The 115,343-nt window shown below is 53.9% G+C and carries 106 protein-coding genes (2 of these 106 only partly in view); 22 read left to right on the top strand and 84 right to left on the bottom strand.

Translation table 11 applies throughout. The features are described 5' to 3' along the window. The 5 genes from K2F33_RS20655 to K2F33_RS20635 form a co-directional block, all read right to left on the bottom strand. Positions 1 to 2,099, bottom strand: the 5' portion of a protein-coding gene (locus K2F33_RS20655; RefSeq protein ID WP_263878423.1) for an MMPL family transporter. 85 nt of this gene lie to the left of the window's left edge; only the first 2,099 of its 2,184 coding nucleotides appear in the window; the start codon lies at positions 2,097 to 2,099; its stop codon lies off the left edge, out of view. A gap of 40 nt (positions 2,100 to 2,139) precedes the next feature. Continuing rightward, positions 2,140 to 3,282 carry an NAD(P)/FAD-dependent oxidoreductase gene (locus K2F33_RS20650; protein ID WP_263878422.1) on the bottom strand — a complete coding sequence of 381 codons (1,143 nt, stop codon included), beginning with the start codon at positions 3,280 to 3,282 and terminating at the stop codon, positions 2,140 to 2,142. A gap of 23 nt (positions 3,283 to 3,305) precedes the next feature. Next, the gene (locus K2F33_RS20645) at positions 3,306 to 4,040 is read right to left on the bottom strand and encodes a methyltransferase domain-containing protein (RefSeq protein WP_263882406.1); all 735 of its coding nucleotides are present in this window, start codon (positions 4,038 to 4,040) and stop codon (positions 3,306 to 3,308) included. Then, the gene (locus tag K2F33_RS20640) at positions 4,027 to 5,187 is read right to left on the bottom strand and encodes a type III polyketide synthase (protein WP_263882405.1); all 1,161 of its coding nucleotides are present in this window, start codon (positions 5,185 to 5,187) and stop codon (positions 4,027 to 4,029) included. Before K2F33_RS20640 ends, K2F33_RS20645 begins: the two co-directional genes overlap by 14 nt. A gap of 319 nt (positions 5,188 to 5,506) precedes the next feature. After that, positions 5,507 to 7,201, bottom strand: a complete 1,695-nt coding sequence (locus tag K2F33_RS20635) for a M3 family oligoendopeptidase (protein WP_076171671.1) — start codon at positions 7,199 to 7,201, stop codon at positions 5,507 to 5,509. Positions 7,202 to 7,534: 333 nt separating this feature from the next. Here K2F33_RS20635 and K2F33_RS20630 point away from each other — a divergent pair, with 333 nt between their 5' ends. Continuing rightward, positions 7,535 to 7,774: a helix-turn-helix domain-containing protein gene (locus K2F33_RS20630; RefSeq protein ID WP_076171668.1), complete on the top strand. Its 240-nt coding sequence runs from the start codon at positions 7,535 to 7,537 to the stop codon at positions 7,772 to 7,774. A 28-nt stretch (positions 7,775 to 7,802) separates the two neighbouring features. Then, on the top strand, positions 7,803 to 8,318 hold the full coding sequence (gene def / locus K2F33_RS20625; protein ID WP_263878421.1) for a peptide deformylase: 516 nt from the start codon (positions 7,803 to 7,805) through the stop codon (positions 8,316 to 8,318). 128 nt (positions 8,319 to 8,446) lie between these two features. Here def and K2F33_RS20620 read toward each other — a convergent pair whose 3' ends face one another. The 5 genes from K2F33_RS20620 to K2F33_RS20600 all read right to left on the bottom strand — a co-directional run bounded on the left by K2F33_RS20620 (position 8,447) and on the right by K2F33_RS20600 (position 12,491). Continuing rightward, complete coding sequence (locus tag K2F33_RS20620; RefSeq protein ID WP_263882404.1) at positions 8,447 to 9,355, bottom strand: aldo/keto reductase; 909 nt, start codon at positions 9,353 to 9,355, stop codon at positions 8,447 to 8,449. A 27-nt stretch (positions 9,356 to 9,382) separates the two neighbouring features. Further along, entirely contained in the window at positions 9,383 to 10,636 is a 1,254-nt protein-coding gene (locus K2F33_RS20615) for a DUF445 domain-containing protein (RefSeq protein WP_263878420.1), read from the bottom strand. A 203-nt stretch (positions 10,637 to 10,839) separates the two neighbouring features. After that, positions 10,840 to 11,292, bottom strand: coding sequence for a signal peptidase II (lspA, locus tag K2F33_RS20610; RefSeq protein WP_263878419.1), 453 nt, complete (start codon positions 11,290 to 11,292; stop codon positions 10,840 to 10,842). A 201-nt stretch (positions 11,293 to 11,493) separates the two neighbouring features. Further along, on the bottom strand, positions 11,494 to 12,162 hold the full coding sequence (gene cdaS, locus K2F33_RS20605; protein ID WP_076171658.1) for a sporulation-specific diadenylate cyclase CdaS: 669 nt from the start codon (positions 12,160 to 12,162) through the stop codon (positions 11,494 to 11,496). Positions 12,163 to 12,218: 56 nt separating this feature from the next. After that, positions 12,219 to 12,491 carry a hypothetical protein gene (locus K2F33_RS20600; protein WP_076171655.1) on the bottom strand — a complete coding sequence of 91 codons (273 nt, stop codon included), beginning with the start codon at positions 12,489 to 12,491 and terminating at the stop codon, positions 12,219 to 12,221. 159 nt (positions 12,492 to 12,650) lie between these two features. On the opposite strand from K2F33_RS20600, the gene K2F33_RS20595 reads away from it, so the two are divergent. The 3 genes from K2F33_RS20595 to K2F33_RS20585 all read left to right on the top strand — a co-directional run bounded on the left by K2F33_RS20595 (position 12,651) and on the right by K2F33_RS20585 (position 16,238). After that, the gene (locus K2F33_RS20595) at positions 12,651 to 13,883 is read left to right on the top strand and encodes an aminopeptidase (RefSeq protein ID WP_263878418.1); all 1,233 of its coding nucleotides are present in this window, start codon (positions 12,651 to 12,653) and stop codon (positions 13,881 to 13,883) included. A 182-nt stretch (positions 13,884 to 14,065) separates the two neighbouring features. Beyond that, complete coding sequence (locus K2F33_RS20590; protein WP_263878417.1) at positions 14,066 to 15,295, top strand: aminopeptidase; 1,230 nt, start codon at positions 14,066 to 14,068, stop codon at positions 15,293 to 15,295. A gap of 178 nt (positions 15,296 to 15,473) precedes the next feature. Further along, positions 15,474 to 16,238, top strand: coding sequence for an SDR family NAD(P)-dependent oxidoreductase (locus K2F33_RS20585; RefSeq protein ID WP_412973933.1), 765 nt, complete (start codon positions 15,474 to 15,476; stop codon positions 16,236 to 16,238). Positions 16,239 to 16,338: 100 nt separating this feature from the next. Here the strand turns inward: K2F33_RS20585 and K2F33_RS20580 are convergent, their stop codons facing one another. From K2F33_RS20580 to K2F33_RS20570, 3 genes are read right to left on the bottom strand one after another with little or no spacing between them, the layout of a single operon-like run. Then, positions 16,339 to 17,238 (bottom strand): hypothetical protein, encoded by a 900-nt coding sequence (locus K2F33_RS20580; protein WP_263878416.1) that lies wholly within the window; start codon positions 17,236 to 17,238, stop codon positions 16,339 to 16,341. A 24-nt stretch (positions 17,239 to 17,262) separates the two neighbouring features. Further along, on the bottom strand, positions 17,263 to 17,961 hold the full coding sequence (locus K2F33_RS20575; protein ID WP_263878415.1) for an AlkZ-related protein: 699 nt from the start codon (positions 17,959 to 17,961) through the stop codon (positions 17,263 to 17,265). 21 nt (positions 17,962 to 17,982) lie between these two features. Beyond that, a complete protein-coding gene (locus K2F33_RS20570; RefSeq protein ID WP_076171649.1) occupies positions 17,983 to 18,921 on the bottom strand; it encodes a helix-turn-helix transcriptional regulator in 939 nt (312 codons plus the stop codon). Between the two features lie 293 nt (positions 18,922 to 19,214). On the opposite strand from K2F33_RS20570, the gene K2F33_RS20565 reads away from it, so the two are divergent. Continuing rightward, positions 19,215 to 19,697, top strand: coding sequence for a double zinc ribbon domain-containing protein (locus K2F33_RS20565; protein ID WP_263878413.1), 483 nt, complete (start codon positions 19,215 to 19,217; stop codon positions 19,695 to 19,697). Between the two features lie 100 nt (positions 19,698 to 19,797). Here K2F33_RS20565 and K2F33_RS20560 read toward each other — a convergent pair whose 3' ends face one another. Both K2F33_RS20560 and K2F33_RS20555 read right to left on the bottom strand, forming a co-directional pair. After that, positions 19,798 to 20,802, bottom strand: a complete 1,005-nt coding sequence (locus K2F33_RS20560) for an aldose 1-epimerase (protein ID WP_263878412.1) — start codon at positions 20,800 to 20,802, stop codon at positions 19,798 to 19,800. A gap of 60 nt (positions 20,803 to 20,862) precedes the next feature. Beyond that, entirely contained in the window at positions 20,863 to 23,145 is a 2,283-nt protein-coding gene (locus K2F33_RS20555) for a histidine kinase (RefSeq protein WP_263878411.1), read from the bottom strand. Between the two features lie 281 nt (positions 23,146 to 23,426). On the opposite strand from K2F33_RS20555, the gene K2F33_RS20550 reads away from it, so the two are divergent. Both K2F33_RS20550 and K2F33_RS20545 read left to right on the top strand, forming a co-directional pair. Beyond that, the gene (locus K2F33_RS20550) at positions 23,427 to 24,014 is read left to right on the top strand and encodes an RNA polymerase sigma factor (protein ID WP_076171639.1); all 588 of its coding nucleotides are present in this window, start codon (positions 23,427 to 23,429) and stop codon (positions 24,012 to 24,014) included. Next, the gene (locus tag K2F33_RS20545) at positions 23,995 to 24,807 is read left to right on the top strand and encodes a DUF4367 domain-containing protein (RefSeq protein WP_076171636.1); all 813 of its coding nucleotides are present in this window, start codon (positions 23,995 to 23,997) and stop codon (positions 24,805 to 24,807) included. Before K2F33_RS20550 ends, K2F33_RS20545 begins: the two co-directional genes overlap by 20 nt. 78 nt (positions 24,808 to 24,885) lie before the next feature. Here the strand turns inward: K2F33_RS20545 and K2F33_RS20540 are convergent, their stop codons facing one another. The 6 genes from K2F33_RS20540 to K2F33_RS20515 all read right to left on the bottom strand — a co-directional run bounded on the left by K2F33_RS20540 (position 24,886) and on the right by K2F33_RS20515 (position 31,273). Next, positions 24,886 to 25,410, bottom strand: coding sequence for a hypothetical protein (locus tag K2F33_RS20540; protein ID WP_263878410.1), 525 nt, complete (start codon positions 25,408 to 25,410; stop codon positions 24,886 to 24,888). A 169-nt stretch (positions 25,411 to 25,579) separates the two neighbouring features. Beyond that, positions 25,580 to 26,545, bottom strand: a complete 966-nt coding sequence (locus K2F33_RS20535; RefSeq protein WP_145024466.1) for an ABC transporter ATP-binding protein — start codon at positions 26,543 to 26,545, stop codon at positions 25,580 to 25,582. After that, positions 26,538 to 27,521, bottom strand: a complete 984-nt coding sequence (locus tag K2F33_RS20530) for an ABC transporter ATP-binding protein (protein ID WP_076171628.1) — start codon at positions 27,519 to 27,521, stop codon at positions 26,538 to 26,540. Before K2F33_RS20530 ends, K2F33_RS20535 begins: the two co-directional genes overlap by 8 nt. A 14-nt stretch (positions 27,522 to 27,535) precedes the next feature. Beyond that, complete coding sequence (gene opp4C / locus K2F33_RS20525) at positions 27,536 to 28,465, bottom strand: oligopeptide ABC transporter permease (protein WP_152398031.1); 930 nt, start codon at positions 28,463 to 28,465, stop codon at positions 27,536 to 27,538. A gap of 15 nt (positions 28,466 to 28,480) precedes the next feature. Continuing rightward, entirely contained in the window at positions 28,481 to 29,437 is a 957-nt protein-coding gene (locus K2F33_RS20520) for an ABC transporter permease (protein WP_076171622.1), read from the bottom strand. An 81-nt stretch (positions 29,438 to 29,518) separates the two neighbouring features. Beyond that, positions 29,519 to 31,273, bottom strand: coding sequence for an ABC transporter substrate-binding protein (locus tag K2F33_RS20515; protein ID WP_116229994.1), 1,755 nt, complete (start codon positions 31,271 to 31,273; stop codon positions 29,519 to 29,521). 288 nt (positions 31,274 to 31,561) lie between these two features. Here K2F33_RS20515 and K2F33_RS20510 point away from each other — a divergent pair, with 288 nt between their 5' ends. Then, positions 31,562 to 32,014, top strand: coding sequence for an SRPBCC family protein (locus K2F33_RS20510; protein ID WP_089547780.1), 453 nt, complete (start codon positions 31,562 to 31,564; stop codon positions 32,012 to 32,014). 162 nt (positions 32,015 to 32,176) lie between these two features. On the opposite strand, the gene K2F33_RS20505 is transcribed toward K2F33_RS20510, so the two are convergent. From K2F33_RS20505 to K2F33_RS20490, 4 genes are all read right to left on the bottom strand, one after another. Beyond that, positions 32,177 to 33,094, bottom strand: a complete 918-nt coding sequence (locus tag K2F33_RS20505) for an ArsR/SmtB family transcription factor (RefSeq protein ID WP_076171615.1) — start codon at positions 33,092 to 33,094, stop codon at positions 32,177 to 32,179. A 287-nt stretch (positions 33,095 to 33,381) separates the two neighbouring features. Then, entirely contained in the window at positions 33,382 to 34,689 is a 1,308-nt protein-coding gene (locus K2F33_RS20500) for a hemolysin family protein (RefSeq protein WP_076171613.1), read from the bottom strand. 347 nt (positions 34,690 to 35,036) lie between these two features. Further along, on the bottom strand, positions 35,037 to 35,543 hold the full coding sequence (gene gerQ, locus K2F33_RS20495) for a spore coat protein GerQ (RefSeq protein WP_089547781.1): 507 nt from the start codon (positions 35,541 to 35,543) through the stop codon (positions 35,037 to 35,039). 66 nt (positions 35,544 to 35,609) lie between these two features. After that, on the bottom strand, positions 35,610 to 36,035 hold the full coding sequence (locus K2F33_RS20490; protein ID WP_076171610.1) for a cell wall hydrolase: 426 nt from the start codon (positions 36,033 to 36,035) through the stop codon (positions 35,610 to 35,612). Positions 36,036 to 36,267: 232 nt separating this feature from the next. On the opposite strand from K2F33_RS20490, the gene K2F33_RS20485 reads away from it, so the two are divergent. From K2F33_RS20485 to K2F33_RS20475, 3 genes are all read left to right on the top strand, one after another. Further along, complete coding sequence (locus tag K2F33_RS20485) at positions 36,268 to 37,221, top strand: carbohydrate ABC transporter permease (RefSeq protein ID WP_212984159.1); 954 nt, start codon at positions 36,268 to 36,270, stop codon at positions 37,219 to 37,221. After that, on the top strand, positions 37,218 to 38,042 hold the full coding sequence (locus tag K2F33_RS20480) for a carbohydrate ABC transporter permease (protein WP_263878409.1): 825 nt from the start codon (positions 37,218 to 37,220) through the stop codon (positions 38,040 to 38,042). Before K2F33_RS20485 ends, K2F33_RS20480 begins: the two co-directional genes overlap by 4 nt. 148 nt (positions 38,043 to 38,190) lie before the next feature. Further along, a complete protein-coding gene (locus K2F33_RS20475) occupies positions 38,191 to 39,570 on the top strand; it encodes an ABC transporter substrate-binding protein (RefSeq protein WP_263878408.1) in 1,380 nt (459 codons plus the stop codon). Between the two features lie 163 nt (positions 39,571 to 39,733). On the opposite strand, the gene K2F33_RS20470 is transcribed toward K2F33_RS20475, so the two are convergent. From K2F33_RS20470 to K2F33_RS20415, 12 genes are all read right to left on the bottom strand, one after another. Further along, positions 39,734 to 40,198, bottom strand: a complete 465-nt coding sequence (locus K2F33_RS20470) for an SRPBCC family protein (RefSeq protein WP_263878406.1) — start codon at positions 40,196 to 40,198, stop codon at positions 39,734 to 39,736. A gap of 163 nt (positions 40,199 to 40,361) precedes the next feature. After that, positions 40,362 to 41,465: a hypothetical protein gene (locus tag K2F33_RS20465; RefSeq protein ID WP_263878405.1), complete on the bottom strand. Its 1,104-nt coding sequence runs from the start codon at positions 41,463 to 41,465 to the stop codon at positions 40,362 to 40,364. Positions 41,466 to 41,553: 88 nt separating this feature from the next. After that, positions 41,554 to 43,344: a glycoside hydrolase family protein gene (locus K2F33_RS20460; protein WP_263878404.1), complete on the bottom strand. Its 1,791-nt coding sequence runs from the start codon at positions 43,342 to 43,344 to the stop codon at positions 41,554 to 41,556. 219 nt (positions 43,345 to 43,563) lie between these two features. Beyond that, positions 43,564 to 44,313: an SDR family NAD(P)-dependent oxidoreductase gene (locus K2F33_RS20455; RefSeq protein WP_212984163.1), complete on the bottom strand. Its 750-nt coding sequence runs from the start codon at positions 44,311 to 44,313 to the stop codon at positions 43,564 to 43,566. Positions 44,314 to 44,486: 173 nt separating this feature from the next. After that, positions 44,487 to 44,918 carry a DUF2500 domain-containing protein gene (locus K2F33_RS20450; protein WP_089547788.1) on the bottom strand — a complete coding sequence of 144 codons (432 nt, stop codon included), beginning with the start codon at positions 44,916 to 44,918 and terminating at the stop codon, positions 44,487 to 44,489. Between the two features lie 108 nt (positions 44,919 to 45,026). Further along, on the bottom strand, positions 45,027 to 46,298 hold the full coding sequence (locus K2F33_RS20445) for a WD40/YVTN/BNR-like repeat-containing protein (protein WP_263878403.1): 1,272 nt from the start codon (positions 46,296 to 46,298) through the stop codon (positions 45,027 to 45,029). A 175-nt stretch (positions 46,299 to 46,473) separates the two neighbouring features. After that, a complete protein-coding gene (locus K2F33_RS20440) occupies positions 46,474 to 47,076 on the bottom strand; it encodes a nitroreductase family protein (RefSeq protein ID WP_076171583.1) in 603 nt (200 codons plus the stop codon). 181 nt (positions 47,077 to 47,257) lie between these two features. Beyond that, positions 47,258 to 47,674: an SRPBCC family protein gene (locus K2F33_RS20435; RefSeq protein WP_263878402.1), complete on the bottom strand. Its 417-nt coding sequence runs from the start codon at positions 47,672 to 47,674 to the stop codon at positions 47,258 to 47,260. A 1-nt stretch (position 47,675) separates the two neighbouring features. Continuing rightward, the gene (locus K2F33_RS20430; RefSeq protein ID WP_263878401.1) at positions 47,676 to 48,203 is read right to left on the bottom strand and encodes a hypothetical protein; all 528 of its coding nucleotides are present in this window, start codon (positions 48,201 to 48,203) and stop codon (positions 47,676 to 47,678) included. A 70-nt stretch (positions 48,204 to 48,273) separates the two neighbouring features. Next, positions 48,274 to 48,927, bottom strand: coding sequence for a TetR/AcrR family transcriptional regulator (locus K2F33_RS20425; protein ID WP_263878400.1), 654 nt, complete (start codon positions 48,925 to 48,927; stop codon positions 48,274 to 48,276). Between the two features lie 282 nt (positions 48,928 to 49,209). Next, the gene (locus K2F33_RS20420) at positions 49,210 to 49,884 is read right to left on the bottom strand and encodes an SOS response-associated peptidase (protein WP_076171574.1); all 675 of its coding nucleotides are present in this window, start codon (positions 49,882 to 49,884) and stop codon (positions 49,210 to 49,212) included. Positions 49,885 to 50,144: 260 nt separating this feature from the next. Further along, entirely contained in the window at positions 50,145 to 51,431 is a 1,287-nt protein-coding gene (locus tag K2F33_RS20415) for an adenylosuccinate synthase (protein ID WP_263878399.1), read from the bottom strand. Between the two features lie 107 nt (positions 51,432 to 51,538). Between K2F33_RS20415 and K2F33_RS20410 the strand changes: the two genes are divergently transcribed. Further along, positions 51,539 to 52,417, top strand: coding sequence for a LysR family transcriptional regulator (locus K2F33_RS20410; RefSeq protein ID WP_263878398.1), 879 nt, complete (start codon positions 51,539 to 51,541; stop codon positions 52,415 to 52,417). 66 nt (positions 52,418 to 52,483) lie between these two features. Here K2F33_RS20410 and K2F33_RS20405 read toward each other — a convergent pair whose 3' ends face one another. Then, positions 52,484 to 53,098, bottom strand: a complete 615-nt coding sequence (locus tag K2F33_RS20405) for an NADPH-dependent F420 reductase (protein ID WP_318670992.1) — start codon at positions 53,096 to 53,098, stop codon at positions 52,484 to 52,486. Between the two features lie 163 nt (positions 53,099 to 53,261). Between K2F33_RS20405 and K2F33_RS20400 the strand changes: the two genes are divergently transcribed. Beyond that, positions 53,262 to 54,203, top strand: coding sequence for a copper amine oxidase N-terminal domain-containing protein (locus K2F33_RS20400; protein WP_263878396.1), 942 nt, complete (start codon positions 53,262 to 53,264; stop codon positions 54,201 to 54,203). 320 nt (positions 54,204 to 54,523) lie between these two features. Here K2F33_RS20400 and K2F33_RS20395 read toward each other — a convergent pair whose 3' ends face one another. Together K2F33_RS20395 and K2F33_RS20390 are read right to left on the bottom strand one after the other, a co-directional pair. Beyond that, a complete protein-coding gene (locus K2F33_RS20395) occupies positions 54,524 to 54,943 on the bottom strand; it encodes a DUF2785 domain-containing protein (protein WP_263878395.1) in 420 nt (139 codons plus the stop codon). A 2-nt stretch (positions 54,944 to 54,945) separates the two neighbouring features. Beyond that, the gene (locus K2F33_RS20390; protein WP_263878394.1) at positions 54,946 to 55,521 is read right to left on the bottom strand and encodes a TetR/AcrR family transcriptional regulator; all 576 of its coding nucleotides are present in this window, start codon (positions 55,519 to 55,521) and stop codon (positions 54,946 to 54,948) included. A 219-nt stretch (positions 55,522 to 55,740) separates the two neighbouring features. On the opposite strand from K2F33_RS20390, the gene K2F33_RS20385 reads away from it, so the two are divergent. Further along, positions 55,741 to 56,748, top strand: a complete 1,008-nt coding sequence (locus K2F33_RS20385) for a tetratricopeptide repeat protein (RefSeq protein ID WP_263878393.1) — start codon at positions 55,741 to 55,743, stop codon at positions 56,746 to 56,748. Between the two features lie 68 nt (positions 56,749 to 56,816). Beyond that, positions 56,817 to 57,353: a DUF1697 domain-containing protein gene (locus K2F33_RS20380; protein WP_076171551.1), complete on the top strand. Its 537-nt coding sequence runs from the start codon at positions 56,817 to 56,819 to the stop codon at positions 57,351 to 57,353. 183 nt (positions 57,354 to 57,536) lie between these two features. On the opposite strand, the gene K2F33_RS20375 is transcribed toward K2F33_RS20380, so the two are convergent. The 4 genes from K2F33_RS20375 to K2F33_RS20360 all read right to left on the bottom strand — a co-directional run bounded on the left by K2F33_RS20375 (position 57,537) and on the right by K2F33_RS20360 (position 61,667). Then, positions 57,537 to 58,370, bottom strand: coding sequence for a carbohydrate ABC transporter permease (locus K2F33_RS20375; RefSeq protein ID WP_076171549.1), 834 nt, complete (start codon positions 58,368 to 58,370; stop codon positions 57,537 to 57,539). A 15-nt stretch (positions 58,371 to 58,385) separates the two neighbouring features. Then, complete coding sequence (locus K2F33_RS20370; protein WP_145132459.1) at positions 58,386 to 59,279, bottom strand: carbohydrate ABC transporter permease; 894 nt, start codon at positions 59,277 to 59,279, stop codon at positions 58,386 to 58,388. Positions 59,280 to 59,373: 94 nt separating this feature from the next. Then, positions 59,374 to 60,819 (bottom strand): ABC transporter substrate-binding protein, encoded by a 1,446-nt coding sequence (locus K2F33_RS20365; RefSeq protein ID WP_263878392.1) that lies wholly within the window; start codon positions 60,817 to 60,819, stop codon positions 59,374 to 59,376. 500 nt (positions 60,820 to 61,319) lie between these two features. Then, complete coding sequence (locus K2F33_RS20360; protein ID WP_263878391.1) at positions 61,320 to 61,667, bottom strand: hypothetical protein; 348 nt, start codon at positions 61,665 to 61,667, stop codon at positions 61,320 to 61,322. Between the two features lie 169 nt (positions 61,668 to 61,836). On the opposite strand from K2F33_RS20360, the gene K2F33_RS20355 reads away from it, so the two are divergent. From K2F33_RS20355 to K2F33_RS33655, 3 genes are all read left to right on the top strand, one after another. After that, positions 61,837 to 62,811, top strand: coding sequence for a helix-turn-helix transcriptional regulator (locus tag K2F33_RS20355; RefSeq protein WP_263878390.1), 975 nt, complete (start codon positions 61,837 to 61,839; stop codon positions 62,809 to 62,811). A gap of 69 nt (positions 62,812 to 62,880) precedes the next feature. After that, entirely contained in the window at positions 62,881 to 63,513 is a 633-nt protein-coding gene (locus tag K2F33_RS20350; protein WP_263878389.1) for a GyrI-like domain-containing protein, read from the top strand. 390 nt (positions 63,514 to 63,903) lie between these two features. Continuing rightward, the gene (locus K2F33_RS33655) at positions 63,904 to 68,841 is read left to right on the top strand and encodes a S8 family serine peptidase (RefSeq protein ID WP_318670991.1); all 4,938 of its coding nucleotides are present in this window, start codon (positions 63,904 to 63,906) and stop codon (positions 68,839 to 68,841) included. Positions 68,842 to 68,900: 59 nt separating this feature from the next. Here K2F33_RS33655 and K2F33_RS20330 read toward each other — a convergent pair whose 3' ends face one another. The 7 genes from K2F33_RS20330 to aroC all read right to left on the bottom strand — a co-directional run bounded on the left by K2F33_RS20330 (position 68,901) and on the right by aroC (position 76,337). Continuing rightward, complete coding sequence (locus tag K2F33_RS20330) at positions 68,901 to 69,188, bottom strand: hypothetical protein (protein ID WP_263878388.1); 288 nt, start codon at positions 69,186 to 69,188, stop codon at positions 68,901 to 68,903. A 340-nt stretch (positions 69,189 to 69,528) separates the two neighbouring features. Continuing rightward, complete coding sequence (locus K2F33_RS20325) at positions 69,529 to 71,121, bottom strand: amidohydrolase (protein ID WP_263878387.1); 1,593 nt, start codon at positions 71,119 to 71,121, stop codon at positions 69,529 to 69,531. 122 nt (positions 71,122 to 71,243) lie between these two features. Further along, positions 71,244 to 72,197: a phospho-N-acetylmuramoyl-pentapeptide-transferase gene (mraY, locus tag K2F33_RS20320; RefSeq protein WP_263878385.1), complete on the bottom strand. Its 954-nt coding sequence runs from the start codon at positions 72,195 to 72,197 to the stop codon at positions 71,244 to 71,246. 164 nt (positions 72,198 to 72,361) lie between these two features. Then, a complete protein-coding gene (locus K2F33_RS20315; RefSeq protein ID WP_263882400.1) occupies positions 72,362 to 73,576 on the bottom strand; it encodes an ATP-binding protein in 1,215 nt (404 codons plus the stop codon). Between the two features lie 150 nt (positions 73,577 to 73,726). Further along, the gene (locus tag K2F33_RS33650; RefSeq protein WP_318670989.1) at positions 73,727 to 74,425 is read right to left on the bottom strand and encodes a CD3324 family protein; all 699 of its coding nucleotides are present in this window, start codon (positions 74,423 to 74,425) and stop codon (positions 73,727 to 73,729) included. A gap of 11 nt (positions 74,426 to 74,436) precedes the next feature. Further along, positions 74,437 to 75,141, bottom strand: a complete 705-nt coding sequence (locus K2F33_RS20305) for a hypothetical protein (RefSeq protein ID WP_263878383.1) — start codon at positions 75,139 to 75,141, stop codon at positions 74,437 to 74,439. 140 nt (positions 75,142 to 75,281) lie between these two features. Then, complete coding sequence (gene aroC, locus K2F33_RS20300; protein ID WP_089547812.1) at positions 75,282 to 76,337, bottom strand: chorismate synthase; 1,056 nt, start codon at positions 76,335 to 76,337, stop codon at positions 75,282 to 75,284. Positions 76,338 to 76,448: 111 nt separating this feature from the next. On the opposite strand from aroC, the gene K2F33_RS20295 reads away from it, so the two are divergent. Continuing rightward, positions 76,449 to 77,339, top strand: coding sequence for a LysR family transcriptional regulator (locus K2F33_RS20295; protein ID WP_084203939.1), 891 nt, complete (start codon positions 76,449 to 76,451; stop codon positions 77,337 to 77,339). Positions 77,340 to 77,363: 24 nt separating this feature from the next. Here the strand turns inward: K2F33_RS20295 and K2F33_RS20290 are convergent, their stop codons facing one another. Then, a complete protein-coding gene (locus K2F33_RS20290) occupies positions 77,364 to 78,257 on the bottom strand; it encodes an AraC family transcriptional regulator (RefSeq protein WP_263878382.1) in 894 nt (297 codons plus the stop codon). 110 nt (positions 78,258 to 78,367) lie between these two features. Between K2F33_RS20290 and K2F33_RS20285 the strand changes: the two genes are divergently transcribed. Beyond that, on the top strand, positions 78,368 to 79,279 hold the full coding sequence (locus tag K2F33_RS20285; RefSeq protein WP_263878381.1) for an EamA family transporter: 912 nt from the start codon (positions 78,368 to 78,370) through the stop codon (positions 79,277 to 79,279). 102 nt (positions 79,280 to 79,381) lie between these two features. Here the strand turns inward: K2F33_RS20285 and K2F33_RS20280 are convergent, their stop codons facing one another. From K2F33_RS20280 to K2F33_RS20270, 3 genes are all read right to left on the bottom strand, one after another. Continuing rightward, complete coding sequence (locus K2F33_RS20280) at positions 79,382 to 80,215, bottom strand: carbohydrate ABC transporter permease (RefSeq protein WP_076171512.1); 834 nt, start codon at positions 80,213 to 80,215, stop codon at positions 79,382 to 79,384. A gap of 2 nt (positions 80,216 to 80,217) precedes the next feature. Then, the gene (locus K2F33_RS20275) at positions 80,218 to 81,111 is read right to left on the bottom strand and encodes a carbohydrate ABC transporter permease (RefSeq protein ID WP_089547816.1); all 894 of its coding nucleotides are present in this window, start codon (positions 81,109 to 81,111) and stop codon (positions 80,218 to 80,220) included. A 79-nt stretch (positions 81,112 to 81,190) separates the two neighbouring features. Next, complete coding sequence (locus K2F33_RS20270) at positions 81,191 to 82,522, bottom strand: ABC transporter substrate-binding protein (protein ID WP_145132434.1); 1,332 nt, start codon at positions 82,520 to 82,522, stop codon at positions 81,191 to 81,193. Between the two features lie 749 nt (positions 82,523 to 83,271). Here K2F33_RS20270 and K2F33_RS20265 point away from each other — a divergent pair. Then, on the top strand, positions 83,272 to 84,648 hold the full coding sequence (locus K2F33_RS20265) for a serine hydrolase (RefSeq protein WP_263878380.1): 1,377 nt from the start codon (positions 83,272 to 83,274) through the stop codon (positions 84,646 to 84,648). 177 nt (positions 84,649 to 84,825) lie between these two features. Here the strand turns inward: K2F33_RS20265 and K2F33_RS20260 are convergent, their stop codons facing one another. The 29 genes from K2F33_RS20260 to K2F33_RS20120 form a co-directional block, all read right to left on the bottom strand. Then, on the bottom strand, positions 84,826 to 85,710 hold the full coding sequence (locus tag K2F33_RS20260; RefSeq protein ID WP_076171504.1) for a carbohydrate ABC transporter permease: 885 nt from the start codon (positions 85,708 to 85,710) through the stop codon (positions 84,826 to 84,828). Positions 85,711 to 85,732: 22 nt separating this feature from the next. Next, positions 85,733 to 86,623: an ABC transporter permease gene (locus K2F33_RS20255; RefSeq protein ID WP_089547818.1), complete on the bottom strand. Its 891-nt coding sequence runs from the start codon at positions 86,621 to 86,623 to the stop codon at positions 85,733 to 85,735. A 93-nt stretch (positions 86,624 to 86,716) separates the two neighbouring features. Continuing rightward, entirely contained in the window at positions 86,717 to 88,393 is a 1,677-nt protein-coding gene (locus K2F33_RS20250; RefSeq protein WP_263878379.1) for an extracellular solute-binding protein, read from the bottom strand. Positions 88,394 to 88,574: 181 nt separating this feature from the next. Continuing rightward, positions 88,575 to 90,005, bottom strand: coding sequence for a response regulator transcription factor (locus K2F33_RS20245; RefSeq protein WP_263878378.1), 1,431 nt, complete (start codon positions 90,003 to 90,005; stop codon positions 88,575 to 88,577). Continuing rightward, positions 89,998 to 91,746, bottom strand: coding sequence for a sensor histidine kinase (locus tag K2F33_RS20240; protein WP_263878377.1), 1,749 nt, complete (start codon positions 91,744 to 91,746; stop codon positions 89,998 to 90,000). The genes K2F33_RS20245 and K2F33_RS20240 overlap by 8 nt, the downstream gene beginning before the upstream one ends. A gap of 258 nt (positions 91,747 to 92,004) precedes the next feature. Further along, positions 92,005 to 92,370 carry a GntR family transcriptional regulator gene (locus K2F33_RS20235; protein ID WP_212984187.1) on the bottom strand — a complete coding sequence of 122 codons (366 nt, stop codon included), beginning with the start codon at positions 92,368 to 92,370 and terminating at the stop codon, positions 92,005 to 92,007. Continuing rightward, positions 92,367 to 93,023 carry an ABC-2 transporter permease gene (locus K2F33_RS20230; protein WP_089547821.1) on the bottom strand — a complete coding sequence of 219 codons (657 nt, stop codon included), beginning with the start codon at positions 93,021 to 93,023 and terminating at the stop codon, positions 92,367 to 92,369. Before K2F33_RS20230 ends, K2F33_RS20235 begins: the two co-directional genes overlap by 4 nt. Next, a complete protein-coding gene (locus tag K2F33_RS20225) occupies positions 93,016 to 93,870 on the bottom strand; it encodes an ABC transporter ATP-binding protein (protein ID WP_263878376.1) in 855 nt (284 codons plus the stop codon). Before K2F33_RS20225 ends, K2F33_RS20230 begins: the two co-directional genes overlap by 8 nt. 279 nt (positions 93,871 to 94,149) lie before the next feature. Beyond that, a complete protein-coding gene (locus K2F33_RS20220) occupies positions 94,150 to 95,205 on the bottom strand; it encodes an ABC transporter substrate-binding protein (protein WP_263878375.1) in 1,056 nt (351 codons plus the stop codon). A 303-nt stretch (positions 95,206 to 95,508) separates the two neighbouring features. Further along, entirely contained in the window at positions 95,509 to 96,780 is a 1,272-nt protein-coding gene (locus tag K2F33_RS20215; RefSeq protein ID WP_318670986.1) for a pyridoxal-phosphate-dependent aminotransferase family protein, read from the bottom strand. Next, positions 96,777 to 98,036 carry a Zn-dependent hydrolase gene (locus K2F33_RS20210; RefSeq protein WP_089547824.1) on the bottom strand — a complete coding sequence of 420 codons (1,260 nt, stop codon included), beginning with the start codon at positions 98,034 to 98,036 and terminating at the stop codon, positions 96,777 to 96,779. The genes K2F33_RS20215 and K2F33_RS20210 overlap by 4 nt, the downstream gene beginning before the upstream one ends. After that, a complete protein-coding gene (allB, locus tag K2F33_RS20205; protein ID WP_263878374.1) occupies positions 98,033 to 99,454 on the bottom strand; it encodes an allantoinase AllB in 1,422 nt (473 codons plus the stop codon). The genes K2F33_RS20210 and allB overlap by 4 nt, the downstream gene beginning before the upstream one ends. Before the next feature lie 20 nt (positions 99,455 to 99,474). Further along, entirely contained in the window at positions 99,475 to 99,834 is a 360-nt protein-coding gene (gene uraH, locus K2F33_RS20200) for a hydroxyisourate hydrolase (RefSeq protein ID WP_263878373.1), read from the bottom strand. Beyond that, positions 99,831 to 100,811, bottom strand: a complete 981-nt coding sequence (gene pucL / locus K2F33_RS20195; RefSeq protein WP_263878372.1) for a factor-independent urate hydroxylase — start codon at positions 100,809 to 100,811, stop codon at positions 99,831 to 99,833. Before pucL ends, uraH begins: the two co-directional genes overlap by 4 nt. A gap of 22 nt (positions 100,812 to 100,833) precedes the next feature. Then, a complete protein-coding gene (gene uraD, locus K2F33_RS20190; RefSeq protein ID WP_263878371.1) occupies positions 100,834 to 101,337 on the bottom strand; it encodes a 2-oxo-4-hydroxy-4-carboxy-5-ureidoimidazoline decarboxylase in 504 nt (167 codons plus the stop codon). Further along, the gene (locus K2F33_RS20185; protein WP_263878370.1) at positions 101,334 to 101,864 is read right to left on the bottom strand and encodes a (2Fe-2S)-binding protein; all 531 of its coding nucleotides are present in this window, start codon (positions 101,862 to 101,864) and stop codon (positions 101,334 to 101,336) included. Before K2F33_RS20185 ends, uraD begins: the two co-directional genes overlap by 4 nt. Continuing rightward, the gene (gene pucD / locus K2F33_RS20180) at positions 101,861 to 104,137 is read right to left on the bottom strand and encodes a xanthine dehydrogenase subunit D (protein ID WP_263878369.1); all 2,277 of its coding nucleotides are present in this window, start codon (positions 104,135 to 104,137) and stop codon (positions 101,861 to 101,863) included. Before pucD ends, K2F33_RS20185 begins: the two co-directional genes overlap by 4 nt. Next, positions 104,131 to 105,093 carry an FAD binding domain-containing protein gene (locus tag K2F33_RS20175; RefSeq protein WP_263878368.1) on the bottom strand — a complete coding sequence of 321 codons (963 nt, stop codon included), beginning with the start codon at positions 105,091 to 105,093 and terminating at the stop codon, positions 104,131 to 104,133. The genes pucD and K2F33_RS20175 overlap by 7 nt, the downstream gene beginning before the upstream one ends. Before the next feature lie 194 nt (positions 105,094 to 105,287). Continuing rightward, entirely contained in the window at positions 105,288 to 105,944 is a 657-nt protein-coding gene (locus K2F33_RS20170) for a nucleotidyltransferase family protein (RefSeq protein WP_263878367.1), read from the bottom strand. Continuing rightward, entirely contained in the window at positions 105,941 to 106,900 is a 960-nt protein-coding gene (locus K2F33_RS20165) for an XdhC family protein (protein WP_263878366.1), read from the bottom strand. Before K2F33_RS20165 ends, K2F33_RS20170 begins: the two co-directional genes overlap by 4 nt. Before the next feature lie 61 nt (positions 106,901 to 106,961). Continuing rightward, a complete protein-coding gene (locus tag K2F33_RS20160; RefSeq protein WP_145132402.1) occupies positions 106,962 to 108,284 on the bottom strand; it encodes a 5'-deoxyadenosine deaminase in 1,323 nt (440 codons plus the stop codon). 94 nt (positions 108,285 to 108,378) lie between these two features. Next, complete coding sequence (locus K2F33_RS20155; RefSeq protein ID WP_076171468.1) at positions 108,379 to 109,698, bottom strand: FAD-binding oxidoreductase; 1,320 nt, start codon at positions 109,696 to 109,698, stop codon at positions 108,379 to 108,381. A gap of 76 nt (positions 109,699 to 109,774) precedes the next feature. Continuing rightward, a complete protein-coding gene (locus tag K2F33_RS20150; protein ID WP_263878365.1) occupies positions 109,775 to 110,656 on the bottom strand; it encodes a fumarylacetoacetate hydrolase family protein in 882 nt (293 codons plus the stop codon). Continuing rightward, positions 110,653 to 111,483, bottom strand: a complete 831-nt coding sequence (locus K2F33_RS20145) for a creatininase family protein (protein ID WP_145947804.1) — start codon at positions 111,481 to 111,483, stop codon at positions 110,653 to 110,655. Before K2F33_RS20145 ends, K2F33_RS20150 begins: the two co-directional genes overlap by 4 nt. Before the next feature lie 15 nt (positions 111,484 to 111,498). Further along, the gene (locus K2F33_RS20140) at positions 111,499 to 112,707 is read right to left on the bottom strand and encodes an amidase (protein ID WP_263878364.1); all 1,209 of its coding nucleotides are present in this window, start codon (positions 112,705 to 112,707) and stop codon (positions 111,499 to 111,501) included. Between the two features lie 17 nt (positions 112,708 to 112,724). Next, positions 112,725 to 113,177: a cupin domain-containing protein gene (locus tag K2F33_RS20135; RefSeq protein WP_076171460.1), complete on the bottom strand. Its 453-nt coding sequence runs from the start codon at positions 113,175 to 113,177 to the stop codon at positions 112,725 to 112,727. Next, positions 113,174 to 113,956: a cysteine hydrolase family protein gene (locus K2F33_RS20130; RefSeq protein WP_163876011.1), complete on the bottom strand. Its 783-nt coding sequence runs from the start codon at positions 113,954 to 113,956 to the stop codon at positions 113,174 to 113,176. Before K2F33_RS20130 ends, K2F33_RS20135 begins: the two co-directional genes overlap by 4 nt. Before the next feature lie 51 nt (positions 113,957 to 114,007). Continuing rightward, entirely contained in the window at positions 114,008 to 114,886 is an 879-nt protein-coding gene (locus tag K2F33_RS20125; protein WP_089547840.1) for an ABC transporter permease, read from the bottom strand. Between the two features lie 90 nt (positions 114,887 to 114,976). Then, positions 114,977 to 115,343: the 3' portion of an ABC transporter ATP-binding protein gene (locus K2F33_RS20120; RefSeq protein ID WP_212984205.1), read on the bottom strand. The gene runs 446 nt beyond the window's last position; 367 of the gene's 813 nt are visible here — the last part of the coding sequence; its start codon lies off the right edge, out of view — the gene reads right to left on this strand; its stop codon occupies positions 114,977 to 114,979.

The following is a 115,343-nucleotide window of genomic DNA, read 5'->3' as shown; positions in this document are numbered from 1 at the left end:
ATAAAGCGGATCAGGGTCGCATCGATCAGGATCGCCGCAGCGATACCGAACCCAAGCTGCCTGACTCCCTCCACGTCCCCTGCGGTAAACGGCAAAGTGACGGCGATCATGATGGCTGCCGCTGAGGTGATCACTTTTCCCGTGGAAGAGAGTCCCGCAGCTATCGCTTTTTCCGCATTTCCTGTGCGATGATACACCTCGGTCATTCGGGACAGCAGGAAAACGCCGTAATCCATACTAACCCCGAACACCAATCCGAAGATAAATACCGGGATCATGACAGCTATGCTGCCTGATCCGCCCCCCAGCATTCCATCTTGAAAAAAGTACACCAACACCCCGAACGACGCTGTAAGGCTGAGCAGGTTCATCAGCAGTGCTTTGACCGGTATGATGATCGAACGAAAACCTGCGAACAGCACCACAAAATTGGTTATAGCCATCCAAAAAAGCACCGAAGGAAGCCTGGCTTTGATCTCTTCGCTTACTTCCAGCCGGTACTTGGCTTCTCCCCCAATCAGTATCCGAATACCCCTCTCATTCTGTCCCTGAATTTCCCACTTCTGCAGCCATGCCTCGGTTTGCTTATCATCCATGCCTGGCCGAAGCGTTACTGACATCAACAGGCTGCCCTCACGAACGAACGGTTGACTCGTATTCTGTGGGAGCTGCTGCAGCATTCTGGGGCTTAACAAGCCCCCCGGCTGATCATTGAACTTGGGGATATCGGAAAAGATGGAGTCAACCCGGAGCACATCCCGGTCCGTCTTCAACCTTTGCCACAGCTCGTAAGCTCCGCTCCATTCCGCTGCCGACAAGACATCTCCGCGTCCCAGCACTACCATCGGGATCTCCGAGGTAAAGGGGGCGTTGAAACGGAAATCCACCAGTTCGGCACCAAGCCGTGAAGCATAGCTTGACGGCAGAGAGGCGGCATCAGGAACGGAGGTCTGCAAGTAGCGTATCGGCAGGATGCTTGTCAGCAGAAGCGCTGCGGACACCAGCGTCATCCGGACAGGCCTCTGCATGACGTAGCCGGTCCATCGCCGCATCAGTCCGGGCTTGAAGGTGGCTGCTGCCGCTGCGGAACCCCGCCGAATCGGGATTACCGGTGACCATAAGGTCAAAAAGGCCGGGACAAGCGTTAAGTTCACCAAGGCCGATACAAAAACGACGACCATCGCCCCGATGGCGACCGATCGGAACATCGGCATCCGGATGAATGTTATGGCGATGAGCCCCAGGATCACGCAGGCGGCCGAATAGAGCACAGCCCTGCCAGCCTGCCTAATGGTGACCGACAGCGCCTGCTCCACGCGGCCGCTAGATGCCCTCCATTCCTCACGGAAGCGGCTGACAAGAATCAGTCCAAAATCAATGCCGAGCGCCAGGCCGACCATGGGTATGACGTTCAGCACGAAGTTGGACAGCTCCAGCTGCAGGCCGCTCCCAAGCCAATAAAGAATCCCCATCGACACGCCCACGGCCGTGCACCCTGCTGCGATCGGGATGAGGGCATAGATCCAGCCGCCGAACGCGTAGAACAAGATCAGAAAGGCCAGCGGCAGACCGATCAGCTCTGCCCTCTTCAAGTCATGCATACTCGCCCGGTTGACATCGTCCTGCACGACAGGCTTGCCGGTCAGCGTGATCTTCACACCAGGCGGCTCGGGCAATGCTGAGCGAATGGCGTCAAGCCCCTTTCCGGCGGTCTGATGCTGGGTGTTCAACCCCAACAGCGCATAGGCGGCCTGGTTGTCCATCATCCCCTCATGCTCTAGCGGTGAAATGACGGTCAGGCTGCCGTCCACCCGACGGAGATGTTCCAATACCGCCTGGATTCCCGATTCAAACGAAGCGCGGGAGGCTCCGGGCTCCCGTTCGAAGACGACAACGGCCGGTTCACTGGGGAGTTGGTAATCTTCCGACAGGATGCGCTCGACCTGTGCGGAAGTTCCCTCCGTACGCAGCCCGTGATCCTTCAGGATGGAAGGCAGTGATATCGCTGCCGAACCGCACAGGACGAGCAGCGCAGTCCAGCACGCCAGCACCCACGCAGGATAGCGGAGAGCAAGTCCGGTTATGAAACGGTAAATCACCCGATTCCCTCCTCCTGTCGGCATGCGGTCTGCAGTCTAACTAAGACATCGTGTTCTTCAGCCGCGTCGCTTTGACCAATGAATCGGCGACAGGCGGGAACAGCCGGGCAAAGCCTGACAGAATCCTTCCGGCAGAGGGCCGGCCGCTGATCGCCTGCAAGTAGCGCCCTTTTCGCAAAATACCGCTGAATTCACGGTGCACTGCTTCGGTATACAGCCGCTCCCAGTCTTGCATGCTCAGCTCGCCCCGCAAATAGCGGTCGGCAAACGAGGCGCACAGAATGCCGGAGCGCAGGGCGGCGCTCATCCCGTCTCCGAAGAGCGGCGGAATCATGGCGCAGGCATCTCCGGCATGCGGAATCATCCGCCAGGGCTGGGGCCGGCGGGACAAATATACCGGCGCGGTCGAGATCATCGTCCCGTCCGTCGGCGTTCCTTCCGACAATCGGCGGGCAAGCAGGGGATTGCCGCTTGCTGCAAATTCCAGCAGCTCCTTCATCTTCACTCCCGCGCCTTTCAACCGGTCCCGCCGCAGAAGCGCGGCTACATTATATGTGCCCGCTTCCACAGGGGCGATCCCGATGTAGCCTCCAGGAACCAGATAAAGTTCCACGGCTTCCGTCCCTGCGAGCCCGGTCATATGCGTTTTAATTCCGATGTAGGCATGTCCGTCCTGCCCCACTTCTTCATAATCGATCAAATCCGGCCGGCGGTGACAGCCCCAGGCGGCAATCACCGTCCTCGCCTCCAGCGTATCGCTGAGTCCACCGGTCCGGGTCCCGACGATATATCCGCCTCCATCCTCACGGGCATGAATGCTTGTGACCGTCGTCGCGTCCCGTATTTCCACGCCCGCCTCCCGTGCAGCCCGGTGCAGGCCGGCATCCAGCGTATACCGGCTGATGCCCCAGCCTGTACCGGGGAGCGCTGCTTCCAGCACCTGTCCATGCCTCAGCACCAGGCGGGCCCGGTGAATCGGATTCGGCTCCATTCGCTCGACAGCCTCCGCTACACCAAGGCTGGCCAGCGTCTCCCTCGCCTCCGGAGACAGAAATTCCCCGCATGGCTTATGACGGGGAAAATACTGACGGTCTATGAGCACGGTCTTCCACCCTTGAGCGGACAGCCGGATAGCTAAACTGCAGCCGGCTAGGCCAGCTCCGATTATGACCGCATCCTGCATGGGAATCATCTCCTTTCGCTGTTTTATACTTTTCCCGTTTTATGAACAACGGCCACATAACGGAATAACGGCTTCCAGCTGTACAGCAAGTCGGCTTGCCCATCCCGCTCCTGCAGCCGCTGTCTCAGCCTGATCCAATCGGAGGACTTGAAACCCTTCGCTACCGACAGGGGCCCGTCATGCCGTATATAGCGGTTGCCTGAAACCAGGTGCGCCACGATCCAAACGGCGGACCACGAAATCCAGTGCCGGTGAATATCGCTGATCACCACGCCCAGACGGGATGCCTTCAGCATCTGCCCGACCACTTCGGGAAGCCGGACGTCGTCAAAGTGGTGAAGGAACTGCGATGACATGACGATATCGGCGCTGCCTTCCGGAAGGTCAAATAAATCGCAGCGTCTGACCGTAATATTCGGTACCCCTTGGTACAGGTTTCTGGCCTCCTCGCAGGCTTCTTCCGTAATGTCCACTAATGTAATCCGGACATCGACCCCGTTTCGGGCAGCCCAGCGCAGAATGCGGCGGTTCACATCTCCCGAGCCGGCGCCAATATCCAGCACCGATACCCTGTCCGGTCGGCCGAATTGACGCCATAACCGCTTGAACCCGTATAAGGATGGAGACGAAGCACCAAAGATCCGGTTCAGTCGTCGCAAATGGCGCAGCGCTTCCAGCAGCTCGTCGCCGCCCGTGCTGAAGTCATCCATGTATTCCTCTTCCACGGCCCGCCGGTTTAACCGCTTAAAGGCCGGCATACTCATAGCTTGACTCCCGTTTCGTAACGAATGAAGGAACATACGTAAATCGAAGGAGTTCTGCAGTCAGGCCCGGGCCAAACGCCAGTGCCACTCCGGACCGTTCACCCTCGCCTTGTTCCCTCAAACGCTCTCTCATCCCTTTTAGAACGAACAGCAGCGTCGCCGAAGATAAATTCCCGAAGTCCCGCAGCACGTTCCGGCTGAATTCGGTCTGGCTGTCCTCCAGCCCGAATAAATCCTGGACGGCATCTACGATGCCCCGTCCTCCCGGATGAATCGCCCATAACGGCGGAAGTGCTCCTCCGTCCATCAGCCGGTCCACTTCATCCCGCAGGAACGTTCTGAGCAGCTTGGGGATATTGGGTGAGAGGTATAAATCAAAACCGGTGTCCCCGACCTCCCAAATCATTTCGTCTGCAGAATCCGGAAGGAGCACAGAGTGTCCTCCGTCTAGTTGGAACCCTCCCTGTTGGTCGGCTTCACCGGAGCTGACGATGCATGCCGAAGCCCCGTCCCCAAAAAACGAAGCACCGAACAAGGCTTCACGGGATCCCGAAGGCTGCAAATGAATGGTGCACAGTTCGACGCAAACGATGAGTACCACCGCTGCCGGGCTGGCAGACACGATTTGCTGTGCTAACTGAATCGCCCTCAAACCGGCGGCGCAACCTTGAAAGGTAAGCGGGATCCGCTGAATCCGCGCAGACAATCCAAGCCGGTGAATCAAGACGGTGTCTAATCCGGGAAGAAATTGACCGGTACAGCTTACCGTCAGAATGTGAGTGATTCCGGAAGCTTCAACACCCGCATCACGAATGGCTTCTTCCGCCGCCTTCTCGGCCAAAGGGACCGATTCTCTCCGGTACACCTCCATCCGCTTGGAGGTCGAAGGGGCAGCCTGCTGCTTGTCCGTGGACAGATACGTGCACTGATCGGCAGGTTTGAGGAAATCCTCCTCACAGGTGTACCTGACCTGGACTCCGCATTGCTTAAATATTCTTTTCGCCCACCTTAGCGCGTGGGGATCTTCCCTTAACGAAGCTTCGATTTTGGCAAATACGTCATCCTGGCAAAGGCGGTGAGGCGGAAGCGCCGTACCGATGCCCTGAATCAATGCCCTGCCTGCACCATGTTCACTGACCATCGTCAAAAGATCACCTCCATTCATTCATTTACGTCCCATTTACGCACATAAGCCTTAGAACAAGTATATTCACCGTAATAACGCATATGCTCCGTGAGGACAAATACCTGTTTGCCTGCTTTAGGTGGTATAAACCGGATGGATCACTTTGAACAGAAATCTCCGGCTTCAAAAGGAAAACCCCCCTCCTGCTACTGATGCTTACCCGATTCCGGACAGCGGAAAACGTGTGCACCAAAATTACGGCATACACAAAAAGCAGGCATAGGGCTAATCCCCCATGCCTGCTTTTTACATTTTTAATCGCTTTTACGTACTTTTACAGCGCTTTGTCGTCCACACTGTTCAACCAGTTCTCAATGACGCCGATCACCGAAGCGACGGTGCCGTCTTTAAACGGCGACTGCAGTCCGGCAAGCTCCACAAGCCCTGTAAAGGAACGGCTTCCTCCCGCCTGGCACAGTCTCAGGTAATCCGCCCATGCCGCTTCGCGGTCCTCGTTCATCTTCTTCCAGAACTGGAACGCGCAAATTTGCGCCAGCGTATAATCGATGTAATAGAACGGCGCCTGGAAGATATGCCCCTGTTTGTGCCAGAAGCCGCCCCGCTCCAGGTATTCGTTGTCCGGGTACTGCCGGTGCGGCAAATACTTCTTCTCGATTTCACGCCAAGCGCGTTTGCGCTCCTCCGGCGTCGCGTCCGGATTCTCATACACGAAGTGCTGGAATTCGTCTACGGATACCCCGTATGGAATGAAGAGAAGCGCACTGGACAGATGGTCAAAATGGTATTTTTCCGTGTCTTCCTTAAAGAAGTTATCCATCCAAGGCCACGTGAAGAACTCCATGCTCATGGAATGGATTTCGGCCGATTCATACGTAGGCCACAGGTATTCCGGCACCTGAAAATGACGGCTGGAATAGACCTGGAAGGCGTGGCCGGCTTCGTGCGTGAGAACGTCAATATCTCCGGAAGTGCCGTTGAAATTGGAGAAAATGAACGGCGATTCGTATTTGCTGATAAACGTGCAGTATCCGCCGCTTTGCTTGCCCTTTTTGCTGACGAGATCCATCAGCTCCCGGTCAACCATGAATTTGAAAAATTCGTCGGTTTCCGGAGACAGCTCCGCGTACATCTTCTTCCCTTGCTCAAGAATCCAGTCCGCATCCCCTTTTGGCGTCGCGTTCCCGGTCTTGAAGCTGAAATTGTCGTCATAGATCCGCAAGGAATCGACGCCGATCCGCTCGCGCTGGCGTTCCTTCAGCTTCTGGGCTACGGGTACGATGTGTTCCAGCACTTGCTTCCGGAAGTTGGCTACCATGTCGGCGTCATAGTCCGTACGGTTCATGCGAATGTAAGCAAGCTCAACGTAATTTTTATAACCGAGCTTTTGAGCCATGCGCGTCCGGGTTTTCACGAGTTCATCGTAGATCCGGTCAAAATCCTGCTCATGCTCCGCCATGAAGGAATATCTCGCTTCCGACGCTCTCCGGCGCAGGTCGCGGTCCGGCGACAGCTCAAACGGCAGCAGCTGGGACAGCGTCCGCTCCTCACCTTCGAACGGAATCTTCGCCGAGGCGATCAGCTGACTGTACTCGGTGGCCAGCTTGTTATTGAGCTGCATATCTTCGATGATATCCGGATGGAAGGCCTTAAGCGCCAGCTCGGCAAGCTTGAACAGCTGCGTTCCCCACTTGGCTTCGAGTTCACTTCTGAATTTGGACTCTACCAGCGCTTTATAATAATCGGTTATGTATTCTTGATAGACCGGACTCGCTTCATCGATGTATTCTTGTTCGGCCTTGTAAAATTCATCGTTCGTATCGATGGAATGGCGAATGACGGCAATCTCTGCCATGCTTTCGAATTCGCTGCGCAGCTTATTGATATCGGACATGGCCTTGTCCTGCTCTTCAAAGGAAGCCGCCTGCTCGAACTGCTGGATCAGTTGTTTAAACCGTTGTTCAATTTCTTTCACGTCTGGCCGCTTGTATTCGTACTCGCTGAACTTCATGCATCACGCATCCCTTCTTGATTGGCTTTCGTTACCATTATACTAGAGAATCAGGCTTAGACAACAGATACGTCAAAAAAAATTTAATGTTCGTGAAAGCACTTACCGTTAGTCAAAAATTCTACAAGCTTACCTGCATGGAATGGCTATATTTTACAGGGGAATCCATAGCAAGGTTTCGATAATTGCCCAATAATAACCGCCCTTATGCTTATATCCTCGTTCTTCCCTTTTGCCATCGGTTGTGTTATATTAGTTCGTACCTAAAAATATTAGGCATCACCTAAATGGTTGAATATACATATACTGAACATACAAAGGTGGATTGAAAGAATGCTCATATGGATGCTGCGCCAAGTGATGGCAGAACGCGGAATTTGGACGGGAGCCGCACTGGCCCGTTTACTGAAAGACAAAGCCGGCTACGAGCTGTCTCCCCCCTCGATCAGCGCCCTGCTGAACGGCAATCCGAAGCAGATCAAGGCCGATACGATGGATGCGCTGTGCACGGCTCTCGACTGCACTCCTAGCGACTTATGGCATCATACCCCATCGAACGTTAGAGGGGCCTAGACGTTTATTGAAACTGGAGGTAACAAGCATGTCGGAAAAAGAAATTCTTCCCTTCGGAGATCCGATTCTCCGCAAAAAAGCCAAACCCGTTACGGAAATAACGCCGAGAATTCACAAGCTGCTGGATGATATGGCGGATACCCTGTACGCGGAAGAAGGCAGAGCCGGCCTGGCCGCACCGCAGATCGGCATTCTCCGCAGGGTGATCGTCATGGACTGCGGGGACGGGCTCATTGAGCTGATCAATCCGGTGCTGATCGAGCAAGCCGGGGAGCAGACCGGACCGGAAGCCTGCTTATCCTACCCCGGGTATACCGGTATCGTGAAGCGGGCGAAATACGTGAAGATCAGTACGTTAACCCGTGAGGGCAAAACGATTGTGATGGAGGCAGAGGATTATTTGGCACGCTGCATTCAGCATGAGATGGACCATCTCGACGGGATTTTGTACATCGACCATATCCAAAACGGCGAGCTGTTTGTCAATCGGACGGAACGCAGAGTGGATTTGATGGCTGCCTTAAAGCTGACTCAGAACGTTTAGCTGCACTTCTATGCTCTTATTGACATCCCATAAAGTCTCTTTATAAGTCCCCACATAAAAATAAGGAGCTGTCCAAAGGTCATTCACGACCCGGGGACGGCTCCTTTTTATAAGGAAAAATACTGTTATTAACGGTGCGCTGTATACTGATTCGCCTTACTAAAGCTGCGGATCCGTTCGATCTCCTCGTCGGTGAGCGCCGGAGCGTCTCCAGCCGCAGTATTGTGGATCAGCTGCTCAAGGGAGCTTGCTCCCGCGATGGCCGTCGCCACTACCGGATTCGCCAAGGCGTACCGGATCGCGGTCTGCCCCATACTCCGGTCATTCTTGACCAGGCGCTGCAATTGCTCGCGGATCTGGATCAGTTCATCGGGGGTGTAATCCAGGTACCCCTTCGCCACTTTCGCTCCGCCCTGCTCGGTCAGGACACCGGAAGCCACCGGACCGCGGGCGATGACACTGATATGGTTATCGGCCAGTAAAGGCAGCACCTCTTCCTCTGGACGGCGGTCAAGAATGCTGTACTGGCTCATGACGCTGACGATTCCGGAACGCTTTACGTATTCCCGGATCACGTTCGGACGGATCGACGAAATGCCGTAATAGCGGATCACGCCCTCCTGCTTCAGCTCTTCAAACGCCTCGATCGTCTCGTCAATCGGATCGTCCAAGGTACCGCCATGGAGTTGGTACAAATCGATATAATCCGTTTGGAGACGGCGAAGGCTTTCTTTTACCGCAGAGCGGATATACGCTTTGGAAGGGTCCCATACCCAACCTTCTTTACCAGGAATTCTCCGGTTTCCTACCTTCGTCGCCAGAACAACGTCCTGCCGGCGTCCGCGGATCGCCTTACCGACAATTTCTTCGTTTCTGCCGCTGTCGTAGAGATCTGCGGTGTCCAAAAAATTCACGCCCCGCTCCAGTGCCGCGTGAACGATTCGCTCAGCCTGCGCCTCATCGGTTCCCAAGGACATGCAGCCCAGCCCAATCTCGCTGATGTTCAGTTCCGATGTTCCCAATTGGTTCCTTTTCATTAATTTCACCTGTCCCTTCCCCTGAAATTACCCGTTTAAAATCAACAAATGAATGGCGCTCAGCACGATGCCGATCACGAATCCGCAAATCGCGCCGTTGACCCGGATCCACTGCAGGTCGCTGCCGACCTTCTCCTCCAGCATGTTGACGAGCGTCTGATCGTCCAGCTTGTCCAGATTTTCCCGAACCAGCACGCCGATCCGGTAATAATTGGATTCCACCAGCTGAACGATCATTGCCAGAACCCCTTTTTCCCACCGGTGGGTTAACTCTTCCTTGGATTGCAACAAATCATGGCACCAGCGGAACAGACGAATCCATATACGCCCGCCGCGCTCCCGTTCGGCTTCGATCCACTGCAGCAGACGTTCACGCAAATGGTTCAGCTGGCCGGCAATCCATGCTTCCGCGTTCTCAGAGCTCAGCTTGTCATCCAGCCAACCCTTTACGCGGCTTTCCGTTTCCGGACTGTCGGCTACTTGGGCCAAACGCTCCCGGATGCCTTGGACAACCCGTTCCCGGTATGGACTTTCCGGATTCGCCACTTCAAGCAAGGCCGAGAGGATCAGCTTCTTCAGAATCGCTCCCATTTTCTCCTCGTTCATAAAGCCCAGCATCGCCTGAACGGCAAAGCCCTTCATTCCTCCAAGCTGAAGCTCGTCCAGTTTGGCATGCGCCAGCTTCCCGAGCATCATTTCGTTATCCGGGTTGTTCACCCATTCTGCGGCGTACAGCAGTCCGTAGTCCAATACCTTCTCGTCCAATTGGTGCGCTTCCGTCTCTTTGACCACACGATTTAACAATTCGGTGATGTTCCGGCTATGAATGTACCGAAGCACCATGTCCCGGATGTGCGGGGCCGCTTTCTCCAGCGGCAGTTCGCGAACGGCCTGCTCCAGCGAAGACAGGAGCTTCACGCGGACCTCTTTCCGCCGGATCAGCTTGAACAGCCCGGTCGACACAGACTGGAACAGCTTCATCTGCCGAAGTCTGGACGTGATGCTTTCCTTATTCAGAAGTTCGGTTTCCAATGCGGAAATGAGCGAATTGACGATTTTGTTGCGGTTCTTAAGCAGCAGCGACGTGTGGGGGATCGGAATCCCCATCGGATGGCGAAACAAGGCGGTGACCGCAAACCAGTCGGCAAATCCGCCGACGAGTCCGGCTTCAAAGCCTCCCAGCAGCAGCTTAACCCACGAATTTTGCGGCAGGAAAAGCATGACGAGAAAGCCCGCGCCCATAACAGCCAGGGAATACCCGGCCAAGTATCTGGATTTCAATCTGCATACCCCCATATGTACGTATACCATGATGGCGTCGATTCGACTTGCTTCAATGACCGATCACGCTATCAAACTATTAACCATATTGTAGCCCATTTGTTTCGTTTACAGCCGAAAAACCCGGGCTCGCGAAAAACTCCCGGCTTCCCGGGAGTCTGCTGTCTGCACATCATGATTCCAAATGTCCGGTTAACAGGGCATCAGGAATAAGATTGCTTGGGCTCGCGGCGGAAGATCACGGACAGAATAATGGCCACGATGCCGATATTAATCGCGATATCCGCGATATTCATAATGCCTGTCATGCGGCCGAGGACGATAAAATCGGTAACCTTGCCGAACAGCACCCGGTCGATCGCATTGCCGATCGCCCCGCCGACGAGAAAGCCCGTGGCCAGCTCCATCCATGTCCCCTTAAGCATGCCTTTGGTCCGGTAATAAATAATGACGGCCGTAACAAACACCGCAAATACGACAAATAACTTGCCGTAGCCCTGGAACGAGCTGAACGCGGCACCGGTATTTTGGTAGTACTCAAAATGAACGTACGGGTCAAGAAAAGGCCTCGAACCTCCGACAACCATGGATGAGCGGACCCAGAGCTTGCTCAGTTGGTCGATCGCAATGACGATCAGCGATATGATGTAAAACAAAATAATGATGCACCTCTTTCCCTCTGCGTCCGTTGTCTCATTTCCCCTTGTTCAGCGTAGGAACAAAATGGGTAGAGACGCCGATGCTGACCCTTTCTGATGGAGTCATGCAGCATGCCTGTATGTCCATTATGCGTCAGATCGCTCTGCGTACACAAGTTTCACTCTCATCCTGCATCTGCTGGCTGCCACGAACTTGCCTCAATCCCCTCCAGGGACGGCTACATCCGGGCTGAACACCGGCCGCGAATCCATTTCCCCCGGGCGTACCGGGTAGAGCGTTCCGTTCAGCGCAAAAGAAACCCTGCCCGTCTCCTCCGAAACGACAAGGATCAGCGCATCGCATATTTCTGACAGCCCCAACGCAGCCCGGTGACGGGTTCCAAGTTTCCCCTCGCGCAGCGCTTTGGAAACCGGGAGCACATTGCCGGCGGAGACGATTTGGTTCTTGTCGACCAGCACTGCCCCGTCGTGCAGCGGTCCCCCCGGATAAAAAATCGATTCCAGCAGGGTATGCGACACGTCCGCCCCGACCGGTATGCCGGAATGCACCAGCGGCGGGAGCGCATCGTTTCTTTTGACGACGATGAGCGCCCCGTGATTCCGCTCCGACAGATGCTGCAGCGCCGTGGACAACGCTACGTAGCGATCTGTATAAGGCGACAGATACGCATTCAGATAATAGGATGCGGCCGTCATCTGCATGTCGGTAAAGACGCTGTGGATCTGCTCAAACTCATTCAAAATGCAGCATTCCTTCTGGTCGATCGTCGCCAGCATGCTCTCGATTTCCGCCTTAATAGTGGACAGGCTCTTTTTCAGATGGACCTGTATCGTTTCAGACAGACCCAGCTCATCTTCATTGTTCACGTCGGCTCACCTTTCCTTATGGCTTAAAATATAGACTGCTCCGTTCAGCCTTCCGACTATTCGGCGTCTTCCATCGTATCCATCGCGGCATCAAGCAGTGCATCAAACAGGTCGTCGTCCTCTTCCAGCCGCGCATCGGCCTGAAGCATCTCCTCTTCGATGCCCGATTCGTCCGCATAGTTCAGGCTGTAATCCCAATCATCGCCCTTCTTGCTGAAAAAGGTAACCTCATACTTGGACTTATGCCCCTCCAAAGTAAAAATGGTGTGCCCCACGTAGTGTCGTTCCTCGTCCAGCTTCATCCCGGCTTCGATAATTGTAAAGTCCATGAATCCATTGCTCCTTCTAAGTGGTGTATTTGATACTATAGTATACCATGGAGGAGGCCGTTTCCATCAAACGGCAGAGCTTATGTTTTCATTATGCTGAACAATTTAGTACAATACTACTTGTGTCAGTTGATAACCAGTATCTGGAGGGATGAATCCATGACCGATTTCATCAGTCAATTAAACAAATATGCCGATCTTGCCGTCCGTGTAGGCGTCAACGTCCAGAAGGGCCAAACGCTGGTCGTCAACGCATCGATCCAGTCGGCGGAATTTGTCCGCTTAATTGTGGAAAAAGCGTATGATGCGGGCGCCAAGCTCGTCAAAGTCAATTGGAGCGACGAAATCGTTACTCGTCTGCAGTATGAACGGGCCGACGATGAAGTTTTCGCGATTCCACCGAAATGGTTTGCAGGGGAAATGATCGAACTCGTGGAAAACGGGGCAGCCGTGCTGCACGTGATTGCCGAGAACCCGGATTTGCTGAAGGGGATCAAGCAGGAACGGATCGCCATGAACCAAAAAACACGCGGCCAGGCGATGGCGCCTTACCGCGCTTACCAGCAGGCGGACAAGTTCAGCTGGTCAATCGTGGCTGTCCCTTCGCCGGAATGGGCTGCAAAGGTGTTCCCTGACGCTCCCGAATCTGAACGGGTGCAAAAGCTGTGGGAAGCGATTTTCCATACGGTACGCATTGATCAGGAAGACCCGGTCGGTGCCTGGAAAAAGCATCTGGCCACATTGGAGGAAAAATCGAACATCCTGAACGCCAAAAAATATAAGAAGCTCCACTATATCGCACCGGGAACCGATCTGACCATCGAGCTTCCGGAAGGACATATTTGGGCAGCCGGCGAGAGCATCAACGAGAAAGGACACAGCTTCGTCGCCAATATGCCGACCGAGGAAGTGTTCACCGCGCCGCTGAAGACGGGCGTAAACGGCACGGTGCGCAGCACCAAGCCGCTGAGCTATGGAGGCAACATCATCGACAACTTCTCCATTACATTTGAGAATGGCCGGATCGTAAGCGTCAGCGCCGAACAGGGACAGGAAACGCTGGAGCATCTCGTCGAAATGGACGAAGGCGCGCACTACCTCGGCGAGGTCGCGCTGGTTCCGCATCAATCACCGATTTCCGAGTCGAACATTTTGTACTTCAATACGCTTTTTGACGAAAACGCCTCCAACCATTTGGCGATCGGCAGCGCCTACGCCTTCTGTGTTGAAGGCGGCAAGGACATGAATCAGGAGCAGCTTGCTGAGCGCGGTCTGAACACAAGCGTGACCCATGTCGACTTTATGATCGGCTCGGGGGAAATGGACATTTTCGGCGTTAACGCTGACGGGTCGGAAGAGCCTGTATTTAAAAACGGAAACTGGGCATTTTAAGGACTGACTCCAATCGGTCCATTAATGCTGTGAATCCTTGTTCTGCATACGATGAAATATTGGAGCCGCAAGAGCCTTCCTGAAGCGATGACAGGAGGGCTCTTTTGTAGTCAGGTGTTTTATTTATCCAGTGGTTAATTTATAATGGGGAAGAATTGAATACATATGTGGAGGTAGAGCCTATGCTCTCGTTCGAAAACAAATTAAACAATTATGCCGAGCTTGCCGTCAAAATCGGTGCAAACGTGCAGCCCGAACAAACGCTGGTTGTGAATGCAACGATCGACGCCGCCCCGCTCGTTCGCCTGATCGTCCGCAAGGCGTATGAGATCGGCGCCAAGCTCGTCAAAGTCAATTATACCGACGAGGCGGTCACCCGGCTCCGGTACGATTTGGCACCGGCGGAATCTTTCCTTGAAGCCCCGACTTGGTATGCGGGCGAAATGACCGAGCTCGCTGAGAACGGAGCCGCTTTTCTGACCGTTCTCTCCTCCAGTCCCGACCTGCTCAAAGGAGTAGAGCCTGGAAGAATCGCCGATTATCAGCGCACCTATGGTCAGGCGATGGCGAAATACCGCCAGTTTCAGCAGGCGGATAAAATGAGCTGGACGGGCGTTGCCTTCCCTTCCCCAGACTGGGCCGCGAAGGTGTTCCCGGATGCGCCGAAGGATCAGCAGGTCGGCAAGCTGTGGGACGCCATCTTCCATGCATGTCGCGCGGACCGCGAAGATCCGATCGCCGCTTGGGAAGAGCATATCGATACGCTGCAGCAAAAATCGGATGAGCTGAACGCCAAAAAGTATCAAAAGCTGCATTTTACGGCACCGGGCACGGATCTGACGATCGAGCTACCCGAAGGCCATATTTGGGCCCAGGCGGGCAGTGTCAATGAGCAGGGTACGGCGTTTGTCGCCAACATCCCGACCGAAGAGGTGTTTACTGCCCCGCTCAAAACCGGCGTGAACGGAACTGTGAGCAGCACCAAACCGCTCAGCTACGGCGGCAACATCATCGACCGCTTTACGCTGACATTCGAAAACGGCCGTATCGTAGATTACAAAGCGGAAGAAGGCCAGGACACGCTCGCACGCCTGATCGAGATGGACGAAGGCTCCCACTATCTTGGCGAGGTAGCCCTTGTACCGTTCCAGTCTCCGATTTCACAAAGCAACATCCTGTACTATACGACTTTGTTTGATGAGAATGCTTCCTGCCACCTGGCAATCGGCAGCTCTTACGCCTTCAATATACGGGGTGGTAAGACGATGTCCCAGGAAGAGCTTGAGTCCCATGGCATGAACCAGAGCATCACACACGTCGACTTCATGATGGGTTCTCCCGAAATGAACATTACCGGAATCACCCATGATGGCAAAGAAGAACCGGTGTTTGTCAACGGAAACTGGGCTTAATTCTCTGGCAGTACCCCTGACAGTCGCATGACCGACGGGGTGCTTTTTTTGTTTACAAAATGCCGCCCCCTCCCCACCTCCCGTTCAGGTATAAACATGGATTCCATTTGACGCTCCCGGATCCCGGTGGTACGATTTGTACGAATTTACCTACCAAGGGAGAGGAGCAATTCGTTCAATGATATCCATAGATCTTACGGGGAAAAACGCTTTGATTACCGGCGCCTCCGGCCAGCTTGGACGGGTCATGGCCCGTACACTGGCCCGTGCCGGGGCCGACATAGCCGTCCACTACCGCGGCAACGAACAGAAAGCGCTGGAGCTGAAGCGGGAAATTGAGGCGCTGGGCCGGCGCTGCATCGCCGTTCAGGCCGACATCACCGATGCCGAATCGGTTACGGCGATGAAAGACCGCCTGCTGGGGGAGTGGCAGGCCATTGACATCGTTGTCGCAAACGCTGTCATTCAGTATGAATGGACCAGCGTGCTGAATCAGCCGGCCGAGGATTACCGGAGCCAGTTCGAATCCTGCGTGCTGCAGAACGTTCTTTTGGCCAAAGCCTTCATCCCGGCCATGATCGAGCGCAAGCAAGGTCGGATGATCGGGATCAACACCGAATGCTCCATGCAGAACTTCCCCGGCCAGTCCGCTTACGTTGCCGGCAAGCGCGGTATGGACGGCGTGTACCGCGTGCTTGCAAAGGAGGTCGGCGAGCATAACATCACGGTCAATCAGGTCGCTCCTGGTTGGACCATCAGCGACCGCGACCGGGAGAATAACACCGAGGTCAGCGAAGGGTATTCGAGCAGCGTTCCCCTCAAGCGCCGGGGCACCGACCAGGAAATTGCCAATGCGGTACTGTTTCTGGCGTCCGACTTGTCGAGCTTTATCACCGGGGCTTACATTCCGGTGAACGGCGGCAACGTCATGCCGGCTATTTAGATGCTACATACTAGACTTTATCAAAGCATGGACAGTAAAAGGACAGCCGAATGCTGTCCTTTTGCTTTTTTGCCATATATCATTCCCTGAAATGACGCAGCTACAGCCTGCCGTATGCGCGCAGTGTGATCAGTCGGTTGACTGTGATCAGCCCCCGCCATTCCGCCCCATTGCCCGGACTGATGGATGGGAACGACACCTTCCATCCGCCATCGGCCTCCTGCTGTTCTTCCAAATCGTCCAGGTGACGCTCAATATCCGCCGGGGAGATCAGCCCCGCGGCGTAGCTGGCCGGAACAGGCGCCCAGTCCAGCACTTTATGGACATAGCCTTCCGCCCGGGGATCAAGCTCGATGACGCCCGGCTGCCGGAGCCAGCGATTCAACTCCTCCTGCAACGCAGATGCTCTTCCCCGATCGGGGGCATATTGCAAAAAGGTAATGCATTGGTGCAGGTCATGATAATCCGTCTGATCAGCCTGGGGAATCCGGTTCCAGATGAATTCCGCGCTTCGCGTGAACCATTCCTCTTGCTTGAAATCGTTCACAGCCGTCTGCTTGTAGAGCAGACCGAGAATATTTCCGGTTGGATTCAGCGATGCCTGCTGGTCGTCCTCCGTTATCCACCAAGGAGCATGTGGAGCATCATTAACGGACAGCAGCGCCCGGGGGAAACCGCCTGTGGCCGGGACGGTAATCGATTTGAGATATGCCGCGATTCCCGCGATGATATCCGTATCAAACCGGTTCGCCTCGTCCATGATCCAGAGCGCCTGCTCCACCGCCACAGGCTGACTTGCGGATGTGCGCATATCAGGCTCCAAGGCGTTCCCGAACCCGCCGTCAGGGTTTTGATAGGCTTTGAGCGCAGCAATAACCCCATCCGCGGAACCTCCTTCGAACCCCATTTCATAACGCCGCCGGTCCAGCAGCCGGGCGTTGGCAAGCACGAACGCTCTGGCTTTTTCCAGACGGGCTGCCCTTCCTTCCTTTGCTCCCATCAACAGTTCCTCCTTTAATTCTGATTAACGGATGCCGAACGCTTTATGCATGTACGTCACCGCTTCCGGTGTACATGCATCCTCCATTTTCAACTTCAGCTCAGACTGCGCTTGCTCCCTCGTTCCCCGGAACCGCTCGATACCATACTGACGCATCCAACCCTCTGTCGTCTGGTAGGAGGTGCTGCTCCAACCGTTTTTCTCTCCGAGCAGGTTCCGCTTCTCCTTGACACCGGAAATGACGATGGCGAGCTGTCCCTGCAGCTCCGCCAGTGCCTGGTCAAACTCCTTTTTCCGGTCCGGTGATTTCATGCCCGCGCGGGCCCGCAGCTCCCTCGTCTCGATCCCTTCGTCGTCCCGGATCAGCTGGTACAGCTCCCATGCCGGCTTGGATAACAAGCCGTCCCGGTAACGCTTCTCAGGATTCTCTTCACTACCAAGCAGCCGCAGCACCAGCGGAAACCAATCCGCCGCGATCAGCACCGCCTTCTTTTTGATGAATTTGCCGTAAGCCGCCGTCCCGTCGCCGGGAAACCGGGCGCGCCACAGCCAGGGATCCCGTTCGGTTCCCGTATGCCAATTCTCCTTGGGAGTGACCCCGTCCAGGGACGGATGTCCCGGGATCAAGCCGGACAGCGGCAGGATGCCGATGCGGGCGATGAAATCGCACGCGTCCTCGTACCGTTCGATGTGCAGCGGTTTTTGTTCATTTTCCTTGAGCAATTGATCATCTCCTCCAACGTCTTATGTATGGTTTGCCTCATAGGCAGCCAGCAGACCCGCAGCCTTGGCGCAAACCTCCCGGCGAAGAGCCTCGGGCTCAAGCACCTCCGCCTCCGTACCAAGCGCGTAAAAAAGCTGCACGGCCCAATGCCACTCCGACACCGGCAGATGAAAATCCGCCAGCCACTCTTCGTTTCCGACCGCGCTGATTTGCTCTCCGACATGCTCGTCCCGCTCGACCTGAAGCATTCCGCGATAGGTTAGCTTCGCCCGGATATGGACCGTCTGCGGCTCCGACTTTCCTTGATGACGATCGCCATCGCCTTCACCAACTTCAGGCGGGTCTTCCGGACGAAGCTCCGTCATCCGGTCGATCCGGAAGATCCGCTGCTCCCCGTGGGTTTGCGAGTAGGCATCGCAGTACCAAAACCCGTTGGCGGCGTAAATCCTCAGCGGATGGATCAGCAGCCTGCGGCGGTTGTTCATCGAATGGTAAAACACCGATACCCATTGATTGCTGGAGGCATAATCCAGCAGCTCGTTCAAGTGCGGAACGGTATACTTACGCTTGGGCACCTCCACTTCCAGGCGATCCAGCATCGGATGGACCGTCTCCGCAGTTTCCCGGGGCAGAATGGCCTTGATTTTGTCCATTACGGTCCACCGCTCCGAATTGAACGGCGTGTCCGCGTAACGAGTCAGCCCTTCCAACGCGAACAGCAGGCAGAGGGCTTCGCGGGAATTGAGCTGCAGCGGCGGCAGCTGATAACCCTCCATCAGATAATATCCGCCTTGGGGGCCGCTCACCGCGGCAAGCGGAATGCCCATTTCGGAAAGGGCCTGCATATCCCGCAAAATGGTCCTCCGCGACACTTCAAGCTTGGCGGCTAGCCCCGCAGCCGTCTGATTTCCCTGCTGAAGCGCGATGAGTATCGCCATCAGGCGATCCATACGGTTCATGTTTTTCACCCTCTTCACGCTGTAGAATCATTGTATCAGCCTATTGGTGACAACTTGGATGTCACTAATGTTTGGCCGAATTTTCTTTTTCAACATTATGCAAAAGTTGTCGAATGACGCGGTTTAAGGCGCTGGCAGGACTTTCCCTTCGGCCCCGGCTCAGTTATAATGCATTGGGAAGAGCCATACAATAGCATAAAAGCGAGTCAAACGACTGGACAGGATATGAAGAAACGCTGTGACCGACGCGGCGGCTTCATCAGAACATGGACGCAAGGAGGAGAATACCCGTTATGTCCAACTTTTTCAACAAAATCAAGCAGGGCGTTTCGGATGCCGGCAAGAAAGCGCAGAACACGGTTGAATCCACAACCCTGAAGTTTCAAGCGGCGGCGAAGGAAAAGGAAATCGAAAAAAATTATACGGAAATCGGCCGTATCGTCCATCAGTCCTTGGAGAAACCGGACGGCACGATCCCGAGCGCGGAGATCCAGAAATACCGGGAGGCCATTTTTGCCTTGGAAGAAGAAGTGGAAGAGCTGCAGCGGAAAATCCAGCACCTGCAAAACCTGAAGGAATGCGGATGCGGCAAAATGCTTCCCGCGGACGCGACCTACTGCCCGTTCTGCGGACAGCAGTTCCATACGGTGGTCGTTCAGCCGGCAGCCGTTTCGAACTCGATTCCGAAAAGCGCCTACTGCACCAAATGCGGAGAACCGGCCTCATTTTCAGATCATTTCTGCCGCAGCTGCGGTCATAAGCTTCAGCACGAGTAATTTATCAGTAAATCAGAGAACGCCGTATCCCTCACTGCAGCAGGGACACGGCGTTTTGTCGTTTTTTTAAAGAGCGGATCAGGAAGCTTGGCCGCGATGCTTAATTTCTTTTGAGCGCATACAGAAAGCTCGTCTCTTCCCACTTCTCGCCCGGGGTCAAGCCGAACAGTCCCATATCCTCTGCGGGAATGTTTTTAATATTCGGAGCGTTGACGAGGTTGATCTGAGGCTCAGGGCAGAAAAATTTGCCGCCGGCGAACTGGTTCCAAACCATCCAGTGCTTATAGCTGGTACCTACGTCGTAAATCAGCACGTCCCCGGTGCGTGTATCCGTGAGCTCCATCCGGTTGCGTCCATCCTGCGGTTCAGCCGTATAATGGAAGTCCATTTCGGTGAAGTAAGGGAACACGCCTTCTCCTTTGAGCTGCTCCTCTTCCGGAGACAGCGGCTGGAAAGCACCTGTCGGCAGCATCCGGTCATCCAGCTCTCGCCGCTGGCCGATCGTAATTTTAACCCGGTAATCCTTCGCTTCGCTTCCCGGCACGAACGGGGCATTGACCGCCGTATGGAACGCCAGCAGCACAGGCATTTTTTCCTTGCCGTCATTGGTGATCGTGACCTGCTGCCGAAGCCCTTCCCGGTTCAGGGAATATCGCAGCGTAATCGTGAAATCGAAAGGCAGATACTTTTTATACAGATGCCCTTCTCCTACGCGCTGGGATACAACGACTGCGCTTTCATAATCGTCGCTGGTTATGTAATCCACGGTCCATGGGATCGTATGCATGTATCCGTGCAGCTGGTTGCCCGTGGCTTCTTCATTGATTGGGAATTGGTAGACTTTGCCCTCCCATTCGAATTTGCCGCCATCGTAACGGTTGGGCGGAAACAGTACCGGAATGCCGTAGACACCCGGATTCGCCTTGAAATCTTCCATTTCACCGGCTTCCGGTTCCCGCAAAAACTTGAAGTTTTGCTCGGTATCCCGGAATAAAATCAGATTGGCGCCGATCTCAGGCAGCACCGCAGCTTCGTATTTCCCATGCTTCAGCCAGATCGCCTTTTCCCCATTAAAATCGCCTTCAAATGCCGCAAATTGTGTCAACTTGTTCTCCTCCTGTTCATGATTAAAAAGGAATGTTCTTCTAATATACCATTTGTGGCATTATACGAGAAGCACATCGATCCGGCTTGCCCCATGAATCAGCCGTTTCAGCATTCTTCGGCGTGCATATCTAGTCATGATTCCTTCTTCTGATCGTCCTAGAATCATCTGGGTTGCATGAATTTGTTCGGCCTGCCCCAGCACTTTGGCCGGCAGTTCTTTCCACCCGTCTGTTTCAAGAATGCCGAAATGCCCCTGCAGGCTTTCGGTCAGCCCCTGCCACCGCCCCAGGTCGCAATCCCGGCCTTCCATGCGGACGCAAGTCACGTGAAGCGCGGCCTTGAGGCGGTAAGCGATCCGGAATCCGCGCCGGATGAGGCGCTCGGCAGAGGTCCCGGGGAGGATACACACAAAGATCACCTCCTCCTTTCTCCAGGGTCCGCGAAGGGACATATTCCGCTGCCACGACTCCAGCCGCTCGTCCACATCGTCGGCCAGTTCCCGGAGCGCAAGCTCCCTTAGTGCAATCAGGTTCCCCGTTCGGAAAAAGGAACCAAGCGCCTGATCGACTTTGTCCGCCGCATAAATTTTCCCTTCCCTCATCCGTTCCTGCAGCGATTGCGGCGTAACGTCAATCAGCTCCACCTCATCGGCCATTGACAGCAGCGTGTCCGGTACCGTCTCGGAGACCCGGATGCCGGCGATGCGCTCGACGGCATCGTTGAGGCTCTCCAGATGCTGAACATTCAAGGTTGTTATGACCGAAATCCCGTTCTCCAGCAGAAGCAAAATATCTTCATACCGTTTGCGGAAACGGCTGCCTGGCATGTTGGTGTGAGGCAGCTCATCGACGAGCACGAGCTCCGGACTTCTTGCCAGCAGCGCCTCTGTATCCATTTCGTACAGCGTAGTGCCTTTATAGGAAATCTCCTTCGGTGGGATAACAGGCAAACTGCCGACCTGCGCCGCCGTCTCCGCGCGACCATGCGTCTCGAGCCACCCGATAACCACATCCGTTCCCTTGGCCAATATGTCATTCCCCTCTCGAAGCATGGTGTACGTTTTGCCTACGCCGGGGGCCGCGCCGATATAAATTTTGAACCGGCCGCGCTCGATCCGCTTCACTTTCTCGTTCATTTCCTCACGGCTGAGCCGGTGATACCCCTTCCCCTGCTTGTTTTGCGTTCGGCGGGCCGGCAGAATCCGCGGTTCCCCTTGCGCCGTGCGGTCGGCTACCCAGAACACGTCGATGCCATGCGCATGCTTCAGAATGCCGTTCGTCACTGAACCCTGCCACAGCTCCTGCCAGGGGTTTTTCCGGGAATGCCCCAGCACGATGCGGGTCACTTTTTTATCAAAAGCATACCGGATCAGCGACTTGGCAAACCGTCTTGGAGCCGACAAAGGCAGCTCCTCCAGCTTGGCGTCCGTCTTGTCCGCCATTTTGTGCAAAGAACGCTTAAATGCCTCTTGCTCGCGTGACAGTGACGGCTTGGGCCGCGTAAAGACAACGACGAGCAGTTCGCCGTTCAGGCGCTTTGCGATTTGCTGTCCGCGCCGTACATAGATCGAACCGTTCCAATGGTATTGCGCCGCCACCAGGATACGCTCCGAGGCACCGGAGGGGCCACTGATGCCCTCGTGCTCACGGAACTTCTCCAGCGACTGGTTCACATCGTCGGCCATCAAGCGCAGCGCAAGCTCCCGAAGGAGGGCCAAATCCTTGCGGGTAAATGACGCCCCGTCCCGGCTGCTCTGCAGATGGCCTTCGTTCAACCGGGAGATGAGCGTTTCCGGAGAAACGTCGATCAGCCGAACCTCATCGGCCGTACCCAGAGTCGTAAGCGGAACGGTTTCCCTGACCTCTACCCCGGTCCATTTGCGGGCAAGTTCATGAATGCCTTCAATTTCATATACATTGACGGTTGTGATGACGCTGATGCCGTGATTCAGCAGAAACTGGATATCTTCCAGCCGGGTTCGATGCTCGGCGCCCTTGCGATTTCGATGAGCTAATCCGTCTACAAGCACAACTTCGGGATTTCGGCTTACGATGCCCGGCAGATTCAGATCCTTGTATTCCGTTTTTCCTTCATTCCAGTGGATGCTGGGCACCCGCTCCAGGTCGGCGAGCTGCTTTTTCGTTTCCGTACGCTGCAGCGTGGACACCGCGCAAATGACGACGTCAATCCCCTGGGACTTCAGGGTTTGACCCTCGCGGAGCATGTGATAGGTTTTCCCGGAACCGGTCACCGCCCCAATGATGATTTTGAGCCGCCCCCGCCGCAGTCTATGGATTTCTTCGAGAATTTCTTCAGGCGATTTGCGTCTGTAGTCCCCCATGGCTCATGCCCCTTCTGCACATTGTTGATATGTGGAGAATCTTACCTGTTCACAGTCATCTTTGTAAAATCGTTCACCGCCGTTTTTGGATCACCCTGTATTGGTATTGCCCGATCTAGCGTCTTTTTCGGAAGAAAATACGGCTATTTGTGCCTGTTTCACCCTGTCTCTTCCGTATCCGTTTCACATGAAAGAATAGGCTAAACTGGACATATCATGTAAAATGGGAAAGATGAGATAAAACAGACGAGAGACGGGCGAATGGGAAAGAGGGGAAAACCATGCCGAACATGATCCGGCTTCTTGTGTCTACGGATTACAACGATCTCAGCCGGGATTTACAGGAAGAAATCTATTATGAGTACTATGATTATGCTTACGGCATGATCATGTATATCGTGAAAAACCATTCCGTGGTGGAAGATATTATCCAGGATGCTTTCATTAAGATCATCAAAAGCAAACCCGTGTTTGAAAATGAAGCCAAGCTGAAAGCCTGGCTCAAAGTCGTGACGCGCAACACGACCATAAATTATTTACGAAAAAATAAAAAGTACCGTAACCAAGTCGATGTGGAAGGTGTCTTTATGTATAAAGAAGAGATTGCGCAGCCGACGGTGTCGATCGAAAATACGGTAGAAACGAAATTCATGGAAGAATCGATTATTCAGTATTTAAGAGAATTGAAACCGGAATACCGGGTTCTGGTCGAGTATCGCTGGCGCAAGGGCCTGTCGTACCGGGAAATCGCCGATCTGCTTGAAGTTACCGAGGATGCCGTCAAACAACGTCTGTACCGGGCACGTGAAAGTATCAAGAAAATGCTCTTTAAGGAGTGGGGGGTAAAGGATGAAAAGCGAAAAATTTGAAGATTGGTTCGATTCCGCCTTCGAGAAGGCAGCCTCTTCAACTTCCTTGACGTCCGAAGATAGCAAGAAGGCATCTTGGAACAAGGTTCAAGCCCGGCTGAACGAAGTGAACCGTTCCCGCAGACGTAATCGGCACCTGCAGCTTGGTGGTGTGGTGGCCGCATCTTTCGTGGCCGGAGCGGTCATTTTTAGCTCCACAGCCGTGACGAAGGCAATTTCTCCGCTGCTCGACTCCATTGTTGACTGGGGAGACGGCGTTAAGAATGTGGTTTTTTTCCAAGACGACCAGTCTGATACGGGAGGGATCGCGAAAACCCCTCCCCCGCCAAATTATCTGGACGGGGAGCCGGAACCGCCCCTAGGGGATGGGAAAATCATTTCTTCGGAACAGGGTGTCCCAACAACGCGCCCGCTCAGTGAAGTGCAGAAAGAATTGAGCTTTACCATTCCGGATTTTAGCGGCCGAATTCCCGAGCGTTATCATTTCAAGCAATCCACCGTCATAGCAAAAGATCTCGAAACAAAGAAATATAACGAAATTACCATGCTTTATACCGGGCCAAAGGAAGACGATAATCTGTTCATTACTGTGAGCCGGATTCTCCCGAATTCTGGCACAGGCTATTTCACGAACGGTGAACCTGTCAAGATCAAGCTCAAGAACGGTTATGAAGCCTATTACACCGAAAGCAACATGAATTCGCTGATCATGAAATATAATAAGGTGCAGCTGATCATCATGACAAAGGCGAGTAAAGAGGAAATTCTCAACTTGGTCGAGCCTCTTCCCTAATGATTAATTTGTTGGCATATCCCTATTCAACGTGACCCAAAAGTGACCGCCCGCAGGCGGTCACTTTTATTTGTTATCCTATTTGGCCAACACTTGTGGGGAATACGTGGTGGTCTGTTCGAAAGCAGATCCTTGATATACGGTATGGTAGGCTTTGGCGCGGTAATAATATCCCGTGATCACCGTGCCGTTGTACTCCCCGGATATCGTGCTGTTTCCAGTGTCCAGGAACCGTCTCGTTTCCATATCGACCCATGCGGATCCAGTCCAGCGCTGCAGGGTTAGATCGACACCAATCTTGTCAACGCTCTGTTTGGCGAAAGTACTCGCCTTTAAAGCCACGGTTGTGCTATTGACGAGCGAGGCCGACGCATAGCAGTTGTTCAAGTATGTGAAAGACGCGAAGCTCGTGATGAAGTGTTCAGGAGGCGGAGGAGTGGTTAAGGCTCCCGGTTCTTTTACGGCGGCTGCGGAAATGTCCGCATCATCGGATCCGGCTGGTTCGGCACCCGCCCCGGTCGAGAGAAGCACACTGAGTACGGTAGTGGCGGCAATAATGGCTGGCAGTTTGTGGTTGATCCATTTCTTCGTCATGACTCTCACCTTTCCTTTAGGAAATATTGAATTTCACTACTATTAACGGCGGTCTCCTTTCAGAGGTTTCATCATTTTTTCATCATTTTCTTTGGTTTTTCTCACATTTTCATTAAAAGCACTAAAAAACCCCCGTTTCGATCGAAACGGGGGTTTCCCTTCCCCTAACAAGGGGCAGTTACACCAGGTGACAGGCAACGAAGTGACCGCCGCCCGCATCGCGGAATTCCGGCACTTCTTCTTTGCAGCGGGCCACCGCAAACGGGCAGCGCGTGTGGAACTTGCAGCCCGAAGGCGGATTGGAAGGGCTCGGAATGTCGCCCTTCAGCACGATGCGCTCCCGCTTCAGCTTCGGAATCGGAACCGGCACGGCTGACAGCAGCGCCTTCGTATACGGATGCAGCGGATTTTTAAACAGCTCATCCCGGGTCGCCGTCTCAACCATGGAGCCCAGGTACATGACGCCGATCCGCGTGCATAAATGCTCCACGACGCTGAGGTCGTGGGAAATGAACAAGTACGCCAGCCCGCGCGTTTCCTGCAGCTTGCGGAACAGGTTGATGATCTGTGCCTGGATGGATACGTCCAGCGCTGAGACGGGCTCATCGGCAATAATGAGATCCGGATTGAGCACCAGTGCCCGGGCTATTCCGATCCGCTGCCGCTGACCGCCCGAAAATTCATGCGGGAACCGGTCGATATGGTAAGAGGACAATCCACAGGATTGGAGCACTTCCAGCACCCGGTCGCGAATCTCGGCTTTGGGCACCAGGCCGTGATCCAGCAGCGCTTCGCCAATGGCGTCTCCGACGCGGATCCGCGGGTTCAGAGAACTGTACGGATCCTGAAAAATCAGCTGCATGCTCGGCCGAAGCTTGCGCAGCTCCTCGGGAGGGAGGTCGTAAATATTGATGCCTTTAAACTTGACCTCCCCTGACGTTTTCTCGATCAGGCGGATGGCCGTGCGGCCAACCGTGCTTTTGCCGCTTCCGGACTCGCCGACCAGCCCGAACGTTTCACCCGGCCGGATCGTGATGCTGATATCGTCAACGGCCTTCACGTGACCGACGGTGCGGTTCAGCAGGCCTTTGTGGATCGGAAAATATTTTTTCAAATGGCTGATTTCAAGCAATGCATCAGACATGAACAACCGCCTCCTCATACAGCCAGCAAGCGGCTTTTTGCTGATCCGCAACTTCCTTAAGCGCCGGCTGTTTCGTTCTGCAAATGTCCATGCAGTGCGCACAGCGGTCATGGAAATAGCACGATTCGGTCAGATCCAGCGGATTCGGCACCTGCCCCGGGATCGAATACAGCTCATCCTGCCGCTGATTAATGATCGGCTTGGACTTGAGCAGACCCTGCGTATAAGGATGCTTCGGCGACTCGAACAGCTTCACCACTTCGCCTTCTTCCACGACTTTGCCGGCGTACATGACAACGACGTAATCCGCCATTTCGGCCACGACGCCCAGATCATGGGTGATCAGCATCATCGACATGTTCGACTTCTTTTTAAATTCGCGCAGCATATCCAGAATTTGAGCCTGGATCGTAACGTCCAGCGCCGTCGTCGGCTCATCGGCGATCAGCAGCTTCGGACCGCAGGAGATCGCAATCGCGATCATGATCCGCTGCAGCATTCCGCCGCTCAATTCATGCGGATAGGAATCGGCGATTTGCTCTGCCCGCGAGATCCCCACCTGCTCGATCAGTTCGATCGCACGGGCGCGGGCCTCCTTCTTGCTCAGCTTCTGGTGCACCATAAGCGGCTCCATAATCTGCTGCCCAATTTTCAGAACCGGGTTCAGCGAAGACATCGGCTCCTGAAAGATCATGGAGATGTCATTCCCGCGGATCGTACGCAGCTCGTTTTTGCTGAGCTTCAGCAGGTCCCGGCCGTCAAACTCAATGCTTCCGCCAACCACTTTACCTCCCGGTTCCTCAATCAGACCCATGATGGACATGGCCGTAACGCTTTTACCGCAGCCCGACTCGCCGACGACGCATACCGTCTCGCCTTCCCGGACGCGCAGGCTGACGTCATTTACGGCTTTGATCACGTTTTTGTCGCTGAAGAAATGCGTGCGCAGATGGTCGATTTTAATGAGATCTTTCATAGAACGCTGTTCACCTACCTCTTCTGTTTGGGATCCAGCACATCCCGGAGTCCGTCTCCAAATATGTTAATGGCAATTACCGTGATAAAAATAGAGAATCCTGGAGGAATCCACAGCCATGGATGCTCCTGAAAATCGATCAAATTGTTCGCCGCGTCGATCATATTCCCCCAAGTCGGTGTCGGCGGCATGACGCCGAGGCCGAAGAAGCTCAACACCGACTCGCTGAGGATCGAACCGCCAATATTGAGCGTCGCAATGACGATCAGGAGCGGAACGATATTCGGCAGCAGGTGGTTGAACAGCTTGCGGCGGTCGCGCAGACCGAGCACCACGGCGGCCTGCATGAATTCGCGTTCGCGGAGGCTGAGCATCTGCCCCCGGACCATCCGGGCAAGCCCCGGCCAGTTGACGAGGCCGAGCATCAGCATAACGATATACATGCGGTAATTCGTCGGCACCTTCCATTCGGACAGCAGCGCGCCGAAAATAAACAGCAGCGGCAGTCCCGGAATGGTCAGGAGCAAATCGGCGATCCGCATAATGATTTGGTCCACGATTCCCCGGTAATAACCGGCGATCGCGCCGAGCAGCGCACCGATAAACACGGACAGGAACATGGAAGCCAGACCTACCGTCAAGGAAATGCGGCCGGCCTGAAGTACCCGCGTAAGCACGTCACGCCCGAGGGCATCGGTACCGAGCCAGTGCTTCATGCTTGGCGCTTTGTTCATCACATTCATATGAATTTTGTTATCGGCATAAGGCGAAAATACAGGCCCCAGGAAACAAGCGATAAACATGATGACCACGACGACAAGTCCAAAAATCGCCAGCTTGTTGTGCAGCAGCCTCCGCATCGACTGTTTAAATAAGGAGGAAGACTTCGGCGTCGTTGTTGCAGCCGGAACGGCATCGGTCATTGGTGTACTGTTAATGGCCATAAGCGTCTCCCCTCCCTAATGCAGCCGCACGCGCGGATCGGCGATGTGATAGAGCACATCCGACAGCAGCGTGCCGATGACCGTCAGAATCGCCAGCAGCATCGTGAAGCCCATGAGCAGCGGATAGTCCCGCAGGCTGAAGGACTGCATATACAGCTGGCCAATCCCCGGCCAGTTAAAGATTTTTTCGATAATAATCGATCCGCCGAACAGAGCCGGCAGTTCAAAGCCAACCAGGGTGATGGCCGGCAAAAGCGCATTGCGCAGTGCGTGCCGGAACAAAACTTTGTCCTCTTTCAGCCCTTTCGCCCGGGCTGTGCGGATATAATCCTGCTTGATGACGTCGATCATATTGCTGCGGAAATAGCGCGTCAGTGAGCCGACGCCGAGCAGCGTCATGACGATCACAGGCAGCGTCATATGATGGATGACTTCCTTAATATAAGCCCAGCCGGTCGCGTTGCTTCCTGTCGTTAACATCCCGCCCGGCGGCAGCCATTTCAAGTCGACGGCCAGAATCTTGATCAGGAACAGGCCTATGAAAAAGGAAGGGATCGACATGGCGGCAAAAATAGCCACCATCACGATCGTGTCGAACCACGAATACTGCTTATAAGCGGAAACGACCCCGATGATCACGGCGATAACCCAGGTCAAAAACGTGGATACGACCGCCAGCAGGAAGGAGTTCCAAATATACTGGTTAAACAATTTCAGCACCGGCTGCTGCTGCGCCAGCGAGAAACCGAAATCTCCGTGAAATACGTTGTTCATCCATATGCCGTACCGTTCCAGCAGCGGCTTGCTCAGTCCGTAAATCTCCCTTAACTCCGCTTTACGTTCCGGGCTCAGCTTGATGTTGCTGCTGATGAAATCCCCCGGTGTCAGCGCGTAGAGGCTGAAGATCAAAAAGGATGCCGCAAACAGGATGACGATCATGTAAATGATACGCTTCGTCAAATAAGTGCCCATCATTCGCCTCCTAATTACATGGTCCCCCGCCGCAGAAGCGGCTGCTTCGCGGTCGGGGGACTCCATTGTGGGTCCTTCTGATTATTGTACCGGCTTCAGCGACCAGTCAGGCAAGCTGTTGGCAAGTCCGACGAACGGGCTGACCTTCAGGTTCTCGATGCGGCCGTTGTAACCGTACACCGTCTTCTTGTAGTTCGTGAAGATGACCGGCAGCTCGTCGTTCAGCAGCTGGAACAGCTCTTTGTAGATAGCCTTGCGCTCTTCGATGTCGGAAGTCGCGAGCGCTTTGTCATAGAGCTCTTTCACCTTCGGATTGTCGTAGGCTTTGATCTCGCCGTCGATAAACTGCATGACGCCGTCCGAAGGATCCTGCAGCAGCGGAGTCGAGAAGGATACGAGATCGTAATCCCCGCTCTCCACCTTGGACACGAGGGAGTTGAAGTCGGCGAACACTTCCGGCTGGAAGTCGACACCGATCGCCTGGAAGTTCTCTTTAGCTACCGGAATAAAGATATCCGTCTGCTTGCTCTTCGAGCCCAGGTAGTGGATCGTCAGCTTCTTGCCGTCTTTCTCGCGGATGCCGCCTGCGCCCACTTTCCAGCCAGCTTCGTCCAGCAGCTGCTTGGCTTTTTCCGAATCAAATTTGTACGGGTTAATGCCGTCTTCGGTGTAAGCCCAGGAGATCGGCGGAGCCGGAATGTTGGCTACTGCCCCGGCACCTTCGTTCGCGTCCACGTAGATGCTTTGACGATCAAGGCCGTAAGCGATCGCTTGGCGTACCTTTTTATCCTTCAGCGCTTCGTGTTCCAGGTTGACCTGCAGGTAACCATAGTTGCTGGCCGTATAAGGCAAAATGTTGGTGAAGCCGAGGGACTTCAGCTTCTCGATATTTTCGGTTGTGGCCGGGAACGAAGTGTAGTCAATTTCTCCGGTCTCCAGGTACTGCCAGGCATCGCCTTCGGACGTTTTATAAATGAAGTGCTCTGTTTTCGGCTTGCCTTTATAGTAGTTCTCATTGGCGACAAAACGGACTTCCTGGCCTGGAATGAATTTCTCCAGCTTGTATGGGCCGTTGCCGACCGGCGTTTGATGCAGGTTTTTAATGTAGCTCAGGTCACCGAACTTATAATCCTTGCCGTAGTATGCCTTGGACAAAATGTTCGAGCCGAGCGTGACGAGCGCCGTTGCGTTCGGCTTATCCAGCGTGACGGAAATCGTCTGCGGATCGACCACCTTGATGCCGGAAATGCTCTTCGCCTTGCCATCCTTATAATCCTGCGCTCCCTGGATCGCGATCGTGCTCGGGATGATCGAATCGCCGTCATAGGACGGGTCGAACAGGATCGTCCACGTAAACGCCACATCGTCAGCCGTCATTGGCGAACCGTCGCTGAATTTCAGATCCTTCCGCAGATGATATGTAATCGTCTTCTGATCTTCGGAAATGTCCCATTTCTCTGCAAGGTCCGGAACCGGCAATCCCTTATCGTCCACCGTCACCAGCGAACCGAACAGCAGGGAGTTGACGTTGCCGTCATAACCACTCTGGGTAAAATAAGGTGTGAAGGCACCGCTTGGGTCGGTCAGCGCAACGATAATCGTGTCCGTACGCTGCTTGGCCACATCGGGCAGTTTGGACAAGTCGGCTGCCGTATAAGGCTCGGTCAGTGCAGAGGTTCCTCCGGCATCGGACGAAGCCGCTGTATCTTTTGTACCCTGCTCCGTTTGAGCCGTTCCGCTGGATGAACCCGTGTCATCACTATTGTTCGAGCATGCCGTAACCAGCATTGATCCGACGATCAACAGCGAAGTTAGCAAGTACACTCCTTTTTTCATCATCATAACCTCCCGTTTTTACTCACCATTCCGATGAATTAAGTATGATTTATATTTGTAGATGATATCGTTATTATAGAAACCATTTCGAGTTCTGTAAATAGAGAACTAAAAGTTTTTTTCTGAAAGTTTGTCATATGCGTTTTCTGTAAGGGAAATAGCCCGTTTCAACGTTGAGGAGATGTCCCCTGTTTGTTCCCGTTTTGTCATGACTTCGGCCTTAAAAATATGCTAGGATAAGATAAATCATAGATTCATTGACGACTGGCCAAAGGAGACTTCATTACAGTGACCATTAAACACGAAATACTCATTGAAAAAGAGCTGGATCTGGTATGGAGGGCTTGGACGGAAGAAGACCGCGTTAAGGCGTGGCTGGCTCCTGCAGCACGGATTGAACCATGGGAAGGCGGCAGATACGAGCTGTACCCTAACCCGAATGATCAGACACCGACCGGATGCAAGCTGCTCAAATATGAGAAACCGCGGGTGCTGCAGTTTGAGTGGAAAGGACCTGAAATTTTTGCGGAGACGATGAATCTGGACGGGGATTTAACCATGGTGCAGGTCAATTTCAAACAGCTGGAGGACCTTACCCGCCTCAGCGTGATGCATATCGGATGGAAAAATACGCCGCAAGGCATGGCTGCAAGGCAGTGGCATGTCCGTACGTGGCTTCAGCTGCTGGACGAGCTCAAAGCGGCAATAGAGTCCGAAGATCATATACTTAGCCGGCCGTAAATGGTTAACGTACAAATAGCCTGGTTCCGTAACATCTACGGCCAGGCTATTTTTTATAATGATATCTGCTCGTATCTGTCTATACGACCCTGCTGCCGAATGACCCCTTCGTGTACTATGGTCCGGTCCCTCGTGCTCTGCTGTTCCATTTGGTATCGAACTTCAGCCTTCTTCTATGTACCCGAGCAGTCGCTCCTGCATCTGATGGATGGCGCGTTTTCTCAGGCTGTATTCGGTCAGGTTCTCCCCTTCAAAATGGGCGTAGATCAACCCGGCGGTGCGCAGCTTCGAGATGTGGTCATGGGTGATGCCTTTGGACAGCTGGACATGACTGACGATTTCCGTAAACGTCCGCGGTCCTCCATGCAGAAAGCGCAAAATTTTAAGCCGGCTTTTCTCGCCGAGACTGCGGATCATCCGCAGGTCATGGGTCGGAATATAATCATCGTCTCCCAAATAAATGCGGGAATTATAATGGCAGTAAATTTTCCGTCCATAATGAGTCACCATGTTGACCGGTTGAAAATGGTACTGCGGAATGAGCACCAGCTCGTCCGCGCTGTCCACCGGTTTGAACAGCATGCCGTTGGTCGTCTCGTCGACAAAATCCGCCCGGTCCGCGTCCGTCAGCTGCTGCAGCCGCTCCTCTTTCTCCCGTTCCAGCGCCTGCAGAATGGCCGGATCTACGTTCCGGAAGTACTGCTCGTACCATTGTTCAAACATCGACCGCGTCCGGGCCAGGAAAACCTCCAGATCCTCGTCCGGAAACTCATTGCCGTTCGCCGTAAACAGCTGGACCAGGTCCTGAATCGTCAGGTTCTCCAGCCAGTCCAGGAATCCCTCGACGCCCCTGCCCTCCGGAACGAGGAGGCCCAGCAGGTAAGCAAAGCTCCACCAGTCGCCATTCACGAGCATCTCGTCCAGCATGGCGGCAAATTCCGGCTTGAGCTGTTTTTTGGTGGCCGTTGCCCACGAAGGGGACAGATCGATCTTTTTGTAGGACGCCCGGCAAATATAGGTATGAAGGCTGTTCATAAATTCATGTACGGGCTCGAATTTGATGTCAATGCGGTAATCCAATCCTCGGTTCCCCCTCTCAAATTAGTAATCATTATAACGTGAATGCTCCGTGATGTTCCACTCCTTTAACGAATCACCGTGCGATAGTCCAAACGGCATTCGATCGAAATGCTGCCTTTTCAGCACATAATGGAACTCAATATAAGGATTTCTTATCGATTTACTAAGAAAAATTGAAGACCCAACCTGTGAATATAAAGAGCACAGCGCCGCAGCACTGTGCCCTTTAGAAAGCACCCGCCAATCCGCGGACTGCTCCCGTGAACTTCTCCCTATATGTTACAACTCTACGCGCCCGCTTCCTCGACCATGACCTCTGGCTTCAGGAGCTTAATCCTTGAAATGCGCTTATTATCCGTTTCTTCCACTATGAAAATGTGGCCGTCCAGTTCTGCCGACAGTCCTCGCTGCGGAGGAATCGCCTCGATGCGTGAGTACAGCCAGCCGCCGATCGTATCGTAATCGGATGTATCCAGCTCCAGACCAAAGCGTTCGTTAATTTCTTCAATCAGCATCAATCCGTCAATCGAATATTCGTCGTCGCGGATTTTCTCGATTCCCGGACGTTCCTCGTCGAATTCGTCCTGAATTTCACCGACGATCTCTTCCATAATGTCTTCCAGGGTAACCAGCCCGGATGTGCCTCCATATTCGTCAATCAGGATGGCGATCTGGGTTTTGCCCCGCTGCATCAGTTTCAGCAATGCGCTGATCTGGATGGATTCGGGCACAGTCAGGATCGGACGTATCAAAGTATTGTATTCAAGCGTTGTGGAATGTAATAAGTCTTTAATGTGCAGGAAGCCGATGATATGGTCCTTATCCCCGTCACAGACAGGGTACCGGGTCCGCATGCCTTCATAAGCGATCTCGAGATTCTCCTCCCGGGACAGCTGGGTATTCAGACAGATCATCTCCGTTCGGGGAATCATGATTTCCCGTCCGGTCGTTTCCGCAAATTCGAATATGTTATCAACCAGTGCCATTTCCGTATTATCAATGAGTCCGTTTTTGTTGCTTTCTTTCATCAGAATGCGGATTTCTTCCTCCGTATGTGCCGAGTCCGACTCGGAAGCCGGGGCGACACGGAACACCCGCAGCAGGCTGCCTGCCAATCCGTTCAATACCCAAATGAACGGGTACATCAATTTGTTGAAATAGATCATGATGGCCGACGACATGAGCACGACCGATTCCGCCTTGCGGATGGCCATCGTCTTCGGCGCCAGTTCTCCCAGCACAATATGGAGAATTGTAATAAGCAGGAATGCAATGACGACCGCAATGCCGTGTACAGCTGCTTCGCCGAAACCTAGCGAATGAAGCAAAGGTCTGAGAAGCGTCGCGACCGCCGGTTCGCCGAGCCATCCAAGCCCCAGCGAAGCGAGCGTAATGCCCAGCTGGCATGCGGACAAATACGCATCCAAATTGTTGACGATCTTGCGGGCATACACCGCGCCTCGTCGTCCTTCTTCCACCAAGGTCTCTACCCGGCTGCTCCGGACCTTGACCATGGCAAATTCAACCGATACAAAAAAACCGTTCAATAATACGAGTATAAAAACCCATATCAAACTCGGTAAGGGGTCTCCCAATCTGCTTCCTATTCACCGTCATCCTTGACCGGCAAATAGGTACACCTCCTTCGTAAGTTAAAATGGTGAACCACCGTTATCCACTGCTGCGAATAGGCCGTCAACTTCCCAATGGATTCATCTCCCTTCAAATAAACGAAATCTTTAGCTTAATTTATACACTATACTTAATTATATAATTATACACTACACAGTCAAACGGCAAGGTATGACTGCATCATTCAGGGACGGCCTGATATTTCAAGCAATCGAGCGGTTGCCAGGCTAAAAGAGCCGTCCCTTGTCAATTCAGACACCAGGGACGGCTTTTTCGTCATTTGCTATGGATTTTATGGGCGTAATGCGGTTTAACGGGTTGTCGGCGGGTTGCCGATAACACCCGGATATTGATAGATCAGCGGCTCGTCAAATGTAATGTAGTCCAGGTTGATCGTCAGCAAAATAATCCGTTTGCCTGTCGAACGTTCACTGATGATGATGTGGTCACGGCCTGCCGCCTCGATGACGCCGGTGAATATTTTTGCATTCCACTGCGAGTTGTTTTCGTATGTCATGTAAAAGGTGCCCGTTTTGCCCAGATTCAGGCGAAGTATGTTCTCAACGTACGACTGCTCAAACTGCTGAGAAGGCGGTGCCTGGATAACAGCGCCGGTCTGTGTCATCGGGCTGCCGCTGGTCACTGGCGGAGGAACGGTTCCCGTAGTTCCGGGCTGTCCCATCATCCCCTGATGACCCATCATCCCCTGCTGCCCCATTGGACCCATCATTCCGTGCTGGCCCATCGGCCCCATGCCGGAGACCCCGGGATAACCTCCTCCAGAATACGTAACAGGTCGGAACGGTTGCGTTATCATTGTGTTTTGCATCCTCCTTTATATATGGCAAATTGGAAAACCATGTCCCATATGCTGCTTGAAGGTCTATCCATAGACTCGTGGGCAATCTGCGGCGGTTGGGCTAAAGAAGCAGTGGGATTTAAAACGTCCGGTTTGTTGCTGGTTGAACCAGGTCGGCGGGCATTCTCCCGTCGGACGGAAGAACCACAGCGCATTGGATGCCGGCCAGGTTCTTTCACCGTTAATGGACCGCCTTGCGAGCCTGATGTCGGCGTCTCTCGCTCTTTGATAGAAGTACCCTTTTTGCGTGGACTCAAACCCGCCGGGACTTTGAAACACCATATCCCGAATGCTGCGGATATTGTTGAAATCCAGGCAGTTGCCGAGCACCCGGTTCACCCCGACATTGCCGACCATCAGCATGCCCAGGTCTCCCTCAGATTCCGCTTCCGCTCTCATAAGCCGTGCCAGCAGCCTGGTTTGCTCCGAATTGGTTTTGATGACAGCCAAAGGTCCATCCTCCTTGCTTCGATGTTTTCCTCTACAGTGTATGTGCATCCGCCCAGTTGGTGACCAGAAAAATTGCGCTTCTTGTCCTTTCTTGCAGCTCATTTACAAGCATTTGACAAAGTTGTCCGTTCCGCAGGAAAGCTTTACATTCGTCTGATTTCCCGTTAACAACGCCTCTCTATACTGGGTAAGGAAAGTCCACATCCTTATAAAGTGAGGTCGAACCAGGCTGATGGAAAAAGACATGACGCTACCCAATCCTCCCCGATCCCGCGCCCGTGCCGGGGCCATCCCGCTGAAATCGCTGCGTGTTTCCCGCTGGAAAGAACGGCTGCTGGCCTATGGCTTCCTGGCTCCTTCTCTGATCGTTTTCGGCATCTTCCTGTTTTACCCCCTTGGTAAATCCGTCTATCTGAGCTTGTTTTTGACGGATCCGCAAGGCCGGATTGCCGAATTCGTCGGAATCGACAATTTCAAGGCCGTGTTGAGCTCGGACCAGTTCTATAACAGCCTGTGGGTCACCGTAAAATACATCCTGTTCACCGTGCCGACCGGTGCGGCGGCCGCCCTGCTGCTTGCCGCCTTGTCCCACCAGAAGCTTAGAGGCATGAAGATCTTCCGTTTCATCTTTTCTCTGCCGATGGCCGTCTCGGTCGGAACAGGCTCTGTCATCTGGATGATTCTGTACCACCCGACCCTCAGCATTCTGAATTACGGGCTCAGCTTTCTCGGTATCCCGGCGATCCAATGGCTAACCGATCCGAAGTGGGCCCTGCCTTCGATCGCGATGATGACCGTCTGGCTGAACCTCGGATTTAACTACATCGTGCTGCTGAGCGGCCTGCAGGGCGTTCCGGACGACCTGTACGAAAGCGCCAAGATCGACGGCTCCGGATCGGTTCGAACGTTCTTCCGGATCTCGCTGCCGCTGATCTCCCCATCCCTTTTCTTCGTTGGGGTCGTGTCGATCATCAGCGCGTTCCAATCCTTTGCCCAAATCAACATTTTGACCAAAGGCGGCCCGATGAACAGCACCGACGTCCTTGTGTATAACATTTATCAGGATGCATTCATCAACTATCGCTTCGGCAGCGGCAGTGCGCAGGCGCTGATCCTGTTCGTCTTGATCACGGCGCTGACGATCCTGCAGTTTAAATTCGGCGAAAAGAAGGTGCATTACCAATGACCCTTAGCAGAATCCAGCAGCCGCTGCTGTACCTTCTCCTGATCCTGGCGTCTCTGGCGACTTTGTTTCCGCTGCTGTACACGCTGTCGTCAGCCTTCATGAGCAGCGCTGAGTCAGCGGCGTACCCGCCCAGGCTGCTTCCGTCTGGACTGCATTTCGCCAACTTCGTTCAGGTGTTCCAGACCATTCCGGTGGCCCGGTTCATCGGCAACAGCTTCGTCGTGGCCACGGCCATCATGCTCGGCCAGCTGATTACGGCCAGCCTGGCGGCGTATGCCTTCGCGTTCTTGCGCTTTCCCGGCAAGGCGCTGCTGTTCTCCCTGTTTCTGTCGACGATGATGATTCCGTGGGAAGTCACGATGATTCCCAATTATTTGACCGTACGCAGCTGGCATTGGGTCGATACGTATCAAGGCTTGATCGTACCCTTTATCGCTTCGGCGTTCGGCACGTTCCTGCTCAGACAGTACTTTTTGCAGCTGCCGAAAGAACTGTTCGAGGCGGCAAAAATAGACGGCTGCGGCCATCTCCGCATCTTTTCCCGGTTGGTGCTGCCTTTGTCGGCGCCGGCCCTGGCGACCCTTGCCGTCTATTCCTTTCTGACGAATTGGAGCAATTATTTGTGGCCCCTGCTCATTACAAACAAGGAAAGCATGCGGACCGTACAGATCGGCATCGGCATGCTGCAGTTTGAGGAAGTCACCGCCTGGAACGTCGTCATGGCCGGCATCGTGGTGCTTCTGCTGCCGTCCCTCCTGCTCCTGATCATCGGTCTGAAGCCGTTGGTGCGGGGAATTACCGCAGGTGCGCTCAAAGGCTAGTAGTGGCATGAGGAAAAAGTCTATCGACGCACATTCAGTCCATTTGCACTCAATGAACCGGATCGTTGTTATAAGCCGGTTGGCGTTCCGGCTGGCTTATAATTTCCGATATCAATTAACGATTTCAAAAAGGGAGAGATTGTTGAAGATGAAACCATTTGGCAAGAAATCACTCGCCATGATGCTGCTGTCCTGCATGATGCTGCTTACGGCGGCATGCGGAACATCCAGCGGCGGCCAAGCTTCCGGGGAAGATACGGCAAATGCCGCGGCTTCCGCTTCCGGCGGCAGCAGTCCTGTAAAGGTGGTCTGGTGGCACTCCATGAGCGGGGATGTGGGAAAAGCGGCACAGCAGCTGGTGGATGAATTTAACGCTTCTCATAAAGATATCGTCGTTCAGGCGGAATACCAGGGGACGTACGACGAGAGCCTGAACAAGCTCAAAGCTTCGCTCGGCTCGGACAGCGGTCCTTCCCTGATTCAGGTGTACGAGATCGGCAGCCGCTTCATGATCGACACCAAGGCGATTACACCCGTACAGCAGTTCATTGATGCGGACCAATTTGACATTTCCAGCCTCGAACCGAACATTTTGAACTATTACAAATTTGACGACAAGCTGTACTCCATGCCGTTTAACACGTCCAACCCGATTTTGTACTACAACAAAGACGCGTTCAAAGCAGCCGGACTGGACCCTGAGAAGCCGCCGGCCACGTACGCCGAAGTGGCGGAAGCGGCGAAGAAGCTGACTAAGCAGGGACAAGCCGGCGGTTCCTTCGCGATCTACGGCTGGTTTATGGAGCAGCTGCTGGCCAATCAGGGCGCAGAGCTCCTGAACAACGGCAACGGCAGAACGAGTATGGCCACCGCCTCGCAGCTGAACAGTGACGCGGCCGTCAAGACGCTCGATTGGTGGAAGCAAATGGTGGACGACAAGTCGCTCTTGAACCTCGGTCGCAAGACGGATGATACGTCCAAGGCATTTGCCGCCGGCCAAATCGCCATGACGCTCGATTCCACAGCTTCGCTGCGCAGTATTGTTAAGGCTGCTGGGGACAAGTTTGAAGTCGGCACCGCCTTCCTGCCGAAGCCGGACGCCGCAACGAAAGGCGGAGTCATTGTCGGCGGGGCGAGCAACTGGATCCTGAACAATCGGCCGGAAGCCGAACAAAAAGCAGCTTGGGAGTTCATCAAATTTCTGGCCGAGCCGAAATCTCAAGCGGAATGGCATATCAATACCGGCTACTTCCCGATCACGACCAAAGCTTATGACGAACAGAACGTGAAAGACAACATGAAGCAGTATCCGCAGTTCCAGACGGCCGTAGATCAGCTGCACCAAACCGAACCAAGCCTCGCTACCCAGGGCGCGGTGATGGGTGTGTTCCCCGAAGCGCGTCAGCTGACGGAAACGGCGATCGAGGAAGTGCTTAACAACAAGAAAACGTCCAAGCAGGCATTGGATGATGCCGCCAAGGAAATTACGAGCAAGATCGAGGAATATAACAAAACGGTTGGCCATTAAGGTCAACTAATAGCTTGAACCCTTAGCATGACCCTCTTATATTGGCGAAGACAGCGCTTATAGCAGAAACAAACAGGAAAAGCCGGAAGTTCTCTTTTCGAGAATTCCGGCTTTCGTTTTGTCTTTTGCAGGGAACATTATCCAGATCATTGTCCGCAAGCCGTTATAGAGAAATCGGCGGCATCGTCTTGCCTGTTTCCAAAAAGGTTTTGAGATTGCTGAGAATCGCCGGCCAGCCGTTGTTATACCCTTCAAAGGTTCGTTCTTCATCAACAAAGTCGCTGTCCAGCAAGTTCTCGTGCCGGAGAATCAGCTTCACAACCGGACCCATGGGCTGCAGCTCGAAGGTGACGACGCCCGGGCTGTTCCGGGGCGTGTTGTCCCCTTTATAGGTCCAAGTAAAAGACAGCTGTCTGGGCGCATCAGACGCCAGCACCTCACCATAATCGGTTACCTCGCCGCCTCGCAGATAGTTCACGGCTGATCCGACTGTCCACTCGGATTCCACCCGTGTTCCGAAGAAGTATTTCTCGGTCAGGTCGCCATCGGTCAACGCTTGCCAAAGGTTCTCGGGCGTCGCAGCAATATAGGTGACATAAACAAAGGAGCGCGTGTCCATTCGGTTCATTTCCTCCCTCTTCTCATGGATTGCGGAGCTTGTATCATCATAGACAGCAGACATAGGCAAGTCAAGTAAAGCCGCTGAGGGATAGCCATGCACCAAAAAGCCCCGTTCCCAATGATTTGGAAACCGGGGCTTTCCTATGATGCAAATACGCGGATAACCGTAATTAATCGCCAACGACCGACGAGTTCGTCAAGGCATCCACTCCAGCCGAGATTCCTTCGGCCAAACGGCGGATGGCCTCCCGGTCGACTGCCTGGTCATAAATTCGCAGAACGGGCTCCTGAACTTCTCTGATTGTGGCCAGCAGGGCGATCGCTTCCTTCATCGAGCGGGAGTAGCGGCCGCGAATTTCGGCGATCTGATCCTCATACCGTTCGTCGGTTCCCGCCTTAATCGCCAGTTCGTAAACATCGAGAATTTCGTCGCCCTCACGGCTCGGAAAATGCTCATGGGGCGCCGTGCTGTCGAAGATCGCCAGGCTCTGCTGCGGAAAAATAATCATGTCCAGGCTGTTCGGATCAAAGCCGCAGTGATAGATTTCCGTGTCGACCCCTCGCTCCTCCGCCGCTTTGGCAAGGCGTTTAAACAGCGTCGATTTGCCGGAACCCGGACGGCCTTTGACAAAGACGCGCTTCTCCAGGCCATCCGTTAAATTCAGAACATAATCGACAGCCCCTTCACAGGTAGCCGCGCCAAGGAAGCGGTGAACGGCATGGGCGCGTCTTGGCCGGATCGGAACGAGATGTTCTTCCGCCCACTCTTCGGCAAGCCGGTCCATGACGGCCCGGTCCAGATTCTGGATATAGAAGGCCTCCCATTCATCATGGATCCGCAGCGTTTTTTGGAACGTATCGTAGGCTTCGCTGTAGAGCGCGCTCGTTTGCCGCTCGGCTTCTTCCATTTCGCCGGCATGCTCGTTCAGCAGCTCCGTGGAAATCGCATCCTCTAGATCGATCATGCGGATTTCGGTTCCTTCGAGAACCGGATCGGCGCTCCAGGCGTTGCCGTCGACAACCCCGATGCCGATATCCTTCAGGATGAGGCCTTCCAGCCAGTCTCGGTTCAACGGATGATGAATATAGTGAAGGCTCCAGCCCTTTTGGCTCCATGCTTCCGCAAGCTCCGAGAGAAATGCCGAGACCGCCGTCCCTGCCCGGCCCTGCAGTACGAAGACCGTATCCAAGCCGCTCAGCACCGAATCAAACAGCGTATATAAACCGTCCGCCGTATTTCCCCTCGCAAAATAATGCTTCACTTGATCCGCCATACGGGTCAACACTCCTTTGTCGTCCGAAAATGTTTACATCCTATGTTATGCATGGCGGCAGATCTGTGTGAATGCCTAGGGAAACAGGTTAAGGCTTCGCGGTTCTCCAGTAGTCGTAAGCGTGAACAACGTTTCCGGTATAGGACGGCGAATCGGCCAGCAGCCCAGGCAGCTTCGCGAGTTCTTCCTCCATGTAGGCGGATCCTTCCTCGGCAAAAGTAATATGGTTCCCTTCCCCGCTGTCCTTCATTTCGACAGAGATGAGAATTGGCTTGCCAAGCTCATTGGCAAAGGCAATCTCTTCCTTGGAGACGGCTGCGATCCCGTTCGTTCCTCCCGCCGTATCGCGGAATGCCATCAGGGATACAAAATCCATCTTGTCGATCATCCACTTGCTGATGGATTCTTCCGTGCCGGGGACCTTGTATTTGTCCAGCCAAACGGCCAAATCCATGCTGGCCTGCAGATTCGAATCCTTTTTGATTTCCTGGACAAAAGCGCTCAAATTCCCTGTCCATTCCTCAAGGAGATGACCCGGATCCTTTCTCCATTCCGGCAGCACGTACGGCTCGATATCCAGATGGATACCATGGAAACGCTCGTCCCCTGCCACCTCCTGGTTATATTTCTTCACATAATTCACCAGTTTCATCATCTTCGGACGGCTCTCCGTCAGTGCCCAAATCGGGTGACCGCCCATGGCGTGAACTTCGATGCCAGCGGCCGAGGCTTCCTTCACAAACGAACGATACGCTTCAATCGGCTGCTGAAGGTCCAGGCGGACGAACAGCCAGTTCAGCTTCTTCTCCTTGGCAAATTCGATAATTTCCTGGCCGTGCTCCATAACCTGATTGGCTTCCCATACGTAGGTGCCGCGCACCTGCTTATCCCTGTCTACCGGATCGGGGTCCGGCACTTGGCCGTCCGAAGGTGTCTCAGGCTCTGGATCTGGATTAGGTGCGGGATCCGGATTGGTGCCTCCCGGCTCTCCACCGTCCGGCATGTTCTCCCAGTTGCGGAAGTCGTGAATCGCGATACCACCATACGAGGTATAGGATTCCAGCGCGCCCGACAGCGATCCAAGCGATTGATCCATTTCGCTCTTCCCGCTTCCGTAGAAGGACGTATATTCCTCACCGGGCATTTGCTTCGTGTTGACGGCCACGAGGACTTTGGTGCCGAGCCGCTGGGCGGATTCCATCTCGTCCCTGGCCAGTTCCACGATGCCGTGCTCCGAATCGACCGTATTGCGGTAAGCCAGAACCGTCACATGGTCAAACGACTTCATAAACCATTCTGTCAGCTTCTCGTCGCCCTGGTCCGGGACGGTATACCCGTCAAACCAGAACGGGAGATCGATCCCGAGGTCCAGCTTGGAGCCGGATGCGTGCGCTGCATCCAGGAAGGCTTGTATATTATTGATCCATGTCCCGATGACGCCTTCCGGGTCGGTGCCCCATTCCGGAAGAACATAAGGTTCGATGTCCAGATGGATACCGTCGAACTGGGCGTCAGACGCTTCAGCGTTGTTGTAATCGTTTACCCAATCCACCAGGCCCACAAGCCGGTCACGGTGCTTGGTCTGTGCCCAACCCGGGTCACCACCGAGCGCATGCACGGCAATGTTGTCAGCATGAGCATTTTTTATGAAAGTTTCATATTCGCTTGCCGGCATGTCCCGATTAATCTGTAAGTAAATCAAGTTGATTCCTTGGTTTTGGGCAAAGTCAAGCAGGTTCTTCCCGCCATCCTCGATCAGCTCCGTCTGCCATACCCATGTGGCTTTGACCGGTCCGGACGGGGAAGAAAACCCCATCAGCAGCCAAGCCGAAAGGCACATCAGCGCGGTCAGCAGGATTCGAGAACTTTTGACAATCATAATTTCCCTCCATTCCTATAGATCTCTAGCAGAACGGAGTAATTATAGCATTGATGTCGAAAAAAGAGATGAGCCCAAGTCCTTATTAGGCTGGGCTCACCACAGGCAGCAGGTTTCCCGACTGCATAGAAGGAACTAAATTCTCCAGTTAATTTTTACCTTTTACAAGGCTATAGAGAAAAATTGGAAAGGATTAGTACCTTTTGATTAGTCGAAAAGTTACGGTTCATATATCATTTTGCGGGTCATGCCCCCATCGACTACGAGGTGGGTCCCGGTTACAAATGAATTGTCCGGATCTGCCAAATATAGACAAGCCCGGGCGATATCATCCGGTTTACCTACTCGTCCCGCCGGATGCTGACTGTGGTCCTCCTCCCGCAGGGCGGAGTAGTCTCCCGTTTCGATCCAGCCCGGGCTGATGCAGTTGACACGGACCCCGTCCGGCCCAAGGGAGACGGCCATCGCATGGGTCAAGGCCACGATCGCTCCTTTGGAGGCGGCATACGCCTCGGAATTCGGCTCCGACATGAGTGAACGGGTCGACGCCATGTTCACAACAGATCCATGATTCCCCTTCTCCTTCATAATCCGGGCCGCTTCCCTGGTCGCCAGAAAACAGCTGCGGACATTCGTGTTCAGCACGTCATCCCATTCGTCCACCGTCAGATCGTACGGCGACTTCCAGCGTGACACGCCGGCATTGTTGATCACGACGTCAAGTCTCCCGTATTCTTCCAGTGCCGTCTGCATCAGCCGCTTGATATCCGCTTCGTTTCGCACGTCGCACGGGCAGAACACAGCTTGTCCCCCGTCCTGGCGGATGGAGGCGGCAGCTGCCGCACCTGTCTCCTCATGTTGATCACCCAGGACGACCCGCGCGCCATGCCGGGCAAAAGCCCGTGCAACTCCTTCTCCGATTCCCTGCGCCGCCCCGGTCACCACGACGACTTTTCCTTCGAATGACATGACCATTCCTCCTTTAGATCTAATCTCAATGTCTCTATTTAACCTTAACGCAGCCGGGGAATCAAGAAACGTCCGTGCTTCATGCTGTCCGCGCAAATCAGAAAAAAAGCGCCTACGGCAGAGCGATCTGCCGAAGACGCATCCATTCAATTCTTTGGATTCGTGTTCCGAAACTATGGGTTCATCCTCCGAAAAGCGCCCGGGGTGCCTTCTTCTCCGGATACGCGCATGTAGCGCTGAAATCCCAGGTATCTCGTTCCCTGGAAGGTAAGCCGGCCGGCGTCGCCCTCGGCACATAAACCGTACTGTTCGCCACTAACCGTAAATTCCATCCGGTCGCCGCTCTCCACTTCGAAAGTAAGGTAATAGGTCGTTTTCGTATAGCTGGATAGATGGTCATTGGTATCTTGATGCTGATGATGGCTGACCTGACTGCGTTTGCTGACAATCCGGGAATCCACGGTGAGCACGGGCTGCTTGTTGTTGCGCCCCCACTGCAGAATACCTTTTCCGGCAGACAGTACAATAATTCCGATAACAACGACAAAAAAGATCGGCATGACCTTTCCGAAGAAATCGAACATCCAGAAAGACGTATCTCCCATGCTCTTCCCCCTTCCATCCACCAGCTTCAAGCTTCACAGTGACACGCATAGCATGGTCATTAACAGTATATGCGTCCATTTGAAGAACTTGATGCCAATCTTACGGGATCAGAGCACTTTCCATGTAATTCCCCCATCAATCGTCTGAAGGAGCCGCGATCGCATTTCGTCATTTTTCATAACGAGTATCCAGCCGACGCGCTGGGAGCTGAACTGCAGCTTACCGACTTCGGGATATTCCTTTAATATACTGGTCAGCACGCGGCTTGCGGGCAGCGGCATCCACGTCTTCCCTTGGTCTTCGGTGTGATACATTAGATTGCCGACCAGAGCCCAGCCTTGTGTAGAATTAATAAATGAAGGACGAAGCGACTGGTTTACCCCCTTATTCCATCCGAGGTTAAAAGGGGCAAAAGTCCAGGTCTGGCCTTGGTCTTTCGTGAAAAAGCCGTTGTATTTAGCTGAATCGCCAACCTGGCAGCCGACGGGAATCCAGCCTTCCGAATTGGACGTATCGAAAAATTCCGGGCTTGACGGAATAAATCCGCTGCAGGACGCCAGCTTGTCCCGGTTAAAAAACGCCGGTCCTTCACTCCACTCGCCGCCCCCATCCTGTGTACGGTATAGCTTCGGCACCCCAAGCTCCTGAATCATCGCAAAGCCTTTTGCCGGGCTGGTAAAGGTCATGCCCATCGCATAGCCGAGCGGCGGAATAGCACCCTGCGTCGACGTCTGATTGCTGCTGATATAATTATGCATCACCATTTTCCATTTGGCTCCGCCGTCTTCGGTTTTATACAGCGTTTTATCCTGTTTGCCTGTCGATGATTCCGCAGTCAGCATAATCCAGCCGACATGATCGGAATCGAAAAAGATCGAGGTCACCTTGTTCTTGTCCGGGATGGAGGCTACTTTCCAGGAACCGCCTCCGTCCGACGTATGCAGCACGATCGTCTCCGACGTGCCGGAAGCGTTGCGGACCACCCAGCCGTTCATCCGGTCCTTGAAATACAGGTCTCTTCCATATTTTAAATTGTCGGGAAATTGTACATTGGAAGCCGGCGAAATGTTGACCCACGTTTTTCCGTTGTCTTCCGTAAGGTACATCCGCAGTTCATTTCTCGTCAGTCCCCACGCGATGCCCGTCGTCCCGCTTAGGAGCTGGAAGTCCGTCAAGCGGGTCTGTATTTGGTATTGGGATGGATCTTCCGCAGCGGCCTTGGCTGATTCTGTCGGCACCACGGTCAGCGTTTGCCCCAGCTCTGCAGGCTCGGGATTCGGGACAGGTACAGACGCGGGTTCTTCCTTCTCTGTTGTGCAGGCAGAGAGCAATAAACAGAACAGGAGACCCATGCCCGTCCATTGTTTCCACCGTTTCATTCTCATTCCTCCTTCGCTGAGGACCCTTACACTCAAGTCATCTTCTAAAATAAATATTATAACATAAAGAGGTGCTCACGCCAGTCGGATACGACTGGTATGCAATGGTACACAACAATACCCGGCATCCTCATGAAGGACACCGGGTATTGTTGACTAGTATGAGCGCAATGGATCAGCGAACCACTTTTACGCGCTCCGCAATCGGCTGGAACTCCTTGTCCCCTGCCGGCGCCGTCGGTTTGCCGAAAGGCATTTGGGCGATCAGCTTCCAGGATTCGGGAAGGTTCCATTCACCCCGGACGCGCTCGTCGATCAGCGGGTTGTAATGCTGAAGCGAAGCGCCGAAGCCTTCAAGCTCAAGCGCCGTCCAAACGATCAGCTGCACCATCCCCGAGGTTTGATTCGACCATATCGGGAAGTTTTCGCTGTAGGCGGCGAATTGGTCCTGAAATTTGCGAACGACGTCCATGTCTTCATAGAATAAAACGGTGCCGTAGCCGCTGCGGAACGAACCGATCTTTTGCTCAGTCGATTTAAACGCCTCCGGATTGTTGACGACCTCGCGCAAAATATCCTCCGTAATATCCCATAAGCGGTCATGATTGGACCCGAGCAGAACGACCGCGCGGGAGGTTTGGGAATTGAACGAGGAAGGCGCATGCTTGACTGCGTCCTCCACGATTTCCTGAATACGCTCATCGGTGGTCACGTTCTGTTTGCTGATGGTATAGATGGAACGTCTTCTTTTCAGTGCTTCGATAAAATCCTTGGGCATCGCTCTTTCTTACCTCCATGTTATATATCTGGCGACAATGTGCCTGGACCAAGGAATATGTACTTTGGCCGTTACCGGTTAACTTTCCCAGTCTGCTTTTTTAATATGCGGACCCCCTGGGATGGTTTGCATCAAAAAGTCAAGCCCATCCGCTGATATCACGAATGGACCTGCCTGTTAGTTACACGTTGTTCCGTGCTTCGGTTTCAATGGTTCGCTTCATAACCTCTGCTCCCCGGTCGACCCGGATCTGAATTTCCGCTGCCAGCTGGTCGGGCAAAAAATCCGTAATCCACACAAGGCGGCACCGGCCCCCGCTGTCCTCGTACACCTGAAACGAAGCATGGTGATGCTGCAGCGGCATTTTCGTTTCCACTACCGCATAAGCCATTCTTCTCCGCTCATCATCCCGGGTGACGATCAGTTCTTTCACAATATTGCCGTTGCTGAAATGGATCAGCCGGTTCACCCCGTCAAAATACGTCTCAGCCGTGTAATCAGGCACGAACCGTTTATTCACGGCGCCGGCGTCACGGACGACATCCCATACGAGTTCCGGAGATGCTTCGATCCAAATTTCTTTATAAATCGTTGCCATCTCAGCATCCGCCTCCATTCCATGGGTGGGCCGACTGAACATTCGATGAAACGAATTGTACGAATGAACCCGGACGAATCCGAATGTATCGGCTGATCCGCTGTATGGTGCCGTCGAATGCAGATTTGAATTGTTCATATAAAGGAGAGATTTCTGGATGAGGGTTTGCGGCATTCGTGCGCGAAAGGGGGACGTTTCCTTCGATCGTTTCCTTGGCTTTGTCCAGCATCCGGATTATTTCGGTTTCGCCAAAAAAATGCAATCCGCCTTGAACGCCCTGCCAATATCCAGGCGTATCAAGCAAATACCGGATCCAGGCTTGGAAGTCCAGTTCCGAATGGCATGCGGGGTACAGCAGCCTGATCATGAACACCTGCTGCTGATCCGGATGAAGCGAACGAATCACACTTGCCTTATCGGCACCCTCTTTTCCCTGCAACGCGCTGACTGCCGGGTCGGTACAAGCCAAAACAAGCTCTGCATCGGTTAACGCATCAAATGCCTGCTTCTTCATTTCCACTAATTTCAAAATATCACTCTCCTTGCCTTCATTTTATTTTTGACTGATTTATAAGTCAATATTAAAATCAAAAAAAACATCAGCCTCCTTTGATCAAGGAAACCGATGAATCTACGATTTGATGGAGCATCCCGGTCAGCTTTATGTTGACCTCGGCATCCGGCATCCCTTGGGCTTCCATCTCCTGCTTGGATTGATCCAAATAAGCCATCCCCTGGCTCACCGAACCCCAAAACTGCATCGCCATCAAGTGCGCGTCACCCTGCCGGATCTCGCCTTCCGCGATGCCTCTGTCAATTGTGCGGGTCATCGGGAGCATAAATCCCTTCACCCAATCAAATGGTGAAATCTCGTCCGGGGTATAGAGGAAATGGATATCGTGACTGATCCGCATGTAAAAACGGGACATCACCGGATTTTCCAGAACCCGTTCGCAAACGATTCGCGCATAGGTTTCGAGCAGCTCCAACACGGGAAGATCCTGTGCAAAAAATGCATCGGTATAGCGCCGGGATTCCTCCATCATGTGCTCATACAGCGCTCTGAACAGGTTTTTCTTATTTTTAAAATAATAGAATACAAGTCCGTGGGCGAGCCCGGCCCGATCCGCAATGTCGCTGACTTCCGAAGCCGCATACCCCTTCTCAACATATACACGCATGGCTGCCTGCAATATTTCCTGCTGCCGCTGCCTGCGGATTTCCTCATTTTGTTCTTTGGTGCGCGGAGACATGATACGTCCACCTTTTCGTTGGCTTAGATAGATTGAACCAAAGTATTTGCAATTGAACATCCTATGATAACGGCCAAATATGCCTATAACATTCATTTCTTCAGTTCATTCAATATAGATACTAGTCGAAATTATAGGAGAAGCATATCGGGTTGTCAATTTGCCGGCTATTGGCCGCAAACTCAAAAAGCCTTAGGGCTGATTCAGCTCGAAAAGGCGATAGATCCCCTCCCGCTGCTCAGCCGCAAGGCTTTTTCGTAAGCAGTGATAAACTGCAAAAAATTATCGTTTCACCCAGGCTCGCTCCAGGTTCATTTCCTGGATGCATTCCTCCGTGTCGTGCGTGTCATTGTCGATAAGCGGCGTGACCGCGTACGCATGCATCTCTTCCGCCGAATGGGTACGCAGAATCGGATCCAGCGCGTCCAGATCCATCGTACTTTCATCCAGCCAGCGCTCCATGTCCCCGGGAGATAGAATCGCCGGCATCCGGGCGTCGAATTCACCGATCAGCGGATTGGCATCCGTCATGACCAAGGTGCAGGTGCGCAGCGGCTCTCCACGGGTATCCCGCCAAATTTCATACAATCCGGCCACGCCGAACATGCCGCGGTTTTTCATCACTACACGGACAGGATAAGACTTCTTGCCTTCCCTCTTCCAGTAGTAAAATCCGTTGCAGGGGATCACGCAGCGCTGCTTGTCCACCATTTTCCGGTAGCTGGGGTTCTGGTGCACATTCCTGAGATCCGCATTGATTGCGTCTTTTCCCCAATAAGGGATAAAGCCCCAGCGGAATTCATCCAAAATCCGCGCCCCGTCCTGCTGGAGCACCACCGGCATATGCTGCGTCGGACTGATGTTGTAGCGGTTTTTATAGTAATACATCACCCGTTCGATTTGAAAATGCTCCTGAACCTCCGGCAGCTCGGCGGCCATGGAAAAACGTTGACACATGAAGCATCAGCCTCCCTTTACCCCGTATTGTTTGCCATTGGAGGGAAATTATTCATGTGCCCGCCGCTTGCACAACAAAAAAAACGGCCCCCTTCGCGGAGGGAACCGTTCTGACGTTTGGTTACTCGGAAAACACTGCCGGAGTTTCGGTCAGGTTCTCGCGTGATTATTTTCTTTATCATCTTTCTTATGAAGCAGCCGCTTCCAGGCCGCCCAAAGAGTTCGGGCTGAAGCAGCTCCATCGGAGGATCGATCAAGCTCTATAGATTACGTGTGACCAGCTGGTCCCGTTTAGGCCCAACGGATACGTATTTTACTTTCACCCTTGCGGTCACTTCGATGATCTCAATATACCGCTTCGCCGCCTCAGGCAGCTCTTCAAAGGAACGAATGCCGGTAATGTCACATTTCCAGCCCTTGTGATGCTGCAGAACCGGCTTGGCCTCATCCAGCTTCGCACTCACTGGAAACTGGTCGGTTACCGTCCCGTCTGCAAGCTGATACCCGATACATACAGGGATTTGGTCCAGGTACCCGAGTACGTCAAGATTCGTTAACGCGATCTCGGTGGCTCCTTGGATCATGCAGCCGTAGCGGGTTGCTACCGCATCGAACCAGCCCACGCGTCTCGGACGTCCGGTTAATACGCCGTATTCGCCCGCATCGCCCCCGCGCCGGCGCAGCTCCTCCGCTTCTTCGCCTGCCAGCTCGGTCACGAACGGGCCGGCACCGACGCAGCTCGAATAAGCTTTGACCACCGCCACCACTTGGGATATGGCATAAGGCGGAAGCCCGGCACCAACCGGCGCGAATCCCGCTAACGTTGAGGAAGACGTGGAGAACGGATAAATGCCGTGATCCGGGTCCCGCAGCGCTCCCAGCTGCCCTTCCAGCAAAATGCCTTCCCCTTTGCGATAGGCCTCATTCAGCATTTGGGCCGTATCGCACACGAACGGACGAATCTTCTCGCCCTGTTCCAGTAATTCAGGCATGAGATCCTCCGGAGTTAGAGGCTGATGGCCATAAAGATGTGTCAGCAGAACATTTTTGGCTTCCAGCATCTGTTGCAGCCGGCGCCGAAGTCTTTCTTCATCGTACAAATCGGCCACCTGCACACCGAGCTTGGCGTATTTATCAGCATAAAATGGAGCAATCCCCTGCTTTGTCGAACCAAAGCTCCGCGCCCCCAAGCGTTCCTCCTCCAGCTCATCCAGCAGCCGGTGAATCGGCAGGACGACCTGCGCCCGATCCGATATAGCCAGTTTCGGTTCGGGGACGCCCCTTGCCAGCAAGGCTTCCCGTTCGCTCACCAGCACGTTTACGTCCAGCGCCGTTCCAGTGCCAATCACATTCGTCACATGCGGATAAAATACGCCGGAAGGCAGCATATGCAGGCCGAATTTCCCGTATTCGTTAATAATCGTGTGCCCGGCATTGCTTCCGCCCTGATATCTCACCACATAAGATGATTTGGCTGCCAGCACATCCGTCATCTTGCCCTTTCCTTCATCGCCCCAGTTGGCTCCAACAATCGCTGTTACGGTCAATGGTTTGGCCTCCTCTTGTTTTCCTTTACAGCGATCATTATAATTTGGATTAGTTACATAAGTAAAATTGATATTAATAATGATCGATATAAATTGAGGTAATGACAATGAATATTCAAATGGAATGGTACCGTGTTTTTTACTGGACGGCCAAGCTTGGCAGTTTGACAAAGGCGGCAGAGCAGCTGCATATTACCCAGCCTGCGGTCAGCCATACGTTAAAGCAATTGGAAGGTGCTCTTGGCGGGGCTTTATTTTTCCGGTCAGCAAAAGGAGTCACATTAACCGCAGAAGGCGAAGTGTTGTACAGCTATGTGGAACAGGCTATGCAGATGCTGGACATCGGGGAGAAGAAGATGACCGAGATGCAGAATCTGCTGCTTGGGGAGATCCATATCGGAGCGAGCGACACCTTGTGCAAACATTACCTGCTGCCATGCCTCGAACAGTTCCACCAGCAGTATCCTGACATCAAGGTGCATGTCACGAACCGGACGACGCCGGAAACGATCACATTGTTAAAAGAAGGAAAAATCGACTTTGGGATCGTGAATCTGCCTGCGGACGACCCCAAAATCGATTTTCGGCCAAGCGCTCCCCAGCAGGACTGCCTTGTCGGGCATCCGAAGTATGCGGAATTAGCACGGCAGCCGCTGCCTTTGGCGGAGCTTCACCAGTACCCGCTGCTGCTTCTGGAACCGGGTGGAAGTACGCGCCGATTTCTTGACAGCTACGCCGGGGCGCACGGCACAACCCTTCATCCCGAATTCGAGCTGGGCAGCCTTGATCTCTTAGTGCAGTTTGCCCAGAGCGGATTTGGGCTCACCTTCATTACGCGCCAATTCATCACCGAAGAGCTAGCCTCGGGCAAGCTCGTAGAAATCCCTTTGACACCGCCGATTCCACTTCGGCACATCGGGATTGCGACGCTCAAAAACGTCCCTCTTTCGGCTGCATCCAAACGGTTTATCGGCTTTTTGTCGTAGCTGAAAACCGAAATGCAGGCCTGAGTTAACATTCACGGATGAGTAACGACGGTCGTGCGACCTGTTTTAAGCATCCATCGATTCCCGCCGGAGCAGACGAAAGCCGAAATCGCGCCCGAACAAGGGCGATAGTGCCTGCCATAGCATGCCGATCCCGGCATCTATCCGTTCCATATTTTCGGAGTCGCCAACATCCACCGGATCCAACCCGATGTCGCGGGACAACCGGGCAACCGTATCCTTTGCTTCGTCATCCTCCCCGCTGATATAAACGGTGGCATTGCCCTCCTCGTATCGGGGCTGGGCAAGCACTTCCCAAGTAAGGGTATGGAATGCCCGGACAACCCTGGCCTCCTGCGCCAGTCTACGCACCTCCATATCGGCCGACTGCCCGTCGAAACGGATGGTGCAGTTGATCAAAACTTTGCCGGCCAGAGCCCCGGCTTCCGCCAGCACCCTTTCCACTTGGTCCGCCATCACGGCCAGCAGGATGACTTCGCCAAAAGCAGCTGCTTCCCGAACGGTTCCTGCCTGTGCCTGAGGGCCGGCCTCCTGAAGCAGAGCTTGAATTCGCTCATGATACGGATCCCGAGTGCCGAACATCACCTCATGCCCCTCTGCGGCCCATTTTTTTCCGAGCGTTCCACCCATGTGTCCCGTTCCGATCACACCTATTTTCATGGTCATTCTCCTTTGCGATGGATAGATTGAGGGGGAGCAAGCCCCTCTCTCAAGCATTCTAATCGCTGGAGCCGTCTCCAGCGCAAGTCATGACATCAACATTTTTAATCCGGTAACCTCTTCCCTTATTCAGACGTCTTAGATAAAAAGGAGTGAACTTTGAATGAAAAAGATGATTGGGGCGATCACTGCGGCATGCTTGCTCATGTCAGGCTCGTCCGTCTATGCGGCTGTTCCGGACAAGGTATATATGGAAAATGTTGAAGTCCCGAACGCAACACCTATGCTGAAAGACGGGCGGGTGCTGGTCCCCTTGCGTACCTTAGCCAATTCCATCCATGCAACGGTTTCCTGGGATGCCAAAACCCAAACAGCGACCGTCCGCAAATGGTCGGAGAAGGTTGTGATTCCGCTTGGTAAAAACGCAGCTGTGGTGAAACAGGGAGATGGGTCGACGAAAATCAAGCTGGATGTGCCTATGCAGAAAATTCACAATCAAATGTATGTACCGCTGCGATTGTGGAGCGAATGGCTGGGGTACCGTCTGGAGGTGAAGGGCACGACGGTATCGTTTCAGTCTCCGCTGAATCCGATGCAGCTGGATGTGCTGAATTCAGGTGACCTGGCCGACGCCCGCCGGATGATGCTCGATATGAACAGTCGCCTGCATTATGAGCATGAAGCCTTGAGCAGCGAGCATACTTCCGAAGGGTTCAGCACCATCCTTCTCTTCCCTCAAGGGGTGGGCACCCGGTATTACGTCATCTCCGACAACCTGGTGTCTAGGATCGAGTTAAAAGGTGGGATGCAGATCGTCACCTGGCAGGCGCACATCTCGCCGGGCGTGAGACCTGTGGAGGAGCTGTTTGCACAGCAGAAATTTACGGACGCAACCGGACCGTTACCCTGGAAGGATACGACCTATTTTTATTACCGCGAAGGCAGCATTGTGAACATCAATACGTACACAGCGGGACGTCTGGATCCGGATGGAAAGCTGAACAAGCTGGCATATAAGCTGACGCAAGACGGGGAGATTCGGGAGCAGTCCGGAACCCTTACTCTAAAGCTCCCCGATGAGGTCCGGACAGATGTGAAGAAATGAATGTTGCATATAACTTCATGTAGATATTCATGCGGAGTCTATAAATCAAAAGTGCACCTAACTCAGCCATTCTGCCGAATTTCAGCTCGAATGAACTCGTTTAAGTGCACTTTTGCTTTTAAATCATATTTTGAAGCATCAATATGTGGCCTTCAAGATTTTTGCGGTACTCCTCACCAGCCGGATAAAAATACAATGTCTTGAAAAAGTTCATGACATTCGTTCTTGAGCGAAAAAAGTATAACGTGGCTCCCTCATCAGCATGAATCCGAACTAGATCATGAGCGATCCCTTGCAGCCAAAGGCCGAGATCCACTTCTCTACGATCTTTTCACATATCCTCTCGTATCCTGCTCCATTTCGAGATACTGGCAGACCCGTTCAAGGAGCCTGCTTACGGTATCTCGGTCAAGTCGGACTTCAATCTGGTCTTTCTGTAATACAGTAGCAGCAGCAAGTGCCGAAAATGAACGTTTAAACACCGAATCTGTGCACACTTCACCAATTTGATAAAATAAATGGTTATCATCAATAGCTTTAGTCAGAATATGCTCCAGTTGGTCTTCGTTAAAAAAATCGTTATGTATCCATCGGGCTAGTGTTCTGTATATGAGCTCGTCTCGAAGCCGGGGATCAGTCGCACCGATGTTCTCCAGCATAAAGGAGATCATTTCGTTGGCCAATTCACGCGTCATCGACTCCTTTGATATGGCTATTAACTCCTCAAGCCGCCTTTTCAACGCTACCTCCTCCCCACTTCCACCACGGACAAAATAACCTCTGCCATCTGTTCTTCGGACATAGTCCGCGGCTCTCGCGCCCACTGAATGGCCGGACCAAAAATAGCCCAACTAACGGCCCTTGCCCGTGCCTTAAGCTGCAATGGATCATCAATCGGATATCCAGGATCATTCCTCATCAACCCTGAGATATAACGGGTTAATTCTTCATGGATGGTCTCCTCCAAAATTGAAACCGGTACCCTGCTGGATGGCTGCCGGTGGCTATATTTACCCTCAAAGCACTGAAGAACGGCAATCACGATCTTTCGTGCTGTTTCGCGGTTCCACGGAGAATTCGGCGAAACGGCATTCATCAGCAGCTTGCCGAAGTTGTCCCGGATGACATGTTCCAGGAGCATATATTTATCCGTGTAATGGAAGTAAAACGTCCCCCGGCTCACATTCGCCCGTTCCGCGATATCCTGCACGCTCATGGCGGAAAAGCCCTTTTCCCGAATCATCTCGACGAAACCTTCCCGAAGCAGCTGACGTGTGCGCTCGATTCTGCGATCACCGTTTTTATCTGTGGATGCCATATCTATCCCTCCCATAGTTGGATATCGTTCATGATCAATGACCTACTGCTGAACAATTCTTCCTTACTGTTCAAAACTGAACACTGGCAGCGATTTGTATATGGTTCACTTCCTTGCGCCGACCTAAAATAATCATATCTCAACTGACTTCTGCGAAGAAAGGGATATCACCTTATGTTCTTGTGAATATCTACGTTCAACTATGAAAGGGGAAATTTAATGGTGGAAGAATATACAGCGGACACAATGCATGAAGCAAAAAGTGATCTTGACGGCAGATTCAACAACGCGATAACAGAACTTGTTGAAATCACCACGGCATACTTTTGGAACGGGCGGTCCAAGGAGGCGCTGCACATCCTGAATCAGCTTCTCCCGATCACCGGCATCTGCGAGGCGCAGCACCTACGTTTTCCGATTTTGCTGCAGCTTGGCAAAATACAAGCCAATGAATACGTCTACACTAACGCCGAACCGGAACCTATGTTTTCTATATTGAACGAAGCCAGGCGTCTCGCTGAGCAATCCAATGACCGAAAAGGCCTGGCCGATGCGCTAAGCTCCCTTGGTACGGCCCACTATTTTGTTGAACTGAATGCGAGCTCAACGATCGAGAGCACCGCAGGACAATATAAGGAGGCTTTGAATTATCATGAGCTGGCATTGAAGCTGAGGGTCGAAATTCAGGACAACCGCGGTATAAGCGAATCGTATTTTCAAATCGGTACCGTGTATGAACGCTGGCAAAAGAAGGAGATGGCCCTGAATTATTACGCCCGGGCAGCCCGAATCGCTGAGGAAAATCATTTTCCATTAGAGCAGAGCGAGCCTGCCCGCCACTTTGCTTTCCATGCGTTTCAATCCGGAGACCTGGACGAAGCGTTAAGGTTTGCACAGCACGCTTTATTCATGCGAGAAACAGCAGGGTTCAAGCCCCATTTGCCGCTGGATCATTTGCTGCTGAGCGACATTTACCTCAAACGCGGCCAGATCGAAACGGCTCGGCAGCATGCTGAAACCGCCACCCGCTTGGGAGAGGAGATGGGCTATCTAAGAGCCGTTTCCTCCTCCTGCCTCACCCTTGGCGATATTGAACTCACCCAACAAAGGGCTGATACCGCCCGTACTTATTATGAAAAAGCTCTCTATTTAGGGCATGAACTCAAGCTCCCACTTTCTGTTCACAGAGCAGAAGAAAGACTGGAACAATTGAACGATCGCACGTGAATCCATATGCTGAATTCCAGTAAATGTATGGTATACTGTTTTAAAAAACGAAACGGGGCGGCCGATGGATGACAGTATATATCGCACTGCTGCGGGGCATTAACGTTGGCGGACATAATCTGGTGAAAATGACCGAGCTCAAGAAAATGTTCGAAGACATGGGCTTTCACGATGTCAAAACGTATATTCAAAGCGGGAACGTCTTGTTTAAAAGCGATGAAGAGCCGCTTGGACTGAAGTCCAAAATGGAGCAGTTTTTGGAAAAGGCGATCGGCAAGCCGGTATCGGTCGCCCTGAAATCTGCGGAGGAAATGCAGAAGATCATTGCGGGATGTCCATATGACGCCTCTGCTTTGGGCGAAGGTGAGAGCATCCATGTCTCTATTCGCACCACCCAGCCCAGCCAAGAAGCGCTGGACAAGCTGGCGGCCTTAGACAAAGGCGGAGATGACTTCCACACCGACGGCGATGTCGTATACCTGATGCTTCGGCAAAGTATCCGGGACTCCAAGCTTGCCGCGAATTTGTCCAAGGCTGACGCTCCGGCTACGTCGCGAAACTGGAATACGATGAATAAGCTGAACGAGCTGGCCAAAACGTTGTAAGCAGCCAGCAGCCCGTCCACTGGAAATCTATCTAACGAAGAAGCTATCACGCCGGAAACACCCCGCTTTACCAAAAAAAGCAGGCAAAGGAACGTTCCCGTTCCGCTGCCTGCTTTTTCACGTCTTATGACATAGACCCGGCAAGTAGACTCGGCCCAGCCCAACTAAATACAAAACGACCGTTTACCCCTTTGTACCTCCCTGCAGCCCAAATCCTTTGGACATAAACTGCTGCGACAAAATATACAGCACGACCGACGGAAGCGCATAAAGCACGGAGAATGCCGCCAGCTTGCCGTAATCCGCCATGCCGTATTGGCCGAAAAACTGATACAGCTTGAGCGACGCCGGAAAGTTTTCCGGGGATTGCAGCAGGATGTAAGGGACGAAGAAATTGCCCCAGCTTCCAGAGAACGTAAAGATGGCTACGGTGCAGATCCCGGGGATCATGAGCGGGGCTACGACTTTGCGAATGCCAGTGAACACCGAGGCGCCGTCGACCCATGCGGCCTCCTCCATATCGTTCGGCACGGAATCCATGAAATTTTTCAGCATCCAAATGCCGTACGGCATCGAGGAAGCGACATAGAACAGAATGACGCCAAAGATATTGTTGTACAGCTTCAGGCTGAGAAACAGCTGATACACGGGAACCATGACCGCCGTAATCGGCAGCGAGGTCATGAACAGAATGGTCAGCATAAACGGTTTCTTATATTTCATTTGATACCGGGACAGTGGGTATGCGGCCAGCAGACCGAGAATGACAACGATGACGGCTTGGCCGAGTGACATGAAGAGACCGATCAGGAAAGCGCGCTGGTTCTCGCCATTCGTAATCACGGCGCCGTAGTTCGCACCGGTGAAACGAGTTGGCATTTTCAGCGACTGCAGCGCATTGGAATCGACGGACGCGACCAGCACCCACAGCAGCGGAAGCAAAAAGCAGATCCCGATGACGGTAAGGATCAAATACGGCAGAATACGGTAGATGAGATTGCGTTGTTTCGCGTTCATACGAAGTCTCCTTATTTATTGCTCTTTCATCGAGCGGATGTAGAACAAGCTCAGCACGATGCCCAGCAGGAGGAGTAGCAACGATATGGCCGTGCCGTACCCGAGCTGGTAATTGACGAAGGCCTGGTTGTACATAAAAATCGGCAGCGTCGTCGTCGACGTTCCCGGTCCCCCGCCCGTCATCGCATAGATCAGGCCAAAAACACCCAGCGTCTGCAGCGTGACGAGCATCATATTGGTCAGAATGGTGTCCTTTATGTAAGGGATGGTGATCCGGAACAAAATTTGCAGCCGGGAGGCGCCGTCGACGACGGCCGCTTCTTCGATCTCCGTCGGCACGTCGTCGAGTGCAGCCTGGAATACCAGCATCGAAAAGGCGGTGCCGTGCCAAATGTTCGCTAAAATGATGGTCAGCATCGGTACGGTATAAAGCCAGGTCACATCGGAGATCCCGACGAAGGAGAGAATGGCATTCAGCGTCCCTTCATCGCCGAAAAAGCTGTATAAGCACAGCGCGCAGACGATTTCCGGCGTGACCCATCCAGCCAAAACGATCGTGCCGATGATCCGGCGAAACAGCCGGTTTTTGTGCTTCATCAAGAGCGCAATGATAAATCCGAGCACTTGCTGGCCGATGACAGCCGAGCCGATCAGGAAGATCAGCGTGTTCCAAATGCTCACCCGGACCGTGGGGTCATGGAACATGCGGACATAGTTGTCGAAGCCGACGAATTTCAGTTCCTTGGCCGCTTCCCCCGTCAACGCCAGGTTGGTGAATGAATAGAAAAACGTTAACAGGATCGGATAAATGAAAAACACGAGCATGATCGCGATTGAAGGAAGCAGGAAGTAGAGCCACGTATACGACTTTCTTTTTTTGTACACCGAAGATACGGTCAAACTGCTCATCGAGGTTACGTCTCCTTCCCCTAAGCTGAAAATAAAACCGCTTGCCCACGCGCTTTTCCCGCCGGAAGCAGCAGCATGAGCAAGCTTTGATCCATTACTTCTCTACGATATGGTCCTCACCGACAATCCGGGTTACGTCCTGCGCGTACTTCTTCGCTGCATCCGCAGGCGAGGTTCCGGTGGCGACGCTTTCGACCATCGTCTGGATCTGCGTGGACACTTCCGGATATTTGTCCTGCGCCGGTCTGAATTCGGCATGCTGCAGGTATTCCGTGGCGATGCCGTTAAACGGCTGAGCCGTATATTCGGGATCCTTGGCGACGTCCGCACGGACGGTAATGTTGCCGGAAGCGATGACCAGCTTTTTCGTGTTGTCCTTGTTCAAAGCGTACTTAATGAAGTCCCATGCTTCGTCCTTATGCTGCGCGTTGCTCGGGATCGACAGCGCCCAGCCGCCGGCGAGCGTGATGGAACCCGGATCCTGGCCTTTGCTGGTCGGCATCGGGGCAAAGCCCAGCACGTCTTTATACTCCGGCCAAGGCGCAGCACCGGTATCAAAGTAGTTGCCGGTAATCCACGATCCGTCGAGCGAAATCGCCAGCTTGCCTTTCGGCAAATATTCGCGGGACGCGGTGTTGCCCGCCTGGCCGTTCAGCACTTTGGACAGCGGAGGTCCGAGCTTCTCCTTGTTCACTGTCTGGATGAAAGTCAACGCGTCGATGATGCCTTGGCTTTTGATGATCCATTTGCTCGTATCGTTGTCATAGAGACGCTCCCCGGTGCCATACAGCAGCATTTCGTACGTTTGCATCGAGGTGGCTTCCCCTGTCGCCTTGCCCATGTTCATCCAGATCGGCACGACATCTTTCGTTTTCTCTTTGATCGTCCGGGCCGCGTTCAGCACGTCGTCCCACGTTTTTGGCTGCCAATCCTCGGGAAGTCCCGCCTGTTTGAAAATCTCTTTGTTGTACCACAGTCCACGCGAATCGGTGTTGTACGGTACTCCGTACACCTTGCCGTCGCTGGCCGTAACCCCTTTTTTCATCGCCTCGATAAAGGAGCCGTTCGTCCAGTCCTCCCAAGCCTTGACCTTGTCATCCAGCGGTTCCAGGTAACCGGCGCTGGCATCGGAATTGAGGATAAACGTATCCTCCGTAACGATATCCGGAGCGGTGTCCTTGGACTTCAGCGCCAGAGCCACTTTGGCAAAATAATCCCCTTCGGACGCCTGAATCGGTGTCGGCTTGATTTCCACATCCTTGTTCGGATACGATTCGGACAGCTCTTTCAGCCATTTGTAGAACGTGCCTTTCTCCCCGATTCCGTCGTCCCGGTAAGTGATCGATATCGTCGTTTTCGTCTTGGTGGTTCCTTCGCCTGAAGAATCCGTATTGCCGGTAGTCGTGGTCGTAGTCGTATCCGTTCCCGGCTCCGCCGTCTTCGTGCCGCCGCTGCCGCTTGAGCAGCCTGCCATCGCCACCGTTAACGCGCAGAAGAGCGCGGTGGATCCGAGCAGCCATTTCTTTTTCCCTTTGACCATGCTTGCCCCTCCTTTTTGATGTAAAGCCTTGGGATCTCTGCCTTGAAGCCTTGGAGTAAAGCGCTTTACTATGTATGTGTATTAGCATTTCAGGTTTTCATAACAACATTTTGGGGATGGCCGGACAGAACCATTTCACTTACAGGATACCTGCAAATCTCTTCGATCTCCGCTTTCAACAAACCAATCCGCTGCTGCATCAACAAATTCAACACCTTCTCCCAGTTCCGCGTATTGCACACCCGCTGCACGAATCATTGATTGCCACCCAATGTAAGCGATATCTATAATGGGCATGAATTTTAGTTGACATTTCAAAAAGAGGAGGATGCTTGAGAAGAAGTAACGTCTGTTGAAGTCGTAAGCGGCTGGCTGCGATCGATTGCGATATGGTACGCAACTAACAGCTTCTCTTCGAAGAGGCTGTTTGGCTTGGTGTGAGAAGCTATACGGGATCAACAAAAAGACTGCCCTTACCCGGGCAGCCTCCTATCTCGAATTTATATTTTATCCACATGCAGCAGCTTGATTTGCTTGATCTCGTACGTATCCTCCAGCCTCTCTTCCGGGATAACACGCAGGCGGACCAGACTGGAAATTTTCGATCCGTCCGCTTTGGACATCAGCCGCCACAAATCCGGGTCCGGCAGCGCTTCGTACAGCTTCTGATCATCGTATTCCTTGCGAATTTGCGATACCAGCTTCACCTTGTAGGCACCAATCTCCAGCTGCTCGGCCTGCTGCTTCTCACAATAGGCTGTAATTTCTTCGCGAAGCTGCTTAAGCTCCTGCTCCGTTTCTCTCTGCCGCTGCTTCAGCAGGTAATACCTGTCTACGATCTTGTCCATCTTCCCACTCCCTTCTACCTACACCATATGTGCGCCGAAGCGGTTTTAGGATGGATTTTGCATCGCGGACGTGCCCATGGTACTGTGGGAATATCATACAAACGGAGAACGGATGAATATCCCATTTATTTGCATTTTTACTATAAAAAACGGAAGGCTGGCTCATCATATGCCCAAACTGGATTACATGCTGTCGCTGCTGTGGCTTTTGCGCTCGAGGGGTAAAATGACGGCGGAACAATTGGCCGAAGCGTTGGAAATCAGCGTCCGCACCGTCTACCGTTATGTCGACCTCCTATGCCAGAGCGGCGTTCCGGTCGTCGCGGAACCGGGTCATGGGGGCGGATACACTCTTCCGGACTCCTTTCGGGAGTCGCCGCTGTTTTTTGACACCAATGAATTGAAAGCGATGGCTCACAGCGCGCGGATCGCCTCCCAGGCAGGGTATCCGTTTGCGGACGCTCTGGAACATGCGCTCGATAAAATCAGCCACCGGCTGAATGAGGACCAAGGAGAACAATTAAGGCGCCACCAGGCCGGGCTGGAAGCCGTCCCCTATTCAACCAGCCGGGAGATTAAGCGGTTACTTTCCGACCTTGAAGAAGCGGCAGCCCATTCCCGTGTGTGCTGCATACAATATGCCAATACGACTGGAGATGCTGAGCGGATGCGCCGCATCCATCCCTACCGCTTGGCTTACCGGACGAACCGCTGGTATGTCGCCGCTTACTGTGAGCTGCGGGGTTCTGTCCGAATGTTTCGCGTCGACCGGATTGAGCAGCTGGAGGTAACGGAAGAAACGTTTGCGAGGCCGGAGGATGTTACGTTTATTGAGCTGGCCAGGGATACCTTGGCCGGTTATTCGAAAACGGATGCATCCTGGGTTACGGTGCGAATTGGCGGCGATTTCGATGTATTGGAGTCTATCGGGAATCAATATTTCGTGCAGCCGTTTCTGACCAAACACATGGACCGGGAGCTTCGGTTTGAAATGCCGCCCTCCGTGATGCTGACCTATATGCCCCACCTTCTTCTTTCCTTCGGTACGCTGGTATCTGTGCTGGAACCATCCCTGCTGGGAGAACGGATCGCCGAACTTTGTCACGAAATTGCCGAACATCATACAAGCCCTAAACTTCCCTGACAATCTAGCTGTCAGGGAAGTTGTCGTATGATGCGGTTATCCTGTAATACAAGAAAGGAGTATAACCTTATGAAATTGGATAATCGCAAGCTGGATTTAACCAAAGCGTACCCCTCGTATTATTCCGCCCCTCAAGTCCCGCAAAAATGCTATTTTGATGAGATCCCCTATCTCACGATTGACGGTGAGGGAGATCCAAACGGACCAGGATTTGCTGAAGCGACCGAAGCCCTCTATACCGTAGCTTATGGCATCAAAGGGATGTGTAAACAGGAGGAGCAGGATTTTACCGTGGCCAAGCTCGAAGGACTCTGGTGGGCAAGGTCCCATTCTGGACAAGACGCCATGTACGCTTCCAGGGAGGATTGGATGTGGAAGCTGCTGATCCGGATGCCGGACTATGTATCGGGCGAACGATTCGAAGAAGCCCGGATGCTGGCAGTGAACAAGAAACCGCATCTTGCCCCCCTTCGCTTCGTGAGCTTCGAACGCCTGTATGAGGGCGATTGTGTGCAGATGCTGCATGTCGGTCCGTTCAGTGCCGAGCCGGAAACGATCCGGCAGATTTTCGAGTATATCGAGGCCCAGCGCCTGACACCTAAAGGGCGGCATCACGAAATTTATTTGTCGGATCCGCGCAGAACACCCCCTCATAAAATGAGAACCATCCTGCGGCATCCTGTCACCCAGCAGGAGAACTGATCAGGTCCCCTGAGCCGCAGGGGGACTTTTCGATCCTCTTGGCCTCCCGTCTCATGGGAGATCAAGAGGATTTTTGTCTTTCGGTCTTTCGCATTTCCCTCTTTCTTTAGTCCTACGATAACGATTCTATAAACCTATCTAACCGATGGGATAAGGCAAAAAATATCTGTTATGCCACAGAAAGCGCCGTTTTGGAGCATTTCGACACCTCTGCTCGACAGCAAACGCCCACCCTGCCCAAAGTACCTATCAACCTTTTGTCTCATCCCAATAGAATGCAAAAATTGTAAAATGAAAAATGTATTTTACTAGTGTTCAATTAGTTTCGCGCAAAGGAGGATCGTTTTTTCGGCATGATTTCCTATCTCATTCGATAAAGGAGGACATCTTTTGAAAAAAGGTTCATCGACCATCCGTACTTATTCGACGCTGTTGTTAAGTGCCTTGCTGGCTATTGGTGTCGCCTATCCGAACGCCAGCGTGTCGGCGGCTGCTGCACCCGATCTACGTTCGGCCGACCATTCGGCCATTCATCTGGAATCTTCCCTGCGCCAAGGGGACTGGAAGCTTAACCCTCCGGCCCAAGGTACTTCATCCCCTGTTCAAAGCCTGGCGGCTGCGGCGCCGGATGAGCCCCAAAACTTCGTAGATCCTTCGGACAGCAGCGAACCGGTAACGGTCATCGTTCAGCTGAAGAACGATCCGCTTAAGGTCTATGAGGCCAAACCGGGAGCACAGGCCCGTTCATCCCTCGGCAGTTACAACAGCATTTTGAATCAGGAGCACAGCGCCTTTAAATCGGCAGCTTTATCGAAAACCGGCGCCAAATTCAAACGGGAATATTCCAAAGTGTTTAACGGTTATTCCGTGACGCTCCCGGCGAACGAAGTGGACAAGCTGCTGACACTGCCGAACGTCAAAGCGGTCTTCCCGAATGAGGAAATGCACGCCCTGCCGGTTGCGGACGGGCATGAAATGACGCCGAACATGGATGAAAGCGCTCCGCTGATCGGTGCGGAAGACATGTGGGATTCGGGATATGACGGAGAAGGCGTTAAGGTCGGCGTCATTGATACCGGTATCGACTACAATCATCCCAGCTTGAAGGACGCCTACAAAGGCGGATATGACTTTGTCGACAACGATGCCGATCCGATGGAGACGCTCCCGGATCCAAGCAAGCCGCTCGACAGCAATGGCAACACCTATGATACGTATCATGGAACGCATGTCTCCGGAACGGTTGCCGGACGAGGCGACCCTGAGCACCCCGATGCGGGCAAGGGCTGGGTCCGCGGCGTAGCGCCGGGATCGGATCTGTACGTATACCGCGTACTCGGTCCTTATGGCAGCGGCTCGACCGAAAACGTCATTGCCGGGATTGAAAAGGCAGTCAGCGACGGAATGGATGTCATTAACCTGTCGCTGGGTTCCAATATGAACAACTCGTATACGCCGGATGCCATCGCAGCGGACAACGCGGCGCTGGCGGGAGTCACCGTCGTTATCTCCAACGGCAATGAAGGACCGGATGCGGAAACGGTTGGCAGCCCGGCTGCGGCACAGCTGGCCATTTCCGTTGGCGCCTCGACGCCGCCGCTCCAAACGCCGATTTTCACTTCCGACACCATCGGCATTACTTACGCCCAGCTGGCGGCGACATCGCCGAAGCTGGAAACGGAAGGTGCGGACTTGGAGCTTGTGGACGCCGGCCTCGGCCGTACTTCCGATTACGCCAACATTGACGTCAAGGGCAAAACGGCGTTTGTGCAGCGCGGAGAAATCTCCTTCGCTGAGAAAGCGCAAAACGCGGCCGCCAACGGCGCCGTGGCCGTCATCATTTACAATAACGTGCCAGGCGAAATCGGCGGAGCTACGCTAAATGGCGCCGAAGACGTCGTGCCGGCTTATACGATCAGCCAGGAAAGCGGCAAGAAGCTGAAGAGCGAGATTGCCAAAGGCAATAACCACGTAACGTTCGGCTATAAAGCCGAAGTCGACCTGCTCGCAGACCTAAGCTCCAGAGGTCCTGCTCTGCCGAATTATACGATCAAGCCGGACATTACCGCACCTGGCGTGGGCATCAAGTCTTCCATTCCAGCGTTTGGCGGTGACTATACCAACGCTTACGAGGAACTGCAAGGCACAAGCATGGCCGCTCCGCATGTGGCGGGTTCGGCTGCCCTCATGCTGGAGAAGACGCGCGAAGAAGGTCTTCAGCTGAAGCCGGATGACGTGAAGGCTCTGCTTACGAACAATGCGGTTCTGATTAAAGACCGGGATAACCGTGAGTATGGCACCAACGAGCAAGGCGCCGGCCGCGTTGACCTGAAAAATTCTTCCGAGGCGGATGCCATCGTTAAGGTGGAAGAATCGCTTCCGGCTCAGCTTCAGGACGATACCCACCAAACCTCGTACTCCGGCAGCATTTCTTTCGGTCTGCAGGGTGCAGGAGCGGACGTCACCCGCAAGCTGACGGTGGAAAATATTGCGAATACGGATCAGTCCTATTCGATTGAGGTCAAATGGAATCACGGCGGAGGGCCAGTGTTGACACCGGCAGCGGAATCGGTAAGCCTGTCCGCAGGTCAATCGACTGCCGATCTGAACGTATCCCTGAACATTCCGGAAGGAACCGCAGATGGCCTGTATGACGGTCAGCTGATCTTTACACAAGCCGGAAACGGGCATGTCCTTCATGTGCCGTTCAGCGTGTATGTCGGCGAAACTTATAACCTAGCCGATATTTCGAACGTAGAACTCGATCCGATTTACCTGTCCAGCACCAACGAAGGCAAAGGCTCAACCCTTTATTATGCACTCAATAAAAAATTGGTGGATTACGAATTCGACGTCTACCGTTTTGATGACGAAGGGAACGGCGAGTACGTAGGATATATCTATGACCGCGACTTCCAGAACAAGCTGGACCCGTTCTATTACTCCTATGAATGGGACGGCAAGGTGGATATCGCTACCACACCAGGAAAGAAACGCGTGTACCTTGATCCGGAAGGTGTATACGGCATCGTTCCGGTAACGGTCGAGGAAGGCGACAAAACCGCCGAAGTAGTGACCGACTCGCTGTCGCAGTTCCTGGTTGACAACACTGCACCGGATGCCTCGGTGCCGGATGAACTGGTCGTCAATCCGGATAAGCCGAACGTCGGCTTGCTTCAAGGAACGATTAACGGAGATTTGCTGCTGGATTACTTCTACGACGGCACGAATCTGCAGGATCTGATCCACATAAAGGCAACGAATACGGTCTCCAAAACAAAACTCTGCAAAGAATATCCGGCAACAATCGATGAGGAAGGTAACTATACGATTGCAGTTCCGTTAGAAGACGGTCTGAATACGATCGACCTTTACGTCACGGACGATGCCGGCAACGGATCTTCAAAACCAGTTAAAACCTATAAGTACACGGCAAAGCCAGAAACGCCAAAAAATACAGATGTATCCCTTTCAACACCAAATCAAGCAAAGGTGAATGAGCCATTCGATGTAAAAGTTGATTTTAAAGGTTCTGAAGAAATCCAAGCCATGACGGTAAACGTAACTTACGATGTGTATACTGAACTGGATCACATCACGCCGGTCATTGATGGAACTTCAAACGGCCCTGTTGAGCCGCTAACGAGCCCTGAGTCGACAGACACAAAGGATGGAAAAAAGACAGCGACCTTTGGCATTCAATTTAATCACCCTGTCAAAGAAGGTACACTTGCAGAATTCACCTTTAAAGGAACAAAAGCGGGGCAATACGATTTTGAAGTTACGAAAGCTACCCTGTTGAATGCAGAGGGAAAAGAAGTTCAAACCGGTCAGTTCACAGGCACAAGCATTGAGGTAACTCCTGCGGAAGAACCAGATGGTTCTCAGACTCCAGATCAAGTAACGGGTACAGATCCAAATCAGGCACCTGATTCCGAGCAGATCCAAGCAGATGAACCTGTCACCCAGCCGGACCCCGGCTTGACTGATGATGTAACAGGCTCCTTTGAAGTCAAGGCAGCCAAGTTAGACGCTTCGGCTTCAACACCTGCCGCCGAAGAAGTGACTGCGGAACAAGACGTCGCATCTACAGCGATTCCTTGCACGACACCTGACCCGGATCCGGGTCCAGGCCCAGATCCAAACCCTAATCCAAATCCTGATCCAGACCCAGACCCAAATCCAAATCCGAATCCTGGAACAGGTAGTTCGGGTGGAGGCTCGGTATCCAATAGTTCTAGCATCGTGACTCCCACCGTACCTGCTGGCAAAAAGCTTATCGCTGGTTCACTGGTCGAGCAGGGCTCCGGAGATCAAAAAACGGCTTCGTTATCGATAGACGCGGCATATGTAACGAATCAATTGAGCAATGCCGATACCAAAGCCGTGACTTTGGATATCAGCGATACCGACGTTGAGACCTATCGTACGCTCAATATCCAGCTTAGCAAAGCGGTAGCCGATCAGCTGACGAAAAGCAATAAAGGTTTGATCATTAAAGGAAAAAGCTTGGAACTGTCGGTTCCGGCAGATGATTTGTCCAGCTTTATTACATCTAACGGGTTAACCATTGGTCTGGGATACTCATCCAATCCGGCTGGTACTGCTCAATCGCCAACCGGCGGGACAACAAACTTCGTGTCCGGAGCGCTTGTCTTGAGCGAACCTGCAGCTTCGCTGGCTTCACCGGTCACTGTGACCTTGCAGCTGGATCCTGCAAAAATCAAAAACCGGAACAAAGTAGGCATTTTCAGCGTGGATTCTAACAATCTTTGGACTTACCTGAAGCCAGGAAGCAACTCGGCAAATTCGGTAACGTTCTCTTTAAACAAATCCGGTTCGTATGCCGCATTTGAATCCAACAAAACGTTTGCCGATTTGAACAATCATTGGGCCAAGGACGAAATCGAAGTCATTGCCTCCCATTATCTTGCTACAGGCAAAGATACGACTGAAACCTACAAACCTAATGATCAAGTAACACAAGCAGAATTTCTTACGCTCCTTGACCGCCTTTTGAACACAGGAAAAACTTGGGGTGACCGTACTGCCGAAACGGGTGCTGCCCATTCACTGACACGGGAAGAACTGGCAGTGCTCCTCGCTCAAGCACTCAAGGCAGATCTTTCGAACTCGAACGCCACTGAACTAGCATTTACCGATCAAAACAGCATTCAGCCATCGGCATTAAACGCGATTGCATATGCTGTGAAGCAAGGTTATCTGCAGGGTAACCCGGATCACTCCTTCGACCCCAAAGGAAAACTCACACGGGCTCAAGCAGGCATTATTCTTTACCGGGTTTTACAGGACATTCAATCCAAATAAAATCGATAAAACAGGCGCTGACGGGATCTTTTCCCGCAGCGCCTGTTCATTTTATTCAATCATATTAATTCAGCGCTTCCCCCGCCCCAAACCGTTCCCGCGATCAATCGGCGCAAATCTTGTACCCGGTTCGGCGTCTCCGCCGTCGAGTGGCTCAGCTTGTCGCATAAGGCGACCAGGTCCTCCAGATGGGACAGAAGCCTCCATTTCTTTTCCAGAACCATTCCCTCCACCTCGTAAGCCTTTATGAAGTGCTGTTCGATCCACGAACCGTTCGCCTCATAACGCAGTATATTGCCCAGATCCGCATGCCGGTTCCAGGCAAAAGCTTCCTTCCAGTCGAGCACGGTGAAACAAAGTACCCTCGGAACCTTTCTCCATCAGAATATTTAAGCCATTATAATCGGAGTGCTCGAATACCTACATTTAAGCTTGATCTTTAAGTTAACATCATATTAATTATGGTTTTTCGCAGCTCCTTTTTTCCAAATGATCTGTTGTTAAGTACGTTGTAATGGTGATATAGCTCGGATCATCTAGGGTCGGTGTTGTGATGATTTTTCTATTATGAATTTTTCATATAGTGAGTTTTTGGAACAAAACTACTCAATTTACCCAGTCTTAAGTTGACCTAGCAGCAAAAGTACGCTTCTTTCGCCTTCAACAGCCGTGTTCCTTCCCACCAGGCTATCCGTAGACGATCGTTTCATCGACAACCGTCATCCGAACTTTATTTTCCAAAATGGTTTCCGGCGGTTCGCCGAACGGGTCCCGTTCCAGAACGGTAAAATCAGCGGCGTATCCCCGCTGAATCCGTCCCCGGTCTAGTTCATGCCCTGCTGCATAGGCACTGCCTGTCGTATACAGCGAGATCGCTTCATACATGCTGAGCCGCTCATCGGAACCATACACGGTCCTCTGATCGTCCCCCGGCTTCATACGGGTTACGGCAGCGTATATGCCAAGAAGAGGCGAGACGCTTTCGATCGGCGCATCCGATCCGCCGGCACAAGGAATCCCGCTGCGAAGCAGTGTCTGCCAAGCGTATACATGCAGCCCCTTCGCATCGCCGACCCGGTCCAGCACCCACGGAAAATCAGAGGTGACAAAGCTCGGCTGAATGTCGACGATAGCAGGCAGCCCCTTCAGCTGCGCCAGCAGCTCATCCCGCAAAATCTGCCCGTGAATCAGCCGGTCCCTCCTGCCCGCCGGGCATGGATATGCGGCCAATGCGTGCAGCACCTTCTCTGCGGCCCCGTCGCCAATGGCATGCGCAGCCGCCGCAAGCCCAGCGCTTCTTGCCTTGGCCACCAGCCGGTTAAGCTCCTCATCCGAATGAACGGCCACGCCGCTCGTGGCTGGATCATCTGCGTAGGGGCGGCTGAGCAAGGCCGTTCTTCCGCCCAGGGATCCGTCCGCAAACAGCTTCATCGCCCCGTATTCGAGGAACTCGGATTCAGGCACAAGCCGCCTTCCTTCCTCGAGCCATTCATCGAGCGCAAGATGGTGGATCAGAAGATGCGTTCTGAATTTCTTTTGCCCCTCCGTAATGACCTTTTGGAACGCTTGCAGCGTTCGGGTACAGCCGCCATAGTAGCTCAGATCTTCCGTATGGCAGCCGGTGATCCCCTGTCTCCAGCAGTCCTCAATGGCCATTGTCAGCGCAGTCTCCAGGTAGCTCTGAGTCACGCCGGGTATCCGGTGCAGGATCAGATCCTGGGCCTGCTCCTTAAAAATACCGTTTAAGCGTCCGTCACTGCCTTTTCCCGCGACGCCGCCGCTTGGCACCTCTGTGTCTTCATTAACGCCGGTCTCCTGCAGGGCCAGTGTATTGACGGTCAGCACGTGCCGGCAGACGCGCCGCAGCATTACGGGGTGGTTCGGAGCGGCCCAGTCCAGCTCCACCCTAGTCGGGAGGAGCGCTTCCTCCCACTCATTTTCGTTCCATCCTTCCCCGATGATCCACGTGCCTGGCGGAAGGCGCCGGGCTTGTCCGGCAATCTTGTCCAGCAGCTCGCCCCGGCGCTTCAGACCGGAAAGCTGCAGCTTGAGAAAGGTCTCCCCGTGGCCGATCAAGTGAATATGACTGTCCACAAATCCCGGGAACAGGGTGCCCCCGCCAAGATCGATCACCTCGTCGATCCGGCCGTGAAATCTCTCTTTCAGTTCCCGCGTATCGCCAGCATCTATGATGCGTCCTCCTTCGGTCAATACCGCTTCAACCGTCTTATGTTCCTGTTCCATCGTGTAGATGGTTCCGTTCGTCCAGCACTTGGCCATGACGCTCCCTCCTCTATCGCTTACATTGCTCAATCATCGATATATCTGACTGCTACAAGAATAGCACAAAAAAAGCAGCCGGTCCCTTGACCGCTGCTTCCTCATTTAGATGAATCTATCGCTCAATGCATGATGTATTTCCAGATCAGCCAGCATATCAGCACACAAATCCACGAAATAAAACCGAAGATCGTAACAATTTTGTTTTCGCTCCATCCATATTTCAGACTGAAATGGAAATGGATCGGGGTCATTCGAAATAACCGCAGCTTCGTCTTTTTGTAATACCACACCTGCAAAATGACCGACAACTGCTCCGCAAGATAGATAAAAAACAGGATCGGGATCAATATTTCAACCTTTTCAATGACGGCCAAAATGGAAAGCGACCCTCCGATCGCCATCGATCCCGTGTCCCCCATAAACGCCCTTGCCGGATAGATGTTGTAAAGAAAAAGTCCAAGCAGACAGCCGATCATCACCAGCGAAAAAGTCTGCACCTCAGGTTTGTCCGAAATCAAAAAGAAGAAAAAATAAGTCGGAATCGCCACATTGATCAGCAGCCCGTCCAATCCATCCGTAAAGTTGATCGCATTCGCAGAACCTACCACAAACAGCAGTATGATGGCCACATATACGTAAATAGGCAGCTGCAGATGGTATCCTTGAAACAGCGCGATATCACTCGATACGCCAAACGAATGGAGCAGTACATACAACAGAATTCCCGTAAAAGCAAATTGAAGCACCAGCTTCGTACGGCCGGAGATGCCGGCCGGGTCTTGCCAGAAGGCCTTTTTAAAGTCATCGAGAAAGCCGACCGAGCTGAACAACAGAAACGCAGCGCACAGGAGCAGCATAAGGGATGCCGGTTGTGATTGCAGCGAAATCGCTACCCCGATCAGCAGGATTAATCCGGCCATCAGCGGCGTACCGCGTTTGGCTTGATGATCTGCCGGAAGCTCAGCGCGGATCGGCTGCGTCAGCTTCAGCCTGCGCAAGGTCCAAATCAGCAATGGCGTCAGTACGGCAACCAGAAGGAAAGATAAGCCGGAAACAGCCATAATTCCATACATATGACGAACCCCTTCTCATTGAAAAATATGGTTTCCTTACATTATAAATAATTCGGATAAGTAGACAAACATTCCCCGAAGTCAAAATCTCTTAGCGATCATTTTGCTTGTGAAAGCCATCTATGGAAAATATGTACCTTGATATGTACCTTCTACATCATCCGTTACTTACTATGAGCAGCGTCCTCTTTTTCGGTATACAGCGGCAATGTAATGATAAAAGTAGTTCCTTCGCCTTCCTTGCTTTCAATCGAAATCTGTCCGTTCATCTCGCGTATGATATTGAAAGTGACCATGGTTCCGAGCCCCGTGCCTTTTAACTTGGTGGAGTAATAAGGGGATCCCAGTCTTTGAATCTGCTCTTTCGTCATGCCTACACCTGTATCCGAGATATAGATTCTGGCTTTGTTGTCGCTTTCGTCCACAAAGTATTTAATCGTTAATGTACCGCCGTCAGGCATCGCTTCAACCGCATTTTTGCACAAATTAATGATAGCTTGCCTTAACTTGGATTTGTCTCCATAAATGGTACCGGATGAATGAAATTCGGTGACCATTTTCACATTTTGTAAATTAGCATAGGAGCTCAGCACATGGGAGGTTTCCAAAAACTCTTCGTTCAGTGAAATCGTTTCCAATTTCTGGTTTTGAGGTTTGGCTAACGACAGGTAATCGGAAATGATCGATCCCGCCCGATCCAATTCCACAAGGGTAATGAGGGAAAATTCTTTACGCTTCTGATCCGTTAAGGACGGCTCACCCAATAGTTGAACAAATCCCCGCACAGTTGTGAGCGGATTTCGTACTTCATGAGCGACCGATGCGGCGATTTCGCTGACGACCTTCAGCTTCTCGGCTTCGATCATCTCTTCTTGAATTTTGACGTCGCGACGGACCGTTTCCAATATGTACACCAATAGAACCGATATCGCGCACTGCATCAGAACGATTGGCAGGGATGGCACAAAGGAGTGCAGGAAATACGATGGATTGCTATCCAGCAAATAATAAATATTTAAGACGGTAATCCGTAGAAAAAAGCAAAGGCCCAACACGATCAGCATCCGCTTCATGAAGCTCCCACGGTTAAATGCTGGAATCGCCAGGTATACGAGCACCAATGTAGGCAATAGGGACAACGTATAATAAACAATATGAATGTCACCCAATACTTGTCGATAAATAATTGCGCTGGCGAATAACAGTAAGGCGCTGTACACCCCGCCGTATAAGGAGCCCACCACAAGCGGTATTCCCCGCAAATCTAAAAACGTATTAAACACTTTGACGGGGAACGACATTGTAATAATTATAGGTATAAGAAACAGCAGGAAATAGAGCACGGTTTTATTCGATTTACACACAAAACGGTAGAACATGATAGGCAGTAATATAATGAATACATTGAGGATTAGGTTGGATTCGATATGCATTCCCTGTAGCCCCTTCGATTGTGGTAAATAAGCATTCTCGGGGCCCAGGATAAATTCCTTCTCATTAAATTGTAAATTTTTCCGCATCCTCGCTCATTATGCATGATCTATAAAAAACAGCGCGTGACCATAGTGCTTCATGAACCTTTTATAATCGGCCGATTCCTTTAAGACAATGATTGTGGAATAAGCATTTACTTTTCGCCGTTTTAGTCTGGCGAACAGTCCTTTCTGTTCGATACAGTAAAATTTGCCTCTTTCATATTCAATAAGAAGAGGCGGAAGATCCGCAGCGTAATCATCTGCTTCAGCCGAATCATCTGCCTCTAGCTTTATTCCATCCATCTGAATCAGGCGTAATGGAAACTTAACGACGCCAAAATAGTGATTCTTCTCTCCTGAATAATCATGGAGAGCCGAAGCCACCTGCCTCGTAAGCATCAGGTAGCACTGAATCCATTCTTCCAGCAGCCCGTTATTCGCATATTGTACTGCCGAGCGTACCGTCGGAGCATAAGTGATATGCCTGTCATGTTTCTTCGAATAAATGATTTTCTTTATGGAATCCAGGGATAAGAAGTACTCGTCCGCAAGCTCCGAAACCGTCATCCCGTTGGCATATTTGTTGCGGATCATCACATTTCGCCTCTGCAGGCGATCCCGGTAGCCGGACGTTTCTCCCCAGCCTTTTTTCTCCTCACCCTTCGGTATATACAGCAGTTTCCCGGCGGCGTATTTCTGGATTTCTTTCAGCAGCTCCTCAGGCAGGACCTCGCCGGCATTTTCATATTTCATACGATCACCTTTTATATAGCGTAAATTCGATCCTTCAGTTCGCTGATGGATTTCATGATGGACATGCACGATTCCTCGTCATCGATCGACGCATGCCACCGCAACACATCGATTCCCTTATAATACGCCATACATAAAAATCTTTCTTTAAAATCCGGGATGACGATGTTTCGTTTACCGCAATATTCGAATAACAATTCTGGGATGTTCAAATAGGGCTTATTTAAGTCCATAATGGCAAAATCCAGAAGGAAATCGCATATGCCGGACCGGCTCCAGTCCGGGAAACCAACCTGCGTTTTTCCATCGGTAATCATAATTTCAAAAAACGTATTATTGTTCACTAAATAACGTCTGCCTTCACAATACTCGATTCTGGCTTCCATCTCCATCAAGTATTTGTCGACAAAATCACGATCCAGAAGCGTCGTATCATAGAGCTCTTTCCAATGATACCAATACCCTTCTTTATCATTCGCGAATGTGTCAACGAGAAACTCCCTGCAGGTGCTGTACTCCGTTTTACAATTCTCATCGAACTCACCGTAGCCTTCGACGCCCGTTATATCTGATGCGCTGATTTTTAAGATGCTGTCAAAAAACAATTCGTAGACTTTGGCAAATTGCTGCGGATTTAACGCATCGGCGGGAAATCCGTTTGGTGTCATGCTCACCTGTTCGGAAAGCATGGACTTAATGATATGATCTTTACTCATGTGCAGATCTCCTTTACATACACAAATGATTGATGTTTCAGTATCAGCTGCGCGCCCCTGATCTGTCGTAATCATACCACTTGATCATGTAACGGATATAGGCAATGAATAGGTTAAGTCAACTTTACCCTCGAATGAGGCTAGTACAGCAGCGCCGCTTGTCTTTTATAGTGATCTTCGATCACCATACAGGCCATAGCTTCAATCACGGGTACAACCCGCGGACAGATGCACGGATCATGCCTTCCGATCGTTGTGATTTCCCTTTCGTTTCCTTCCGTATCTACGGTTCGCTGGGGCTTGGAAATCGACGAAGTCGGTTTCACGACAACCCGGAAAATGATGTCGGCCCCGGTGCTGATTCCACCGATAACGCCTCCGGCATGGTTCGTGATGAACCCGTTCTCGTCCATTTGATCGTTGTGTTCGCTTCCCAGCATGGATGCCGCCTGGAAACCGGTTCCGAACTCGATCCCTTTGATCGCGCCGATCGAAAGCATGGCCTTGGCCAGATCGGCGTCCAGCTTATCAAACACAGGCTCCCCAAGCCCTGCCGCAGCGCCGCTGATCCGGCATTCAACGATGCCGCCGCAGCTGTCGCCCTCTGCCGCGAGTTGTTCGATCCGCTCAATCATCTTCGCCGCCGCTTCAGGATCACAGGCGCGAACAGGATTTCGTTCGATGGCATCGGGATGGAAGGCTTCGCAGCGGATTCCGGCGACCTCGGTCGTGTAGGCCATGACGGAGACTCCCCGCCGTTCCAGCAGTTTCCGCGCAACCGCTCCGGCCGCGACCCGTGCCGCAGTTTCCCTTCCGGAAGCCCTCCCGCTGCCCCGGTAGTCCCGAATGCCATATTTCTGATCGTAAGAAAAATCCGCGTGCCCCGGGCGATACATCTGTTTGATGTCATCGTATGCGGACGGACGCATGTCCGTATTGTTCAACATCACGCTGAGCGGAGTCCCTGTTGTCCGGCCTTCAAACACACCGGATAAAATCCGGACCTTATCATATTCTTTACGCGGCGTTGTGACCGAAGACTGTCCCGGCTTTCTGCGGTCCATCTGAACCTGAATATCGTCCTCGTTCAGTTCAAGGCCTGGAGTGACGCCTTCAATAATGACGCCAATGGCTTCTCCATGCGATTCACCAAACGTCGTCATTTTAAACCGTTCGCCAAAAGTACTTCCCGGCATAAAAATCCCCCTCATATATCATGTAGTGTCGTTATGTACTAGTTTAGAGGTATACTTGTAATAAATGAAATTGTAATATTCGACTCTTGCCATAGAATGGATTGATGCCAAATGATGATTAACACGGAATGGTACCGGATTTTTCTTCACGCTTCGGAAACCTTGAATATGACGAAAGCCGCCCAGCGCTTAAATATGACACAGCCCTCCGTCAGTTATGCGATCAAGCAGCTGGAAGACGCGCTTGGAGTTAAGCTGTTCGACCGCTTATCCAAAGGAATCGTTTTAACAGAAGAAGGGCATGCCTTGTACGATCAAGTCAGACAAGTATTCGATAAACTGGATTACGCCGAACGATACATGAAGCAGCTGGGACAGCTGAACGAAGGGCGGTTGCGGATCGGTGCCAACGGAGCGATCATCCGCGACTATATCGTTCCTCTACTCGATATTTTCCGGTCCCAATACCCCAACATCCGGGTTCAAGTCTCGCAGCAAAAGACCGGTCAGATATTGGAGCAGTTACAGCAGGGCTTACTTGATCTGGGCTACGTTTATCTTCCAGTGAAGGATGCGGAAATTCAGGTCGTGGATACTTTTGTCTCGCCGTATGGTGTGGTGGCGGGGAAACCCTTTGCCGCTCTGGCAGAAGCCCCCTTGTCCGCTGCACAATTGGCCGAGCTTCCCCTGTTAATGCTGTCCCAGGGAAGTGCGACCCGCTCCTATATCGAAGCCTGGTTTCAGTCCCAAGGCGTGGAAGCGGCGGCCGATTTCGAGCTGAACAGCTTGGATATGCTGGCGGAGTTTGCCGAGCGGGGGTATGGCGCAGCTATTTTGCCGAGAGCGTTTGTAGCTTCTAAAATCGATGAGGGCGCTTTATTGGAGCTTTCTATGGAAGTTCCGCTGCCGGACCGGCACGTAGGCGTAGCTGTCAGAAAGCATTCGTCTCTGTCGCTCGCCGCAGAGGCCTTTTTGAACATACAAAGCAGCCGGTCTCTTTGACCGGCTGTCCTCGCCCCGTTCCAATTATGAACGTGCATCCATTTTTGATTTCCTGTAAGCAAGTGGTGTCATCTTCATTGCCTTTCTGAATTTTTCTATAAAGTAGCTGGTGCTGTTAAATCCAACTTGGTAGGCCACCTCGGTAATGCTGGAATCAGCTTGCTGCAGGAGGACTGCGCTTTTCTGAAGTCTGTAATCAGTCACATAATTCAGCGGAGTCGTATGGAGCATTCGCTTAAAATAGCGGCAGCATTCCGAGCGGCTCAATTGACCGGCTCTGGCAATATCATTTAACGCGATTTTTTCGGCGTAATGGTTATCGATCCAGCTCAACATCTGCTTCATCCGCTCGTTTTTTACAGCTTCCACCTGGTCATATTGCAGTTGAAATCCGTTCAGGATCAGGTTTTTCCAAATGAAAGTCAGCTGCATCGTCATATCCAGTTCAAAGTATGGCGGTTGACGCTGAATCCATTGATGAATGTTCACCAAGGCATCTAAAATATTGGCGCCCCAAGCCTGATTAGGGTCGATGTATAAATAAGGCAGATTGGTCGCTTGAATATATGGAGCCACATAGGCTGCATATAGCTCCCGTGATACGACAAAGTCAGGTGAGACATTGAGGCAAATATACACGCAGCCCGATGCGTTCCGATCTTCCGCCATGTGCAGGCAGCCGCTGTTGATGAAGACCCCTTCCCCTTGCCGAACAACGAGCTTCTCTTCGTTAATTTGGAACTCGGCTTCCCCTTGGACAACCCGAACGAATTGCAATTCATCATGCCAATGAAGCGGAATATGTCCGTGTATGTTTTGGTTAATCGTCGTTTCGTAGCATGCAACCGGAAGCACGACCGTCCGGTGCTCGGTTAATTCCTTCAAATTGCCGCCAATCCTGAAATCTTTAATTTGCAAATAACCCCCACCTCAATATTGTTATATTTTTATATCCAATTCCGGTATTCCGAACGATATTTTTCACCTATTATAACACTATTATTATATTTGAAGCGGAGAATCGGTCGATGAATCCAACAGCTAGAAGAAAAGGGTTATTTCTTGTCATTACAGGAGCGATATTTTGGGGAATGAGCGGCACCGTCGCCAAAAAGCTCTTTGAGCAAACCGCAATCGATGTTAACGGACTGGTCACGGTACGCCTGCTCATCGCCGGTATTTTACTGTTAACCATTCAATTTTGGGTCAAAGACCGCTCGCAAATCGTTGGGGTATGGAGAAACCGTCGGACCGCTCTGCGGCTCATTGTTTTCGGATGGGTTGGCATGCTATCGGTTCAATATACGTATATGGCATCGATTCAGCATGGAAATGCCGCTGTGGCAACACTGCTGCAGTATTTGGCACCTGTCATGATCATCCTCTATTTAATGCTGCGGAAGCAAATGGTTTTCACGCGAAAAGACTTGCTCACCGTGATCCTGGCTTTAGCGGGCTGCTTCTTCTTATTAACCAACGGCTCGATCTCGGAGCTTTCCGTGCCAGTTCCAGCCGTAGTTTGGGGTGTTTTATCAGGCGCGGCCTTGGCGTTCTACACCTTATATGCCGTCCCGCTGCTGAAGCAATACGATTCCCTCGTCATTGTCGGTTGGGCGATGATCATCGGCGGTTTGGGCTTAAGTGTGATCCATCCGCCATGGCACACCGACTTTACAGGCTTGACGATCGACGCCTATCTATACCTTGCTTTCGTGGTCATTTTCGGCACGATGGTCGCATTTTGGTTTTATATCGAAAGCTTACAAAGCCTATCACCCAAAGAAACGAGCCTTTTAGGCAGTTTGGAGCCGCTGGCCGCCGTGATTACAACCGTATTTTGGTTAAAAGAGCCTTTTGGTTTTTTTCAGTGGCTGGGTACGTCGTGTATCATCGGACTAATTTTGCTTCTGGCATGGGTTAAGAAACCTTCATCCGACTAATGTGATTTTTTCATATATCGAATTTCTCATATATTATCCAAAAGAAAAACCGGCAAATTTGCCGGTACTCGCGGGTCGTATGCAGCTATTTCCGAAACGAATCTACCCTTTCACCGCACCGGCTGTCATGCCGTCGATGAAGTACTTTTGGAAGGCCACAAACAGGATAAAGATCGGCAGAATCGAAAAGAACGAGCCGACGATGAGCAGGTCATAGTTGTTGCCGTACGGCGTCAGCAGCGTCTTCAAACCGATCGGCAGCGTATACTTGTGCGAATCGCTCAGCACCATAAACGGCCACAAAAAGTTGTTCCAGCTGTTCATGCCGTTGAGAATGGCCATCGCCGCGAAGGAAGGCTTCATGACAGGAAGGATCAGCCTGGCGTAAATGCCGTACTCGCTCGCACCGTCCACCCGGCCGGAGGCGATAATCTCTTTAGGGATTCCGGACAGGTATTGTCTGAAGAAAAAGATCGTCGCCGCATTGGCAATGCCCGGCAAAATAATCGCCGAGTAGGAGTTCATCATGCCAAGGTTAAAAGTAAGCGTGTATAAAGGAAGCAGCAGTATTTCAAAGGGAACCATCATGATCAGCAGTACGCAGATAAAAAGGATATTTTTTCCTTTAAAATCATAAGCGGCAAAGCCGTAAGCTACCGTTGCGCTGACCAGCAGCGTCAGAACGACCTGTACCACGGTCAGCAGCAGCGAGTTGAAGAACCACGTAAAATACGCGTGATCCCCCGTGAACAAAAAGACAAAGTTGTCCAGGCTCATGACCGAGAAATCAAGCTTCAGGTTCAATCCGTACCGGATCAGCTCTTCGCCGGGCTTGAAGGAAGCGAGCGTTATAGCGTAGAACGGCAGCAGGATCAGGAAGCAGATGACGGCGAAAATGACGACGAGGACGATGTTGAGCGCGGTGTTCTTTTTCATCCCTAATCCTCCTTCTTAAACATGCCGGAGAACGCCAGCTGCGTCAGATTAATGATCATCGTCACGGCGAGCAGCACAATGCCGACCGCGGCGGCGTAGCCGAGGTTGTTCTTCTCGATCCCTTGGCGGTACAAGTAGCCGACGATCGTGAGGCCGATGTTTTTCGGCGAGTTGTTGCCGTTCCACAGCATGAGGCTTTCGATAAACATGGCCAGTCCCGCATAAATGCTGATCGTAAGCACATATATTGTGGTCGGTTTCAGCAGCGGCATCGTGATTCTCGTGAATTTCTGGAATGCAGAGGCGCCGTCGATCGAGGCGGCTTCGTAGTATTCCTCCGGAATATTTTTGAGACCCGACAGGAAGTAAAGGATGTTAACTCCCGTCCACCGCCAGGTCGCCAGGGCGAGCAGCGCAACAAAACCGGTCAGATGCCCTTTCAGAAATTTCACCGGCTCGATCCCGAAGACACCAAGGACGCTGTTGATCAGCGACCCTTCCATCTCCCCGAACATCAGGCGGAAGATCGTCCCCGCCACCACCACGGATGTCAGTGCAGGAAAGAAGAAAGCCGACTTAAAAAATTCGCGGCCCCACATCCATTTGTTGTTGATCAGCACCGCAAGCAGCATCGGAAACGGAATCAGAATGACCAGCGTCAGCACCATATACAGCGCGCTGTTGCCGATCGACTTCAGGAACACGCCGTCCCCCATCAGCTTCTGATAGTTGTCCATTCCTGTCCACTCGGCCTCCTGCCCCAGGGTGACATGCTGGAAACTCATGCCGAACGAGCTGAGCAGCGGGTAAACCCAGAACACCAGAAAAATGGCGACAAACGGGAACACGAACACGTACGGGGCGACCTTTTGCGAATATATAAAACGCTTGATCATGTCTCTACTCCTTTCTGTTTGAAAAAGAGCCGCTCCCCGAAAAGACAAGAGCAGCTCTGATTCCGGGCATGCCGGCGGGCTATTTCAGTTCCTGTTCGATCTGTGCCTGCGCATCGTCCAGCGCTTCCTTTATGTCCCGTCCGTCTTCGAAAATTTCGTTGAGCGTCGTCGTGTACAGCACGTTGTTGATCGTCGGCGAAGCCGGCGTCGATTTGATCAGACGGATTTCATCCTTGATATCGTTCAGCACGTCAAACGGGTTGTTGACGAAATATTTCACGAATTGGTTTTCGGGATTATGCGTCACGTCCTTCATATTCCATACGTCCATATTGATCGGGTCAAAGCCGAGCGTGTTCCAGATTTCGATGTTCGCGTCGAGGGACAGCTTGGCGTAAGCAATGAAGTCTTTGGCCAGCTGAACGTCTTTGGCCGTTTTGGTGACGACGGTACCGGTTCCGCCTCCGCCGTAAGAGCGCGGCATTCCTTTTTCCATGACCGGAATCGGCGCAAGTGCGATTTTACCGGACAGGTCAGGCATGTAGTTCGTGTAACGCGACATCATCCACAGCGGCATGAAAGCCGTCGCATATTTTCCTTCGTTAAACTCGCCGTACGCTTCCTCTGTGTCCGGCTGTCCGCCGGCAATTGTGGCGATGACGTTGTTATCCTGCAGGTCTTTCAGCACCTTCAACCCTTTAACCATGGCGTCCGAATTGACGATCGGATTGCCCGCATCATCGGTAAAATCGCTTTTCTGCTGAGCCAGCATCATCGATGCCTCCCAACCGGCGCTCGTATCCGCCGTGCCCATGTATTTGCCGGTCTTCTCGTACACCTGCATGCCTGCCTTCTTGAAATCGTCCCAGGTGACGATCGATTTGTAGTCCACGCCAGCTTCCTTTAGAATTTCGGTGTTATAGAACGCAACCGACGCACCGACGTGAGTCGGAAGGCCATAAACTTGGCCATCCTTGCTGTACAGGTCCAGCCGGGACTGAACCAGCGTATCTTTGACGGGGTCGGCCACATCGTTCAGCGGCTCCAGCTGCGGCGTTCCTTTTAGAAAGTCCGGAAATTTACCGACTTCGATGTCCGCAATATCCGGTGCCCCAACGCCTGTCTGTACCGCGATCGAGAGCTTGTTATGCATGTCGTCATACGGCATGACCGTGACGTTCAGCTTGATCTGGCGGTCCGGGTTCGCCGCGTTCCACTTCTCCAGCATCTTCTTGAAATGCTGCCCGTGCAGCTCCACAAATGTCCAATAGGACAGCTCGGTTGCCGTGTCGCCGGCCCCTCCGTCCAGGACGGACGTTTTGCCTTCCGCACTATTGGAAGACTTGCCGCATCCCCACAACATCGTCGTCATCGTGACGACCAGCAGCAGCATCAGCCATTTTTTCTTCATATCCAGGATCCTCCCTTAAGTTTCAATGATTTTCTTGCCGCCAAGCACTTGCAGGACAAAACAAATCTGACTGACCAAGAACGGGTGACCTAAAAACATGAATAAAGCGCTTTCATTTGTGTCTGATTTCAACTCTCCTGCCGGGTCCGGCGGCTCCTCATCTCAGGAACCATTCTTCCGGGCGACTCCCGCAAGCTGAACCGGGGCAGCTTCGATAGGTTGCTGCGAAGATGACCTCCTCGGTTTTAATGTTTTCTAAAATAATTCAATACATATTGAATGAATCCGTTTGCAAGTATAAAATAACATACAGGAAATGGAGTTGTAAATATAAAATCTAAAACATTTTATATTTTTTTAAAACATAATAACAGGAGTCACATTTAGCTCCAATACGCCTTTTCTTCATTTAGCTGCCCAAACTAGCTCTTTTATCCCTTTACTTAGCCGATCGTTATCCTCATTGTCTGCATTCCACCCCAACCAATCGACATTTTTCCGCACGTTTCTTCTAACGTCCCTACTATTTTATGTTTTTGTAAAATAAAAAACAGAGTCTGCGCACCGCTTTTTTTCGGGTTTATGTAAGTAATTTTGTCAAATCCACAGCATCGACAGAATGTTATGAACAAAAAGTGAACGCTCACAAAAACAGATTGTAAACTAATATTACATCCATTTATAATAAGAGGTATACATCAACCGATCATGTCATTTTATATAACATTTCTTTTGTGGAGGGATGTTTGATGACCCGCAGACGGAAACCGGTATTAAGAAGAACCCTGATGACGACGATTGCCGCTACTGCCCTGCTGACCAGCTTGCTTCCGGCAGCGTCCGATGCTTCTCCGGAAAAGGGCTTATCTGCTATCGCGTCAGCCCTGACTCCCATCCTCCAGCAGGCGGAGAAGGACGGGATTCGCATGTCGGTCGGCATCCGCGACCTCAGCGGCTACTACGGGCATGAAACGCTGCTGCTTGGGTCGCGGGAACCCTACATGCCGGCCAGTACGATCAAGCTTGCCGTCGTATCCGCATTGATGCAGCAGGTTGACCGGGGCGAGCTTTCCCTGGCCGATCAGGTCAGGGTAACGCCCGAAGACGTCGTGGGCGGCAGCGGATCGCTGCAGACCGAAAGCTTTCCGCAGGACCTTACGCTGGAACGCCTTGCCCGCCTGATGATCACCCAGTCGGACAACACGGCGACCAACGTGCTCATCGACAAGGTCGGCATGGACAGGGTCCAGCAGCTGATGGACCAATTGGACCTGCGGACGATGCACCTTGGACGCAAAATGTTTGCGGCTGCCCCCTCACCCGCCCAGGACAATTACATCGACGCTGCGGATTTGACGGAGCTGCTCGGCCAAATCTATCAGGGTTCCTTCCTCAGCGTCTCCTCCAGAAACCAGATCATCGCCTGGATGGCCCGGCAGGAGGTCAACACCAAGTTTGGAGCTGCGCTGCCTGATGCGCCAATCGCTCATAAAACCGGGGAAAACGCCAACGTCACCCACGATGCCGGGTATTTCCTTGTACCGGGACATGAGCTCGCCGTCTCCGTGCTGCTGCAGGTAACGACAACCCAGGATTTCGACGAAGCGCAGCGGATCGGCAATCCCATCGTGCAACAGGCCGCCAGAGCCATCTACAGCGAGCAGGTCAAGGATCAGGAAGCATCCGCCGGCAGTCCGCTCACCCGCGCGGAGTTCACTTCCCTGGTCGCCCGGGAACTTGGCCTGGCATCCGCTGCGGATCAATCCAGCCAATTTCACGATATCCGTGACGACAATCCGTTTGCAGGCGATATCGCCGCAGCCCGTCAAGCTGGCCTCGTGCGCGGAACCGGTGAGGGCTTGTTCAATGGGTCTGCTCCAATCACTCGTGCTGAAATGGCTGCGATTGCGGTTCGCGCCTATATGTTCATTCACCGCGAAGCCTCGGCGTCAGGGAAAGCTCCCGAAGCCAACGAAGGCACCGTTCCCTCCTGGGCCGCAGGTTATGTCAGCCAAGCTCTCCAATTAGGAATGATGGAGCCTGCTGCAGCGCGAAGGACGGACCAGCCTGCAAACCGGCAGGACGGGTCCCGATTCATCACCGGCATGTGGAACTTTACTCGCTGATCCGGTCAGGCTTCATCTAAGCTGCCGCTTTATTCAACACATAAAGGGATGCCCTGCCGTCATATCGGCGTAAGGGCATCCCTTTTGTCTTTATTCCTTGCTTTTTCGTCTGGCTTAGCACGCAAGGACGATACTGGGTCAGCGGCTGTTCCCTGATCCATTTTGCCAGCGTCCGCCTCATTCCTTCACGGATCCCAGCGTGATCCCCGTAATAAAGAACCGCTGCAGAAACGGATAGATGACCAGCACGGGAATCATCGCTATGAAAATTTTGGCCGCATTCAGCGTCCGGTTCGACAGTTCGCTCATCCGCTGAATCTGTTCGGCCGTCATCGTGTTGGCATCGATCACCACCACCATCTGCTGGATATACGTCTGAAGCGGATAATGGTCCGCCGCCGACATCAGCACGAGCCCGTTAAAAAATTCGTTCCAATGGTACACGATGCTGAACAGCGTCACCGTAGCAATGACCGGCCCCGCGAGCGGGACAAAGATCTGGATCATCATCCGCCAGGGACCCGCACCGTCGACAAGTGCTGCCTCCTCCAACTCTTTAGGCAGATTGCGGAAAAAGTTAATGACAAGGATGACGCTGAATACCGGTACGCTGTTGCCGAGAACGAGCGCCCAAATGTTGTTTATGAGCCCCAGCGACTTTACCGTCATGTACCAAGGAATCAGTCCGCCGTTAAACAGCATCGTAAACACGAGGATCCACATGAGAACATTGCGATACGGCAGCTCTTTGGCATTTTTCGATAAAGGATACGCCATCAGCAGAATGACCACAAAGTTCAGCCCCGCCCCGAGGATGACCCGCTGCACGGATATCCAGAACGAGTTAAAAAATTTGCGGTCTCCCATCAGCTCCTGGTAAGAACCGAGGTTGAAACCGACGGGCCACAGCCCGACCCGGCCCGAGCTTGCCGCTGCATTGTTGCTGAGGGATACGGCAAGGGTGTACCAGATGGGCAGGATGCATAAGATTGCAATGCCTACCAGGATCACGATCAGCGCAATATCAAACAGCCGGGAGCCTGCCGTGTTGTCTTTTACCATTGAACATGCACTCCTTTTGTCATCAAAAGATACGGTAGTTGGCAAACCGGTAAGCGAGATAATAGGAGATCGTGATCATCAGGAAGCTGACCACCGATTTGAGCAGGCCCATGGCGGTCGCCAGGCTGAACTGCAGATTGACCAGCCCCGTCCGGTAGACCCAGGTGTCGATAATGTCGCCGCTGGAATAGACCAGCGGGTTGTACAGATTGAAGATCTGCTCAAAGCCCGCGTTCAGCACGTTGCCAAGGCTGAGCACCGAGAGCAGCACGATCGCCGAGACGATGCCGGGAAGCGTCACGTGCAGCATCCGCTTGAACCGGGTTGCCCCGTCAATCGCAGCCGCCTCGTACAGAGCCGGGTTGATGCCGGTCAGCGCGGCCAAATAAATGATCGTGTTAAACCCGAATTCCTTCCACACGTCGCTTCCCACGATGAGGGCCGGAAACAGGTCCGCCCGCCCGAAGAACAGGACCGGCTTGATATGAAACACCGACAAGATTTGGTTCACCGGACCGGTGTAGCCGAAGATATCGAGCAAAATCCCCGAAAGGATAACCCAGGACAAAAAATGCGGCAGGTATACGATCGTCTGAATCCAGCGCTTCAAATACCGCAGCCTCAGCTCATTCAGCAGCAGGGCAAAGACGAGCGGGATGATCAGATTACCTACAATTTTGAGCACGGCGATCACCAGGGTGTTGACCAGAATCGTGACGCTGTCGTTCAAGGAAAACATGTATTTGAAGTTTTCAAGACCGACCCATTCCGAATGCAGAATTCCGAGGCCCGGGTTGTAATCCTGAAAAGCCATAACGATGCCGAACATCGGAACGATGCTGAACAAGGTCAGCCAGATCATTCCGGGGAGAAGCATCAAGTAATAGTGCTTGGCGAATCCCTTGTTAATCATCTTGCAGCTCCTTCCTTTTCCGGGTCATATGCTTAAATAGGGGAGGCGCCGAGACGGATCCCGGCACCTGCCTTTCCTTGGAGCGTTAAAAGCCTACTGCTGCGCGATTTCCGCGACTTCTTTGAGGATGTCGTCTCCGCCCTGCTTCCGCCAGTCCTTCACGAACTGATCAAAGGTATCCAGCGGGGCTGCTCCCATAATAATTTTCAGAAACGTTTCCTTCTCCATCTTGTCGAGCGTCGCCCACTTGCTCTCCATCGTTTTCGTTTGGGAATAAGTCAGGCTGTACGTCTTTTTATAGGGCTCCATCAGCGGCGCAATGCCGACCAAGGTGGAGTAGAGCCGCTTCCAGGCGCCCAGATCCGCATTCGGGTCCCAATACTGGATGTCCATTTTATCGTATGGTTCGAGCTTCACCTTCTTAATGTTCTCGGCATCGGCCTTAAGCAGCTTGTAGCCCGGCAGATCGAGCTCCTCCGGCTTTTTGGTGCCGGCCAGCACTTCCTTCATCGCGTTGTAGGTCACGTACATTTCGTCCATTGGCGCGAACACGATGCGCAGCGGGTAATTCCCGATGCCGACGCTGACGTCGAATTTGGATTCGTCCCGGAGCAAAAGGTTTTCCATTTTAATCGCAGCTTCCGGATGCTTGTAGCCTTTGCGGACAACGAGATATTGGTTGGACGGCGTTCCCATATGAGGTGTGAACTCCCCGTTCTTGTCGAGAAGTGTGTAGGCCTGCCAGTTCGCTTTCGGATTGTTTTTGATGGCGTCCGCCAGCGGGCCGTACCCTCCTGCCCACCACAGCCCGAAGTAGATTCCGGATGTGCCGTTCTTGATCAGCTCCTGCGCGTCCTTGCGGATGCTCATTTCCGGATCGATCAGCCCTTTGGCATACAGGTCCCGGAGTTTGGCGAGCGCCTCCTTCGTTTCGGGTTCGATGGATCCGTAGGTTGGATTCCCGTCCGCACCCTTCAGCCAAAAGCCCGGATACGCGTGATAGGCGCCGAAGATCGGATCAAATCCGTAGTTGTTGTTGTTAGGATTGATGAAATCCGCATTGAGCAGTCCGCCGGATTGCGGGCCGCTGATGCCGATGGTGTCGTTTTTGCCATTACCGTCCGGATCCTGTTCCACAAAGGCTTTGGCGACCTTCTCCAGCTCATCGACGTTACGCGGGACCTCGAGACCGAGCTTGTCGAGCCAGTCTTTGCGAATCCACATAATATGCTGCATGTCCGATTCCGCCGTCACGTTTGGCAGCGCATACATTTTTCCGTCGAAGGTGACGGATTTCATCGCAAGCCCATCCGTCGAATCGATGATCTTTTTCAGCACAGGGGAGGCATACTGCTCGTATACTTCCGACAGGTCGGCCAACTGGTTGCTCTTGACCATCTGCCGCAGCTGCGTGTCCGTCACGACGAGCGCATCCGGAAGGTCGTTGCTGGCGATGGCCAGATTTACCTTTTGCTGATAATCCTTGCCGACGCCGGCCTGCCAAATAATTTTCGTATCGATATTGAGGTTGTCTTTGACGTACCGGGTATACACGTTGTTTTCCGGTGAGTCTCCTGGCGGAAGGCTCTTATCTGCCGAGTCCACCTCTTTGCCGATGTTGATCGTAACGGTTTCGCTGTACTTGCCGAACGGGTCCACCGGATCTTTGGATACGTCTGCTTCCTTCTCCGAAGCGCCGCCGCTGCCGCAGGCCGACAGAACCAGCATCAGGCCCGCTATCGCCAGGCTCATCACGGATTTTGCTCTCATCTTCTTCGCCCCTTCTTTCGCTCTTGGTTTGCTTGCACCTTTAAGGTAACACAGGATTCCGCTTTTCCCGGTTAGACGGAAGTTTCAGGTTGAGATAGACAATTGACTTCAAATCGGGAGGATGTCAGCGGTTTCACTGAAGCGTTTTCGACGAATTTCCTACCTGCCGGAGGACATTTCTCTACCCTTTTCTATCCAGATCCGATTGATTCCGATATTCGCTCGGCAGCAGCCCGGTATACTCCCGGAAAGAACGGCTGAAATACTTTTCATCCTCATAGCCGACGTGCTGCGCGATCCAGAGGACGGTTTTGGTCGTATTCCGCAAGTAATGTTTGGCTTGATCCAGACGGATGCGGCGCAGGTAGGCGTTGAAGTTGGTCCCGACAATTTCCTTGAAGCACTGGCTGAAATAGCTGCGGCTCATGCTGACCCTGCGGGCGATGTCCGCCGCCGTCACCGGCTGGCCCAGCTCCTCGTGCAGCATGGATACGGCCGTCATCACGCTCTGAACGACTTCGGGTGAATACGGCGCCCTGCCCCATTCTTCGCGAAGCTGCTTGCGAACGCCGTCAAACCATGCTACGACTTCGAACCAGGAATTCAGCGGGGCGGGCAGGCGAATGCGAGTCGTTCCGGTTTTACCGGCCAGCTGGTCCAACCGGTCGGCCAGCACGTACAGCCGCCCCGAAAGCTCCGCCTGCGGCAGCCGCAGTTCTTTCAGCTCCTGCAGATTTGCCTGAAACAAACCTTCCCGGTAGATCCAGCCCGGCGAGAGCCACTGGGCCATTACGGTGAGTGTAAGATCATCATTTACGGGATTCACGATCTGCACGAGCGCTGACAAGGATCGATCCATGACCTTTACGGCCGGGTCATACTCGTAAAAAAACTCCCCTTCGCAGTACCTCCGCACCTGGTCATGGACTTCGGCAGGCATTCGGCCCTGGATACCCTTTAACCGGATCAGCGTCCACCCGGCGTCCGCTGAAGCCAATCGTACCAGTTCATCCAGTCCCTCCTCCCCCTTCTCCCCTCCCCCGAGGGTAAAGAACAAGACTTGGCGCCCCAATTCAGCAAAATGCTCCGCATGCCGGACCGCCCACTCCACCACAGCACCTTGTGCCGGATCGCGGACCACTGACAGCAGCGCATAACCCCGGTCCGTCGCAAAGGATTCGTCAGGACTGCTTGCCCCAGGCAGTAGGCGCAGCTTCCGAAGCCGCCCTTCCTGCTCTGTGATGCGGCGATGAATCCGTCCCAGCACCTCCTCAAACCGTTCCTTCTCCAGCTGGACCTTGGCGATATAATCAATCGCCCCCAGCCGGATCGCTTCCTGGATGTATTCGAAATCCTGATGCAGGGTCAGCACCGCGATATAAACTTCCGGATGCCGTTCACGTACCAAACGCATCAGCTCCATGCCGGACATAACCGGCATTTCCAGATCCGTCAGCAGCAGATCGACTTCATGGTTGTCCAGAAATTCCAGCGCTTTTGCTCCGTTGTTCGCCTCCCCGATCACCTCCATCTCGAAATCCTGCCAGGGCATCACCGAAATGAGCCCCTTCCGGACCAGTTTATCGTCATCGACCACGAGCACTTTAATCATGATCCGCACCTCCTTCATTAGGTAAGCTAAGCTTGATCGTTGTCCCTTCTCCGAGCCTGCTCGATACACCGAGCTTAGCCCTTTCGCCGTAATGCATCCCGATGATCCGGTTGACGTAACTCATCCCGATGCCCATGCCGGCACTCCGGTTACCGCCCTCCGCGGACAGCAGCGCCTCGATTTTGTCCTCGGGAATGCCCGCTCCGTTATCCCGGATGGAGATCTCGATTTGATCCGACTGCCGTACATCCACCTGGATATAGCCGTCGTCGTCCAATCCGTGATAGAGGGCGTTCTCGACGAGCGGCTGCAAAATAAACCGGGGAATGGGCACATCCAGCACCTCCTGATCAACGTGGATATGGACGTCGAACTGGAAATCGTAGCGGATCTGCTGCAAAATCAGGTACTGCTTTACCGCATCGATCTCCTCCTGAATGGTGGATGTCTGGCCGAGCTTTCCCAGATTGTAATGCAGCAGTTTGTTCAAGGAAGAGACAAGCCTGTCGATTTCCTCCTGCCCGTTCATGACCGCGATCCAGCGGACGGTATCCAGGCTGTTCATCAGAAAATGCGGGTTGATTTGATACAGCAGCTTCTCCACCTCCAGATCCGCCCGCCGTTTTTCCTTGGCCTCGACTTCCCGGAACAATTCCCAAATTTGATGCTTCATTTGCTGAAAGCGTCGCACCAGCAGGTCGAATTCCGGAATATGGGTGCGGGCGGCCGGACTGCCGATGCGGCTGTCGGCCATCTGTTCGATTTCCCGGTGAAAGCCGCGAAGCGGGCGGTACACCATTTTCCACAACAGCCAACCCAACAGCAGGCTCATGCCGAGAAACAGCAGCGAAAACAGGCCGATCTGCACGAACCAACGGTTCATTTCGCGGTTATAGTCCGCCTTGGACGTTAACGAGACGATGCTCCAGCCTTGATTGCTTGTTTCTTTAAACCAGTAATAGCCTTGTTCCGTGCCCGACGACTTGGCCTGGTCGAAATGCGGAAACTTCGTTCCGACCTGAAACGAATCCGGGGCGTCGCTGTAGGCGATCCGCCCGTCGTTATCCACGAACACATGGGAAGCCGTCCCGCCGACGGCATCATTATTCAATATGTTCTGCGTTAGCTTAAAGCCGGTCTCCATGTAAATGTACACGCCGTCCAGGTTAGGCAGATCCACTTTGCGCATGGCCGAAAGCACGTATTGGTTGTCAAAACGGCTGTTGCTCACATGCGGTCCGTAGTACGAAATTTGGCTGTACTGGGCCAGCAGGGGGAGCTTCTCTGGAGCGAAGCTGTCCTTGACGCCCGTATTCTCCAGTTCATAGTGACGGTCGTTCATAAAATAATACATGGCCAGTCCGATACTAGGGTTGGTGAACGTAATCAGGCCGAGCTCCTCCTTCAAATCACTGAGCGTTTTCGCCCGTTCGAACGGCTCCTCTGCCGACAGCATTTCACTCAGCTTGTTTCCGACGCTTCCGCCTACGGCGAACTGCTGCGACACATGGTTGAGGTTGTTGATGGAGTTTTCCAGGGAGAGCTCGACCTGCTTGAGGTTGCTCTGGATACCGTTTTGGATTTTGTTGGTGAGGATGGAGTAAATGGTGAAATACGAGATGAGCACGATGCTGACAAACGGAATCAATGAGCTGAACAGAAAAATGATCATAATCCTTCGTTTCAAGGTCAAATAATGATAGATACGTGCCTTCCACCTTGTTTTCATGGCATTCATCATGGCAGTCCCTCTTTTCTCATGCTTGGCTTGGCCCCTCCTTCAGGTCTTGGAAAATGAAATGGGAGAAGATCAGATGTAGGTTAACACAGGCGAAGCCAGGCATGCATTAACGATTTATCGCGTTAGCCCAGGGAAAATACTCTGCATGCGGTAGCTGCGTAGACAACGGCAAAAAAAGCCCGGCAGAAACGGCGATCGTTCATTCGCTGTTCCGCTGGGCTTTTACGGTGACTTTTTTCAAGCTCAATCAGGCGGTGCTTAATAAATCTTCTTCATCAGATCCATCACTTCATCCAGGGTAAGGCCGAAGGATTTGTAGTATGCAGTATCGTTTACCATCTGCTTCAAAATCATTTCATCGCGTAGACGCAGCTTGTCTTCAGGTGAGAAATCGGCGACAAAGCACCCTTTTCCCGTGACCGTGTTGATCAAACCGCATCGCTCGAGTTCTTCCCAGGCTTTCTTTACGGTGATGACGCTAACACGCAGCTCCTGGGCCGCTTGCCGGATCGGCGGTAAACTATATCCGCTTTCCAGTTCCCCTTTCAAAATTTGGGCGCTGATTTGTTCGAAAAGCTGCTGGTAGATCGGTTTTTCGGAGTTGTTCGAAATCGCAATGTTCATTGGATCTCCACTTTGTGGAAACGTTTAACCGCAATCCGGTAAGCAATCACAGTGAGTGCGATGAAAATAACGATTCCGGCGATCATTAAGGATGCTTGAAGTGCCACATTGTGGACGCCGCTGCCATTAAACATGTCGGACACATAGGAATTCTGGATTCCGATCCATTGCGCGAGTCCGGCAAAAATCATCGCCCCGGTAATGCCCGCCAGCGCCGCCCCGCCAAATTTATACGCCGTCTTGTAAAACATGGGGATAAAGAACACGTTGAAAACCGCAAACATCACAAAGCACAGTCCCCAAAAACCCGGATACGGTCCGAAGAAAACGTTGTGTATTTCCCCATAGAGACGAATATTGATGATACCAAAGATGATGGCCATCAGCATATGAAGCATTTCCAGGATGACAATGACAAGCACCCTGGCCTTGACCATATCTGTTTTGGTGACAGGCATCATCGAAGTAAACATCAAATCGTTTTGTGACCGGAACTGGCCAAATGTATTAGGGACCGTGATCCAGCAAAAATACAGCAGCACGATAAAATACAACCAGCCCGGTATGAGCATCAACGCGCCCAAAACGACAGGCACCAAAAAAAACAACGGATTGATCCCCAATTTTAAATCCTTCATTACCAAGTTATACATACATATCCTCCTTTTTCGCGAAATAAATCATAATCTCCTCAAGAGTGGGCCGGGCCGCTTTCACATCTAAGGAAGGATCGAAGTCTTTGGCATGGATCAATCCCGTAAAGCCGAACGAATTCGTTTTGTAGGAAATCAGCTGCGCCTTCATCAGGTCCAGCTGACTCGCGCTACCGTTCAGTAAAAGGTAGGATTCAATAAACTCTTCTTTCACGGCACTGTTGATGATTCTTCCGTTATGAATATAGGTAATGTAATCCGCACACTTTTCCAAATCCGATGTAATATGCGTTGAGAACAGGATGCTGATTTCACCCTCTGCGACGAGCGATTGAAAAAGATCGAGCAGATCGTCTCTGGCGATCGGATCCAGCCCGCTTGTCGGTTCATCGAGAATCAGAAGCTTTGCGCCATGGGATAAGGCAAGGGCCAAACTGTACTTTACTCTCATCCCTGTCGACAACTCGACGATTTTTTTGTTTTCATCCAATTTGAATCTTCTTAAATAATACGAATAAATTTCATCATCCCAGTTGGTATAGAACTTTTTTACCACTTCCGTCAATGCTTTTATTTTGCTCCGGGTATAAAAATCGATGCCGCCAAACGCATATCCGATGTCCTGCTTCAATTCGATTTCGTGTTCGGCAATGTTCTTGCCGAAAATACGCACTTCGCCGCTGTCGGTATGAATCAGATTCAAAATCGATTTGATCGTCGTCGTCTTTCCCGCCCCATTGGCGCCGATAAATCCCATAATATATCCCTTTTCCAGCTGAAATGAGACGTCTTTCAACTGGAAATTCGGATAACTTTTGCTTAAGTTTCGAATGTCTAATGCCAGCATACCGTTCCTCCTCGATAAATTGTGTATATCGTGTATGCACAATATATCATCGCACCATGGATGAAGTCAATGGATGGAATGCGGAATGTTGAAAAGATTTTTATCCAAAAGGCATGAATTTAAACCGCCCGGCGTTCTACAAAGGTTGTTTCGCATTCAAAAAAAAGAAAAGCATTGCCGCATCGGCACTGCTTTTCTTTGGGTCTAAAGGGTTCATATTGGCCGCTCCTTGTTCTGGACTGGTGAGAGGAAGGATACGGCGGAATGGACGGAGTTGCTTTATTTCGCCGGTAAAAACTCGGTGGTAAATACGTTGGCGATCGGCTCCGCGTCCTTCAAAACGCCGACTTCGATGAGCTGCTTCTGCACCTCTTCCCACCGCTCCTTCGTCATGGTACCGACGCCCTGCTCCGCCGCGTCACCGCCGAATACGAGATCCATCTCCTTTTCGGCGCTGTACTTCATCATATCCAGATCCATATCCGGGTTTTGCTCGTGGATGGCTGGATTGATTTCCTCGGCGTGGCTCTTGTAGTAATCCCACCCTTTTACCGTAGCTTCAACGAACGCTTTGACTTTGTCCGGATGCTCCTTGATCATCTTCTCGGTCGTAAAATAGACGTTGGCGTAAAGGTTATACCCGGAATCCGCGATCAGCAGCGTGCCGACGTTCACTCCCTGTTTTTCCAGAGTATAAGGCTCGGATGTGATGTATCCCTGCGTCAAAGCGTTAGGGTCGTTCACAAAATTGACCAACGATCCCGTATACTTCAGTTCCTTGACCTGATCCAGCTTATATTTGCTTTTCATGTACAGCCAGAAACTCGCCGTCGGAGCGACGTAAACCGCATGTCCGTTCAGGTTGGAGAAGTCCTGGATTCCCGCTTCCTTATGATAAATCAGCACCTGCGGGCTCTTCTGAAACGAGGCGGCGATGGCTACAATCGGAATGCCCTCCTGCCTTGCAACCAGAATGTCGTCGCCGTTCGCGATGCCGAAATCGGCTTTGCCGGAAGCTACGATCTGTGTGGAGGATACCTGCGGACCCCCGGGTGTCAGCGTCATGTCCAGTCCCGCGTCCTTATAGAAGCCTTGTTGGACGGCCGCGAAATTGCCGCCGTGTTCCGGTTCGGCGAACCAGTTGAGAACCAAGGTGGATTTCTCCAGCTTCGGCTCTGCGGAAGCCGTCCCCGTCTTTTCCCCGGAGGATGCTGTTTCCGGAGCTGCCGTTTTCCCCGAACAGGCGGCCAGCATTCCCGTCATCAATACGGCGCATAAGGACAATGCCATCATCTTCTTAACACTGCGTTTGTTCGCTGTCATTTTCGTTGCCATGTTACCCATCCCCCTTAGGACTTGACTTTCTATGCCTATCATAGGAGATACGTCAAATTAGCGTCAACAAATATGCCGTCGTTTTGTAATCACGAACAAAAAATCAAATTAAATGTGTAACGAACGCCTATCCACTAACATTACTACGTCTAATTTGTAAATTATACTTACATGAACCTGACTAAAATTGTATTTGTCTTTACCCGCCCGTGGCCCATAAATTCCATTGGCACAATCCAAAAAAGCCGTTTGCGCTTTTCGACACCCTTAGTCGAAAGGCAAACGGATGGATGGTGCCTGAACCTAACCCACTCGCGCTTCTTCATACGCGTCTAATGCCGCCTGCACCGCTTCACCCGCCGGCAGCTTGACGCCGACCCGGAGCAGTACCGCCTCCAGCGCACCCAGCAGGTGCAGAATATTCGTCTGCCTGCAGCTGTATCCCATGGTGCCGATCCGCCAAATCTGACCCGCGAGCGGCCCAAAGGAGCTGGCAATTTCGATGCCGAATTGGTGCAGCAGCATCGCACGTACCGTCTCCCCGTCTACGCCCTCCGGAATTTGCACGCAGGTCACCATCGGCAGCTTGGACAGCGGATCGCCGTACATGGACAGTCCCATCGAGGTCAGCCCAGCCATCAACGCGGATTCGTGCAGACGGTGCCGCTTGAAACGCGCCTCCAGTCCCTCGGCCAGCACCAGGCGAAGCCCTTCATGAAGCGCATACAGCATGGAGGTCATCTCCGTATGATGGTTCAGCCGCTTGGGGCTCCAGTAATCCTGCAGCTGGGCCAAATCCAGATAATTGCTCTGGATGGGACTAAGCCCCGGCGGAGCCTCCTGTAACGGGAGGGAAGCAGTATTGCTGCGCAGTCCCCGCTCAATGCGTTTGCGGGCAACAATTTTCCGCTCTGCGCGGTCATTATACGTTATCGGCGCCATGCCTGACGGAACGGACAGGCACTTTTGCGTGCCGCCGATGACCGCGTCGAGCTGCAATGCGTCCGTATCGACCGCCGTGCCGCCAATGGTTGCTACAGCGTCGACGATCAGCAGCGCGCCGTGGCGACGGCAGGCTTCGCCGATCCCGGCCAGCGGCTGCATCCGGCCCGTGGAAGTCTCCCCGTGCACCATGGCGACGACATCCGGCTGCTCGCGGCCGATGGCTTCGATCAATTCGGCAGGGTCGAACACAGTACCCCACGGCTTCTCCAGTGTAATAACCCGGCCGCCGCACCGCTCGGCGATTTCGTGCAGCAGGTGGCCGAAACGCCCATAGATCGGGACGAGTACCCTGTCACCCGGCTCGATCAGGCTTGCCATCACGGCCTCAATCCCGGACCTCGACGTCCCGTCGACGGGATACGCCCACCGGTTGTCCGTGCGAAACAATTCGCGAAGCATTCCCATCGTTTCATTCATCAGCTCCGTAAATGCCGGATCGAATTGACCAAGAATCGGATAAGACATGGCCCGCAGCACGCGAGGGTCGACTTCTACCGGCCCCGGCGTCATAATGATGCGCGAAATCGGCACAAATTCATTCCAGCTTCCTCCGGGTACCCTATTCATCATCCATCCACTCCTGTCGTATAGGCAAGCTCATGCAGGCAGGCAGCTAAAACTGCCGTTCCTTCCGCAAGGTGAGCCGGCTCCGTGTATTCCTCCTTGGCATGGCTGATCCCGCCCCGGCTCGGAACGAACAGCATGGCCGCGCGGCTGACGGCGGCCATCATTTGCGCGTCGTGTCCCGCGCCGCTGACCATGCGCAGGTACGGAAGCCCCGCCTCCATGCACAGCCGCTCGATCCGTCCCGCCAGCGTACCGTCCATCGGGACAGGCTCTGTCTTCAGCCAGCAGTCGGCCTTCACCTGCAGCTTTCTTGCGGCGGCTATCCGTTGGAACGTTTCAAGAGCGGACTCGCTGAACTCGTTCAGCATCCAACTCTCGGTATGGCGGATATCCAAGGAGAAGCGTACCTCGCCGGGAATGACGTTCGGAGTATTGGGCCAGGCTTCGATCCGCCCGACGGTCGCTACCACTCCGTTACCGGCCCGCTTCGCCATTTCCTCCACCCGGACGATCATGTCGGCCGCTCCGGCCAGCGCATCGGCTCGGTAGGGCATCGGCGTCGTTCCCGCATGGTTGCTGTTGCCGGTCACCGCGATCCCGTACCGGCGCTGTCCGACGATCGCTTCGACCACGCCGATTCGCCGTCCGGCTGCCTCCAACACGACGCCCTGTTCAATGTGCAGCTCAACGTAATCGCCGATGTCCCTCCGGCGGCAGTCGGGTTGGCTCCCGTGTCCGAAGCCAGCTGCTTTCATGGCTTCATCCAGCGATACCCCCTCCGCATCGTAAATGCCGGTTCCATCGCCGATCCGGTAGCGGCCGCCAATACTGCCCGAGCCCCAATACGTTAAGGGGAACCGGCTGCCTTCTTCCTCGCAGAAGGAGACCACTTCGAGCGTACGGACAGGCATCCCGAACCTCCGCTTCAAATAGGACAGCGCGGCGATTCCGGCGGCGATTCCGCCGGCTCCGTCGTAGTCTCCGCCGGCGCGGACGGTATCCACGTGGGAGCCAGTCAGAACCACGGGTAGATCGGGACGGGTACCCGGCAGCCGGCCGTAGAGGTTCCCGACCCGGTCATAACGCACCTCCAGCCCCGCATCTGCCATGCGGCCGGCCAGCAGCCGCTGCGCCTCCTGCCAGGACGGAGAATACAGCAGCCGGGTGACGCCGCCACCGGGTTCGCGCCCGATCCGGCCCAGATCTTCCAGCAGACGCATCATATCGGCAAAAGCACCAGATTCAGCGGCAATATTCATGGAGCCACAACCTCCCCGCTGCGGCCGGCAGTGTGCGGCTTCAGCGGTGTCAGCCGCCGGCCGGCACCCGGACTTACGATTCCTCCCTCCGACGTGTAGACCAGGCGGCCCCGGCAGTAAGTCGCAGCTACGGAGCAGCTGAAAATCCTGCCGATATATGGGCTGTGCCGGTGGCGCTGCAGCAGATCCTCTCTGCGCAAGACGTGCGGAGACGATGGCTGAATCAGCACCAAGTCGGCATCCATTCCCACCTGAATTTTGCCTTTGCGGCGGCCAAGGCCAAATCTTCCGGCCGGACGTTCCGACAACAACTTCGAGAGCTGCGGAAGCGGAATTCCCCGCTTGATCCAACCTTCCTCCAGCATTAGCAGCAGGGTGCTCTGGGCACCGGCGATGCCGCCCCATGCTCCAAAGAAGCCGTCACCTTCGGTTACGGCCTTCATCGCTTCCGGGCAGGGTGAGTGGTCGGAAGCAATGAAATCAATCGCACCTGCCTTAAGACGTTCCCACATGCCTTCTATTAGAAAGGCCGAACGGAGCGGCGGCGCACATTTGGCCGTCGGTCCGATGCGGATCATATCCTCCTCACTCAAGGTCAGATAATGCGGGCAGGTCTCCAGCGTTACGTCAAGGCCGCGCTGTTTGGCATCCTGAATCAGATCCACCGTTTCGGGGCTGCTGATATGAACAAAATGCAGGGGGCATTCCGTCTCTTCCGCAAGGGCAAGTGCGGAGGCTACCGCCTCGAGTTCGGCTTCAACCGGGCGGGTCAAAGCATAAACTGCCGCATCGGTCCGCCCTGCGGCAAGGGCCTCGGCGGTCAGGCGTGACGTCATTTCGTCGCTTTCGGCATGCAGTGCAAGGAGGCCACCGAGACCGGCAATATGCCGCATCCCTTCCCTCAGTTCGTCCGCCCCTACTTCACGGAATCGTCCCTCCCCTTCCCCGCCGGGATTTGACATGAACGCCTTGAATGCGATGACGCCGGCATCGGCCAGCGCTCGCAGCTGGTCCATTCGCCCTGGCACCAGTCCGCCCCACAAGGCATAATCCACCGCCGACCGGCCTTGCGCCAATCGTTCTTTGTGCCGCAGCGCATCCAGCGTAACCGTCGGCGGGTTTCCGTTCAGCGGCATATCCGCGTACGCCGTGCAGCCGCCGGCTGCGAGCGCGGCAGAGCCCGTCTCAAACCCCTCCCAATGTCCAAAGTTCGGCTCATTGAGATGGACATGCATATCCACCACGCCGGCCATGACGATCTGGCCGTCCGCTTCTACGATTTTCGAAGCGGACATCCCCGAGATGCGGTCTTTGATTTCGGCGATCTTTCCATCGCGGATGGCGATATCCATCTTTGCGACTTCGTCCTCAAGCACGACGTTTCCGCCGCGTATGATCCATTCTTCGTGCGCATCCATGCTTCGCCCCCCTTTTTCTATCAGCTTCCGCGGTACGTGCTGTACCCTCCCGGCGCCAGCAGCAGCGGAATATGGTAATTCTCATTGCCGTTAGACACCCTGAACCGGATCGGAACAAGGTCCAGAAACGAAATCCCGTCGGCCGCCGCCTGTTGACGGAAATAATCGCCAACCCAAAACGTCAGCTCGTATTCGCCCCCGGGTACCAAATCGCCGTCCCACAGCGGCTGCGAAAGACGCCCATCAACTCCCGTTATACCGGATGCCAGCAGCCGTCCCCCTTCCGCATCCCGCCCCAGCAGCCGGAGTTCTACCTTAAGGCCGCTTGCAGGCACCGCGCGGGACGTATCGAGCACATGTGTCGAAATCCGCCCGCTCATCCGGAACTGACGGTGCCTTCAGCCGGCTCCGGTGCGGCAATTAGATCTTCACGGGTCATCGAAAAGCCCTGAAAGCCGAATGGCGGGCGCGGCTCGGTAAAGACCCCGGATGACAAGCCGTCCGCAGGTTCCACGACCGTCTCCCATGTCCGGTTGCTCGTTTCAAATCGGACCTCGGCCAGCTGCGGAAACCGGATCAGAATCCGCTGCCCGATCAACCAGATCAAATGCTGGATCGACGGGGTCGCGAATTCATAAAAGACGTTCTGGGCAATGTCTCGTATCTGCTGGACGGGCACATGCTTGCCTGCCTCCGGATGGATTGCATCCTGCGGGTCGTCATATCTCCAGCGGATATCGAGAAATATAAAGAGCGGCCGGTCATAGGCATCAGGCAGCGTCGTGTATTCATCGCGTATAAAGCCATAGAACGAGCTGCCGCTGACTTTGATCAGCTGCAGGTCCGACAGGCCACTCCACGCCTCGTCGAGATCATACCCCTCGGCGCCGCGCGCCAGTTTCATCTCCGCGGAGGCATGATCGTTGTAGGAACGCCTGTACACGAGACGGTTATCCAGAAACCCTCCGGGGCCCGGCACCGGCAGAGGAAGAAAGGGAATCCGGTTGGCCGACAGCCGCACAGTGTCGATATGGCTGTAAGTCTCCATAAACCGTACGGCCAAAAAATGCAGTAGCGCTTCCGTCGTCCCTCCTGCAAAGGTTGCAGCTTGGCGCAAAATAAAATTTTTCATGGAATCGGTGGCCACCAGCTGCGCGTTGTCCCCGTCGGTGAACGAAGTCAGCAGAGCGTCACCGCTGACCGCAAAACGAATGTTATGGGCAAACAAAATATTATCCTCCCCCACAAAGGGAGATTCCGGTATTGGGGCCGCTTCCAACGGCTCTGCGTAAGTCCTGTAAACAAGGACGTCTCCTTTTCCGTAATAAAGCGTGCGTCCGGAGTTTATTTTCAGCATGATTAGGTCATCCTTTCTATTCCTAGCTGCGATCCGTTACGATCCGCTCCAGCCTGATTCGCGTAATTCGGGCAATCTCGCGCAGCGCTTGCGTCCATTCGCGCACTGGATCATGATCCATTCTTTGCCGCATCGCTTGCGCGATGTCGTCTTTGGTGCATCCGGTTACGGCCATAATGAAAGGAAAACCGAATTTGCTTACATACTGTGCATTCATGGATGCAAAGGCTTCGTATTCCTCTCCGGTCAGCTGATCCAAACCCGCACCCCGCTGCTCTTGAGCCGAAAATGCTGTGACTTGCATGCGCGTGGCAAGGTCGGGGTGCGCCTGAAGCAACGCCAGCACCTGGGATTCAGATTCCGCATACACCTGCTCCATCATCCGCTCGTGCAGCTCCGCAGCCGATGCGAACGGCCGCAGCTCCCATACCTGCTGTGCCACCCAAGGCGAATGCTCGAAGACGCCGCCCAGGTGCTGGACGAACGTTTCGGCCGTCCCTTCGTTCAGTTCGTTGATCGTGATCATATGCGCGCATCCTCCTTCCCTCCGGGACCGTGCCTTTCCCAGATGATCCGTTCCGATGCTCTCCGGACCGACCTCAGAATCGCCGCGTATCCCGTACAACGGCACAGATTGCCGGACAGCGCTTCCTCTACCTGCTCCGGCTCCGGATCGGGATGTTCATCAAGCAGCGCAATGACGGTCATGATCATTCCCGGCGTGCAGTAACCGCATTGAAAGCCCCCTTCCTCCAAAAAGGCCTGCTGCACGGGATGGAGTCCATCCCGTCCGATGCCTTCGATCGTCGTAATGGACCGGCTCTCGGCCTGATACGCAGGGATCAGGCAGCTGTTGACCGGCACACCGTCCATATGCACCATACAGGCGCCGCACCGACCGATGTCGCATGACCGTTTCGTCCCGGTCATGCCCAAATCGTCGCGGAGAATGTCGAGGAGCCGTCTGGACGGCGATATGTTTAACGACACCCGCCCGCCATTGATCTCGCAGGTCCACGGCTTCAGCCGGATACGATCCTTTTCGGATTTCATACCGTCTCCCCCTTTCTCCCAAGGAAGGATGCATCTTGCAGCAAAGCCGGATTCGCAGGGAGTTTCTCCAGCCAAACTCCCGTCGCCTGCCGGACAGCGGCTGCGATGGCCGGCGCAAGCCCGACAGAGCCGATCTCGCCAACCCCTCTCGGTCCGTGCTCGTCGCCTTCCGGCAGATCCTCGATCGGCAGCACTACGACGGGACCAGCCAAGTCGGTTACGGTCGGAATGAGATAGGTGTCAAGGTTGCCGGTTTTGTATATTCCCTCCTCCATGACGGCATCCTCACTCAGCGTAAAGCCTAGCGCCATCCCGCTCCCTCCCTCGATTTGACCGAGATAGCCCTGCGGGTTCATGACCGGGCCTGCGGCCACGGCATGGAACTGGTCCAGCAGTCGAATGCGCCCGGTCAACCGGTTCACCTCGATCCTGACACAGACCGCGGCATACGAATATAAATAGTGAGCTCCGATCCGCTCGGTAGGGGACACAGGGTATGCAAAGCTCGTTTCGGCACGGATGGGATCCTTCCCGGCGGCGGCCAGTTCCTGGTACGTCATCACCCGCTTCTGCGTGTACATGTCGTAAATACCTCCGTTACCGATCCGGAGACATTCCGCCGATACGCTCGCTGCTTCGGCAGCGGCGGCCAGCAGCCGTTCTGTAAACGGCTTCTGCATACGCTTCAGTGCCTGCCACATCATGCTGGTCGCGCGAGACGCAGTGCTGGAGCCGCTGTCCGGCACCGCATCGGTATCCCCGATGACGAGTCTGAGATCGGAAGCGTCCAGACCGTACATCTCGACCAGCATTTGCTCCAGCGTCGCGAGCAGCCCCTGTCCGCATTCTTCGAAACCGAACGCGACCTCCACCTTCCCGTCTTGCGCGAGCAGAAGCCGGCCGCCCGACGGGTCGGGAATGCCATAACCAAGGCCTGCACCATGCATGACGAAAGCAGCTCCGACGCCGGTCCGAATCCATGGCGGCCGGTTCCCGCTTTCTGTGAGATGTTCCGGTTCCTTCCACAACCGTGATTCCTTCAAGGCATTCCATACTTTGAGTGCCCCGCCAGTCACCGAAATCGGCTGACCGAAGGGTCCGGTCCCGTCCGGCGGAAGCAGGTTGATGCGGCGCAATTCCCATGGGTCCATCCCGAGCGCCTCGGCGAGACGGTCCATCTGTCCCTCCAGCGCAAACAGCGCCTGATTGCCGCCAAATCCCCGGAACTCGCCGGACATGCCGTTGTTTGTGAACACCGAGATGCTTACGGCATCGACGGCGCCGAAGGCATAAGAACCAACGGCATGCTCCGTCGCAAAGTTCAGCACCTCCGCACCCAGCGTGGCGTAAGGGCCCGTATCGGCCAGAACCCTAACCTGATGGGCAAGGATACGTCCCGATGCGTCCGTACCGGTTTTCATGCGGATGGTCATCGGATGGCGCTTCAGGCCGGCCCGTACCGATTCCATGCGGGATTGGTGAATCTTCACCGGTTTGCCCGTCACCCTGGCGAGAAGCGCCCCGTACGGCTGGACGTTTAATTCGTCCTTCCCGCCGAAGGAGCCCCCGATCGGGCTGGACACGACCCGGATCGACTCCGGCGGGACCGCCAAAATCCGCGCCAGCTGCAGCCGGTCCATCAGGCCGTGCTGTGTGGGAGAGTAGACGGTAAGTCTCCCGTCTTCTCCCGGAACGAACAGCCCGCCTTCCGTTTCCATATAGGTGTGCATCTGGCGCGGCGTCCGGTAGGTCGCCTCCACGATATGAGCGCACATCCCGAACGCCTCGTCGGCATCGCCACGGCGGTACTCGCTTCTGTGAAGCAGGTTGCCGTCCTGGTGAAGCTGCGGCGCACCTTCGGCCAAAGCTTCATCGGGCTCGGTAAGAGCCCGGAGCGGCTCGTAATCCACCTCGATCAGCTGAAGGGCGTATTCGGCGACTTCCGGCGTAGCCGCGGCGACGGCCGCCACGGCATCGCCCGTATAGCGGACCCGGTCCTCGCAGAAGACCGGCTGATCGGCGCGGGCGATGCCGAAACGGTTCAGCCCGGGCACATCCTTCCAGGTCAGGACCGCCTCCACGCCGGGCAGCGCCAACGCCCGTTCCGTCCGCACGGACCGGATGGCCGCATGCGGATAAGCCGAACGCAGCACCCGGCCGTATAGCATATCCGGCGCGCTCAGGTCCGTCAAATACTTGAGCTGCCCCGTCACTTTATCCGGGCCGTCCGGACGCACCCTCCAGCGCGTTCCGCTGCTGGATCGGTTCAGCATAGCGTCTCCCCTCCTTCGGATGCAGTCTGTTGAAGCAGCTGCCACAAATCTGCGGTGATCAGCGATGCTGCCGTCTTGCGGCGGTAGGATTCTCCGGCGAATATATCGCCAGCCGGTCTGTACTCTTCCATGACCCGTTCATAAACGTCCGGAAGCCGGCTCAGGTCTGCCCTGCTCCCTTCCAGCCATGCTTCAAGGGCGCCAAGGCGGGCTGGCTTTGCTTTCCCGCCGCCTGTCGCGATCTTCACCTGCCGGAAACAGCCGGCGGCATCGATTTCCGCAGACACTGCCGTCGTAACGAGCGACGGGGAGAAGGCTTCGCGTCTCCCAGCTTTGTGGTAGACCGCGATCCGAGGCAGCGAAGGCAAGCCATTATCGCCGCCCGCTGCCTGTTGGATCCCGGTCACATCCGCCCTTGCAGGAAGCCTGATCGTCAGCAGGATCCGGTCCGGGTCCAAGGCATCGGCGGCACGAAGCTCCAGCCATTCCGTCAAAGGCAGCGGCGCCGCGGGACCGTGTTGATCCTGCCATTCCAGCTCTGCGTCGTAGAGGAGCAGCGCCGGCAGCACGTCCCCCACGCCGGAGCATACGTTACCTCCGAGCGTCGCCACGTTTCGTACGGACGACGCTGCCGTGCTGCGGATAGCTTCCCCTACCAAAGGATAAAGGTTCGCTAGGCTCGGATGTCTCCGGCATGTCCCGAGGGTTACCTGGGAACCGATGCACAATCCCCCGGCCTGCATGAACACCTCCCGTAAGCCGGTCACACGCTGCAGGTCGATCCAATGCGGGGAAACGCTCCGTGTTCCGGCTTCCCATTCCGTGCGGAGGAGTGTGCCGCCAGCGACATAGTCCGCTTGCTGACCAAAACGGCGTTTCAGCAAGTAGGCTTCCCGGGCATCTGCCGGATGCCATACAGTCGGTGCACTCATCACCGGGTTGAAGGTAGCATCCATGGCCATCTCTCCTTTGCAGTGTCTTGAATGCATCCTGGTGCTTAAATGGAATCGATTGGTTGGTTTTTCACACTATACGCCGCCACCGTGTTTGTGTAAATAAACTTAACTCCGATTTAGGAGTCATGCACAATCCGATTCATTTGCGTTGTGCCCGATGCCAAAATTGGGCATGACCCATCAAAATTATGTCATTATTTCTTACACGCAGGGAGATGCTGCTTCGTCTGAAGAGTCCATATTCGTTTTGCCTCCGCCCACTCTTCCGGCGTGTCGATATCCAGAACAAGCAAAGGATCGGCAGGGGCCAAGCGGAGCCCCTGAAAACGCGAAGAATCCAGAAGGCGCTTCGCCCCCTGATCCCCTTTCAGCCCAGCAGCCGCCTCAAACATCGTTGCCGACAGAACCGCGGGCGGCATCGCCTCCCTTCCCGCCTCGCTCATCACATAATCCAGCCCGGGAGCTGATCGCCACGCGTCGATCAGCTGCATCAGCCAAGCCGGCGACACGTACGGCTGGTCGGCCAACGCCACAAGCACAGCATCGGCGCCTGCATCGGAAGCAGCACGGATGCCGGACTGCAGCGAGAGCGCCATGCCTTGATCCGCTTCCAGGCAGACAGCGACGACAATGCTAGGGCCGTCCGCTTGGTCTGCCAGGAGGCTGGCGTCCAGCCATACCAGCGGGTCTTCAGGATGAACGACTACGATCAACCCGCTCAGGCCGCTGTCCCGAAGCGCCGCCAAGCCGCTGCCGGCCAGATGCATACCTGGTGCAAGCTCCAAGGACTGTTTGCGGCAGCCCATTCTCCGGCTGCTTCCCGCCGCAAGGTATACGCCCATGATGCTCATGCATGCCGCCTCTCCCGAACAGCCGCCTCAGCGCCGCTCTTCCACTTCACCAGCCGGGCCGCGATGCTGACGGCGATTTCGGCGGCGCCTTCCGCACCAATGGGAAGACCTGCAGGAGCATCCACGAAGTCCGGGATCGGCAGCTCACCAAAGAGCAGCCCGATCCTCCGTGCAGAGCCGATGACGCCGACATACTCCGGCTGCAGCGGAAGAATGCGCTGCAGCATCTCCCGGTCGCGGCGCAAATGATGGCTGGCAAGGACGACGTAATCGCGGATGCCGATGCACAGCTCCTCAACGATCCTGCCGGCATCGCCAACAACCGTTCGGGCCAGCGGGAACCGCTCCCTGCTGCACCAATCCTCGCGCCAATCCGCCACGGCTGTCGCAAATCCGATGGAGCGCGCCATCGCCTCCAGCGCCGCCGTTTCCTCCCCGGCGCCGAAAATGATAAGCCGGCGGCTCGGAGCCAGCCGGGTCGCATAGAAGAACACTCCCCGCCCTGCTACCGAATCCTGTATGGGGCCGTCTTCCTCCAGCCGGTAATCCATCTCCTGATCCGGGCGGAGTTCCCGAACGAGCCGGACAGCCGTCCCTTGTAGGACGATTTTGGCCGCTTCCAGAAGCACCGCAAGAAGACGGCCTTCGATCGGCTCCAGCAATATGACCAGCTCGCCTCCGCAGCCCATTTCCTCTCCCCAGATCGGGTCGACGCCAGGCTCGGTGTTATAACTCGCCCATTCGAACCGGCCGCGCTCGAGAATCCGGGGAACCCTTGCAGCGAGATCCGCTTCCAGACAGCCGGGGCTGATGCTGCCGATGCGGCGTCCATCCGCGGCCATCAGCATCATGGCTCCGGACTTGCGGTAAGCATGGCCGCGCACCGATACCAGGCTCGCAAGCACCGCCATCCCCTCTTCTTTCTGCACGTACCGGAGAATGCTTTCCGTCTCCATCCGAACTCCTCCTTACATGCATTTTCCTATAAATACAGTGATCCTGTTCCTCGAAGTAGGTTTACAATCTACGGAGCAGCTTCTGCAAGGCCCGGTTCGCTCCGTCGAGTACCCGCGGCTTATCCAGGGTCAGCACCTGCCTGCCTTCCATCACAACATGACCGTCGATCATCACCATTTCAACATCCCCGCGGGTGGCGGCATAGACGACCCGTGAGAACCAATCCGTGTCAAAGGAAGGATAGACATGGTAATCTTCCAGGTCCAGCAAAATCAGGTCTGCAAGTTTTCCCGTCTCAATGCTTCCGATCTTCCGTTCCATGCCAAGCACTTCCGCTCCGCCAATCGTGGCCATTCGCAGCACGGTCCTCGCGTTCATTACCGTCGGGCCGTGCTCCACCTTCTGCATGTATGCGGATAATCTCATTTCCTGAAACATGTCAAGGTTGTTGTTGCACGGGGCTCCGTCCGCGCCGAGGCCGACCGGGATACCGCTTCGCATCAATTCCGGCACTTCTGCAATCCCGGATGCCAGCTTCAGGTTGGATCCCGGACAGTGGGTGACTTTGACGCCGCGCTCGCGGATGATCCGCTTTTCCTCGTCATCGAGCCAAATGCTGTGCGCGAGCACGAGATTCGGTCGGGCAAGGCCGATATGGTCCAGATAAATCACGTTCCGCATCCCCCGTTCGGCCTCGACCATGGCGATCTCGCCCCGGTTTTCCGACGCGTGCGTGTGCACCAGAACCCCGTAATGCTCTGCCAAATCCCGGACTTCGGTCAGCAGACGCTCGGTGCAGGAGACGACAAAACGCGGGCAGAACGCATAACGGATCCGCCCACCGGCAGCCCCGTCCCACACTTGCAGCAAATCGACGCTTTCCCGGAGGGAACGATCCGTATCCTCCTGCAGCGCCAGGGGCACCTCATCGCCGTGATCCATCATCACTTTGCCGGAAAACGCCCGAATGCCGCTTTCCTCGATCGCCTGAAAAGCCATAGAGGTATGGTGTACGGTCTCCATATCGAGAATGGTCGTCGTCCCGCTGCGGATGAGCTCTCCAAGGCCAAGCAGCGCCGAATAGTACACCGACTCCTCGTCATGCGCGGCTTCGAGCGGCCAAATTTTTTGTTTTAGCCAATCAATCAGCTCCAGGTCGTCGGCCCGTCCGCGAAAGAGCGTCTGGCATAAATGGATGTGCGTTTGCACAAAGCCGGGCAGCAATACTTTGCCCCCGGCTTCGATCACCCGGTCGGCTTCGCTCGGCGCGCCGGGTCCAATATGAGTAATGCGGTTGTCCTCAATCCGAACATCGCCATGGATAATTTCATCGGCCGGATTCATTGTCATGATGATGGCATTGCGTATGATCGTCGTTGTCAAAGGCGCTTCCCCCTTCTTGTACGGAAAGTCCGGGAGATGCCGCACGGATGCCGCTTCTCCCGGACACGATTCTTCCTTCGCATTGCCCCGCTGCTCAGCCCATTTTCCCCGGATTCAGGAGACCGAGCGGATCGTTATGCCTCTTACGTTCCTGCATGCCGGGTATTGCCCCGCGTCCACCATTGTCCAGCAGCCAGGTATGGGGATCATAAATTTCCACGCCGATGGACCGGCAGGTGTCTATGATATGGTACAGCCGTTCTTCCGTGCTGTAGCGGACGACGGGCAGGCCGTTCGGCTGGAGTTTGCCCCTCGAGCGGATCCATTCAAAATGCAGCAGCATTTCGTCCCCGAACATCGATTTCAGCGTCCGGATCTGCTCCAAGTAGCAGTCCCGCTTGAAACCTGCTTGCAGGTAGGTATAAGCCGGATCACGCTTCAGCGCCCAGAGCGTCGTATGGTTCCAGGTAAAATCGGACAGCCCGATCGATTTGCGGTACTTCTCAGGGTCAATGACATAGCCGATTTCCCCGCCGAAAGCTGCGGCGAGTGCCGGCAGCGCTTCGGCAGCATGCCCGGCGATTTCGGTAAAAACCACCGATTTGCCGTGTGCGAGCACTTTTTCCAGCGGCTTGAAGAAGGAGGGAATCGGCCACTCCATCGGCGTGATCAGCCGTTTGGGGATGGCCGCTTCCTCCGCCAGCGCTTCCCCGAATCGGACCGCGTCTTCCAAGCGATCGAAGTTCACCACCACCTGTGCCCACTCGGTCCGGGGTGCCAAAGGAATGACCAGCTCGGTGACGATGCCCGTCGTCCCATAGTTATGAATATAGTCCTTGAGTTCCTCGCCGTGGACTCGGAAAACCTGCGGCTCCTCTTCCATCGTCAGGACGGTCGCCTCCAGCACGTTGCCGTCCCACAGGTCGCCCCAGGTAATCGACCCGACGCCCCCGGAACCGCCGCACACAAACCCGCCGACCGTCGCCTTGGCGAAAGTGCTCGGGTAAATCCGCAGCTCCTGTCCCTGCTCCCGGGCCGTCTTCTCCAGGACGCCGAGCTTGACGCCGCACTGTACACGGGCATAGCCGCTGCCAATCTCCAAGATTTCGTTCATGCCGCTGAGGTCCAGCACCAGGCCGCCTTCGAGCGGGATCGCCTGTCCGTAGTTCCCGGTTCCCGCTCCGCGGACAGTGACGGGGATCCGATGCCGGTAAGCAATGCGCAGCGCTTCACGGATTTCATCGACTGTAGCTGGCACGAGAACGGCATCCGCTTTTTTGTCCTTCAGTTTTCCGCTCAGCACGGGGGAATACCAATAAAAATCCTTCGACAGCTTTTCGACCGCCGTTTCGTCGGTCAGCAGCCTCAGTGCGCTGAACGCTTCAGGCATTTCAGGCTTCCATACCATTGACATGAGAACCACCCGCTTTCTTTGTATTCACAGCTTACTCCATATAGAAGAACAATTTCGTGAGGACAATCTTTCGATTTCAAAAAACGGTGCTAATCCGTTCCTGAACGACCGGATTCCGCAAGGGAAGCAGGGAGCCGATCCGGCATTCGGCCGTATCCCCATCCTGGATGTCTACCGATCCCGGTGTCCCGGTCATGATGATGTCGCCGGGATAAAGGGTCATCATCCGCGAGAAATACGAGAGAATCAACCATGGGGAATAGATCATATCGGATACACTACTTCTGTACCGGACCGATCCGTTAAGCACGGTCTGTATATCCAGTGCATCCAGATCCCCGATTTCGTCCATGCTGACCAGCTCCGTTCCGAAACTGAAGAAGGTGTCGTAACTTTTCGAGCGACCAAGAAACCGCGGGTTGCGGGCGTGGATGTCCTGGGCAGTCATATCCAGCGTCGGAACGATGCCGGCAAGTACGTGCGGCGCCTCTTCGGGGCTGACGTGCTTGCAGGTCTTACCGATCACCAGGCCGATCTCCGCCTCGGCGGTAATGCGTCCGGCCCCGTCCGGAAGAAGAATGGCTTCGCCCGGGCCGATCATCGTGCTTGCCGGCTTCAAGAAGCAGATAGGCTCTTGCTCCGGCGGCACCACGGCCATATCTGCGGCCTTTTTCCGGAAATTCGCGCCAACGCCCCAGACATTGACCGCACCATGATACAAGGGGCCAAGATTTGCCTGCTCCAGGGGAACGGAGGGAATGGCGGTCAGCACCTCCTGCCCTCGTTCCCGCAGCCATCCGGACAGCGCCGCCGCCTCGCCGGTCCGCAGCAGTTCCAGAACGGTCGTCGGCCAAGCCGTTCCAAGCGATTCATTGATCCCGGTTAAGGGAAATATCCGATTGCCTGCAACGATGCCCGCGCTGCCTGGCCCGCTTCCCGCCAAAGTTACGAGCCTCATCGCTCGGCTCCCGCTTCCGCCTTGGCCCGGATATCGCTGAACTCGAATTCGCTCAGCTCACGAAACACCTCCGCTAAAATGTCGGTCACCCGCTCCTGAATGATGCTGCCTTTGGCTGCCGTCGCCTGGGTCGCATCGCCGCATATGCCGCTGTCGGAAATGTCCGCCATCCGCCAGGCGAAGCGTATTTTCCCCTCAAGGGTCAAAAATTTCTGCCCGGTCATGGACGGGGTCTCCGAGACGAGCCATTGATCCTGCACCCATCCCGGTTTGATGGCCTTCACGATCGACGTTTCGTAGTCCCCGCCATGAATGCCGTATTCCAGTTCATCGGCGGGCATGAGATCCTCCGCACCTCCCAGGGAGGAGGGCGATAAATAAAAGACGAGCATATCGTGGCGAATGCGGATTTCCCGGGACACCACGTTCAGCAAGTCGGTATTGCCGCCATGCGTATTAAACAGCAGCAGCTTATGGAAACCGCTCAGCCGCAGGCTTTCCGCGATATCCAGGATCACGCTCTGCAGGGTCGTTGCCGACAGCGAAATGGTTCCTGGCAGGCCGAGATGCTCATTGCTTTTGCCGTACGAAACCGGCGGCAGCAGCCACACCCGCGCATCGGGCTTCAGCTTTTCGAGCGCCAGGGTCACCGTAGCCTCCCCGATCAGCGTATCGGTCATGACCGGCAGATGCGGTCCATGCTGTTCGATCGCGCCGACCGGCAGAATGACCAGCGTGCTTTCCTTGGGAAGCTCCTTGACCTGTTTGCTGGTCAGCCTTGGCAGGAATCTCTCCTCCCAGGCTGCTCCTTCGTATCGTGTAAACATCGGCATGTTCCTTTGCTATTGGATTTGGTTGATCACGGCCGCGTCCGCGGACTGCATCGACGCCTCGATATCCGCTGCCCATCGAAGCAGCTTCAGGTCCTGGCCTCTGCCGGCAATGAGCGACAGCCCGACCGGCAGACCGTCCGTCTTCGCCAGCGGCAGTGTAACCTGCGGCAGCCCGCCCAGCCCGGCGATGCAGGACAGCTGCAGGATCCGCGTGCGCGTCATTTCAATTTCCTCGCCGGGCAGCCCGATCACGGGGGCTCCGCAAGGCGCTGTGGGGATGACGAGCACGCCTTCGCTTCCGAGAAGCGACTCAAGCCGGGCAGCAATCGCTTGCTGAAGCTGGCTCGCTTCCCGGTACGCTCCCTCGGAAATCGTGGCGGTCCAGGCAAATCTTTCGGCGATGCCGGGACCGAATCGGGGATGCTGCGCCGTGATCCATGCGCCATGGGCAGACCATATTTCGTACCCCTGAATCGTTCGGAAAATGCCGGCCCACGCCGCGAGTTCCCCGTCCGTCAAACGGATGGATTCGAACGCTCCCAGCGATCCGAATGATTCAAGCGCACCGCGGAGCGACTCGGCGCAGCCGGGCTCGGCAGCTGCCCACGCTTCAACCGGCAGCATCATTCTGGCGAATTCCCCGCCGTCATCGAGCGGTTCCTCGAGAAGCACGCGGCCGACCTGCAGCAAGGTGCTTGCCCGGCGTGCCATCCAGCCGACCGTGTCAAAGGCCGGAGCCAGCGGGATGACGCCGTCCATGGGCACGCCGCCGTGCGTCGGGCGAAATCCGCAAATACCGCAAAAAGAGGAGGGAATCCGCACCGAACCGGCCGTATCGGTGCCAAGGCCAAAGTCCACTTCCCCGGAGGCAACGGCGGACGCCGAGCCGCTTGAGGAACCGCCGGGAATATGTCCTGGAGCGATAGGGTTCGGCGGCGTGCCGTAATGCACATTTTCCCCGTTCAGGCTGAACATCAGCTCATCGGTGTGAGTCATTCCATGAAGCTTTGCTCCGCTGCCGAGCAGACGTTCCACGGCGGCCGAATGCTTCACGGCAGGCTTGTGTGTGTTAAGCCAATCGGGATTGCCGGCAGCATTGGTGTGTCCTGCTACGGCAAACACGTCCTTTACGGCAAAGTTGAGCCCTTGAAGGAGACCGCCTTCCGCGTGTCTCGCCTCCGTTCCCAACCGAATCCACGGCGTGCATTCTGGCTGCATACGAGTTCCTCCAATCGTTATGAGTTCGCGGGAGCGGCCGCTCCCGGGAAAGCCGCTCCGCGCAGCACCGCCAAATCCTCCTCGTCCAGGCTTGCCGCCGGACCTGACTTGATTAAATCGGAAAACTTCTCGTCGGGCACCATGGTCGTCAGAACATAGAGCCTGCCCTCACCGGTATTTTTGACCTGATGGTTGTTGCCGGGCGGAACGACGAAGAACGAGCCTGTGCGAATCCCGGTTTCTATATCGCCTACGATGGCAATCCCTTCTCCGGCCAGCACGTAAAAATACTCATACGCTCCGCTGTGCTCGTTCGGCGGCGTCTGTCCGCCGGCGTCGAAAATTTCCACTACGGACACGAACGGCACCTGCGTCCCGTCGCACAGCATGACAAACTTGTTGGAATCCTTGCTTGAAATTTTGCGTACCTCGCATTGCTCGAAATGCCCCAGAACCAGACCATCGATCATATCACTTCATCCCTTTCTTTTCGTGTGCAGGCCTGCAGCAGATCCTCGGAACCGGCAACAAAGCCATAGCACTGTTTGATATTGTATAAGGCGGCCTCCGTGCAGTAAGCCGGAGAACTTGTCGCGCAGCAGTCTTCCAGCAGAATGGCGTCGTATCCGAGGCATACGGCGTCCTGAAGCGTATGCATCACACACTGGTCGAGGTTGACGCCGGCAAACAGCAGCGTCTTCACGTCCAAATTGCGGAGAATGCTGTCCAGCGGCGTATCCCAAAAACCGCTGATACGGTATTTATCCACCCGGATATCCCCGGGCTCCGGTACCATCCGATCAATCAGCGCCGCGCCCCAGCTCCCCTGTTCCAGCACCTTCGAGCCTGTATCCGGCAGCGGGCTGCCGATCCCATGGCTGACACCGTCCGGATTATATACGTGGAGCACCGAAGGGCTTAAGTTCATCCGGTCCTCCCGATTGCCCCAGTTGACCCACAGCACAGGAACCCCCTGTTCGCGAAGGGCCGGAAGCAGCCGCTGAAGCGGCTTGGCGGGAGCCAGCAGCGGGGCGGTATTGACTCCAATCGAGTCCAACCACCCGCCCGGGCTGCAAAAATCGTTCTGCATATCAATGATGACGACGGCGGTTTTGGCGAGATCCAGCGTGATCCGCTGCGGCAGCGCCGGCAGGGTCACGGTGACGAGCGGTTTGGGATCGCTCCTGGACAAATCGGCCAGCTCCTCCGACACGTTCCAGTAATTTTTCGAATTCCCCAGTCTGTGCATGGGAACTCCCCTCCTTTGCTGCAAACTTGCCGCTCGGCTTGGCGGATGCAGTTAGCCGGTAATGGCCGAGTCATGCCAGGAACGCAGAAGTCGGTTCGACAGGGCATTGATCAGCAGGAAAAAGACGATGCCGACCACGGCGGCCGACAAGCCGCAGGCGAACAAATACGCCGTCTGCATCCGCGTCGCCGCGACCGTAATCGCGTAACCGAGCCCGCCGTTCAGCCCGCCGATGCCTGCGATATACTCGCCGACGATGGCCCCGACAACCGACAGGGAGCAGGAGATTTTGAAGCCGGCCAAAATGTAGGGCAGCGCTGCCGGGAGTCTGAGCCTCCAGATCGTCTGCATCTTCGTGGCGTTGTACAGATAGAACAGATTTTTCATGTTCTGCTCGGTCGAGTTAAGCCCGATCAGCGTATTGGACAAAATCGGAAAGAAACTGATCAGAAAGGCGATAATAACGATGGCGTTCATGCCGGCCCCAAACCAGATGACGATGATGGGCGCAATCGCCACAATCGGGATCGTCTGCAAAATGATCGCGTAAGGATACACGCTCCGTTCGACCGTTTTGGACAGCGCAAGCAAAATGGCAACAGCCACGCCGAGAATGGCGCTAAGGGCAAATCCCAAGACTGCCTCCATAATGGTCGTGCTCACCGACACCACCAGATTGTGCCCGTTCTGCGACACCGCTTGAACGATATCGGACGGCTTGGGCAGCAAGTACTCCGGGGTGCCGGTCAGCCGCAGTACCATTTCCCATACAAAGACGACGAAGACAAATACGCTCAGCGGCGGTACGACCCGAGACACCATTTTCCCCCAGACGTGGCTGCCGCTGCCAACACTCCTCCTGACCATAGGCGCGGCCGGCGAAGCCTGTTTCGCCGCATCGGTAACCGCGCTCACTGCTGCTTTTTCCATGACCTCAACGACTCCTTTCGTAAGTGGCATGTTTCCATGCACCTCTAATTTCCCATTATCCAGAAAAGCAAGCACCGGCTTCTGCGAGCCTCAGTGATTCAGCACTTCGGTTATGCTGCGCACATATTTGCCGAACTCGGACGTAGTCCGGAATTCATCCGTACGCGGATACGGCGCCTCAATCGGCACAATATCGGAAATCTTCCCCGGCCGCGGCGTCATGACGACAACCCGGGTGGATAGAAACACCGCTTCGAACACGTTATGGGTAATGAAAAGCACGGTCATCTTCTGATCCTGGCGCCAAATGCCCAGCAGTTCATCCTGCAGCGTCTGGCGGGTGATTTCGTCCAGCGCCCCGAACGGTTCGTCCATCAGCAGCAGCTTCGGCCGGGCTATGAGCGCACGGGCGATCGACGCCCGCATCTTCATGCCTCCCGAGAGCTGTCTCGGCAGT

This window comes from Paenibacillus sp. PSB04, from assembly GCF_025809195.1.
In the GTDB taxonomy this organism is placed as follows: Bacteria; Bacillota; Bacilli; order Paenibacillales; family Paenibacillaceae; genus Paenibacillus_AQ; species Paenibacillus_AQ favisporus.
The sequence above is the reverse complement of the archived record's forward strand: the minus strand, read 5'-3'. Positions and strand labels throughout refer to the sequence as shown.

Excerpts from the sequence above, each read along its gene's own strand:
- K2F33_RS20650 (WP_263878422.1), bottom strand. The coding sequence starts at position 3,282 with ATGCAGGATGCGGTCATAATCGGAGCTGGCCTAGCCGGCTGCAGTTTA.
- K2F33_RS20645 (WP_263882406.1), bottom strand. The coding sequence starts at position 4,040 with ATGCCGGCCTTTAAGCGGTTAAACCGGCGGGCCGTGGAAGAGGAATAC.
- K2F33_RS20640 (WP_263882405.1), bottom strand. The coding sequence starts at position 5,187 with ATGGTCAGTGAACATGGTGCAGGCAGGGCATTGATTCAGGGCATCGGT.
- K2F33_RS20635 (WP_076171671.1), bottom strand. The coding sequence starts at position 7,201 with ATGAAGTTCAGCGAGTACGAATACAAGCGGCCAGACGTGAAAGAAATT.
- K2F33_RS20630 (WP_076171668.1), top strand. The coding sequence starts at position 7,535 with ATGCTCATATGGATGCTGCGCCAAGTGATGGCAGAACGCGGAATTTGG.
- def (WP_263878421.1), top strand. The coding sequence starts at position 7,803 with ATGTCGGAAAAAGAAATTCTTCCCTTCGGAGATCCGATTCTCCGCAAA.
- K2F33_RS20620 (WP_263882404.1), bottom strand. The coding sequence starts at position 9,355 with ATGAAAAGGAACCAATTGGGAACATCGGAACTGAACATCAGCGAGATT.
- K2F33_RS20600 (WP_076171655.1), bottom strand. The coding sequence starts at position 12,491 with ATGGACTTTACAATTATCGAAGCCGGGATGAAGCTGGACGAGGAACGA.
- K2F33_RS20595 (WP_263878418.1), top strand. The coding sequence starts at position 12,651 with ATGACCGATTTCATCAGTCAATTAAACAAATATGCCGATCTTGCCGTC.
- K2F33_RS20590 (WP_263878417.1), top strand. The coding sequence starts at position 14,066 with ATGCTCTCGTTCGAAAACAAATTAAACAATTATGCCGAGCTTGCCGTC.
- K2F33_RS20585 (WP_412973933.1), top strand. The coding sequence starts at position 15,474 with ATGATATCCATAGATCTTACGGGGAAAAACGCTTTGATTACCGGCGCC.
- K2F33_RS20580 (WP_263878416.1), bottom strand. The coding sequence starts at position 17,238 with ATGGGAGCAAAGGAAGGAAGGGCAGCCCGTCTGGAAAAAGCCAGAGCG.
- K2F33_RS20570 (WP_076171649.1), bottom strand. The coding sequence starts at position 18,921 with ATGAACCGTATGGATCGCCTGATGGCGATACTCATCGCGCTTCAGCAG.
- K2F33_RS20565 (WP_263878413.1), top strand. The coding sequence starts at position 19,215 with ATGTCCAACTTTTTCAACAAAATCAAGCAGGGCGTTTCGGATGCCGGC.
- K2F33_RS20555 (WP_263878411.1), bottom strand. The coding sequence starts at position 23,145 with ATGGGGGACTACAGACGCAAATCGCCTGAAGAAATTCTCGAAGAAATC.
- K2F33_RS20550 (WP_076171639.1), top strand. The coding sequence starts at position 23,427 with ATGCCGAACATGATCCGGCTTCTTGTGTCTACGGATTACAACGATCTC.
- K2F33_RS20545 (WP_076171636.1), top strand. The coding sequence starts at position 23,995 with ATGAAAAGCGAAAAATTTGAAGATTGGTTCGATTCCGCCTTCGAGAAG.
- K2F33_RS20535 (WP_145024466.1), bottom strand. The coding sequence starts at position 26,545 with ATGTCTGATGCATTGCTTGAAATCAGCCATTTGAAAAAATATTTTCCG.
- K2F33_RS20530 (WP_076171628.1), bottom strand. The coding sequence starts at position 27,521 with ATGAAAGATCTCATTAAAATCGACCATCTGCGCACGCATTTCTTCAGC.
- opp4C (WP_152398031.1), bottom strand. The coding sequence starts at position 28,465 with ATGGCCATTAACAGTACACCAATGACCGATGCCGTTCCGGCTGCAACA.
- K2F33_RS20520 (WP_076171622.1), bottom strand. The coding sequence starts at position 29,437 with ATGGGCACTTATTTGACGAAGCGTATCATTTACATGATCGTCATCCTG.
- K2F33_RS20515 (WP_116229994.1), bottom strand. The coding sequence starts at position 31,273 with ATGAAAAAAGGAGTGTACTTGCTAACTTCGCTGTTGATCGTCGGATCA.
- gerQ (WP_089547781.1), bottom strand. The coding sequence starts at position 35,543 with ATGATAACGCAACCGTTCCGACCTGTTACGTATTCTGGAGGAGGTTAT.
- K2F33_RS20485 (WP_212984159.1), top strand. The coding sequence starts at position 36,268 with ATGGAAAAAGACATGACGCTACCCAATCCTCCCCGATCCCGCGCCCGT.
- K2F33_RS20480 (WP_263878409.1), top strand. The coding sequence starts at position 37,218 with ATGACCCTTAGCAGAATCCAGCAGCCGCTGCTGTACCTTCTCCTGATC.
- K2F33_RS20475 (WP_263878408.1), top strand. The coding sequence starts at position 38,191 with ATGAAACCATTTGGCAAGAAATCACTCGCCATGATGCTGCTGTCCTGC.
- K2F33_RS20470 (WP_263878406.1), bottom strand. The coding sequence starts at position 40,198 with ATGAACCGAATGGACACGCGCTCCTTTGTTTATGTCACCTATATTGCT.
- K2F33_RS20465 (WP_263878405.1), bottom strand. The coding sequence starts at position 41,465 with ATGGCGGATCAAGTGAAGCATTATTTTGCGAGGGGAAATACGGCGGAC.
- K2F33_RS20460 (WP_263878404.1), bottom strand. The coding sequence starts at position 43,344 with ATGATTGTCAAAAGTTCTCGAATCCTGCTGACCGCGCTGATGTGCCTT.
- K2F33_RS20455 (WP_212984163.1), bottom strand. The coding sequence starts at position 44,313 with ATGTCATTCGAAGGAAAAGTCGTCGTGGTGACCGGGGCGGCGCAGGGA.
- K2F33_RS20450 (WP_089547788.1), bottom strand. The coding sequence starts at position 44,918 with ATGGGAGATACGTCTTTCTGGATGTTCGATTTCTTCGGAAAGGTCATG.
- K2F33_RS20445 (WP_263878403.1), bottom strand. The coding sequence starts at position 46,298 with ATGAAACGGTGGAAACAATGGACGGGCATGGGTCTCCTGTTCTGTTTA.
- K2F33_RS20440 (WP_076171583.1), bottom strand. The coding sequence starts at position 47,076 with ATGCCCAAGGATTTTATCGAAGCACTGAAAAGAAGACGTTCCATCTAT.
- K2F33_RS20435 (WP_263878402.1), bottom strand. The coding sequence starts at position 47,674 with ATGGCAACGATTTATAAAGAAATTTGGATCGAAGCATCTCCGGAACTC.
- K2F33_RS20425 (WP_263878400.1), bottom strand. The coding sequence starts at position 48,927 with ATGTCTCCGCGCACCAAAGAACAAAATGAGGAAATCCGCAGGCAGCGG.
- K2F33_RS20420 (WP_076171574.1), bottom strand. The coding sequence starts at position 49,884 with ATGTGTCAACGTTTTTCCATGGCCGCCGAGCTGCCGGAGGTTCAGGAG.
- K2F33_RS20410 (WP_263878398.1), top strand. The coding sequence starts at position 51,539 with ATGAATATTCAAATGGAATGGTACCGTGTTTTTTACTGGACGGCCAAG.
- K2F33_RS20405 (WP_318670992.1), bottom strand. The coding sequence starts at position 53,098 with ATGAAAATAGGTGTGATCGGAACGGGACACATGGGTGGAACGCTCGGA.
- K2F33_RS20400 (WP_263878396.1), top strand. The coding sequence starts at position 53,262 with ATGAAAAAGATGATTGGGGCGATCACTGCGGCATGCTTGCTCATGTCA.
- K2F33_RS20390 (WP_263878394.1), bottom strand. The coding sequence starts at position 55,521 with ATGGCATCCACAGATAAAAACGGTGATCGCAGAATCGAGCGCACACGT.
- K2F33_RS20385 (WP_263878393.1), top strand. The coding sequence starts at position 55,741 with ATGGTGGAAGAATATACAGCGGACACAATGCATGAAGCAAAAAGTGAT.
- K2F33_RS20380 (WP_076171551.1), top strand. The coding sequence starts at position 56,817 with ATGACAGTATATATCGCACTGCTGCGGGGCATTAACGTTGGCGGACAT.
- K2F33_RS20375 (WP_076171549.1), bottom strand. The coding sequence starts at position 58,370 with ATGAACGCGAAACAACGCAATCTCATCTACCGTATTCTGCCGTATTTG.
- K2F33_RS20370 (WP_145132459.1), bottom strand. The coding sequence starts at position 59,279 with ATGAGCAGTTTGACCGTATCTTCGGTGTACAAAAAAAGAAAGTCGTAT.
- K2F33_RS20365 (WP_263878392.1), bottom strand. The coding sequence starts at position 60,819 with ATGGTCAAAGGGAAAAAGAAATGGCTGCTCGGATCCACCGCGCTCTTC.
- K2F33_RS20360 (WP_263878391.1), bottom strand. The coding sequence starts at position 61,667 with ATGGACAAGATCGTAGACAGGTATTACCTGCTGAAGCAGCGGCAGAGA.
- K2F33_RS20355 (WP_263878390.1), top strand. The coding sequence starts at position 61,837 with ATGCCCAAACTGGATTACATGCTGTCGCTGCTGTGGCTTTTGCGCTCG.
- K2F33_RS20350 (WP_263878389.1), top strand. The coding sequence starts at position 62,881 with ATGAAATTGGATAATCGCAAGCTGGATTTAACCAAAGCGTACCCCTCG.
- K2F33_RS20325 (WP_263878387.1), bottom strand. The coding sequence starts at position 71,121 with ATGGCCAAGTGCTGGACGAACGGAACCATCTACACGATGGAACAGGAA.
- mraY (WP_263878385.1), bottom strand. The coding sequence starts at position 72,197 with ATGTATGGAATTATGGCTGTTTCCGGCTTATCTTTCCTTCTGGTTGCC.
- K2F33_RS20315 (WP_263882400.1), bottom strand. The coding sequence starts at position 73,576 with ATGTTCTACCGTTTTGTGTGTAAATCGAATAAAACCGTGCTCTATTTC.
- K2F33_RS33650 (WP_318670989.1), bottom strand. The coding sequence starts at position 74,425 with ATGAAATATGAAAATGCCGGCGAGGTCCTGCCTGAGGAGCTGCTGAAA.
- K2F33_RS20305 (WP_263878383.1), bottom strand. The coding sequence starts at position 75,141 with ATGAGTAAAGATCATATCATTAAGTCCATGCTTTCCGAACAGGTGAGC.
- aroC (WP_089547812.1), bottom strand. The coding sequence starts at position 76,337 with ATGCCGGGAAGTACTTTTGGCGAACGGTTTAAAATGACGACGTTTGGT.
- K2F33_RS20295 (WP_084203939.1), top strand. The coding sequence starts at position 76,449 with ATGATGATTAACACGGAATGGTACCGGATTTTTCTTCACGCTTCGGAA.
- K2F33_RS20285 (WP_263878381.1), top strand. The coding sequence starts at position 78,368 with ATGAATCCAACAGCTAGAAGAAAAGGGTTATTTCTTGTCATTACAGGA.
- K2F33_RS20280 (WP_076171512.1), bottom strand. The coding sequence starts at position 80,215 with ATGAAAAAGAACACCGCGCTCAACATCGTCCTCGTCGTCATTTTCGCC.
- K2F33_RS20275 (WP_089547816.1), bottom strand. The coding sequence starts at position 81,111 with ATGATCAAGCGTTTTATATATTCGCAAAAGGTCGCCCCGTACGTGTTC.
- K2F33_RS20270 (WP_145132434.1), bottom strand. The coding sequence starts at position 82,522 with ATGAAGAAAAAATGGCTGATGCTGCTGCTGGTCGTCACGATGACGACG.
- K2F33_RS20265 (WP_263878380.1), top strand. The coding sequence starts at position 83,272 with ATGACCCGCAGACGGAAACCGGTATTAAGAAGAACCCTGATGACGACG.
- K2F33_RS20260 (WP_076171504.1), bottom strand. The coding sequence starts at position 85,710 with ATGGTAAAAGACAACACGGCAGGCTCCCGGCTGTTTGATATTGCGCTG.
- K2F33_RS20255 (WP_089547818.1), bottom strand. The coding sequence starts at position 86,623 with ATGATTAACAAGGGATTCGCCAAGCACTATTACTTGATGCTTCTCCCC.
- K2F33_RS20250 (WP_263878379.1), bottom strand. The coding sequence starts at position 88,393 with ATGAGAGCAAAATCCGTGATGAGCCTGGCGATAGCGGGCCTGATGCTG.
- K2F33_RS20245 (WP_263878378.1), bottom strand. The coding sequence starts at position 90,005 with ATGATTAAAGTGCTCGTGGTCGATGACGATAAACTGGTCCGGAAGGGG.
- K2F33_RS20240 (WP_263878377.1), bottom strand. The coding sequence starts at position 91,746 with ATGATGAATGCCATGAAAACAAGGTGGAAGGCACGTATCTATCATTAT.
- K2F33_RS20235 (WP_212984187.1), bottom strand. The coding sequence starts at position 92,370 with ATGAACATTGCGATTTCGAACAACTCCGAAAAACCGATCTACCAGCAG.
- K2F33_RS20230 (WP_089547821.1), bottom strand. The coding sequence starts at position 93,023 with ATGTATAACTTGGTAATGAAGGATTTAAAATTGGGGATCAATCCGTTG.
- K2F33_RS20225 (WP_263878376.1), bottom strand. The coding sequence starts at position 93,870 with ATGCTGGCATTAGACATTCGAAACTTAAGCAAAAGTTATCCGAATTTC.
- K2F33_RS20220 (WP_263878375.1), bottom strand. The coding sequence starts at position 95,205 with ATGGCAACGAAAATGACAGCGAACAAACGCAGTGTTAAGAAGATGATG.
- K2F33_RS20215 (WP_318670986.1), bottom strand. The coding sequence starts at position 96,780 with ATGATGAATAGGGTACCCGGAGGAAGCTGGAATGAATTTGTGCCGATT.
- K2F33_RS20210 (WP_089547824.1), bottom strand. The coding sequence starts at position 98,036 with ATGAATATTGCCGCTGAATCTGGTGCTTTTGCCGATATGATGCGTCTG.
- allB (WP_263878374.1), bottom strand. The coding sequence starts at position 99,454 with ATGGATGCGCACGAAGAATGGATCATACGCGGCGGAAACGTCGTGCTT.
- uraH (WP_263878373.1), bottom strand. The coding sequence starts at position 99,834 with ATGAGCGGGCGGATTTCGACACATGTGCTCGATACGTCCCGCGCGGTG.
- pucL (WP_263878372.1), bottom strand. The coding sequence starts at position 100,811 with ATGCTGAAAATAAACTCCGGACGCACGCTTTATTACGGAAAAGGAGAC.
- uraD (WP_263878371.1), bottom strand. The coding sequence starts at position 101,337 with ATGATCACGATCAACGAACTGAACGAAGGGACGGCCGAAACGTTCGTC.
- K2F33_RS20185 (WP_263878370.1), bottom strand. The coding sequence starts at position 101,864 with ATGAAATCCGAAAAGGATCGTATCCGGCTGAAGCCGTGGACCTGCGAG.
- pucD (WP_263878369.1), bottom strand. The coding sequence starts at position 104,137 with ATGCTGAACCGATCCAGCAGCGGAACGCGCTGGAGGGTGCGTCCGGAC.
- K2F33_RS20175 (WP_263878368.1), bottom strand. The coding sequence starts at position 105,093 with ATGGATGCTACCTTCAACCCGGTGATGAGTGCACCGACTGTATGGCAT.
- K2F33_RS20170 (WP_263878367.1), bottom strand. The coding sequence starts at position 105,944 with ATGAGCATCATGGGCGTATACCTTGCGGCGGGAAGCAGCCGGAGAATG.
- K2F33_RS20165 (WP_263878366.1), bottom strand. The coding sequence starts at position 106,900 with ATGGAGACGGAAAGCATTCTCCGGTACGTGCAGAAAGAAGAGGGGATG.
- K2F33_RS20155 (WP_076171468.1), bottom strand. The coding sequence starts at position 109,698 with ATGTCAATGGTATGGAAGCCTGAAATGCCTGAAGCGTTCAGCGCACTG.
- K2F33_RS20150 (WP_263878365.1), bottom strand. The coding sequence starts at position 110,656 with ATGAGGCTCGTAACTTTGGCGGGAAGCGGGCCAGGCAGCGCGGGCATC.
- K2F33_RS20145 (WP_145947804.1), bottom strand. The coding sequence starts at position 111,483 with ATGTTTACACGATACGAAGGAGCAGCCTGGGAGGAGAGATTCCTGCCA.
- K2F33_RS20140 (WP_263878364.1), bottom strand. The coding sequence starts at position 112,707 with ATGCAGCCAGAATGCACGCCGTGGATTCGGTTGGGAACGGAGGCGAGA.
- K2F33_RS20135 (WP_076171460.1), bottom strand. The coding sequence starts at position 113,177 with ATGATCGATGGTCTGGTTCTGGGGCATTTCGAGCAATGCGAGGTACGC.
- K2F33_RS20130 (WP_163876011.1), bottom strand. The coding sequence starts at position 113,956 with ATGCACAGACTGGGGAATTCGAAAAATTACTGGAACGTGTCGGAGGAG.
- K2F33_RS20125 (WP_089547840.1), bottom strand. The coding sequence starts at position 114,886 with ATGGAAAAAGCAGCAGTGAGCGCGGTTACCGATGCGGCGAAACAGGCT.